Origin of the sequence: Achromobacter pestifer, assembly GCF_013267355.1 — a bacterium.
In the GTDB taxonomy this organism is placed as follows: domain Bacteria; phylum Pseudomonadota; class Gammaproteobacteria; order Burkholderiales; family Burkholderiaceae_B; genus Achromobacter; species Achromobacter pestifer_A.
Genome location: NZ_CP053985.1, coordinates 1522608 through 1635854, shown reverse-complemented (window position 1 = coordinate 1635854; position 113247 = coordinate 1522608). Strand labels below are relative to the sequence as shown.

Sequence of the window (113247 nt, the reverse complement as noted above, 5' to 3'; positions counted from 1 at the left end):
GTCGCGTCCGCTGTAGCGGATGCGGCGGTAGCGCGGCACCAGGCCACGCAGGCCCGGCACCGACAGGCAGCCTTCCCAGCCGTCTTCCATGTCATCGGACAGCGGCGTGATGACGGGATTGCACAGGATGGTCTGCGGCACGGCGGGCGCGTCCGGATAGCGCTCGTTGCGGTCGAAACCGAAGATCACCAGCTGCAGGTCCACGCCGATCTGCGGCGCGGCCAGGCCCACCCCTTGCGCGGCGGCCATGGTTTCGAACATGTCGTCGATCAGCGCGTGCAGCTCGGGCGTGTCGTAGCGCTCCACGGGCGCGGCGACGCGCAGCAGGCGCGGATCGCCCATTTTCAGGATGCTGTGGATCATGGGAGTGTCTTCCTGGCTTCAGTCGCGCGGGACTCAGTCCTGGCGGCCCTTTTTCTGGATGAACTCGATCTTGTAGCCGTCGGGATCCTCGACAAAGGCGATGACCGTCTTGCCGTGCTTCATCGGGCCGGCTTCGCGCGTGACCTTGCCGCCTTTTTCCTTGACCTTGTCACAGGCTTCGTAGGCGTTGTCCACTTCCAGGGCGATGTGGCCGTAGCCGGTGCCCAGGTCGTATTTGTCCGTGTCCCAGTTGTGGGTCAGTTCGATGACGGCGCCTTCGGTTTCGTCCTGGTAGCCGACGAAGGCCAGCGTGAACTTGCCCTCGGGGTAGTCGTTGCGGCGCAGGACACGCATGCCGAGCACGTTGGTGTAGAAGTCGATGGACTTGTCGAGGTTGCCGACTCGCAGCATGGTGTGGAGCATACGCATGGGATGTTTTCCTTAAGCGGTGAGAGGAAGCGGGAAGAATCCGCCGCTGCCGGCGGCTTCCCGGTTGATGCCGATGTCGCGCAGCGCGCCGCCCATGGCGTCGACTGCCTGCCGCATCTGGTCAGGCCCGAAGGCGCCAATGCAGCCGACCCGGAACGAAGGTTGTTCGGTGTTGTAGAAGTTGCTGAGCACGTAGCCGCGGCGCTTGAGGGCGTCCACGAACAATTGCAGGTTCCAGGTCGGCGCGTCCGGGGCGCGGACGTTGACGACGATGGGACCCTGTAGCGCGGGCGTCAGGTAGGGCGCGAGGCCCAACTCCCTGACGCCATCATATAGCGTGTGCATATTGGCGGTGTAGCGCGCCAGGCGGGCCTCGCGGCCTTCTTCGTGGTGCAGCTCCAGCGCCACGGCCAGCGCCGCCAGCGTGGGCGCGGGCGGCGTGAAGCGCGGGCCGGCGTTGGGCTGCAGGCTTTGCTGGTAGATGTCGGCCAGGTCCAGCGACCAACTGCCGGCGACGCCGCGCGCGGCTTCCAGGCTGTCGCGCCGGGCCACCACGAAGGCCGCGCCGGGCATGCCTTCCAGGCACTTGTTGGCCGTCACGATCACGGCTTCCACGGCGGGCAGGGCGCGCAGCTCCAGGGGCAGCGCGCCGAACGCGGACACGGCGTCGACGATGACGCGGCGGCCGAGGCCGTGCGCGATGCGCGCGAGTTCAGGCACGTCATGGCAGATGCCGCTGCCGGTTTCGCTGTAGACCAGCGCCAGGTGCGTGAGCGTGGGATCCTGTTCCAGTGCCTGGGCGACCGCTAGGGGATCGATCCGCTCGGCGGCACCCACCGATAGCGGCACGGCGACGCGGCCGGCATCGCCGGCCAGCTTCTGCAGGCGGGTGGCGTAGGCGCCGGTGGAGGGCGCCAGCAGGCGCCCGCCGGCGGGGATGAAGCTGCGGATCGCGGCTTCCACCGCGAAGTGGCCGCAGCCCGGCAGCGCCAGCGCGGCGTGCTCGTCGGGCGACGCCTGCGCCGCGCGCAGCACGCCATCACAGACCTGCCGGTAGGTCTGGCGGAAATCGTTGTCCCAGGGCGCATAGTCTTGCGCCATGGCGGCCTTCACCCGCGCGTCGGTCGTGACCGGGCCCGGAATCAGCAGCAACATTTTCTTGTCTCCAGGATGCCTCAGAACTGAGGCAAGGATGCGGGGTCGTGACGCCGCAGGATGTTCTTGGCGTCTTCGAAATCGGGCAGGATCTGCCCCACTTCGCGCCAGAAGTCCTGACTGTGGTTCATTTCGCGCAAATGGGCAAGCTCGTGCGCGATGACGTAGTCGATGATGGCGGGCGCGAAATGGATCAGGCGCCAATTGAGCATGATGTTGCCGTCGCTGGTGCAGGAGCCCCAGCGGGTGGCGGCCGAGGACAGGCGCCAGCGTTGGATCTTCAGGCCGCTGATCTGCAGGAAGTGGGCCAGGCGCGCGCCGAACCAGGCGCCGGCGCGCTGCTGCAGCCAGGCTTGGGCGGAGTCGCGGATGCGGCCCTGGTCCGCCGAGGACGGCAGCGCCAGCCACAGGGTGTCGCCATCCTGCGGGGCGTCGGCATCGCCGGACAGGCTGGCCTGGCGGCTGTCGCCGCCCACGCCGATCACGATGCGCTTGCCCAGGTAGGGCAGTTCACCGCCCGGCTGCCAGCGCGTGTGCGCCATGGCCAGCTGTTGCTTGCGGGCGTGCCATTCGCGCAGTTTGGCGAGGATCCAGCGCGCTTTCTCGCGCACGGCGTCGTCGACCTGCGTCAGCGTGACCCAGTTCGGGGCGGTGACGCGCAGGCCATCGTCGGTGATCACGAAGCCGATGCTGCGGCGGCGCGAGCGCAGCAGCACGAAGCCGATGGGCTGCTGTTCAGTCGGCACCTCGCGCCAACGCGCGCCGGGCGGCAACGGGTCGGGGCAGGGCGTCGGGACGCGCGAGGCCGCGTTCGGCGACAGCGTCAGCAGCGGCTCGGCCGCCGGGGCGGCGGCCGGCGGCAGATCGGGGAAGAGGGGCTTGGGTGGCGCCGCCTTGGGCGCGGCCGGCTCGGGCGGCGTTGCAGGCTGCGGCGCGGCGTTCAGCGGCAGCGCGCCTGCGGGCGCGCCGTGCTGCTGTACGTCGAACAGGAGTTCGAGCTGATCAGTGCTGGCCATACCTTTCTGGGTTGAGACGCTGCATTTCCCCTTCGATCCAGTCCTGAACCTTCTTGTTCAGTTCATCGGGGGAGAGTCCCTTGGATTCTATCGCGGGACCGATGGAGACGGTAACCATGCCCGGATACTTCACGAACGCGTTGCGGCGCCAGCATTCGCCGGCATTGTGCGCCACCGGGATGACGACGGCGCCGGTGCGCGAGGCCAGCAGCGCGCCGCCCATCTTGAAGCGGCCGGTCTTGCCGGGCGCCACGCGGGTGCCCTCGGGGAACAGCAGGGGCCAGCGGCCTTCGTCCAGGCGGGTCTGGCCTTGCTTGACCACCTGATCGAAGGCGTCGCGGCCGCGGGCGCGGTCGATCGGGATCATGCGCAGCAGCGCCAGGCCCCAGCCGAAGAACGGCACCATGTGCAGCTCCCGCTTGTAGACGAAGCAGACTTCGCGCGGCATGTGGGCGGGGAAGAACAGCGTTTCCCAGGCCGACTGGTGCTTGGACAGTAGCACCGCCGGACCATCGGGCAGGTTTTCCCAGCCCTTGACCTGCCAGCGGATGCCGCAGAAGAAGCGCGCGCCCCAGATGGCCAGGCGCGGCCAGCCCACGGTCAGCTTGTAGCGCCAGTGCAGCGGCAGCGGCGCCCACAATATGCAGGCGAAGGCATAGGGGATGACCGTGATGGCCAGGAACAGGAAGTACAGCAGCGAACGTAGCCGGGCCATTGGATCAATGGTCCTGCAACAGGGCATCGACCACGGCCGACAGGTCGTCGCAGACGCGGGTGTTGTCGGGCAAGCCGCCCTTGGCCAGCGTTTTCTTGCCATTGCCGGTCAGCACCAGCCAGGGCGAGCAGCCGACCGACGACGAGGCCTGCAGGTCGCGCAGCGAATCGCCCACCGCCGGCACGCCGGCCAGGTCGACGTCGTAGCGGTGCCCGATCTGCTCGAACATGCCGGGCTTGGGCTTGCGGCAGGAGCAATTGTCGTCCGGGCCGTGCGGACACATGAAGACCGCGTCGATGCTGCCGCCCGCGGCGGCCAGCTCGCGCCGCATCTTGGTGTGGATGGCCGTCAGCGTATCCATGTCGAACAGGCCGCGCGCCAGGCCCGACTGGTTGGTGGCGACCACCACCTTCCAGCCCGCCTGCGTCAACCGGGCGATGGCGTGCAGGCTGCCGGGCAGGGCGATCCATTCGTCCGGATTCTTGACGAACGAATCGCTGTCCTGATTGATCACGCCGTCGCGGTCGAGGATGATGAGTTTCACTGTGCCAGCCTGGAGATGTCAGCGACCTGGTTCATCAGGCCATGCAGCTGGCCCAGCAGGGCCAGCCGGTTGGCGCGCACAGCCGGGTCTTCGGCCATGACCATGACGTCGGCGAAGAAGGCGTCCACGGGCTCGCGGACCTGGGCCAGCGTGCTCAGGCTGCCGGCGAAGTCGCCGGCGGCCAACTGCGCCTCGGCCTTCGGACGCAGCGCGGACACGGCGGCGGCCAGGGCCTTTTCAGCGGGTTCCACCAGCGCGGCGTCGTTCACCGCGCCGATCTCGCCTTCGGCCTTCTTGAGCAGGTTGCCGATACGCTTGTTGGCGGCGGCCAGGCTGGCGGCCTCGGGCAGCTGCGCGAAGGCGGCGGCGGCGCGCACGCGTTCGGCCACCTGGTGCAGCGGCGGGGTCAGCGCGATCACGGCTTCGACGGCGTTGCGGTCGAACTCGTTGATCAGCTGGTTGCGGTAGCGCTCATAGATGAAGGCGTGGACCTCGGCCAGCGTGTCGGCGGGGATCTTGCCGGCGGGGAAAGTGCCCGCGGCCAGTTGCAGCAGGCCGTCCAGCGACAAGGGGCCTGCCTCGCTGATCTTGAGCCAGCCGCCCGCGGCCAGTTGTTCGAAGGCGCTGATCAGGCCCAGCGCGGCGCGGCGCAGGCCGAAGGGGTCGCGTTCTCCGGTGGGCGCCAGGCCGATGGCCCAGATGCCGACCATGGTTTCCACGCGCTCGGCGATGAACAGGATGGCGGCGGTCAGCGAGTCGGCGGTGACGGGCGCGTCGTAGCGGTTGCGGTACTGCGTGCGCAGGGCCTGCACCACGCTGTCGGGCTCGCCGTCGCCGGCTGCGTAATAGGCGCCCATGACGCCTTGCAGCTCGGGGAATTCGCCCACCATGTTGGAGCCCAGGTCGGCCTTGGCCAGCATGGCTGCGCGGTCGGCGGCGGAGACGTCGCCGCCCAGCTGTTCGGCCACGCCGCGCGCGATGGCGCGTACGCGCTCCACGCGTTCCAGCTGGGTGCCCAGCTTGTTGTGGTAGACGATGCTGCCCAGCTGCTCGACACGTGCGGCCAGCGGGGTCTTGCGGTCGGTTTCGAAGAAGAACTGCGCATCGGCCAGGCGCGGGCGCACCACGCGCTGGTTGCCTTCGACGATGTTCACCGGATTGTCGGTGTGCATGTTGCTGACGATCAGGAAGCGGTGCGTCAGGCGGCCGCTGGCCGGATCGAACAGCGGGAAGTACTTCTGGTTCAGCCGCATGGTCAGGATCAGGCATTCCTGCGGCACTTGCAGGAACTGCTCTTCGAACTGGCCCACGTAGACGGTGGGGTGCTCGACCAGGGCCGTGACCTCGTCCAGCAGCGCGGCCACTTCGGGATCGTCGCCCAGCGTGGCGTTGAGGCGGCCGGCATGGTCTAGCAACTGGCGCTGGATCTCGTCGCGGCGGCCTTCGAACGAGGCCGCGACGCGGCCCTTTTCGGCCAGGGTGGCGGCGTAGGCGTCGGCGTCGGCGAAGGACACGGGGCCCGCGCTCATGAAGCGGTGGCCCAGCGAGTCGCGGCCGGCGGCCAGGCCCAGCGCGGACACCGGCACCACGTCGGCGCCGAACAGCGCGACCAGGCCGTGCGCCGGGCGCACGAACTTGACGGTGGTGACGCCGTCGGCCAGCTGGTAGCGCATGACCTTGGGGATGGGCAGGCCGTCGATGGCGGCGTCGATGCCTTCCTGCAGGCCGGCGGCCAGTTGCGCGCCGGGGGCGGTGCCGCGGGCGACCAGGTAGTCCTGCTTGCCGTCGGACTCGCGTTCCAGGGTCGACAGGTCGATATTTTCCAGGCCCTTGGCGGCCAGCTTCTTTTGCAGCGCGGGCGTGGCCTTGCCGTCATCGGTCAGGCCGATCTTCACCGGCATCAGCTTTTCGGCGTAGGGCTGGTCCGGCGCCTGCGCCAGCACGGCGGACAGGTGCACGGCCAGGCGGCGCGGCGTGGAGTACGCGGTGGCGGCGCAGCCGGCGGCCAGCAGGCCGTGGCGCTCCAGCGTGGCGCGCACGCCCTCGGCAAAGGCCTGGCCCAGCTTTTGCAGGGCCTTGGGCGGGAGTTCTTCGGTCAGCAGTTCGACCAGCAGCGGGCGGATGTTCGTCGTCATTTATGCTGCCTCCCCGGCGGCCTTGTCGCGGCCCAGCATGGGAAAGCCCAGTCGTTCGCGGGAATCGTAGTAGGCCTGCGCGACGGTGCGCGACAGGTTGCGGATGCGGCCGATGTAGGCGGCGCGTTCGGTGACGCTGATCGCGCCGCGCGCGTCCAGCATGTTGAACGTGTGCGCGGCCTTCAGCGCGGCCTCGTAGGCCGGCAGCGCCAGCGGCACTTCCATCAGGCGCTTGGCCTCGGCTTCGTAGTCGTTGAAGTGCGAGAACAGCATCGCGGCCGAAGAGTGTTCGAAGTTGTAGGTCGACTGTTCCACTTCGTTCTGGTGGAACACGTCGCGGTACAGCACGCGGTTGCCGTTGGCGCCTTCGGTCCAGACCAGGTCGTAGACGCTTTCCACGTCCTGCAGGTACATGGCCAGGCGTTCCAGGCCGTAGGTGATCTCGCCGGTGGTCGGCGTGCAATCCAGGCCGCCTACTTGCTGGAAGTAGGTGAACTGGGTGACTTCCATGCCGTTCAGCCAGACTTCCCAGCCCAGGCCCCAGGCGCCGAGCGTGGGGTTTTCCCAGTCGTCCTCGACGAAGCGGATGTCGTGCTGGGTGGGATCGATGCCCAGCGCCTTGAGCGAACCGATGTACAGGTCCAGGATTTCCGGGGGCGCGGGCTTCAGCACGACCTGGTACTGGTAATAGTGCTGCAGGCGGTTGGGGTTTTCGCCGTAGCGGCCGTCCTTGGGGCGGCGCGAGGGTTGCACATAGGCGGCGCGCCAGGGTTCCGGGCCGATCGCGCGCAGGAACGTGGCGGTATGCGAGGTACCGGCGCCGACTTCCATGTCGTAGGGCTGCAGCAGGGCGCAACCCTGCTTGTCCCAGTATTCCTGGAGCGTAAGGATGATTTGCTGAAAGGTGAGCATAGGATTCTTGGAATTCGGCCGCCGGGCAAGGCTTGCCCTGGGCGTGGGAAACCCAGCATTTTAACTGGCCTGGGGCGGTCCGGCTCCCGAATGCCGGGCGGACGGTTACATCTAGGCCTTCAGGGAGGCGCGCAGGGGGACAGTGTGCCGCTGGTGGACGCCTCGTGGGCCTGTCGCTGCGCCTGGAAACCAATGATCGTATGATTCCAGGTTGCGTACCAAGTCTTATATAAAACCCGGAACCCGATTCCGAGAATTCCCGGAAGGAGCAGTCCCATGTCAGACCTGATCAAGGTAGAAGTCACCGACGGCATCCAGATCATCACGATCAACCGTCCCGAGGCCAAGAACGCCATCAACCTGGAAACCGCGCAGGCCATGGCCGCGGCGCTGGACCAGCTGGACAGCCGCGACGATATCCGCATCGGCATCCTGACGGGCGGCGGCGGCACGTTCTCGTCGGGCATGGACCTGAAGGCATTCGCCAAGTCCGGGCAGCGTCCCTACGTGGAAGGCCGCGGCTTCGCCGGCCTGAACGAACGGCCGCCCAAGAAGCCGCTGATCGCCGCGGTGGAAGGCTATGCGCTGGCCGGCGGCTGCGAAATGGCGCTGGCTTCCGACTTGATCGTGGCCGCCAGCAATGCCAAGTTCGGCCTGCCGGAAGTCAAGCGCGGCCTGGTGGCCGGCGCTGGCGGCATGCTGCGCCTGCCGCGCCGCCTGCCGTACCACATCGCCATGGAAGTGATCCTGACCGGCGAGATGCTGACGGCCGAGCGCGCCTACTCGTTCGGCCTGGTCAACCGCATCACCGAGCCGGGCGCCGCCCTGGCCGGCGCGCTGGAACTGGCCCGCGCCATTGTCGAGAACGGCCCGATGGCGGTGCAGACCGCCAAGAGCGTGGTTGCGCAATCGGGCGACTGGGACCAGGCCAGCATGTTCGACCAGCAGCGTCCGCTGATTGCGCACATTTTTTCGTCGGCCGACGCCAAGGAAGGCGCGACCGCTTTCGCCGAGAAGCGCAAACCGGTCTGGCAAGGAAAATAAAATAAGCTTCAAGCATCCGCGCGCGGCCGGTCATGCCGGCCGCGTTTTCACGTTATCCATCTACACCCGCATATCGCCATGTCCGTCATCATTAAAGAAGAAGACTTCATCCAGTCGATAGCCGATGGCATCCAGTTCATCAGCTACTACCATCCTGTCGACTACATCCGCCACCTGGCCCGCGCCTACGAGCGCGAGGAAAGCCCCGCCGCGCGCGATGCGATGGCGCAGATCCTGACCAACTCGCGCATGTGCGCCGAGGGCAAGCGTCCGCTGTGCCAGGACACCGGCATCGTCAACGTGTTCCTGAAGGTAGGCATGGGCGTGCGCTTCGAGACCAAGCGCACCCTGCAAGAACTCTGTGACGAAGGCGTGCGCCGCGGCTATCTGAATCCGGACAATCCGCTGCGCGCCTCGGTGCTGGACGATCCGCTGTTCGCGCGCAAGAACACGCGTGACAACACGCCCTGTATCCTGCACGTCGAGCTTGTCCCGGGCGACAAGGTCGACGTGCAAGTGGCTTCGAAGGGCGGCGGTTCGGAAAACAAGTCTAAGTTCGCGATGCTGAACCCGAGCGATTCGCTGGTGGACTGGGTGCTCAAGACGGTTCCGACGATGGGCGCCGGCTGGTGCCCGCCGGGCATGCTGGGCATCGGCGTCGGCGGCACGGCCGAGAAGGCCATGCTGATGGCCAAGCAGTCGTTGATGGAAGACATCGACATGTACGAGCTGCTGGCCCGCGGCCCGCAGAACAAGCTGGAAGAGCTGCGCATCGAGCTGTATGAGAAGGTCAACGCGCTGGGCATCGGCGCGCAGGGCTTGGGCGGCCTGACGACGGTGCTGGACGTCAAGATCAGCACGTTCCCGACGCATGCGGCCTCCAAGCCGGTGGCGATGATCCCGAACTGTGCGGCCACGCGCCACGCGCACTTCGAGCTGGATGGTTCGGGCCCCGCGCGCCTGGATCCGCCGTCGCTGTCGGAGTGGCCGGAAGTGCACTGGGCGCCGGACTACAACAAGTCCAAGCAGGTGGACCTGAATACGCTGACCAAGGAAGAAGTGGCCAGCTGGAAGCCGGGCCAGACCTTGCTGCTGTCGGGCAAGATGTTGACGGGCCGCGATGCGGCGCACAAGCGTATTCAGGACATGCTGGCCAAGGGCGAGCCGCTGCCGGTGGATTTCAAGAACCGGGTCATCTATTACGTGGGTCCGGTGGATCCGGTGCGCGACGAAGTGGTCGGCCCGGCGGGTCCCACGACCGCCACGCGCATGGATAAGTTCACGGACATGATGCTGGAGCAGACGGGCCTGATCTCCATGATCGGCAAGTCCGAGCGCGGCCCGGTCGCGATCGAGTCCATCAAGAAGCACGGCTCGGCCTACCTGATGGCTGTCGGCGGCGCGGCCTACCTGGTGTCCAAGGCTATCCGCGGCGCCAAGGTGCTGGGCTTTGCCGATCTGGGCATGGAAGCCATCTATGAGTTCGATGTGAAGGACATGCCGGTGACCGTGGCGGTCGACGCCCAGGGCACCTCGGTCCACACCACGGGGCCCAAGGAATGGCAGGCCAAGATCGGAAAGATTCCGGTCGCTGTGGCTTGATCTGATTGGTCATGAGGAAAACGGCTGCCGGGGGACTGGTGGCCGTTTTTTTTTGTTCCAGTGGGCGTTTGGCTGCGCTTCGTAGGCCGCCCGTCGGCGCGGGCGCCTGGGTGGCGAGCGCCCACGATTGCGGTCCGGAGCGTTCGCTCCGGACTGCCCCTTCGTCATCTTCGTCCCCGCCTTCGGCGGCTCCTTCAGATTCCCTCGGGCGCATCGAGGTTGCTCGCCACCCAGGCGCCCGCGCCGACGGGCTACGAATGTCTTGGCCTGATGCGCTGCTGGAGCTGTGGTCGGGGACGATGTTTTTGTTGCCCGTCATTCCCGGCCGCGCGGGCGGCCGGGAATGACATACGTAATTTATTTGAGTGTGATGGTGCTTTCGACCGCCTGCGGCTTAGTTGCTCTCCTGCCCTAGCTCCGTGCGGAACGCCGCGATCTCCTGCGCTGTCTTGCCTAGCACTTCGCGCAGCACTTCTTCCGTGTGTTCCCCAAGCAAGGGCGGCGCGCGTCGGTACTCGACCGGCGAGGCCGACAACCGCAACGGGCTGGCCGTCACCGCAGCTATCCCGCCAGCCGGATGCGGCAGATCGCGGCGTAGCTGCCGCGCCTGCGCTTGCGGATGCGCCTGGGCCTGCGCGATATCGTTGATGGGGCCGCAGGGCACGCCCACGGCCTCCAGCTTGGCGATCCAGTCGTCGCGTTTTCCCTGGCGCATGATCTCCGTCAGCAGGCCGATCAGCAGCTCGCGGTTGGCCAGGCGCACACGGTTGGTGGCGAAGCGCGGATCGTCGCCCAGTTCGGGTGCGCCGATGGCGCGGCAGTACGCGCGGTACTGCGATTCGTTGCCCGTGGCGACGATCAGATGGCCGTCGCTGGCGGCGAACACCTGGTAGGGCACGACGTTCTGGTGCGCGTTGCCGGCGCGCTGGGGCGCGACGCCGGAATTGAAGTAGTTGGAGTTCTGATTGGCCAGCATGGCGACGTGGCTGTCCAGCAGGGCGATGTCCAGGTGCTGGCCCAGGCCGCTGTTGTGGCGTTCCTGCAAGGCCGCCAGCACCGCCACGGTGGCGTACATGCCGGTGACGATGTCCGTCACCGCCACGCCGGCCTTCTGCGGTCCGCCGCCGGGCAGGTCGTCGCGTTCGCCGGTAATGCTCATCAAGCCGCCCATGCCCTGGATCATGAAGTCGTAGCCGGGGTGTTGCGCGTAGGGGCCGTCCTGGCCGAAGCCGGTGATCGAGCAATAGATCAGGCGCGGGTTGATCTGCTTCAGGCTGTCGTAGTCCAGGCCGTATTTGGCGAGACCGCCGACCTTGAAGTTCTCGACCAGGATGTCGCTTGCGGCCGCCAGTTCGCGGATCAGCGTGGCGCCTGCGGGCGTGGCCATGTCGGCTTCGACCGAGCGCTTGTTGCGGTTGGCGCTGAGGTAGTAGGCGGACTCCTCGGTGTCCTGGCCGTCGCCGTCCTTGAGGAATGGCGGGCCCCAGGCACGGGTGTCGTCGCCCACGCGGGGGCGCTCGATCTTGATGACGTCGGCGCCCAGGTCGGCCAGGTTTTGCGTGCACCAGGGGCCGGCCAGGATGCGCGACAGGTCCAGCACCCGGATGCCTGTCAGAGCGGCAGGACGCGTCATGGTTTCAGCTCCGCGGTGCCGTTGCTCAAGACGACCACGTTGCGTTCCAGCGCGCGGGCCTGAAAGCGGATCTGGCCGTCGGGCAGGCGCCAGATGTCGCATTGCAGGGTTTCGCCGGGATACACCGGCGCCGAGAAGCGCGTGTTCAGGCTGACGAGGCGCGAGGCGTCATAGCCGCAGCAGCTTTTCACGATGGCGTGCGCCACCACGCCGTAGGAGCAGAGGCCGTGCAGAATCGGTTTGGGGTAGCCGGCTTGGCGCGCCACCTCGGGGTCTGCGTGCAGCGGATTGCGGTCCGCGTTCAGCCGGTACAGCAGCGCGGCGTTGGCGGGAATGCGGATCTCGCAGCGCAGGTCCGGTTCGCCGCCGGGCGTGGCGGGCAGGGCGGCGGGGCTGTCGTCGCCCTGGCCGAAGCCGCCGTCGCCGCGGCAGAAGGTGCTTTGCCGCAAGGTGGCCAGGCAAGCGCCGTCCTCGCCGTGCAGGGTGCGCTCGGTGATGACGATGGCGCCCTTGTCCGCGCCTTTGTCGATCACATGGGTGTTGCGGCTCTTGCCGGTGAGCACGCCTGCTGCCGGCAAGGGGGCGTGCATGGTCAGGCGCTGTTCGCCGTGCACCACGCGCACCCAGTCTATGCCGGCGCGGGGATCCTGGACCCAGAAGCCCGGATAGCCCAGCACCACGCTCATGGTGGGGAAGGACTGCAAGCCCTTTTCGTACACGTAGCGCAGTTGTCCGGCGTCTTCGGGGTCCTGCCCCAGGCCTATGCCCAGGGCGTACAGCATGGTGTCTTTCTCGTCGTAGCGTTGGCGCACTTCGTCGAAGCGCCAGTGCTTCACGGTTGCGTAGTCCAGGGGCATGGCGGCCTCAGATGGGGTCCCAGTCGATCACGTCGGGCGAGCGCTCCAACGCGTAGAAGTGCTTGCGCATGGCGGGCACGGCGATCTCGGCGATGCGCTCGGGCGTCCAGCCTTCGCCGTGGTGCACGGTTCGCAGCGGGCGCGGCTGGCTCATCAGCATGATCTCGTTGGCGCGCACCGCGAAGATCTGCGCGGTGACCTCGCTGGCGGCATCGCTGGCCAGGTAGACGGCCATGGGCGCGACCTTGCCGGCTTCCATCTTCTTCAGCTTTTCGACGCGGGCCTTTTCTTCGTCGGTTTCGGCGGGGATGGAGCTGGTCATGCGGCTCCACGCGAACGGCGCGATGCAATTGGAGCGCACGTTGTAGCGCGCCATGTCCAGCGCGATGGATTTCGATAGGGCCACGATGCCCAGCTTGGCCGCGGCGTAGTTGGCCTGGCCAAAATTTCCGATCAGTCCGGACGTGGAGGTCATGTGCACGAACGCGCCGGACTCCTGTTCGCGGAAGTAAGGCGCGGCCGCGCGGCTCATGAAGAACGTGCCGTTCAGGTGCACGCCCAGCACCTGGCTCCATTCCTCTTCGCTCATCTTGTGGAAAACCCGGTCGCGCAGATTGCCGGCGTTGTTGACCACGGCGTCGATGCGGCCGAAGGCGTCGATCGCCGTCTGCACGCAGCGGCTGGCGCTGTCGTAGGCGGCCACGCTGTCGGTGTTGGCAACGGCCTGGCCGCCCGCCGCGATGATCTCCTTGACGACCGCCTGGGCCGGGCCATCCGCGCCGCCTTCGCCCGTGAGCGATACGCCGATGTCGTTCACGACCACCTTGGCGCCGGCCTGCGCCATGGCCAGCGCAATGCTGCGGCCGATGCCGCCGCCCGCGCCGGTAACGATCACTACTTTTCCGGAAACCATGCCGCTCATTGAAGTTGACTCCTGTGCTGCGGCGCGCGCCGCGTGGAAAACAGTACCGCATCAAACGCTATGGTTTGAGGGGATGCACCATGGTAGATTCGACGAGGCATGCGAAGAATTCAAAATTAGATATGCCCCCCTTCTGCGTGGTGGAACATGAGACACGACTTGACCGACCTGCGTTTGTTTCTGAACGTGGGGGAAACACTCAATCTGACCCGGGCTGCGGAGCGCACATTCCTGTCCTTGCCGGCGGCAAGCGCGCGGGTGAAGAACATGGAAGAGGCCTTCAAGGCCCGGCTGCTGGTGCGCATGGCCACGGGCGTGGCGCTGACGCCGGCGGGCGAGGTGCTGCTCAAGCATGCCAACGCCGTATTCCGCCAGCTGGAATGCCTTAACGCGGACCTGCAGCCCTACGCCAGCGGCCTGAAGGGGCGCCTGCGCCTGCTGGCCAACACCACGGCCACCAATTCCTTCCTGGCCGACGCGCTGTCCACGTTTCTTGCGGAAAACCCTGACGTGGACGTGGAGCTGGAAGAAAAAATATCTGGCGATATCGTCATTGCCATACGCGCAGGTCAGGGAGACCTGGGGCTGGTGGCGGGCAATATCGACGTGTCGGGCCTGGATGTCACGCCGCTGTTCCGCGACGAACTCACCGTGGTCACTTCGCTCGACCACCCCCTGGCGGCATCGGAGTCCGCGCATTTCGCCGACTTGGTGGATGCTTACCAGTTCGTCGGGATTCATCCCGACAGCGCCATCCAGACCTTCCTGGAAGACATCGCCAGCGGCCTGGGCAAGCGCATCTGCCAACGCGTGCACGTGGGCAGCTTCGAAGCGGTGTGCCGGATGGTGGAGGCGGGCGCGGGGATCGCCGTGGTGCCGCGCGCCTGCGCCGCGCGCTACAGCCGTCCGGACGCGCTGCACGTGCTCAAGCTGGACGATCCCTGGGCCTTGCGCGACCGCCTGCTGTGCCGCCAGCGCGGCCGCGACCTGCCCAGTTTCGCGGAATGCTTCATCGAACACGTGCAGCGCGCGGCGCGCGGTCTGTAGCGCGTCCCGAAGAGGGGCTTTTGCAAATATGTAGCGGCGGTTCCATCGGTTCGGAAAATAATAAAAAAGGCGTCAGGCAGCAGTCCTAGAGCTTGGCCGCCCATAAAACCGAGAACCAGGAGACTGCCGTGACCGATCTACTACGCCGCCGTGCCATGGCGGGGCTGGGCGCCGCATGCGCCGCCGCCGCGCTGCCCGCGCTGTTCCCCTCGCTTGCCCGCGCTGCCGCCTGGCCAGCGCATGCCGTTAACTTCATCGTGCCGTTCCCCGCCGGTGGACCCGTGGATACGACCGCGCGCTTCACCACGCAGCCCTTGGGCCAGATGTGGTCGGTGCCCACGGTGGTGGACAACAAGTCGGGTGCTGGTGGCATCGTGGGTGCGCAGTTCGCGGCCAAGTCCGAGCCCGACGGCTACAACTATTTCTTCGCGTCCATCCACCATGCGGTGCTGCCCAGCCTGCGCGGCAATCTGAGCTACGACATTACGCGGGACTTCGTGCCGGTCGGCATGGCGGCGGTGTTCCCCATCGTGCTGGTGGTGAACGCGACGCTACCGGTGAATTCGGTGAGCGAACTGATCGCCTATGCCAAGGCCAATCCGGGCAAGCTGTCGTTCAGTTCGTCGGGCACGGGCGGCGGCACGCACCTGGCGGGTGAACTGTTCAACGCCATGGCCGGCGTGCGCATCCAGCACGTGCCCTACCGCGGCAGCGCGCCTGCCATGCAGGACCTGCTGGGCGGCCAGGTGCAGGTGATGTTTGCCGACGGGCCGTCCGCGGTGCCGCATCTGAAGGGCGGCAAGGTGCGCGCGTTGGGCGTGGGCAATCCCACGCGTTCCAGCATGCTGCCCGATGTTCCGACCATCGCCGAGTCCGGCCTGCCGGGCTACGAGGCCTACTCATGGAGCGGCGTGATGGCGCCCAAAGGCACGCCGCCCGAGATCGTGAAGCGCGTGAATGCGGACCTGGTGAAGGTGCTGTCGGATCAGGCCACTGTTCAGAGCATGATCGCAGCGGGCGCCGAGCCCAAGCCCGGCACGCCCGAACAGTTCGGCGAGTTCGTGCGCGATGAAATCGCGAAATGGCGCGACGTCATCAAGACGGCCAACATCAAGCTGGACTAAAGCCGGCGCAGCGCGTCGCGCGCGGCGCGGTACTCGGATTCCAACTGATCCACCAGCATCGCGGCGGGCAGGATTTCCTGCGCCGCGCCCACTCCCTGGCCCGCGCTCCACACATCCTTCCAGGCCTTGGGCCGCGAGCTCTTGTCCATGTTTGCGGGCGGAACCACGCCGTTCCTGGCGAGTTCCAGCGGGTCCAGGCCCGCCGCCTGGATGCTGGCCGACAGGTAGTTCGCGGGCACGCCCGAGAAGTAGGGCGTGTAGGTCACGTCCGCCGCCTGCGCCTGCAGCACCATTTCGCGATAGGCGTCACCGGCCAGCGATTCCTGCGTGGCGATGAAGCGCGTGCCCATGTAGGCGAAGTCGCAGCCCAGCACTTGCGCGGCCAGGATGTCCTTGCCGTGGCTGATGCAGCCGGACAACGCCAGCGGGCCGTCGTAGAAGGCGCGGATCTCGTTGATCAGCGCGAATGGACTGATCTGCCCCGCATGGCCGCCCGCGCCTGCCGCCACCAGGATCAGGCCGTCGACGCCGGCGTCCAGCGCGCGCTTGGCGTGCCGCACGTTGGTGACGTCATGGAATACCAGCCCGCCGTAGCCATGCGCGGCGGCGACCACGGCTTCGGGCGCATGCAGCGAGGTGATGATGAGCGGCACGCGCCGCTCGGCGCAGATGGCCAGATCGCCTTGCCAGCGCGGATTGCTGGGGTGGACGATCAGGTTGACGCCGTAGGGTGCGATCGTGGCGTCTGGCGCGGCCTGGCGTTTCGCGGCCAGGCCGTGTTCGATGCGCGTGAGCCAGTCGTGCAGCTGTTCCTGCGGACGGGCGTTGAGCGAGGGGAAGGTGCCGATGATCCCCGCCGCGCATTGCGCCACCACCAGGTCCGGTCCGGAGACCAGGAACATGGGGGCGCCGATGACGGGCAGGCGGGTCTGGGCGTGCAGCGCGAGCGGGGGATTCATCAGGATGCTCCGGTGGTACTCAATTGGCCTGGATGTTGGCGCTTTGGATGACGTCTGACCACAGGGCGTATTCACGGTCGATGCGCGATTGCAGCGCCCGGGCGTCGCCGGTGTTGATGGTGTAGCCGCCGTCGGTCATGGCCTGACGGAAGGCGGGATCGCTGGAGACTTCGTTCAGCGCGCGGGTCAGGCGGGCCGCCACGGCATCGGGCAGTTTCTTCGGACCCACCAGCGCGTACCAGCCCACCACCTCATAGTCCTTCATGCCGGCCTCGACCATGGTGGGGACGTCGGGCAGTTCAGGGTTGCGGGTCTTGGAGGTGACCGCCAGGGCGCGGGCGCGGCCGCTCTTGACGAAGGGGATGGCGGTGCTGGTGATGTCGAACATGAAGGTGATCTTGCCGCTGATCACATCGACCATGGCGGGCGAGTTGCCGCGGTAGGGCACATGCAGCATGGGCACGCCCGCCTGCTTTTTCAGCAGCTCGGCCGACAGGTGGTTGGATGCGCCGATGCCGGCGGAGCCGAACGACACGGCATCGGGATGGGCGCGGGCGTAGCTCACCAGTTCGCTGACGTTTTTCGCGGGAATCTGCGGACCGATCAGCAAGACGTTGGCGTAGTCCACCACCAGCCCGATCAGCGAGAAGTCCTTGCGCGGGTCGAACAGCGTGCTGCGCTGGACCAGCGGCGACATGGTCAGCGTGGGGCTGGCGGCGAAGCCCAGCATATAGCCGTCCGGCGAGGCCTTGGCGGTGGCGTCCGAGGCGATCATGCCGCTGGCGCCGGCGCGGTTCTCCACCACCACGGACTGGCCCAGCTTGTCGCCCAGGTACTTGGCGAACACGCGGGCGGTGGTGTCCACGGGGCCGCCGGGGGCATAGCCCACCAGCAGCCGGATGGGGCGTTCGGGATAGGCGTCGGCCCAGGCGTTTGACGCCGTGGCGAGCGCCGCCGCGGCGGTGGCCGCGGCTAGCAGGGTCTTGATGTTCACGCTGTAGTCTCCTTGTGGTTGAGTGGCGGGTCGTGCAGCGGAACAGCGAGCCGCGGCTACGCCAGCCTTTCTTTCAGCGGCTGCTTGAGGATCTTGCCGCTGACGGTGGTGGGAATGGTTTCGATGGGGATGATCCGCGCGGGCCGCTTGTACGGCGCCAGCTGCGCGCGCAGATGCAGCATCAGCAGGTTGGTGTCCACCGTGGCGCCGGGCAGGGGCTCGACGAAGGCGATGACTTCTTCGTTCTGGTCGGCGGTGGCGCGGCCGACCACGGCCGACAGGCGCACGCCGGGGAAGGCATTGATGACGGATTCGACTTCCAGCGGATAGACGTTGAAGCCGGAGCGGATGATCAGGTCCTTGGAGCGCCCTGCGATGTACAGCGCGCCCTGCTCGTCGACATAGCCGATGTCGCCGGTATTGAGCCAGCCGCCGGGCAGCAGCGCCTGCGCGGTCTGTTCGGGGCTGCGGTAGTAGCCCAGCATGACGCCCGGGCCGCGGATCAGGATGTCGCCGCGTTCGCCGGGCGCGGGCGCGCCGTTGTCGGGGTTGCCGATGCGCAGCTCCACGCCTTCGACCGCGTGTCCGGCCGAGCAGTCGTCGCGCGGCGCGTCGATGCGGGTGACGAACATGGAGCCCGCATACTCGGTGATGCCGTAGCCGTGGTGCATGGCGACGCCGAAATAGCGCTCGGCGTCGCGCTTGAGCGTGGGATCCAGCGCGGCGCCGCCCGTGTACAGATAGCGCAGGGCAGGCGCCCGCAGCTCCGCGCGCGGCGGCGCCAGGGCCATCATGCGGCTGAACATGGTGGGTACGCCCTGCAGGATGCTGACGCCCGGATGGGCCAGGGCCTTGAAGGCGTCGGCGGCGTCGAAGCGGCTGCGCAGCACCAGGCTGGCGCCGGCGTGCACCGTGGTCATCAGCACCGTGGCGATGCCGAAGATGTGCGACATGGGCAGCGCGGCGTAGCCGATATCCTGCGGCGTCAGGCGGCGCGAGGCCGCGGATACGCGCGCGAAATGCAGCAGGCCGCGATGCGGCACCAGGACGCCCTTGGGCGCGCCCGTGGTGCCGGACGTGTAGATCACGGTGGCGACCGCGGCGGCTGAATCACCGGTCTCGGCTTGCGTTGGACTGTCCGCCCGCGCCGCCTGTACGCCCGGCCCCCAGACGTCGGGATCGGCGTCGGTCGCGCCGGCATGCTCGGCGTGGGACGCGGCGGCGGCCGAGATGCCGCTGGTGTAGAGCAGCAGTTCGGGTTGCGCATGGAGGCGGATGGCGTCGATCTCGCGCGTGGACAGGCGCGCATTCACACCCACCGGCCAAGCCCCGGCCACGCCGCAGGCAAACAGCGCCGCGATCATGGCTGCGCAGTTTTCACCCGCGATCAGCACGCGGTGTCCGGGGCGCACGCCTTGTTGCTCCAACCACGCGGCCGCGGCCTGCACGCGCCGCCAGAACTGCGCGTAGCTCAATTTGCCGCCGCCTTCCTCGTGCAGGAAGGTGGCGTCGGGCCGCTGGCCGGCTTGCTGCGCCAGCAGTTGATGGATGCGGGTAAGAGGGGCTGCCGAGGACATGGTTGCGTCGATCAAAGCGTGGCCTGGGTGCCCAGGATTGCGGTGGATTGGCTGGATAGGGTGCCGCCGTTGCCGTGCACCAGGGCCAGATGCGCATCGGCAATCTGACGCACGCCACATTCGCGGCGCAGCTGCCGGACGGCCTCGATCATGATGAAGACGCCGTACATGCCGGGGTGCACGCAGCACAGCCCGCCGCCGTTGGTGTTGACCGGCAGCGTGCCACCCGGGGCGATGGCGCCGTTGGCGATGAAGTCCTTGCTTTCGCCCTTGGCGCAGAAGCCCAGGTCTTCCAGGAACAGCAGGGTGTTGATGGTGAAGGCGTCGTACAGCTCCACCACGTCGATGTCCCTGGGCGTCACGCCGGCCATGGCGAACGCGCGCTTGCCGGATTCGGCGGCGGCGGTCACGGTCAGGTCTTCCATGGACGATATCTGGCGGTTCCAGACCGCGGTGGCGTTGCCCAGCACGTAGACCGGAGGGCGCGGCAGGTCGCGGGCGCGCTCGGCGCGCACCAGCACGTAGGCGCCGGCGCCATCGGTGACCAGGCAGCAATCGCGCACGCTCAGGGGATCGGACACCATGCGGGCCGAGAGGATCTGGTCCAGCGTGGCGGGTTCGCGCAATTGCGCTTCGGGATTCAGCTGGGCCCATTGGTTGGCGGCCAGCGCCACCTGCGCCAGGTGCTCGCGGCGCGTGCCGTACTGGTGCATGTGGCGCGCGGCCGCCAGCGCGTAGGACGACAGGGGGCTCAGCGGCTCGTAGGGCGTTTCGTAGGGCTGCGGATCGAATTGCTTGCGCACCCGGCCGATCTCGGCGCGGCTCAAGGTAGAAGTGCGCTGCGTGCTGCCGTAGCAGACCAGCACCGCATTGCACTGGCCGGAGGCCAGCGCGTGCAGCGCCGGCAGCAGGTGCGCGACGAAGCTGGAACCACCCAGCATGGTGCTGTCGATAAAGCTGGGACGTATGCCCAGGTGTTCGATGACCGGCATGGCCCACATCGGCGCGGCCACGCTGGCGGTGCAGATGCCGTCGATGTCGCGCATGGTGAGGCCGGCGTCCGCCACCGCGCGCTGCGCGGCCTGCACCAGGATTTCCATTTCGGTGTAGCCCGCGGCCTGGCCCAGGCCCGCGTGGCCCACGCCGGCCACCGCCACGGCGCCGCGCAGATCGTTCAGCGTCATGGCGCCTCCTTGTTGGGGACGAAGACCAGAAGGCCGCGGCCGTCCTGCCGCGCCACCTGCGCGCGCACCGCCATGCCGATATGCACGGCGTCGGGGGCCAGGCCTTCCACGCGGCTCATCAGCCTGACGCCTTCCCGCAGGTCGATCAGCGCCACGTTGTAATCGCCGCCTGCCTCGGGCTTGCGGCGCACCACGGTGGTGGAATAGACCTCTCCGCGCCCGTCGGGCGCGGTCCAGGCAAGTTTGTCGGCGCCGCAATGCGGGCAGATCATGCGGGGATAGAACACCGCGCGGTCGCAGCCGGCGCAATGCTGGATGAGGAAGCGGCCTTGGTCCAGCGCCTGCCGGTACTGCGCCTCGGCGCCTAGGGGCGCGGCGGCCTGGTGATCGGGAACGGTCATGATGCCTACGGGTTCCAGTGGATGACGCTTGCAAGTGTCGGCACTGGCGGCGGGTTCGGCCATTCTTCATTGCTGAAGCTGGCCTTCCGCCGGCCCGTAGTGGGGCGCCCTATGTCCTGCGCGAAGCCCGTCTTCGGAAGAGGCAGATTGTCCGGCGTGCCGGGCCGTGGCTAGATACCGGAAAAGGAGCCCGACCATGAATCTGACCTGGACGCCGCAGGAGCGGCTATTCCGCGAAGAAGTGCGCGCCTTCGCCACGGACAAGCTGCCGCAGGACATACGTGACAAGGTGCTGCGGCACCAGAGGCTGGAGCGCGACGACTACGTGCGCTGGCACAACATCCTGGCCGACCAGGGCTGGGGCGCGCCGAACTGGCCCGTCGAACATGGCGGCACAGGCTGGAACGCATTGCAGCGGCTGATCTTCGAGGTGGAGTGCTTCAAGGCCGGCGCGCCGCGCCTGTTGCCCTTCGGCTTGTCCATGATCGGTCCGGTCCTGATGAAGTACGGCAGCGCCGAGCAGCAGGCGCGCCTGCTGCCGCGCATCCTCCGTGTGGAAGACTGGTGGTGCCAGGGCTATTCCGAACCGGGTTCGGGGTCCGACCTGGCCTCGCTCTCGACCCGCGCGGTGCGCGATGGCAACGAATACGTCGTCAACGGCCAGAAGACCTGGACCACGCTGGCCCAGTACGCCGACTGGATGTTCTGCCTGGTCCGCACCGACCCCGAGGCCCGCGCCCAGCGCGGCATCTCGATGCTGCTGCTGGACATGCGTACGCCGGGCGTGACCGTGCGGCCCATCCGCACGCTGGACGGCGGGCACGACGTGAACGAAGTCTGGTTGGAAAACGTGCGCGTGCCCGTGGCCAACCTGGTGGGCGTGGAGAACCAGGGCTGGACCTATGCCAAGTACTTGCTGGGCCACGAGCGCACCGGCATTGCCGGCCTGGGCCATTGCCACCGCGAGCTGGGCGTGCTCAAGCACATGGCCGCGCAGGCGCAGTCCCGGGGCAAGCCCCTGCTGGCGGACAGCCGGTACCGTGACCGCATTTCGCGCATCGAGGTGGACATCATGGCGCTGGAAATGCTGCTGCTGCGCGTGGCCTCCAGCAATGACGGCACGCCGGGGCCGGAAGCGTCGGTGCTGAAGATCCGCGGCTCCGAGATCCAGCAGGATCTGGCGATGTTGCAGATGGAGGTGGCGGGGCCGGACGCCTGGCCCTATGACCCCGATTGGCTGCAGGCAGACCAGGGATACAGCGGTCCGGGGCCTGAACTTGCGGCCGCGGCCGGCGCGGGCTATGCCGACATGCGCAAGACCTCGATCTACGGCGGCACCACCGAAGTGCAGAAGGGCATCATCGCCCGCCTGGTGCTGGGCCTGTAGCCCGGCCTCGCGCAATCCGACAGGAAGACGACGCATGGATTTCATCTATACCGAAGAACAACGCATGCTGGCCGACAGCTTGCGGCGCCTGGTGGACCAGGAATGGACGCACCCGCGCCGCCGCGCCCGGCAGGCCGCGGGCAAGCTGGATGCCGATGCCTGGGCCGCTCTGGCCGAATTGGGCGTGCTGGGCCTGACCATCCCGCAGGATTTCGGCGGTTTTGGCGAAGTGCCCGCCAGCCTGCTGCCCGTGCACGTGGAGCTGGGACGCGGACTGGTGTCCGAGCCGGTCATCCCCAGCGCGGTCATGGGCGCCGCGCTGATCGAGGCTTGCGGCGGCGAGGCGCCGGGCCTGTGGCTGCCGGCCATCGCCTCGGGCGACGCCATCGTCAGTGTGGCCTACCAGGAACCTGGCCGCCGCTACGACGCCGATCCGCGCGATTGCCGCGCCAGCAGGACGGCCGAAGGCTGGCGGCTGGAGGGCGTCAAGCATCTGGTCTGGCATGGCGCGGCGGCCACGGCCTGGCTGGTCAGCGCGCGCGGCGATGAGGGCCAGACGCTGTTGCTGGCAGTGCCGGCCGATACGGCGGGGCTGCGGATCACCGATACGCCCACGCTGGACGGCGCGCGCTGCGCCCGGTTGGACCTGGACGCGGTCAGCCTGCCGCCCGAGGCCTTGCTGGCCGAAGGCGCCGCCGCCGACCAGGCCCTGGCGCAGTCCTTGCAGTGGGGCACGGCCGCGCTCTGCGCGCATGCCGCCGGCGCGATGGAGCGGCTGCTGGAGATCACCGTCGACTACCTGAAGGCGCGCAAGCAGTTCGGCCAGCCGCTGGCTTCGTTCCAGGCCTTGCAGCATCGCCTGGCGGAGATGCTGGTGGCCAAGGAGTTGGCCTTGTCCATGGCCTATGTGGCGGTGGCCGGCCTGTCCGAAACCGACGCCGCGCAGCGCCGCCGCATGATCGCCTCGGCCAAGCTGGAAGCCGCGCGCGCCGGACGCCTGGTGGCGCAACTGGCGGTGCAGCTGCATGGCGGCATGGGCATGACCGACGAGCTGGACGTGGGCGACTACTTCAAGCGGCTGACTGTCGTCGACCAGCTGCTGGGCGATACGGCCGAACAACTGGCCGTGCTGGAGGAACTGGCATGAGCGCGGCGGCGGCGACCCAGGCCGATGGCGGCTACACCCAGATCCGCTTCACGCTGGAGCGGGGCGTGGGCCTCATCACGCTGAACCGGCCGGACCGGCTGAACAGCTTCACGGAAGTCATGCACGCCGAGCTGGCGCGGGCGCTGGACGCCATGGAGGCCGACAGCAGCCTGCGCGGGCTGATCATCACCGGCGCGGGGCGGGGCTTTTGCGCGGGCCAGGATCTCGGCGAGCGCAAGCCCGCCGAAGACGGCGCGCGCCGCGACCTGAGCCTGATCCTGGAGCAATGCTACAGGCCGCTGATCACTCGGCTGCGTGCGTTGCCGGTGCCGGTGGTGTGCGTGATGAACGGCGTCGCGGCCGGCGCGGGCGCCAGCCTGGCGCTGGCTTGCGACGTGGTGTTCGCGGTGGAGTCGGCGCGCTTCATCCAGGCCTTCAGCAAGATAGGCCTGCTGCCGGACGCCGGCGGCACCTGGTTTCTGCCGCGGCTGGTGGGTTCCGCCCGGGCCATGGGCGCCGCGCTGTTCGGTGAAGCGCTCAGCGCCAGGCAGGCGGAAGCGTGGGGGCTGATCTGGCGCGTGGTGCCGGACGAGGCGCTGGCGGACACGCTGGCCGAAGTCGCCGATACGCTGGCGGCGGGTCCTACCCGCGCGTATGGGGCCACCAAGGCCGCGCTGCACGCGTCCAGCGGCAATACGCTGGCGCAGCAGTTCGACCTGGAGTGCCGCTTGCAGCGTGAACTCGGCTATACCGATGATTACCTGGAAGGCATGCGGGCGTTCGCGCAGAAGCGCCCGCCGGCATTCACCGGTACCTGAGCGGGCGGTGCGCCGTCAGGGCGTCCGCGTCGCCTGGATCTGTTGGATGAGTTCGCGCGCGCAGCCTGGCAGGGCGTCGATGTCGCGCACCAGCAGCTTGCGTTCGCGCACCACCCAGGGCTCGTCCAGCTCGACTACGCGCAGCTTCATGTCGGCGCCATAGCGCCGCGCCGCGGAGTCGGGGATGACGCCGATGCCCACGCCCGCCTGCACCATCCGGCAGATGGAATCGAAGCTGTAGAGCTGGATGCGCTGGGGCAGGCGCTGGCCGACCTGTTCCAGCTGGTCGCGCAGGAAGGCGACCAGGGTGGAGCCTTCGTGCATGGTGATGAAGGGATAGCGCACCGCCTCGGCCAGCTTGATCTTTTCCTGGTCTTGCAGCGGATGGCCGTTGGGCACCACCAGCACCAGCTTGTCGGTGCTGAAGTGGATGGTCTGCAATTCGGGCGCGTCCACCGGACCGGCCACGATGCCCAGGTCGGTGGTGCCGTCCAGCACGCCGCGCACGATGTCGCGGGTCAGGCGTTCCTGCAGGTCCACCGTGACGCCGGGGTGGCCGGACAGGAACTGCGCCAGGATGTCCGGCATGAATTCCGTGACCGCCGTGGTGTTGGCGAAGATGCGGATGTGGCCGGCGTCGCCGTCGGCCTGCTCCTGGAAGTCATGTTTCAGGTGGTCCACCTGGCGCATGATGACCCGCGCGTGCTGCAACAGCTTCTGGCCCGCGGGCGTGATTTCCACGCCGCGGCTGTCGCGGTACAGCAGGCGGGTGCCGAGCTGGTTCTCCAGCGCCTTGATGCGCACGCTGACGGCCGCCAGGGACAGGTGCGCCCGCTTGGCAGCCTGGGTCAGGCTGGGGGATTCGGCGATGTGGATGAACAGGCGTAGGTCGGCGAGGTCGAAGTGCATGGCCCATATATTACGGCGCGAGGTGGCGGGCTGGGAGGCGGGCGCCCGATTCAGGCGCCGCAAACCCCTCCTTGAGCAAAAACGAATTCACAAGCGGGACGGCTTGCGGGCATGCTTCAGGCTGTAAAAACCCCAGCAGAGGATATCGGCATGACATCTACAGATCCGGCCGCGTGGATCGGCAGCGGCGAACGCAAGGCGGACGCCATGGACCCGGGCCACGCCGCGCGCATCGCGGCTACCCTGGGCGGCCCCGCGCCGGCGCAGGGCGATGCCTTGCCGCCGCTGTGGCAATGGGCGTTTTTCATTTCCACGGTGGACATGGACGGGCTGGGGACGGATGGCCATCCGGCGCGCGGCGGCTTCCTGCCGCCGGCCCAGGACCGCAATCGCATGTGGGCCGGCGGCCGGGTCGAATTCCGCCGGCCGCTGAGGGTCGGCGTGCCGGCTGAGCGCGAATCCACCGTGATCGACGTCAAGGAAAAGACGGGGCGCACCGGCGCGCTGCTGTTCGTGACCGTGCGCCACGAGTTCCGCCAGGAAGGCGAAGTCGCCATCCACGAAGAGCAGGACATCGTCTACCGCCAGCCGACCCCGCCCAAGCTCACGGGCAGCGAACCCGCGCCGCAGGCGCAGTGGCGCGATACCGTCGAGCCGTCGCCGGTGCTGCTGTTCCGCTATTCGGCGGTGACCTTCAACGGCCACCGCATCCATTACGACCATCCCTACGTGACCGGCACCGAGGGCTACCCCGGGCTGGTGGTGCACGGTCCGCTCATCGCCACGGAGATGGTCGCCGCCTTTACCCGCGCCCATCCGCAGGCGCGCCTGACCCATCTGTCGTATCGCGGCCTGCGGCCGCTGATCGCGCCCACCCCCTTCCAGGTGGCTGGCCGCTTGACCGAGCCGGGCGTGGCCCAGCTCTGGGCCGAGCAGGACGGCACGCTGGCCCACCAAGCCGAACTGAGGTTTACCGAATGAGCATAGAGGCCCCCCGTCCCCTGGACGGCATCACCGTCGTCAGCCTGGAACACGCCATCGCCGCGCCGTTCTGCACCCGCCAGCTGGCGGACATGGGCGCACGCGTCATCAAGATCGAGCGCCCCGGCGGCGGAGATTTTGCCCGCGGCTACGACGAGCGCGTGCGCGGCCTGTCCTCGCATTTCGTCTGGACCAACCGGTCGAAGGAAAGCCTGACGCTGGACCTCAAGCGCGAGGAGGCGGGCGGCATCATGGAACGCCTGCTGGAAACGGCCGACGTGCTGGTGCAGAACCTGGCGCCCGGCGCCGCCGCGCGTCTGGGCCTGTCTTTTGATGCCCTGCACAAGAAGTACCCGCGACTGATCGTCTGCGACATCTCGGGCTACGGCGAAGGCGGGCCCTATCAGGACAAGAAGGCCTACGACCTGCTGATCCAGAGCGAAAGCGGCTTCCTGTCGGTGACCGGCACCAAGGACGATCCGGTCAAGGCCGGCTGCTCCATCGCCGACATCGCCGCCGGCATGTACGCCTATTCGGCCATCCTGAACGCCTTGCTGCTGCGGCAGAAGACAGGCCTGGGCAGCCGCCTGGACGTCTCCATGCTGGAGAGCATGGTGGAGTGGATGGGCTTCCCCATGTACTACGCCTTCGACGGCGCCACGCCGCCAGCGCGGGCGGGCGCGGCCCATGCGTCCATCTATCCCTACGGCCCGTTCCCCGTGGCCGGCGGCGCCACCATCATGCTGGGCCTGCAGAACGAGCGCGAATGGCGCGTGTTCTGCGCCCAGGTGCTGCGCCAGGCCGAACTCGCGGAAGACCCGCGCTTCATCTCCAATTCGCTGCGCACCGCCAACCGCGACGACCTGCGCGCGCTGATCGTGGCCGCCTTCGCCGACCTGTCCATCGAGCAGGTGACGCAGCGGCTGGAGGACGCGCAGATCGCCAATGCGCGCGTCAACGACATGGCCGGCGTCTGGGCGCACCCGCAGCTGCAGGCCCGCGGCCGCTGGAGCCAGGTGGACAGCCCCGCTGGCGTTCTGCCTGCGCTGCTGCCCCCGGCCAGCAGCAACGCTTTTGCCCCGCGCATGGCGGCGGTGCCCGCGGTGGGCCAAAACACCGATGCGGTGCTAGCATCATTGGGATACGCGCCCGATAAGGTGGCGCAGTTCCATGTATCGGAGGTCGTGTGACGCATCCCGTTGTCCGTAGCGCGCTGTTTGTGCCGGCGTCACGTCCCGAGCGCATACCCAAGGCGCTGGCGGCCGGCGCCGACGCCGTCATCGTCGATCTGGAAGACGCGGTGGAGCATCTGGCCAAGGCGTCCGCCCGGGAAGCGCTGTGCGATTTCCTGGGGACGCATCCCGGCGCGCGGCTGTGGGTGCGGATCAACGATGCCTCCACCTCCTGGCATGACGACGACCTGAAGGCCTGCCGCGGCAAGCCAGGGGTGGCCGGCGTGCTGCTGCCCAAGGCCGAGAGCCTGGCGCAGGTGCGCCATGTGGTCCAGGCGGGCCTGCGGGTGATTCCCATCCTGGAAACCGCCCAGGGCATGCTCAACGCCGCCGAGGTCGCCGCCACGCCCGGCGTGGAGCGCCTGGCGTTCGGCAGCCTGGACTATGGCCTGGACATGGGGTTGACGCCCGATACGCCGGGTGCGCAAACCGTGCTGGACCAGGCGCGCGTGCAGGTGCTGCTGCACAGCCGTGCCGCCGGACTGGCGCCCGCGCTGGACGGCGTGTTTCCGGGCGTGCAGGACCAGGCCGGGCTGGCGCATGCCGCCGGCCGCGCGCAGCAGATGGGTTTTGGCGGCATGCTGTGCATCCATCCCACGCAGGTCCCGGTGATCCATGCGGCCTTCGTGCCCGCGGCGCAAGAGCTGGCATGGGCGCGCCGCGTCATCGCCACGCACCGCGACACCGCGGCCGGCACCTTCATGCTGGACGGCAAGATGGTCGACGCGCCCGTCATCGCGCGAGCCCGGCTGGTACTGGCCCAGGCGGGCGAAACCACCGGCTTCTAGGCCGGTTCCGTTCACTACTTTCCGGCAGGTCTATGGGCGAAGCGCTCTTCATTGGACACACCTATATCGACGTCACCGTGCTGGCGGACGAGTGGCCCACGGGCGATGAGAAAAGCGTGGCGCGCGACTACGCCGTGTCCTTCGGCGGCAATGCGGTGACAGCCGCGTTCGCCTGCGCGCGGCTGGGCACGCCGCCAGACCTGATCTGCTCGCTGGCATCGGACTGGCTGGGCCATATGTACACGGACATGGCGGCGGCGCACGGGGTGTCCCTGCATGCGCGCAAGGTGGGCCGTTCGTCCCTGTCCTTCATCATGCCCAATCACGGCAAGCGCGCCATCGTACGTGCGCGCGACGTGGACTACCTGAACGACTTTCCGCGGCTGGACATCGGCGGCTACCGCGCCCTGCACCTGGACGGCCATCAACCCGACGCCGCCCTGCATTACGCGCAGGCCTGCCGGCAGGCGGGCGTGCTGACTTCGCTGGACGGCGGCGGCGTGCGCGAGAACACTGATGAGCTGCTGCGCCACATCGACGTGGCGGTCTGCGCGGAGCGCATGTGCGAGCAGCTGGGGCTGGCTCCGGAGAGCCTGCTGGAATTGCTGAAGGCGCGCGGCTGCCGCATCGGCGCGGTCACCATGGGCGAGCGCGGCATGCTCTGGTACGACGAGTCGGGAACGGTGGATGTCCTGCCTTCGTTGGATGTGCCGGCGTCCCGCATCGTCGATACCTCGGGCGCCGGGGACGTGTTCCATGGCGCCTACGTCTGGTCCTATCTGAATCGTCCGGACCTGCCTTGGGTGGAACATTTCACGTTCGCGCGCGCGGCTTCGGCGCACAAGATCCAGCATCTGGGCAATGAAGCGGGCCTGCCGCAGGTCGAGGACGTGGAGCGCGCGATGATGGCCTACGCGCCCAAGGAGTGAGCGCCTAGCTGGCGATGCGCGCTATCGGCTGGCCGTGGATCGCGGCTATCCAGTCGCCGATGGGCTTGCCTTGCAGCGTCAGGGCGGGAGCCAGGTCGCGCAGGGGCAGCAGCACGAAGGCGCGCAGGTGCATGCGGGGGTGGGGCAGCGCCAGCCGCTCATGGTCCAGCACGGTGTCGCCGTACAGCAGCATGTCCAGGTCCAGTGTGCGCGGCGCGTTCTTGTAGGGACGTTCGCGGCCATGCAGGTTTTCCAGCGCCTGCAGCGCATCCAGCAGGGCCAGCGGGGCGAGCTGCGTGTCCAGCGCCGCCACCGCGTTGACGAAGTCCGGGCCGGCGGCTTCCACCGGCGCACTGCGGTAGAACGGCGAGGCCGTTACCGCCACGATGCCATCGATTCCCCGCAGTTCCGCCAGAACACGGCGCAGCGTGGCTGCGCCGTCGCCCAGATTGGCGCCCAGGCCGATGTAGGCGCGCACGGGAGAGGGAAGCATGGCTTAGTCGGCGCTGGGCGTGCCGCGCGAGGGCGAACGGCGCGGGCGGCGGCGCTTGCGCGGGGCGGCGGGCGCGTCGCCGGCCTCGCGCGGCTGGCGGGCCACCTCTTCGATCATCTCGCCGCGGCTGACGTCGTCGGCGTTGGCCAGGTCCATCCACCATTGCGCCAGCACGCTGTCGAACTCGCCGGCGGCGGCGCGCAGCTGCAGGAAGTCGCAGGCGGCGCGGAAGCGCGGCTGTTCGATCATGCGGTAGATGGTCTTGCCCATGCGGCGCTCGAAGCGCGGCTGCATGAACCAGATCTCGCGCATGTCCGACGAGAAGCGGCGCTGGATGGCGAGCTTTTCGGTTTGTTCGTCCAGCACCGAGTCGGCGGCCTGCGACAGCGCGGGGATGGTGTGTTCGCCCTGGGCGCGCAGTTGCTTCCAGCGCGCTTCCACCTGCTGCCACAGCAGTGCGGCGAACAGGAAGCTGGGGCTGATGGTCTTGCCCGAGCGCACGCGCGCATCGGTGCGTTCCAGCGCCAGTTCCACGAAATGCTCGCCGCCGGGCTGTTCCAGCACCACGTCCAGCAGGGGCAGCAGGCCCTTGTGCAGGCCGTCGGCGCGCAGCTGGCGCAGGCAGTCCATGGCATGGCCGCAGGTCAGCAGCTTGAGCATTTCATCGAACAGGCGCGAGGCCGGCACGTTTTCGATGAGCTCGGCCATGGTGCTGATGGGCTGGCGCGTGGCCGGGTCTATGGTGCCGTTGAGCTTGGCGGCGAAGCGCACGGCGCGCAGCATGCGCACCGGATCTTCGCGGTAGCGCTTGGCCGGGTCGCCGATGATGCGGACCTGGCGCTTTTTCAGGTCGGCCACGCCGTTGTGGAAGTCGATGACTTCCTCGTTGTGCGGGTCGTAATAGAGCGCATTCATGGTGAAGTCGCGGCGCGCCGCGTCTTCTTCGTGCGAGCCGAACACGTTGTCGCGCAGGATGCGGCCGTGTTCGTCGGTCTCCTGGTCTTCCGAGGCGGGGGCGCGGAAGGTGGAGGTTTCGATGATTTCCTGGCCGAAGACCACGTGCACCAGCTGGAAGCGGCGGCCGATGATGCGGGCGCGGCGGAACAGCGGACGGATCTGTTCGGGCGTGGCGTTGGTGGCCACGTCGAAGTCCTTGGGCTCCAGGCCCACGATCAGGTCGCGCACGGCGCCGCCGACGATGTAGGCGTCATAGCCATGCTGGCGCAACACCTCGCAGACCTTGATCGCGTGGCGCGATACGTTGCGGCGGTCGATGCCGTGCTTGTCGCGCGCGATGCGCAACGGCCCCCGGGGTGCCGGCGCGAACAGTCGGCCGACGAATTTTTTTATGGTTTCAGTGATCATTTAGGACTTCGAATCTTCCATGTGGTCGAACAAGTCGATCACTTGCCAGCCGCGTTCCTGGGCGATGCCGCGCAGGGTGGGGCTGGGGTTGGCTGCGATCGGGCGGGTCACTTTCTCGAGCAGGGGCACATCGTTGACCGAATCGCTATAGAAAAACGATTCCGAGAAATCCGCAAGCCCCAATCCCATGCCGGCCAGCCAATCGTTGACACGCACCACCTTGCCTTCCTTGAAGCTGGGCGTGCCCAGGATGCGGCCGGTGTAGCGGCCGCGCAGGTATTCCGCGTCGGTGGCCACGAGGTGGGGCACGCCGAAGGCGCGCGCGATGGGGGCGGTGACGAAGCTGTTGGTGGCCGTGACCACCGCGCACAGGTCGCCGGCTTCCAGGTGCGATTGCACCAGGTCGCGCGCGGCGGGCGTCATGGACGGGCGGATCACTTCTTCCATGAAGTCCTCGTGCCAGGCCGCCAGGTCGTAGGGCGTGTGCGCGGCCAGCAGGCCGAGCATGAACTCGGCGGCTTGCTCGGCGGTGAGTTCGCCGCGGTTGTAGCGATCCATCAGATCGTCGTTCTGGCGGCGGGCTTCGGCGGGATCCCCGGCGCGGCCGGTGCGCGCCAGATAGTCGGCCCATTGGTAGTCGCTATCCAGCGGCAACAGGGTGTGATCCAGGTCGAACAGGGCGAGACGTCGGGAGGTCATGTGCGTTGTGAATCAGGGTCTGCGAGCATGGCCCGCAACAGAGGCAGGGTGATGGGACGGCCAGTGGCCAGGGAATAACGGTCCAGCGCGTCGATCAGTTCCGCCAGCTTGCGGATATCGCGCTCGTGGTGCGTGAGCATCCAGTTGATGATTTCGGGCGCCAGGTGCATGCCGCGCTCGGCCGCCTGGGCCGACAAAGCGGCCAGCTTGTCGGCGTCGGAGAGCGGGTCCAGGCGGAACACCAGGTCCCAGCCCAGGCGCGTGCGCAGGTCCTCGCGCAGCGGCATCGACAGCGGCGCGCGGTCGCCGGCCAGCGCCAGCGCGAAGGCGCGCCCGGTGGCGGCGGATTCGCGCCAGCGGTTGTAGAGCGCGAACAGGGCGGCCTGGCGGCTGTCGTTCATGCGGTGAACGTCGTCGACCGCCACGAACTTGGGCATGGGCGACTTGGAATCGGCTTCGGCCAGGCGGCGCAGCATGTTCTCGCCATTGGAGGCGTCGATGTAGACGGCGTCGGGGCGGGCGGTCAGCGCGCGCAGCAGATGGCTGCGGCCGCAGCCGGCGGCGCCCCAGATGTACAGGGCGCGGCCCGGAAGCAGCGCACGCACGGCCGCCAGCGCTTCCCCGTTGGGGCCGGCGATATAGTTGTTCAGCGATGGCGCTGGCGCGGGGAGAACGTCGAGCAGCAGCTGGCGGTTCATGGGAGCTTACAGGGTGCCGAAACGAGGCGGGTAGTACAGGTCAATACAGCTATGGATCAATGCGGCCGGTCAAAACTGGCCTGCCCGGGTTTTGGTCGCCAGAAACTGGCAAAATCAATACCGGCCAACCCTACACTTTAAACCACCTGGGGCCAAGGTGTCGCGTGCAAGGCCCTGAATTGGCTTGGGTTTGCACCGATCCGGCCCTCTTTGCCGCGCCCTGGCCCGGCGCACCGGGTCCGTCCCTGTCCGAACCGCTTTCGCGGCGCCGTGGCGGGGAGGATCCCTGCTTGCGCCCGCAACATCGTAAAATGCAGGGCGTTCCACCAAAATCCCAGCAATTGTTACATACCCCACGGCATTTCTCATGACGAATCAACCTACCGCCCCTCTGACCTACCGCGATGCCGGTGTCGACATCGACGCAGGCGACGCCCTGGTCGACCGTATCAAACCGCTTGCGGCGCGCACCATGCGCCCCGGGGTGCTGGCCGGTATCGGCGGCTTTGGCGGCCTGTTCGAAGTGCCGAAGTCGTACAAGGAACCCGTGCTGGTCTCGGGCACCGACGGCGTGGGCACCAAGCTGCGCCTGGCGTTCGACTGGAACCGCCATGACACCGTGGGTATCGACCTGGTCGCCATGAGCGTCAACGACATCCTGGTGCAGGGCGCGGAACCGCTGTTTTTCCTGGATTATTTCGGCTGCGGCAAGCTGTCGGTGGATACGGCGGCGGCCGTGGTGGGCGGCATCGCCAAGGGCTGCGAGCTGTCGGGTTGCGCGCTGATCGGCGGTGAAACCGCGGAAATGCCGGGCATGTACCCGGACGGCGAGTACGACCTGGCCGGTTTCGCGGTGGGCGCGGTGGAAAAGTCCGCCATCATCACCGGCCAGTCGATCAAGACCGGCGACGTGGTGCTGGGCCTGGCTTCCAGCGGCGCGCACTCCAACGGCTATTCGCTGCTGCGCAAGATCCTTGAACGCGCCAATGCCAAGCCCGACGACGATTTCCACGGCCAGCCGCTGGTCGACGTGGTCATGGCGCCGACGCGCATCTATGTGAAGCAGGTGCTGGCCGCGCTGGCCAAGCACGGCGCCAGCATCAAGGGCCTGGCCCACATCACGGGCGGCGGCCTGCTGGACAACGTGCCGCGCATCCTGCAGCCCGGCCTGTCGGCCCAACTGCACCGCGCCAACTGGGAAATGCCCAAGCTGTTCCAGTGGCTGCAACAGCAAGGCCAGGTCGAAGACACCGAGATGTACCGCGTCTTCAACTGCGGCATCGGCATGGTGCTGGTGGTGGATCCGGCGCAGGCCGAAGCCATCGCCGCCACGCTGCGCGAGCAGGGCGAGACCGTCAGCACGCTGGGCGAAATCGTCGAGCAGAAGGAAGGCATGGCGCAGACCTTCGTGGTGTAAGCCCGGCTGTCCACAACGAAAAACCGCGCCACGGCGCGGTTTTTTTGTGCCCGGCGCCTGGTTAGGCGCGTCCCGCCAGGGCGACGGCCATCGCGTCTATGGTCTGCGCCACGGCATCCGCGGCCAGGCAGTCCACGATGACGCGTTCGGGCTGCGCGCGCAGCCAGGTGATCTGGCGCTTGGCCAGCTGGCGGGTGGCGGCGATGCCCTGTTCGCGGGCGGTGGCCAGGTCGACCTCGCCGTCCAGGTGCGCCCACATCTGCCGGTAGCCCACGCAACGGACAGAGGGCAGGCCGGTGTGCAGGTCGCCCCGGGCGCGCAGAGTGCGGACCTCGTCGAGCAGCCCTTTGGCCAGCATGGCGTCGAAGCGCTGCTCGATGCGGGCATGCAGGGCGGCGCGGTCGGAGGGCTCCAGGCTGATGGTGAGGTACTGATTGCCCGTGTCGTCGCGCGGCCGCTGGCCGCGCAGCAGCAGGGCGGACATGGGCTGGCCGGACAGCATGCAGATCTCCAGCGCGCGCTGGATGCGTTGACTGTCGTTGGGCGCCAGGCGAGCGGCGGTGACGGGATCCCGTTGCGCCAGCTCGGCGTGCAGCGCGGGCCAGCCCTGGATGGCGGCGCGCGCTTCCAGCTCGGCGCGCAGCGCCGGATCGGCCTGGGGCAGATCGTCCAGGCCATCGCGCAGCGCCTTGTAGTACATCATGGTGCCGCCCGCCAGCAGCGGGATGCGCCCGCGCGCGCGGATCTCGTCTATCAGGCGCAGCGCGTCGGCCACGAAGTCGGCGGCGGAATACGACTGGCTGGGATCGAGGATGTCCAGCAGATGCTGCGGCACCTGCGCCTGTTCCTCGGGCGAGGGCTTGGCCGTGCCGATGTCCATGCCGCGATAGATCGTGGCCGAATCGACGTTGACGATTTCCAGCGGCCAGCGTTCGGCCAGCGCCAGGGTGGAGGCGCTCTTGCCGGCCGCGGTGGGGCCGGCCAGGCAGATGACCGGCGGCGCCGCGTTGGGGGGGGCGGACGGCGACAAGCTTATTGCCCGCGCAGGAAGAGCTTGTCCAGGTCGGACACCGACCACTGGATCCAGGTGGGACGGCCGTGATTGCACTGGTCGGCGCGTTCGGTGGCTTCCATCTGGCGCAGCAGCCCGTTCATTTCTTCGATGGTCAGCTTGCGGTTGGCGCGCACGGAGCCGTGGCAGGCCATGGTGGACAGCAGTTCGTTGCGCTGTTCCGTCAGCAGGCGCGAAACGCCCACGGCGCCGAGGTCGCGCAGCACGGCGCGGGCCAGCGTCTCGATGTCGCCGCGGGCCAGGATGGCCGGCACGGAGCGTACGGCGATCGAGGTGGGGCCGGACGGACGCATTTCGAAGCCGAGTTCGTTCAGCTGCTCTTGGTATTCCTCGACCAGCGCCACGTCCTTTTCCTGGGCATGGAACACCACGGGCACCAGCAGGTCCTGGCGCGGCAGGCTGCGCGCGTCCAGGGCCTGCTTGAGCTGCTCGTAGACCACCCGTTCATGGGCGGCATGCATGTCCACCAGCACGATGCCGCGGCGGGTCTGCGCCAGGATGTAGATGCCGTGCAGCTGCGCCAGCGCCATGCCCAGCGGATGTTCCTCGTCCGCGGGCAGGGCGGCGGCGGGAGCGGGCTCGCGCAGCGGCGCCGTCTTGGCGGCCGAGTCGTCATCGAGCGGACGGTAGAGCGATTGCCAGTCGGCGGCCGGGATGCCCGCGGGTTCGGCGTGCAGGCGGAACGGGACCTGGGTATGCGGGCGCTGAGGTGCGGGCGAAGGGCGCAAGCCGTAGGACGGCGATGCGTTGCCGCCGCTGTAGCCGGGCCGGGGCGTATCCATCATCACTGGCCGGGGGCTGGTGGCGGGTGCATGGGGCTCGGCCTGCGGATTAGCGCCGGCCGCGGCGGCGGCGGGGCGGGCCACGGTTTCGAAGCCCGCGTCGTCCGCGTCATCGGCTTGCGCAGCCGGCGTCACCGCCGACGCGCCGCCGGTCTGCGCCAGCGTCTGGCCGACCGCATGCGAGACGAAGCGATGCACCGCGCCGCTGTCGCGGAAGCGGACCTCGTGCTTGGCCGGATGCACGTTCACGTCCACGGCGGCCGGGTCGATGTCCAGGAACAGCACGTAGGCGGGCTGACGGTCGCCGTGCAGCACGTCCGCGTAGGCGGCGCGCAGGGCGTGGCTGACGGTGCGGTCGCGCACGTAACGGCCGTTCACGTAGAGATACTGGCGGTCGGCGCGGGCGCGCGCCGCGGTGGGGCGCGTGATCATGCCCGCCAGGCTGACCGTGCCGACCGAGTGCGACAGCAGCAGGCCGTGCTCGGCGAATTCCGCGCCCAGCACGTCGCGAATGCGCTGCGGCGGTTCGGCGGGCAGCCATTGGCGCTGCGCGCGGTCATGGTGGAACAGGCGGAAGGCGATCTGCGGATGCGCCAGCGCGATGCGCTCCATGGCGTCGACGCAATGGCCGAACTCGGTGGCTTCGGAGCGCAGGAACTTGCGGCGGGCCGGCACCGCGTCGAACAGCTGGCGCACGTCCACCGTGGTGCCCGGTGGGCCGGAGGCGGGGCTGACCTGCATGCTGCCGGCATCGATCTGCCAGGCGTGCTCGCCGTCGCGGGTGCGGGAAATGATGGTGACCTGGGCCACGGAGGCGATGGAGGCCAGGGCTTCGCCGCGGAACCCCATGGACGCCACCGACTCCAGCTCGTTCAGGGAGCGGATCTTGCTGGTGGCGTGGCGCGCCAGCGCCAGCGGCAGCTCCTCGGGTGGGATGCCGCCGCCGTCATCGGTCACGGCGATGCGGCGTATGCCGCCGCCTTCCAGGCGCACTTCGATGGCGCGTCCGCCCGCGTCGATGGCGTTTTCAAGGATTTCCTTGAGCACGGACGCTGGCCGCTCGATCACCTCGCCGGCGGCGATCTGGCTGATCAGCAGGTCGGGAAGCGCAAGAATGGAGCGGCGTTCGGTCATGTGGCTGGCGTTCAGGTATGGCTATGTGGATGATTTTAGCGTCATGGGCGGGTGGGCTATAGTCGCGGACTGATATCCCATTCCGCCGGCAGGGTTGCTTCAATGCTCGAATTTTTCAATATGGTGCTCCACATCGACAAGACGCTCGGCGTCTGGGTCGCGCAATATGGCGTGTGGGTGTACCTGGTGCTGTTCCTGATTGTGTTCGCGGAGACGGGGCTGGTCGTGCTGCCGTTCTTGCCGGGGGATTCGCTGCTGTTCATCGCGGGCGCGTTCGGCGCTACCGGACATATCGACCCGATTCTGATGGGGGGGCTGCTGATCGTCGCGGCCATCTCCGGCAATACGCTGAACTACTTCATCGGACGCTATATCGGGCCGCGCGTGTTTTCGATGAATCTGCGCTTCCTGGACCGAGGCGCCTTGATGCGCACGCACGCGTTCTATGAAAAGCACGGCGGCAAGACCATCGTGATGTCGCGCTTCATTCCGGTCGTGCGCACTTTCGCGCCTTTTGTCGCGGGCGTGGCCGATATGCCGCAGTCCCGCTTTCAGCTGTTCAACATCCTGGGCGCCCTGCTGTGGGTGGTGAGTCTGGTGGCTGCGGGCTATTTCTTCGGCAACATCCCGCTGGTGCGCGAACACCTGAATACCATCGTGCTGCTGGGCCTGGCCGCGGCCATCGTGCCGGTGATCGGGGCGGGCGTGTTCAAGCTGATCAAGGCCAAACGCGGCGCGTGAGAGGACGGCGCTGCGAGTTGCCGCACAAGCGCCAGGCAGTGAAAAGGGCGTTGCGCCGAAAAGCGCAACGCCCTTTTTCATGAGGCCGGCAGCCGTTGCCGTCAGCTCAGGTCGCCCAGCCGCGCCAGCGGCGGATTGGCGGTGAAGTAGCGCTGGATGCCCGTCATCATGGCCTGCGCCAGCTTGTCCTGGTGCGAGGTGCTCTTGAGCAGGGCCTCTTCCTGGGGGTTGCTGATGAAGGCGGTTTCGACCAGCACCGAGGGAATGTCCGGCGCCTTCAGGACCGCGAAGCCGGCCTGCTCGACGCTGTTCTTGTGCAGGCGGTTGATCTTCTTGATTTCGTCCAGGAAGGCGTTGCCGACCTTGAGCGAATCATTGATCTGCGCGGTGGTGGACAGGTCCAGCAGCACCTTGGCCACCTGGCGGTCGTGGCTGCCGAGGTTGACGCCGCCGATCAGGTCGGCCGCGTTTTCCTTGTCCGCCATCCAGCGCGCCTGGGCGCTGGTGGCGCCGCGTTGCGACAGCGCGAACACCGACGAGCCGTTGGCCGAGGGCTTGACCCAGGCGTCCGCGTGGATCGAGATGAACAGATCCGCATGCACGCGGCGCGCCTTCTGCACGCGCACGTGCAGAGGCACGAAGTAGTCGTCGTCACGCGTGAGGTAGGCGCGCATGTAGGGCTGGCTGTCGATCAGCGCCTTTAGGCGCCGGGCGATGCGCAGCACCACGTCCTTCTCGCGCAGGCCGCTGCTGCCGATGGCGCCCGGATCCTCGCCGCCATGGCCGGGGTCCAGCGCGATGGTAAGCATGCGCTGCTTGCCGCGGCTGGCGGTCGCGGGCGGGGGCTTGGGCGCGGTGGGCAGCGGGGGCGCCGGCTGCTGGCCGCGCACGCGCGGCGGCTCGGGCGGATCGGCGCGGGTCACCGGATTGCGCTGGATGTCTTCCAGGATGCGCGCCAGCGGGTCGTCGACGTCGGGGCCGCTTTGCTTGTTCAGGATCGCGATCAGCGGGTCCTGGGCGATCTTCGGATACAGGTCCAGCACCAGGCGGTACTGGTAGTCGGCCACGGGCTTGAGCGTGAACACCTGGGGCGCCACGGGCTGCTTCAGGTCGAACACCAGGCGCACCACATTGGGGCGGTTCTGCGCCACCCGCAGGCTCTGGATGTAGGGGTCGTCCGGACGGACCTTGGAAACCAGGTCGTTCAGGGCCGCGCTGATGGTCAGTCCCTCAATGTCCACCACCAGGCGGTGGGGATTTTCAAGCGTGAACTGTTCAGCCTTGAGCTCGCTGTCGAGCTCCAGCGTGACGCGGGTGTATTCGTCGGCCGGCCAGGTGCGCACGGCCAGGATGGTCGCCGCCTGCGCCAGGCGCGGCAGGACCGGCAGGACGAGCAGGGTGGCGGCGACGCTGATCAGGCGACGCCGAGTGGCGCCTGCCGAGGGGAGGGCGCCTACTTGGGCGGGGGGACAATCGCGTTCAACCATGTTTGTCCTCGAGCGGTGTACGCGGTCAGGGTGGCGTCGCGTCCTTCGCCTGCATAGGCTAGGGAAATCAGCAGGTCGGGAGGGGGCAAAAGGCCCCCGGCCCGCTCTGGCCATTCGATCAAAACGACCGCATCGTTACGCAGTAAATCCCGGAATCCTGCGTCCAACCATTCGCGCGAATCACTAAATCTATAAAAATCAAGATGATAGAAGTATAAGTTAGAAACTTTATAGGATTCAAGCAGCGCGTAGCTAGGACTTTTGATTCGCCCGGTGATGCCGCATTCCCGCAACAAGGCCCGTGTGAAGGCCGTTTTACCCGCGCCCAGATCTCCCTGGAGATGGATGTGTCCCCCCGCCGGACCGGTCTGACCGCCGGAAACCAGGGGCGCGAGCTGCCGCGCCAGCGACTCCGTGGCGGCTTCGTCGGGCAGGTTCAAGGTCAGGCTGCAAAGAGGGGCGGACATGGCGCGGGGCGAGTGGTAAAAACGGTGAAGGGAGCACGGATGTTTGCGCAATTATAGGAATGCGGGTTTCTGCTAACCTAGAACTGATTTTCATTCTCAATATTCTCGTGGCTGGCGCGCCGCCGCCAGCCGCAATCGACGTCGCCACGGAGTAGCACGCGCCATGAAGACCCGCATTGAAAAAGACACGTTTGGTCCCATCGAAGTCCCGGAAGATCATCTCTGGGGCGCCCAGACGCAGCGTTCGCTGCATTTTTTCGCGATTTCCACCGAAAAGATGCCGGTCCCGCTGGTCGAAGCGATGGCGCGGCTCAAGCGCGCGGCCGCCAAGGTCAATGCCGATCTGGGCGAACTGGATCCGAAGATCGCCGATGGCATCGTCCGCGCCGCCGATGAGGTGATCGCCGGCAAGTGGCCCAACGAATTCCCGCTGTCGGTCTGGCAGACCGGCTCCGGCACCCAAAGCAACATGAACATGAACGAGGTGCTGGCCAACCGCGCCTCGGAACTGCTGGGCGGCGTGCGCGGCGAAGAGCGCAAGGTGCACCCGAACGATCACGTCAACCGCGGGCAGTCGTCCAACGACACCTTCCCGACCGCCATGCACGTGGCGGCCGCGGTCCAGGTCGAACACCATCTGCTGCCGTCGCTGAAGGCGCTGCGCGCCACGCTGGCGGCCAAGAGCGCCGAGTTCTACGACATCGTCAAGATCGGCCGCACCCACCTGCAGGACGCCACGCCGCTGACCCTGGGCCAGGAACTGTCGGGCTATGTGGCCCAGCTGGACCTGTCCGAACAGCAGATCCGCGCCACCTTGCCGGGCCTGCACCAGCTGGCCATCGGCGGCACGGCGGTGGGCACGGGCCTGAATGCGCACCCGCAATTCAGCGCCAAGGTCTCGGCCGAACTGGCGCACGCCACCGGCACCGCTTTCGTGTCGGCGCCCAACAAGTTCCAGGGCCTGGCTTCGCACGAAGCGCTGTTGTTCGCGCACGGCGCGCTGAAGTCGTTGGCCGCCGGCCTGATGAAGATCGCCAACGACGTGCGCTGGCTGTCCAGCGGCCCCCGTTCGGGCCTGGGCGAGATCAGCATTCCCGAGAACGAACCGGGCAGCTCCATCATGCCGGGCAAGGTCAATCCGACGCAGTGCGAAGCCATCACGATGCTGGCCGCGCAGGTGCTGGGCAACGACGTGGCCATCAATATCGGCGGCGCCAGCGGCAATTTCGAACTCAACGTGTTCAAGCCGCTGGTGATCCACAACTTCCTGCAATCGGTGCGCCTCTTGACCGACGGCATGGCCAGCTTCAACGAGCATTGCGCCGCCGGCATCGAGCCCAACCGCGAGCGCATCGCCGAACTGGTCGACCGTTCCTTGATGCTGGTGACGGCGCTGAATCCCCACATCGGCTACGACAAGGCCGCGCAGATCGCCAAGAAGGCGCACAAGGAAGGCCTGTCGCTGAAGGAGTCGGCGCTGGCGCTGGGCTACGTGACCGAGGCGCAGTTCGCCGAATGGGTGGTGCCGGCCTCCATGACCAACGCGCACAAGTCCTAGTAAGACGACTGCCGCGCGCATGAAAAAAGACCGCTGCTGCGGTCTTTTTTCGTTGGCGGCGCAGCGCCTCTCAGGCCGCGCCGGTGAGCATCAGCCACAACGGAATCGTCAGCGCCGAAAGCAGCGTGCCCAGCGATATCAGCACCGCCACCATGCGCCCGTCGCCGCCCATGCGCATGGCCAGCACGTAGGCCGCGGATGCGGTGGGCAGGGCCGCGAACAGCAGCAGCATCCGCGATTCCAGCGGCGGCAGCGCCAGCAGATGCGCGACCAGCAAGGCCACGGCGGGCAGTGCCACCAGCTTGACCGCAAGCATCCAGGCGATCAGCGCGCCATGGCCCTTGCCGCCTTCCCAGGCCAGGCTGGCGCCCACGCAGATGATGCCCAGCGCGAGGGCCGCCGCGCCCAAACGCGCCAGCACCGTGTCCAGCGGGCCGGGCAGGTGCACGCCGGCCAGATTGCAGGCCAGGCCGGCCAGCGTGGAAATGACCAGAGGATTGCGGGCCAGTTCGCGCAGCAGGTTGCCGCCGCTATGGCGGGCCAGGCCGTAGACCGCGGCCATGTTGGCCATGGGCACGGCGAAGCCGACGATCAGCGCCATGACCGTCTGGCCTTGCGCGCCGCCCAGGCTGGCCGACAAAGCCAGCCCGAGATAGGTATTGAAGCGGTAGCCGCATTGCGCGGACGAGGCCAGGCTCAGCGAGGACGGCCGCAGCACCCAGCGCGCCAGCCAGGTCAGCGCGACACCGGCCGCGATGACGGCCGCGCTGGCCTGCAGCAGCATGGCGGCGTTGCCGGCGGTGATGGGGGTGCGCAGGATGGACTGGAACAACAGCGCGGGCAGCAGGACGAAGTAGACCAGCCGCTCGGTGCCGGCGAAGAATTCGCGCGAGAAATTCAGTTTGTGATGCAGCGCCCAGCCCAGCGCGACCAGCATGAAATCAGGGAAAACCAGAAGGGCAACCGACATGGGCAAGTATGTATTTGATGCGCGTCAGACGGGGATCCATACGCTAGGCGTCTGTAAGTATTTGCTGCTATTCTCCGTCATTCTGGCGGGCGCGTGTGCCACAAGCAACGTATAAAAGCAGTGCTCACCCTGCGCACAGAGCATGCGCCCACCGCCGTTAATTGCGGACCTGTCCACAGGCAGGCGCATCACACAACGGTCCGTACACACACGGGCTCGCATATTGGAGGAAACACACCTATGAATAAAGTCCGCTCCCTGGCCGTGGCTATCGCCCTGGCCACCGGCGCTGCCGGCACCCTTGGCGCCTCCGCCGCTCACGCTGCCGACAAGTACCCGAGCAAGCCGATCCGCGTCATCGTTCCGTTCGCGCCCGGCGGTTCCACCGACATCATCGCGCGTCTGGTGACGCAGCGCATGAGCCAGGAACTGGGCCAGCCCATGGTTGTGGAAAACAAGGGCGGCGCCGGTGGCGCCATCGGCGCATCCGAAGCCGCGCGCGCCGATGCCGACGGCTACACGCTGTCCATCGCCACCGTGTCGACCATGGCCGTAAACCCGGCTTGCCGCCCCAACGACCTGCCCTACGATCCGATCAAGGATTTCCAGCCGGTCACCAACTTCGCCAACACCGCCAACGTGGTGGCCGTGAACCCGAAGTTCCCCGCCAAGGACTTCAAGGGCTTCCTGGAAGAGCTGAAGAAGAACCCGGGCAAGTACTCGTACGGCAGCTCGGGCACCTGCGGCGTGCTGCACCTGATGGGCGAATCGTTCAAGATGGCCACGGGCACGGACATCGTGCACGTGCCGTACAAGGGTTCGGGCCCGGCCGTGGCTGACGCCGTCGGCGGCCAGATCGAAATCCTGTTCGACAACCTGCCGTCGTCGATGCCGCAGATCCAGGCGGGCAAGCTGCGCGCCATGGCCATCGCGTGGCCGACCAACATCGAAGCCATCAAGGACGTGCCGACCTTCAAGGACGCCGGTTTCCCGGTGCTGAACCAGCCGGTCTGGTACGGTCTGCTGGCGCCCAAGGGCACGCCGATGGAAGTCGTGAACAAGCTGCGCGACGCTGCCGTCGTGGCCCTGAAGGACCCCAAGGTCATCAAGGCGCTGGACGACCAGGGCTCGGCGCCGTCGGGCAACACGCCGGAAGAATTCGCCAAGGAAATCAAAGAGCAGTATGACTGGGCGAAGGACGTCGTGAAGAAGCAGAACATCAAGCTGGACTGATGCCGCGCGGGGCGGGCGCCGCCTGCCCCCGTCTGCAAGCAATGACGGGCGCCTTTGGGCGCCCGTCTTTTTTTTGCGCGTAGGCCGCTCAGGCCGTGGCGTCGAGTCCGGCCTGCAGCGCCTCGCAAGCGGCGCGCAGGCGTTCGATGAAGTCGCGGTGCAGCGCCGACAGCGGATCCTGGTTGCGCACCATGATGCTGATCGGCACGCGCAGGGCGGGGTCCAGCCGGCGCAGGTTCATGCCGGGCCGCAGCATCGCCTGCGCGGTGATCGCGTCCACGATGGCGTCGCCGCAACCCGCGTCGACCAGGGCGCAGGCCACGTAATGCGTCTGCACCTGGATCGCCACCTGCGGATCCAGGCCCTGCGCGTCCAGCGCCATCTGCAGCAGGGCGCCGGAGGCGTCGGCCGCGTCCAGCACGATCAGCGTATCGCCCGCCATGGCCGTCAGATCCGCCAGCGGCAGCGGGCCCAAGCCTTCCTTGCGGCTCAGGTGCACCAGTTCCGTGTGGCCCAGTCCGATGCGGGTCAGGCCCGGATAGTCGTTGGTGTCGAAGGTGATGGCCAGATCCAGCTCGCGCGTCAGCAGCCCCTGCACCAGTTCAGTGCTGTGATGCGTATGGATGTCGAAAGTAATGCCAGGCTGCGCCGCGCGGCTGTCGCGCACCACGCCGGGCAGCAGTCCCAGGCCCAGCGCCGGCGCGCAGCCCAGGCGCAGGTGGCCGTTGGGATGGTCGCGCAGGCTGGCGGCCAGCCTGCGCACGCTGTTGAGGTCCTGGTTCAGGCGCGCGACCTCGGGCGTGAGGATCTCGGCCTCGCGGGTCGCGACCAGCCGTCCTTTCACGCGCTCGAACAGCTTGAAACCCAGCTGCGCCTCGGCATGCGCCAGGAGCTTGCTGGCCGCGGGCTGCGAGATATGCAGCGCGGCCGCGGCCTCGGTCAGGGATCCGGTACGGCGGATCGCTTCGAAAATCTCGATGTGGCGCAAACGCATGGCACGGTGGGGGACGGTGGGCGGAAACCGCGATTCTAAGCCGGATGCGGCCGGCGTCGCGACAGCCGCCGGCGCCTTGACTATCATGAACCCCTGCCGGAACGCCGGCGCACACCGGAGCCTCCCCATGCGCGCACCCCGTCATGCCGTTGCCTTCATGCTTGCCGCCGCGCTTGCGGCCATGCCTGCCGCGTGGGCGCGTACGCCACAGGCCGTCGAAGACCTGAACCCCGAAGCCGCCAGCGGCACGCAGACGCGATTATTGGCGCGGGCGCCGCATTTCATGATGGCCTCGGCCAATCCGCTGGCGACGCAAGCCGGCGACGAGATGCTGCGCCGGGGCGGCAGCGCGGTGGACGCCGCCATCGCCGCCCAGTTGGTGCTGAACCTGGTGGAGCCGCAATCGTCAGGCATAGGCGGCGGCGCCTTCATGGTGGCGTATTCGGCCAAGAGCGGCCGCATCCAGACCTACGACAGCCGCGAGACCGCGCCCGCCGCGGCCCAGCCGCAGCGTTTCCTGGACTCGGACGGCAAGCCGGTGCCCTTCGCCCGCGCGGTGAATAGCGGCCTGGCCGTAGGCGTGCCGGGCCTGCTGCGCGGCCTGGAGCTGGCGCACAAGGAGCAGGGCGCGCTGCCCTGGGCCGATTTGTTTCAGCCCGCGATCCGGCTGGCCGAGCAGGGTTTCGCCGTGTCGCCCCGCCTGCACAAACTGCTGGCCGGCAACAAGGAGCTGCGCACGCAAGCCGCGGCAGCGGCCTATTTCTATGCGCCCGATGGCGCGCCCTGGCCCGTGGGCCATGTACTGAAGAACCCCGAATTCGCGCGCACGCTGCGCGCGGTGGCGGAGCAAGGCGCCGACGCGTTCTACCAGGGCGACATCGCCCAGGACATCGTCGCCGCGGTGCGCGGCCATGCCGTGCCCGGCGACCTGACGCTGGCCGACCTGGCCGGCTATCGCGCCAAGACGCGAGACCCCGTCTGCGGCGCCTATCGCGGCTATCAGCTATGCGGCATGGGGCCGCCCAGCAGCGGCCCGATCGCGGTGCTGCAGATGCTGGGCGAACTGGAGCAGTTTCCCCTGCCCATCTTTGCGCCGGGCAGCGTGGAGGCGGTGCATTACTTCTCCGAAGCCGGCCGGCTGGCATTCGCCGACCGCGATTTTTATGTGGCCGATCCGGACTTCGTGCGGGTGCCGGTGCGCGCCATGCTGGACCCCGCCTATCTGCGCGCGCGCGGCGCCCTGATCCAGCCGGACCGCAGCATGAAGGTGGCGCTGCCCGGCGATCCGGAAGGCAAGCTCCTGTCGCTGGGCAAGGACGACGCACTGGCGCTGCCCTCGACCAGCCATCTGGTGGCGGTGGACGCGCAAGGCAATGCCTTGAGCATGACGACCACCATCGAAAACGAATTCGGCAGCAAGATCTTCGTGCGCGGCTTCCTGCTGAACAACGAGATGACGGATTTTTCCTCGTCCCACAAGGATCCCGAGGGCCGCCTCGTCGCCAACCGCATCGAGCCGGGCAAGCGCCCGCGCAGCTCGATGGCGCCGATGATCGTGCTGCGCGATGGCAAGCCCTATCTGCTGGTGGGGTCGCCGGGCGGCAGCGCCATCATCAACTACGTGGCCAAGACCATCGTGGGCGTGCTGGACTGGCGCCTGGATATCCAGGCGGCCATCGACCTGCCCAACATGGGCAGCCGCAACAAGGAAACCGAACTGGAGAAGGGCACCGCGCTGGAGGCGCTGGCGCCCGAGCTTGAGCGCATGGGGCACCCGGTGCGGATACTCGAATTTCCCAGCGGCATCCACGGCATCGTGATCGACGCCGACGGCCTGCAGGGCGGCGCCGACCCGCGCCGCGAAGGCGTCGCCCAGGGCGGCTGAGGCCCCGCGCAGGCTTACTCGCCGGTGTCGGCGGAACGCAGATCCGGTGGCAGCTTGCGCAGCGTCGCGGGGGTGCGCGACAGCTTGATCGGGGAACCCACGCCGCGATAGTCGCCTTGCTCCAGCACCATGCCGCGATGACGGGTGTGCGGGTGCGCCAACGCCTGATCCACGCTCTGCACGGCGGCCGCGGGCACGCCGCAGCGCAGCAGGCGGTCGGCCAGTGCGGCGGCCTCATGGTCCGCCAGCAGCGCGGTCAGGTCGTTGCGCAAGGCCTGGCGGTTGTGCAGGCGGTCGGCGTTGGTGGCGTAACGCCTGTCCTCGGCCAGCGCCGGCGCGTCCAGCGTCTGCGCCAGCTGCGCGAACTGGCGGTTGTTGCCGACCGCCAGGAAGATCGGGCCGCTGGCCGTGGGCAGCGTTTCGTAGGGCGCGATGTTCGGATGCGCGTTGCCGCTGCGCGCGGGCACCTTGCCGCTGTAGAAGTAGTTGGGCGCGTGCGGGTGCAGCAACGACAGAGCGCAGTCGTACAGCGTGATGTCCAGGAATTGCCCCAGGCCGCTGTGCGTACGCTCGTTGAGCGCCAGCAGGATGGCCACGGCCGCGTTCAGGCCGGTCACCATGTCCACCACCGGCAGGCCGACGCGGGTGGCTTCGCCGTCCGCGTCGCCGTTCACGCTCATCAGGCCGCACATGGCCTGGGCGCAGGCGTCGTAGCCGGGCAGGCCGCCCAGCGGCCCGTCCGCGCCGAAACCGCTGACCCGGCAATGGATCAGTGCCGGGAAGTCACGGCTCAGCATGTCGTACCCCAGGCCCCATTTTTCCAGCGTACCGGGCTTGAAGTTCTCGACCAGCACGTCGGCGTCGGCGAGCAGATGGCGCAGCAGCTCCTGGCCCGCTGCCTGTGACAGGTCCAGCGTCATGCCGTCCTTGTTGCGGTTGACGCCGATGAAATAGGACGCCGTATCGCCCAGGAAAGGCGGCCCCCAGCCCCGCGTTTCGTCGCCGCCGGGCGGCTCGATCTTCAGCACGTCGGCGCCGTGATCCGCCAGGATCTGCGTGCAATAGGGGCCGCCCAGCACGCGCGACAGGTCTATCACTTTGCAGCCGGCGAGGGCGCCGGCATTGGGCAGGGTTGCAGCCATGTGGGGTCCGTTCAGTCGATGGAAACGTGGGCGCTCTTGATGAGATCGCGCCATTTGGGCACTTCGGCCGAGATGAAGGTGGCCAGGCCCTGCGGCGTCTGGTCCCGGGCTTCGACGATGCCCTGGCTGCGCAGCGTCTGCGCGACCTCGGGATCGGACAGCGCGGTCTTGAAGGCGCGGTTCAGGGTGTCCACCACATCGGCCGGCGTACCCTTGGGCGCCACGATGCCGAAGAACACGCTGACGTCATAACCCTTGAGCCCCTGCTCGGAAAGCGTGGCCAGGTCAGGCAGCGCGTCCGAGCGCTGGGCGCTGGCCAGGCCGATGGCGCGCAGCTTGCCCGCCTTGATGTAGGGCAGCGCGGTCAGGATGTCGGTGAACGACATCGACACCTGCCCGCCCAGCAGGTCATTGAGCGCCGGACCCGTGCCCTTGTAGGGGATGTGCATGATCTGGGTGCCGGCCATGTTGTTGAAGAGGATGCCGGCCAGGTGCGACGAGGCGCCGTTGCCTGATGAGGCGTAGCTCAGCTTTTCCGGATTTTTCTTGGCATAGGCGATGAGTTCCTGCGCATTGTTGGCCGGTACGGACGGGTTCACCACCAGGATGTTGGGCAGGTGGCCGATGCGGATGATGGGCGCGAAGCTGGTCTCGGGGTTGTAGCCTTGCTTCTTGTACAGGCTGACGTTGATCGCCAGCGGGCCGGAGGTGCCGAACAGCAGGGTGTAGCCGTCGGGCTTGGCCGTCGCCACGTATTCCGAGCCGATGTTGCCGCCGGCGCCGGCGCGGTTTTCGACGATGACGTTCTGGTTCAGCGGCTGCCGCAGCTTGTCGGCCAGTCTGCGAGCCAGGGCGTCGGTGGGGCCGCCGGGCGGGAACGGCACGATCAGCGTCACGGGCCGGGCCGAGGGATAGGCGTCCGCGGCCAGCGCGGGCGCGGCGGGGGCGATGGCCGTGGCGGCCGCCAGCAGCAAGGGGGCGAGGGTTCGGTTCATGTTTGTCTCCAGTGGTTGCGCGCCGGCTGTGCCGCCGGCGTCGGTTTACAGCGCGTAGTGCAGGATGGCCCGGCACGCCGCGCTTTCATCGGCCGGGATGGCGTATGGGTCGCGTGGACCCAGACGGTGCAGCAGCACCTGGTCGGCCAGCAGCGCGCGGCTTTCCAGGCCGGGTTCGGTCGCTTCCCAGCGCAGGGCGGCCATGGACACCGCGTGGTACAGCAGCGAGGCGGCCTGGCGCGCCAGCTCGGGACGGTCGGCCTGCGCGGCGTGTTCGGCCAGCGCATAGGTCTGCTCCAGCGCGCGCGCCTGCATCTCGGCCAGTTCGGGCGGGCAGGGGCGGCCCGCGGCCAGCAGGCCGTCGATATGGCTGCGCAGGGCCGGCAGCGAGTTTTCCTTGTTGATGGCGCGCAGCACATCCAGCGCCACGATGTTGCTGGTGCCTTCCCAGATGGAGCCCAGGTGGGCGTCGCGCACCAGCCGGGGTTCGGTCCATTCCTCGATGTAGCCGCAGCCGCCGCGTACTTCCATGGCGTCTCCGGTCACCTTGCGGGCATCGCGGCAGGCGCGGAACTTGATCAGCGGCGTGAGAATGCGCGCCAGCGCCGGATCGGCCGCGCCCTGGTCCGCGCCGGCCAGGGCGCGCGCGGTCTGGAACATCAGGCTGCGGGCCTGTTCGGCCCACACCGTCATCTTGACCAGCTGGCGTTGCATCAGCGGCATGTCAATCAGGCGCTTGCCGAAGGCGCGCCGGTGCTGCGAGACATAGACCGCCTCGGTCACGGCGCGGCGCATCAGGCCGGCGGCGCGCATGCCGTTGGACAGGCGCGAGTTGTTGATCATGTCGGCCATGTGCTTGAAGCCGCGGCCGCGCTCGCCCACCAGCCAGGCCACCGCGCCTTCCAGGCGGATCTCCCCGCTGGCCATCGAGCGCGTGCCCAGCTTGTCCTTCAGGCGCAGGATGCGGTAGTGGTTGTGCGTGCCGTCGGCCAGGTCGCGCGGCAGCAGGAACAGCGATACGCCCTTCAGGCCGGGCTGCGATTCGCTGCGCGCCAGCACCATGGCGTAGCCCGCGTCCGGGTTGGAGCAGAACCACTTGTCGCCGTGGATGAGCCAGGTGCCGTCATCCTGCGCGGTGGCGGTGACTTCGGTGGCGCTGACGTCCGAACCCGCGCCCTGTTCGGTCATGAACATGGCGCCCTGGCGCAGCGCGTCGAAATCCTGCGAGGTCACCTGCGGCAAGACCCGTTCGACCAGTTCGGGGTCGCCGAACTTGCGCAGGGTACGCGCCAGCGAATCCGTCATGCTGACCGGGCAGCACAGGCCGAACTCCGCCTGCACGAACAGATGGCTGAGCGCGTACTTGGCGGCGGCGGGCATGGGCTCGGGCCAGCCCAGCACGCCGCCGCGGTGCGACAGCGCCGCCAGGCCGAATTCGCTGTAGGCCAGGCGCTCCAGCTCGACATAGGCCGGATGCTTGTCGATGCGCGACTCGTCGGTGCCGGCGCGGCTGCGTACGGACAGCGTGGGCGGGTGCTTGTCGGCGGTGGCGGCCAGTTCGTCCATGACGCCGCCGGCCAGCGCGCCCAGGCGTTCCAGGTGGGGCAGCAGGTGGGCGTGCAGCGCGGGCGGCAGGTAGCGCCGGCTCAGCGCCTCGGCGTAAGGGTCCGCGCTGAACAGGTTCTGCCCGCGGGAATCCGGAACAGGCGTGGCGGCGGGGGGCGCGGTCTTGACGGGGGTATCCATGGCGGCATCCTGCTGAAGACGGGAACGATGCCTGTGATGGTGCTTGCATGGATTAATCTATACAAATACTGTTTGTGTGTAGAACAATCCAAAAAAAGTATGGATTGCCGTCCCGGGGGAGACAGATGGACCTGGATCCGCGCCTGTTGCGCTATTTCATCGCCGTGGCCGAAGAGCGTCATTTCAGCCGCGCGGCCACGCGGCTGCACATTTCCCAGCCCCCGCTCAGCTACGCCATCCGGCAGCTGGAGGAGAACGTCGGCGCGCGCCTGCTGACGCGCACCAGCCGCCACGTCGAACTGACCGACGCCGGCCAGGTGCTGTACCGCGAAGCCCTGACGCTGCTGCGCCAGGCGGAAGAGGTGCGCACACTGGTGCAGCGCGTGGACGCCGGCCTGCGCGGCCGGCTGCGCATCGGCTTCGTGGGCTCCATGCTGTACCGCGGCCTGCCCGCGCTGCTCAACGCCATGCGCGCCGAGCTGCCGGACGTGGAACACGTGCTGACCGAGCTGAACTCGCACGACCAGATCGAGGCCGTGCGCCGCGGCGAACAGGACCTGGGCTTCATCCACGCCAATCCGGTGCCCAACGGCGTGCTGGCGCGCGACCTGATGGCCGAGCCTTTCGTGGTGTGCCTGCCGCAGGCGCATCCGCTGGCCGGCCGCGACTCGCTACGGCTGGCGGAACTGGCGGCGGACGATTTCGTCTTCTTCGCCCGGGCCGCTTCGCCCAGCTATTACGAGACGGTGCTGTCCATGTGCGTGTCGGCCGGCTTCATGCCGGTGATCCGGCACGAGGTCCGGCATTGGCTGAGCGTGGCCTCGCTGGTGTCGCAGGGGTTGGGCGTGTCCATCGTGCCGGCCTGCCTGTCGCGCAGCGGGCTGGCGGGGACGCGGTTCATCGCCTTCGAGCACGCAGCCCGTTCGCTAAGCCAGATGATCTGGCGCGAGGCCGCGCGCTCGCCGCTGCAGGAAAAAGCGGTGGAGATGGCGGCGCGGCATGGCTGGGAGCCCCCGGAAACCTCGTGAAATCCGCCATCCGGGTAGGCAGAACCCGCCCGAAGGCTTATCGTTAGCGGTATCCCCGCGCCGTCAGTCCGGCGGCCAGGGAGGGAACCGTTTGCATATGAACGCGAATTCCGGGTTTTAGCCATGTCCTACCGTCCAGTCCTGCCGCTCACGCGCCGCAGGCGTTTCATCACCAGGCTGCGCCATTGCGGCCCTCCGGCGAAGTACTGAACCCCACTGCAGGGTGTTTCGGTTCCACTTCTCCGGAGTCTTTCGTGGAAATTCCTTTTTCGTTTCGTCCGCGTCTTTTCGACGCGATGCGCGGCTACGACCGTGTCCGCTTCGCCCAGGACCTGGGCGCGGGCCTTACCGTGGCCGTGGTCGCGCTGCCGCTGGCCATGGCCTTCGCCATCGGCTCGGGCCTCAAGCCCGAGGCCGGGCTGTTCACGTCCATCATCGCGGGCTTCCTGATCGCCCTGCTCGGCGGCAGCCGGGTGCAGATCGGCGGGCCGGCGGGCGCCTTCATCGTCATCGTCTACGACATTGTGCAGCAGTACGGCGTGGCCAATCTGATCATCGCCACGGCGCTGTCGGGTGTGTTGCTGTTCGTGATGGGGCTGCTCAGGCTGGGCACGCTGGTGCGCTTCATTCCGGTGGCGGTGATCATCGGCTTCACCAATGGCATCGCGGTGCTGATCGCGTTGTCGCAGGTCAAGGATTTCCTGGGCCTGGCGATTCCCAAGATGCCGGGCGACTTCTTTGGCATCCTGGGCGCGCTGGGCAGCCATCTGTCGTCGCTGAATCCCTGGGCCGCCGGCGTTGCGCTGCTGTCGCTGGCGGTGATCGTCGGCTGGCAGCGCTGGTTGCCGGCATGGGGCGGCCAGCGGGCGGCCAGGCTGGCCCGCGTGCCGGGCTCGATCATCGCGCTGGTGCTGGCGACCGCGGCGGTGGCTGTATTCGGCCTGCCCGTGGAAACCATAGGCAGCCGCTTCGGCGGCATACCGGCGGCGCTGCCGGACTTCACCTTGCCGGCCTTCAGTTGGGAATCGGCCCGCTTCCTGCTCATGCCCACCGTCACGCTGGCGGCGCTGGGCGCCATCGAGTCGCTGCTGTGCGCGCGGGTGGCCGACGGCATGATAGGCGACCGGCACGATCCCAACCAGGAGCTGATGGCCCAGGGCGTCGCCAACTTCGTCACGCCATTCTTCGGCGGCATGCCGGCCACGGGCACCATTGCGCGCACCGTGACCAACGTGAAAAGCGGCGCCACCAGCCCCGTCGCGGGCATGGTGCACGCGCTGGTGCTGCTCGTGGTGATGCTGGCGGCAGCGCCCCTGGCGGCCTCGATACCGCTGGCCACCCTGGCGGCCATCCTGATGTTCGTGGCCTGGAACATGGGCGAATGGCGCGAGTTCGCGCGGCTCAAGAGCTACCGGCTGCCGTACCGGATCACGCTGGTGTCGGTGTTCCTGCTGACGGTGGTCTTCGATCTGACGGTCGCGGTCGAATTCGGCATTTTTGCCGCCTGCCTGACCTTCATTTACCGCATTTCCAGCCTGTCGCGCGCCGAACGCATCACGGCCGCGGAACAGCCCCTGCTGGCCGGCATGGAAGGGAGGATCGAGGTCTGGCGCCTGTACGGCACCGTCTTCTTCGGCGCCACCAAGCTGGTGGAGTCGCTGGAAGACCGCCTGCCTGCCCGGGCGCTGGTGCTGGACCTGAAGAACGTGATCTACGTGGATTCGACCGGCGCCGAGGCGCTCGAAGCACTGAGCAAGGCATGCGAGACGCGAGGAGTGGCGCTGATCGTCTCGGGCCTGATGGGCCAGCCGCAGGACATCGTGCGCCGCATCGGCCTGTACAAGCGGCTGCAGGGCCATCTGCAGCCCGACGTGGCGAGCGCCACGGCCGCCGCCCTGGCGCTGGCGGCCGAGGGCGGCTAGACGGTTGGGGGGCTTGGGCGGCCCCCCCATCTCCCTAGCGGAATACGACGGTCTTGCTGCGGTTGAGCAGGATGCGGTGCTCGACGTGGCTGCGCACGGCGCGCGACAGCACCAGGGACTCGATATCACTGCCGACCTGGGTCAGGTCCTGGGCGGTCATGGTGTGGTCCACGCGCTCGATGTCCTGGTCGATGATGGGGCCTTCGTCCAGGTCCGAGGTCACGTAGTGGGCGGTGGCGCCGATGATCTTGACGCCGCGCGCATGCGCCTGGTGGTAGGGGCGCGCGCCCTTGAAGCTGGGCAGGAAGCTGTGGTGGATGTTGATGGCGCGGCCGTTCAGCGCGCGGCACATGTCTTCCGACAGGATCTGCATGTAGCGGGCCAGCACCACCAGGTCGATGCCTTCCTGGTCGACCAGGGCCAGCACCTGCTTTTCCTGTTCCGCCTTGGTGTCGGCCGTGACCGGCAGGTAGTGGAACGGGATGCCGTAGGACGCGGCCAGGCTGGCGTAGTCGTTGTGGTTCGACACGATGGCGGCCACTTCGGCGTGCAAATGGCCGCTGTGCACGCGGAACAGCAGGTCGTTCAGGCAGTGGCCCTGCTTGCTGACCATGATCAACAGGCGTTCCTTGCGGCGCGCGTCATGCAGCTTCAGCTCCATGCCGTACTCGGCGGACATGCCGTCCAGCCGTGCCCGCAGGTCGCTGGCGGCCACGCCCGCCGGCACGTCGAAGTGCACGCGCAGGAAGAAGCGGCCGGTCTCTTCATCGCCGAACTGCTGCGAATCCAGGATGTTGCAGCCCAATTCGAACAACAGGCCGCTGACGCGGTACACGATGCCCGTGCGGTCGGGGCAGGACAGGGTCAGGATGTAGTCGTTGTGCTGCATGGTGCGGGGACAGGAGAAGAAAGAGGAAAAGGGGGAGGGACAGCCCGTCGGCGGTATCAGGCGCCCGCGGGGGCTATCCGTTCAGGCATGCCAGCGTCTCTTCGGCCAGGGCCAGGCTGGAGGTCAACCCGGGGGATTCTATGCCGAACAGGTTCACCAGGCCGGGCACGCCGTGCGCCGCAGGACCGGAAATGACGAAATCGGCGGCGGGTTCATGGGGGCCGGAGATCTTGGGCCGGATGCCGGTGTAGCCCGGCGCCAGGGCGTCATCGGGCAGGGCCGGCCAATAGCTGCGCACGGCGGCGTAGAAGACCTCGGCGCGGGCCGGGTCCAGCGTGTAGTCCTCGGTGTCGACCCATTCGGTGTCGGGGCCGAACTTGGCCTGGCCGCCCAGGTCCAGCGTCAGGTGCACGCCCAGGCCGGCATGCTGCGGCACCGGGTAGATCAGGCGCGAGAACGGCGCGCGGCCGGACAGCGTGAAATAGCTGCCCTTGCACAGGTAATCCTTGGGGATGCTGGACGCGGGCAGGCCCTCGATGCGGCGCGCCAGCGCGGGCGCTTGCAGGCCGGCTGAATTGATCAGCACGTTACAGCTCAGGGCCATGCCCTCGTCGCCGCCGAACTGCAGCTCGAAGCCGCCCTCGGGACGGACCCGGGCCGACGCCAGCGGCGTATGGAAGACGCACTGGGCGCCCGCGTTTTCGGCGTCGCCCTGGAACGACAGCATCAGCGCATGGCTGTCGACGATGCCGGTGGACGGCGAGGACAGCGCGGCGGTGCAGCGCAGCGCCGGCTCCAGGCGCATGGCGTCCTCGCCGGAGATGAATTGCAGGTCGTCCACGCCATTGGCCCGGGCGCGCTGGGCAATGCCCTCCAGTTGCGCGGCCTGTTCCGTCGTGGTGGCGACGATGAGCTTGCCCAGCCGCTTGTAGGGCACGCCGCGCTCGGCGCAATAGGAATAAAGCAGGTGCTTGCCGCGCACGCAGAGGCGGGCCTTGAGGCTGCCCGCCGGGTAATAGATGCCAGCGTGTATGACCTCGGAATTGCGCGAACTGGTGCCGGTGCCGATGGCCTCGGTGGCTTCCGCCACCAGCACTTCGCGCCCGGACTGGGCCAGCGCCCGCGCGATCGCCAGGCCGACCACGCCCGCGCCGATGACGACGCAATCCACATCCACGCTCATGGTGCTTTCCTTTCCGAACGCGCGCCGGCCGGGGTCAGGTCGAAACCGCCGGCATGGAAGACCAGCGGTGGCTCGCCGCTATGGCCGCAGCGCTCCACTTCGCCCACCATGATGACATGGTCGCCCTCGACATAGCGGCTGCGGTTGTGGCATTCGAACCAGGCGGCGCAATGGCCGTCCAGCATGGGCGTGCCGCCTGGCGCGTGGTGCACCGTCAGCCCGGCGTAGCGGTCCGGCGTCTTGCCGGTGGCGAAGCGGCGCGCCAGCGCGATCTGCTCCGCGCCCAGCACGTTGACGACGTAGCGCTCGCACTGCTCGAAGGCGGCCAGCGACGACGAACTGCGCGACAGGCTCCACAGCACCAGCGGCGGGTTCAGCGACACGGAGTTGAAGGAGCTGACCGTCAGGCCGATGGGCGCGCCATCGGGGTCGGCGGTCGTCACGACCGTTACGCCCGTGGCGTAACGGCCCAGCGCGGTGCGGAAAAAGGCAGCGTCAAAATCAGGGGAGGAGGCGGTCATGCAATCGTTAATTGGGGGCGGGCGCGACGCGCCCGGCATCAAGGCGACAGGCGTTCGATCTTCCAGGCCTGGCCGTCGGCGACATAGCGCAGGCGGTCATGCAGGCGCGAAGGCCGGCCTTGCCAGAATTCGAAGGCGGTGGGCTTCAGGCGGTAGCCGCCCCAGTGCGGCGGGCGCGGCGGCTGTTCGCCGAAGCGCTCGCGGAACTCCTGTTCGCGGGCTTCCAGTTCTGCACGGGTGATGGGCTGGCTCTGGCGCGAGGCCCAGGCGCCGATGCGCGAACCGGCGGGCCGGCTGTGATAGTAGGCGTCCGACTCGTCGCCGGCCACCTTTTCGACCACGCCTTCGATGCGGACCTGGCGCTCCAGCGGCTGCCAGAAGAACAGCAGGCTGGCGCGCGGCTCGGCCTGCAGGTCCAGGCCCTTGCGGGATTCGTAATTGGTGAAGAACGTGAAACCGCGCTCGTCAAAGCCCTTGATCAGGACGATGCGCGCGCTGGGCTGGCCGCTGGCGTCCACCGTGGCCAGGGTCATGGCGTTGGGTTCGGGGACCTTGGCGGCCTGGGCCTCGTCGAACCAGCGGGTGAATTGCTCGAACGGGGAGGCCGCGGCCTGGCCTTCGAGCAGCACGTTCTTGTCGTAGCTTTGACGCAGATCAGAGACGGACATGGGGCTAGTAGTTCAGCGTTGATAACAAGGAGTTTATACCGCCTGGAAGGCGGTACCCTTATTGACCCCGCTCAGGGCGCAGGCAAGATTTCCCGAGGCGCGGCCTCAGGCGCTTTCCGGCAGGGTGTGCCCGTCCAGCTCCAGCCGGCGCGCGATGGCGTCCAGGCGGGCGTCATGGATGCCGGCGGCGCGCAGCGCCTGGGCGGTCTGCACCACGTAATCGGTGCAGGGGCCGTAGCGGCCGGCGGCCCTGCGCACGATGGCCAGCAGCTCGGGCTCGGGCAGGGCGCGGATGTAGGCCGGATTGTCCCGGTTCATGATGAAGACCAGCGCCCGCACGGTGCCGGTATCGGTGGTGCAGTTGATCCAGCGGGGCAGATAGGCGCCGGTGGACATCTCGCGCTCCCATAGCGCGGGGAAATAGGTCGGCACCTGGCCGCCCGCCAGACGGTAGACCACCCCGCGGCAGGAACCGCCCCGGTCCAGGCCGAATACCAAACCCGGGCATTCCGGGGTGCCGCGGTTGACCCGCGACCACAGGCACAGCGCCCGGTGGTGGCCGCGCAGGGTCGCCAGCCGGCGTTCGACGAAATCGAAGTCGGGCCGCCAGATCAGGGAGCCATAGCCGTACACCCACACGTCCTCGCCCGATTGCCAGTGGCGCAGGGCCTCGTCCAGCGATTCCTGCCGCTCTTGTGGAGTCCAGAGGCGAAAAGGCAGGCTGGCGCCGGAGTTGCCGGCGGCGGGAGGAGAGGACTGCATGTTCACGGCTACGCTTTGCGTTCGGATTCGATCGGGGGATTGCGGTTGGCCCAGCCTCCGGCCATCAGGGCCACGGAATAAGCCCAAAAGAGGGGGGCAACGCCAATTACCGCACCGAGCGCGCCGAAGGTCAACGGCAGGGACACCTGCGAGCCGTTGATCAAGGCCATCCGCAGGCCCACGGCCTCGGCGGCGCGGCCCGGCGGCGAATGCTGGTGCAGCAGGGAGAGCATGCTCGGCTGGCAGCAGCCCAGGGCCAGGCCGAGGATGAACGACAGCACGATCAGGACGGTAACGTCGGTGAACAGCGGGTAAAGCATGAAATCGATGGCGGCCGTCGCCATCGCTACCCGCACTAGCGTCCAGGACCGCACGCGGCGCTGGATCAAGGGCAATATCAGGCGGATAACGAAAGTTGCCGCCGCGAAGGACGCAAGAATGATGCCGATGGTGGTGGCCGACAGGCCAATGGCGACGCCGAAAATCGGCACAACGAACAAATGGGTGTCCCACGCGCCGGACAAAATGGTGTTGACCATCAAGATGCGGCGCAACGCCGGCACTTCCAGCAATTCAGTAACGCGCCGCTTTTCAGCCTCTTTTTTGCCTGACAACTGCGAATCCACTGCCTTCAATTGGTGACGCAAGGCATAAAGGCCGCCCGTCGACAGCAGCGGACCCAGGGTCAGCAGGCCGAAGGCCAGGCGTGTGCCCAAATGGTCGATGGCCAGCCCGGCGATCAGCGGACCCGAGAATCCGGACCCCGCCAGCGCCAGCGACATGAAGGAGAAATTGCGCAGCCGCTGAGCCGGTTCCGCGTGGCCCAGCAGGTCCTGCGTGGCGACCTGGTGCAACATGAAGCCGATGCCGATGCAACAGGAGGCAATCAGCAAGGCGAACTGGGTTTGCGAGATGAAAGGTAGCGCGGTGCCAGAGGCGACCAGGGCCGTGCCGATGGCCAGCGGCCGCACGATGCCCACGCGGTCGACCCAGCGGCCGGCGCGCACCGAAAACAGCATGGGCAGCACCGCGAACACCGCGACCAGCGTGCCGACCTTGAAGGTCGACAGCCCCATTTGCAGCGCGGTGAGCGAAACGGTAATCCGTCCCCCTGTGAGCGCCACGTGATTCATCATGGCCAGCAGACACAAAAGCACCGCCCCGGAAAACTCTGGGGAACTGGGTGACGAAGAGGGGGATCTATGAGAAGTGGACACGGATACGGCTTAACTGCGTTCATTCTGGCCATATCGTCGCCCTATGTCGAGGCGTGGTTGTTTTGCAGCGCCGCAAACGTATATTGGCGCCAATCGCATGATGGCGGCTATCTAAGGGCGAACTCGCGTGCTTATGGCGCAAGATGGCGGCACGTTCGCCGCATCTGCGGGCAAGGGCTTTCGTGAGTGAGGGACAAAGCGTTGTATCGTTCATGCAACGGAACAATCACGCGGACCTTGACGTACCGACCCGCTTTACTGTTTTTCACCGTTTTGCCACAGATCGTCGATGGTTCCGGCGGACGACACGTTTAGGATGAGCAGGCATCGTGGGCAAGGTCGCTTGCCTGGTCCGCAATTCGCAATACCGGCGCCGGCCCGATAGCCGGCGCTACATCCGGCAGGTTCAATGAAAAAGTCCCGCAGCAAGTTCAAGCGCTACTCCCTGATCGCCGTTTTGCTCCTGTTAGCCGTGTTCGGCGTGCGCGCCGCGTTCTTCTCCGCGCCGCCGCCGCTCACTTTCGCGGTGGCCGAGGTCACCCGCGCCAATCTTGAAGACAGCGTGCTGGCCAGCGGCACCATCGACGCCATCGAGCGCGTCAGCGTGGGCGCCCAGGCCACCGGCCAGCTGAAATCCCTGAAGGTGGCGCTGGGCGATCGGGTCAAGAAGGGCCAACTGGTGGCCGAGATCGACGACATGACCCAGCAGAACGAGCTGCGCAACGCCGAAGCCGCCCTGCAGACCCGCCGCGCTGAGCGGGCCGCCAAGGTCGCCACGCTGAAGCAGGCCGAACTCGCCTTCCGCCGCCAGCGGCAGATGCTGGCGGCCGACGCCAGCTCGCGCGAAGCTTATGAGACCGCCGAGGCCACGCTGGGCGTGACCCGCGCCGAGATCGCTTCGCTGGACGCGCAGATCGCGCAGGCCGAGATCCAGGTCGACACCGCCCGCGTCAACCTGGGCTACACCCGTATCGTCTCGCCCATCGACGGCATGGTGGTCGCGGTGGTCACCAAGGAAGGCCAGACCGTCAACGCGATCCAGAGCGCGCCCACCATCATCAAGGTGGCCCAGGTCGACACCATGACCATCAAGGCGCAGATCTCGGAGGCCGACGTCACCCGCGTGAAGCCGGGCCTGCCGGTGTACTTCACCATCCTGGGCGAGCCCGACGAGCGCTACCGTGCCCAGTTGCGCGCGGTGGAACCGGCGCCGGATTCCGTGCAGAAGGACGACGCGACGTCTTCCCTGACCGGATCGGCCAGCGGCAGCTCCACCACCGCCGCCGTCTACTACAACGGCCTGTTCGACGTGCCCAACCCGGACGAGAAGCTGCGCATCTCCATGACCGCCCAGGTCTTCATCGTGCTGGGCGAGGCCAAGGACACGGTGGTGGTGCCGGCCTCGGCGCTCGGCAAGCGCGGCGAGGACGGCCGCTACGCCGTGCGCGTGGTCCTGAAGGACAACAAGACCGAAACGCGCCAGGTCAGGATAGGCATGAACAACAACGTCCAGGCGCAAGTGCTGGAGGGGCTGGAGGTGGGCGAGCGCGTCGTGTCGGCGGATGCCGCGCCGGCCGCCGCGCCGGGAGCCTGACATGAGCGGGCCTCTGATCTCGCTTACGGGCGTGCGCCGCGAGTTTCCCGCGGGCGAGCAGACCATCGCGGTCCTGAAGGACATCGACCTGACCATCGAGGCCGGAGAGATGGTGGCGATCGTGGGCGCGTCCGGGTCGGGCAAGTCCACGCTCATGAACATCTTGGGCTGCCTGGACCGTCCGACCCGCGGCGAGTACCGGGTCGACGGGCGCAGCACGGGGGAGCTGGACCCGGACGAACTGGCCGAGCTGCGCCGCGAGCACTTCGGCTTTATTTTCCAGCGCTACCACCTGCTGTCCGACCTGACCGCACAGGGCAACGTCGAGGTGCCGGCCGTCTATGCCGGCAAGCGGCGCGAGGCGCGCCTGGCGCGCGCCGACGAATTGCTGCGGCGGCTGGGCCTGGGCGACAGGACCGGGCACCGGCCCGGCCAGCTGTCCGGCGGCCAACAGCAGCGTGTCAGCATCGCGCGCGCATTGATGAACGGCGGCGACATCATCCTGGCCGACGAGCCGACCGGTGCGCTGGACACGCACACTGGCCAGGAAGTATTGCGCATCCTGGAAGAACTTAACGCGGCCGGCCACACCATCATCATCGTCACGCACGATATGAACGTGGCCCGCCATGCCCAGCGCATCATCGAGATCAGCGACGGCGAGATCGTCGCCGACAAGCGCAATCCCGATGCGCCGCGGACCGAGCGCATCAAGGAAGACGCGCCGGCGCTGGCCGCGCGGCCCGTCTGGCAGGCTTACCTGGACCGGTGCCGCGAGGCTTTGCGCATGGCGCTGCTGGCCATGAACGCGCACCGGCTGCGTACCGCACTGACGATGCTGGGCATCATCATCGGCATCGCGGCCGTGGTGTCGGTGGTGGCGTTGGGCGAGGGTTCGCGCCGCAAGATCCTGGACGACATCAGCGAAATCGGCACCAACACGGTGGAGATCTTCCCGGGCAAGGACTTCGGCGACGAGAAGGCCGTCAATATCCGCACCCTGGTGCCGGCCGACGCGGACGCGCTGGCGCGCGAATCCTACGTGGACAGCGTCACGCCAGAGGTCTCCACCAACAACACGCTGCGCTTTCGCAACGTGTCGGTGACCGGCACGATCCAGGGCGTGGGCGAGCAATATTTCCGCGTGCGCGCCATCAAGCTGGCGCAGGGCAAGTTCTTCGACGACACCAGCGTGACGCGGCGCGCGCAGGAAGTCGTGATCGACGACGCCACCCGGCGCAAGCTGTTCGGCTTGCATACCGAACCCATTGGGCAGGTGGTGTTCCTGGGATCCATGCCTGCGCGCGTGATCGGGGTGACGCAGAAGAAGGATACCGTCTTCGGCAGCAACGACACGCTGAACGTGTGGGTCCCCTACACCACGGCGCTGTCGCGCGTGCTGGGGCAGCAGCATCTGAAGAGCATCACGGTGCGCGTCAATGACGCCACGCCACCCGCCGCGGCCGAGCAGGCCATCGTGCGCGTGCTGACGCGGCGCCACGTGACCAAGGATTTCTTCGTGTTCAACACGGACGCAATCCGCAAGACCATCGAACGCACCACCGCCACCATGACGCTGCTGGTGTCCATGATCGCGCTGATCTCGCTGATGGTGGGCGGCATCGGCGTCATGAACATCATGCTGGTGTCGGTGACCGAGCGCACCCGCGAGATCGGCGTACGCATGGCGGTGGGGGCGCGGCGCAGCGACATCATGCAGCAGTTCCTGATCGAGGCGGTGCTGGTGTGCCTGATAGGCGGCGCGATCGGCATCGTCCTGTCCCTGGGGCTGGGCGTGCTGGTGTCCAAGGCCACGCGCGGTTCGTTCCAGATGATCTACTCCACGGCATCGATGGTGGCGGCGTTCAGCTGCTCGACCTTGATCGGTGTGCTGTTTGGTTATTTGCCGGCGCGCAATGCTGCACGCCTGGATCCCGTCGAGGCGCTGGCCCGGGAATGAGGAAGATGAAAGTGGTTTCCCTGATCTGCAAACCCGGCGTCCTGGCGCTGCTGCTGGCCCTGGCCGGCTGCGGCAGCCTGCTGCATACCGACTACGAGCGGCCGCTGACGTCCATCCCCGCGGCCTGGACCCATGCGCCCGCCGGCGACTTCCAGGCCGGGCCGCTGGCCGACGGCGGCGAGTGGTGGCAAAACTTCAACGACCCGACGCTCAACGGCCTGGTCGACGCCGCGCTGGCGCGCAACAACAACCTGGCCGCGGCCGCGATCCGCGTGCGCCGGGCGCAGTACCAGGCTGGCATCACCGAGGACAAGCTGCTGCCGCAACTGGGCGGCAACGCCAATGTGACGCGCAACCGCAATCTGTACGGCGATCGCGCCATCTCCCGGACCAATGCGGCGCAGCTGACCGTCAGCTACGAAGTAGACCTGTGGGGCAAACTTTCCAGCCAGCGCGACGCGGCGCAATGGGATGCGCTGGCGACCGAGCAGGACCGCCAGAGTGCCGCGCTGTCCCTGGTGGGCACCACCGCCACGCTGTACTGGCAGACCGCCTTCATCAACCAGCGCCTCGCCAGCAGCGCCGAGAGCATCGCCTACGCGCGCAAGACGCAGGACCTGGTGCGGGCGCAGTACGCGGCGGGCGGCGCGTCGGCGCTGGAAATGGCCGAGGCCGAACAGACCGTGGCCAGCCAGGAAGCCGCTTACACGCTGCTGGTGCAGCAGCGCGTGGAATACGCCAACGCGCTGACCATTCTGTTCGATGGCCCGCCGGACCGCATGATGGCCGACCCCGCGCGGCTGCCGGGCTATCCGCTGCCGCAAGCCCGCGCCGGCGTGCCCGCCGAACTGTTGGGCCGCCGCCCGGACCTGCGCGCCGCCGAGCTGCGCCTGCGCCAGTCCCTGTCCACCGTCGACGCAACCCGCGCCAGCTTCTATCCGCCGGTGACCCTGACTGGCGCTTTGGGAAGCTCGAGCCCCACGCTGTCCGATGTCCTGCAGAACCCGGTCGGTTCCCTGGGCGCGGCGCTGACGCTGCCGTTCCTGCAATGGAACCAGATGCAGCTCAACATCAAGATCTCCAAGGCTGACTACGAAGAGCGCGTGGTGAACTTCCGGCAGGCGTTGTACCAGGCGATGGCGGACGTGGAGAACGCGCTGTCCAAGCGCACGCAACTGCGCTTGCAGGCGGCGCAGCTGGATGCGTCTCTGCGCGCGGCGCGCGAGGCCGAGCGGCTGTACGAAGTGCGCTATCGGGCGGGGGCGGTGCCGTTGAAGGACTGGCTGGACGCGCAGGAGAAGCGGCGGGTGGCTGAGGTTTCCCGGGATGAGAATATGTTGAATCGGTTGGTGAATCAGGTGACGGTTTATCAGGCGCTCGGTGGGGATGATGTGGGTGGCGGGGCTGCTGCTGCTGAGTCTGCTGCTGGCGCGGCGGTGGGTTCTTAAGACGTCTGGCGCGTCGGTGCGCTGGGGCGCGCGGGGCAACGATTGCGGTCCGGAGCCTACGCTCCGGACTTCCCCGTCGTCATCCTCGTACGCCTTCGGCTCCCTTCGGCTCCCTTCGGATTCCCTCGGGCTTATCGACGCCCCGCGCGCCCCAGCGCACCGACGCGCCAGACTCCGCTTTCGAAACTTGGCGTTAGCTGGGTAGGGCTGATCTTCGTAGGGTTCTTGCCGACTGTGGTGGTGGGCGAAGATCTTGCGGTGCCCGCCCCAACAGGCCGCCCGGGCGGCCTGTTGGGGCTTACGCGGTGTCTTGCGGGTGGTGGTGGCGCTGCGCGCTTAGGGGAGGCGGTGTTCGTTTGGCTGTCAGGCGGGGGTGCCTCGGCCGCTCAGTTCTGCCTCTATCTGCGCGACCGCGTCGCTGATGTAGCCGGCGATCAACGCGCTGCGGTTGTGGTCCAAACGGGCTGCGATCGCGGTGACGCTGATTGCTCCGGCTGGCGTCCCATCCGTTTGGCGAATGGGGACGGCAACGGTTCTGACGCCCGGAATCTCAAGCGCATCCTTGATGACGTAGCCTCGCGTACGCGCATCGATGAGATCCTGCTGCAGCTCTTCGGCGCTGTATCGGGGAAATCGCTCTTTGCTGCGAGCGTCGTTGATGGCGCAGATCCTTTGCACTTCCGGCTCGGATAACGCCGACAGGATCGCCAAGCTGCCGCCGCCGACAGTAAGCGGCCTGCGGCGACCGACATCCAGGACCAGGGCCTTGATCGGGAAGCTTCCTTCCGCCCGGTCCATGCAGACGCCGTCAAACTTGGAGCGTTCGATGAGAAAGACCGTATCGCCGGTCTGCTCCGCCAGTATTCTCAAGTACGGATGGCACACATCCCGAACGGCCAATCGCGGCGCTGCGGCCAGCCCCATCTCGTACATGGCCGCGCCCAAAAAATAGCGTTTGCTATTCACATCCTGCCGCAGCATTCCCTCACCCAACAAGCCTTGCAAGATGCGGTGGACAGTGGGCTTCTCGATCTCACTCATCCTGTGCAGATCGGTCAATCGCAGGCCTGTTCGGTTATGCGTCGTAATCAGGCGCAGCAGCGCCATGGCTCGTCGCAGGGCTTGGGTGCCTGAATTCGACTCGCGATCAGTAGCGGCTGGTTTTGGCATTTTCAGTATATGGACCAAATTCCAAAACCCAAGCATACCCATTTAAAGCGAGTTTATTTAGAGTTCAGTCATTCAATTCATACTGATGGTTCACTATATGGAACATGAGATTGCCAGGCGAACTGCCTTGCAGGGATTGCGTGTCCTGGACTTGTGCACGCATGCCACGCAGTACTGCGGCAAGCTGTTGGCGCAACTCGGGGCGGAAGTCATACTCGTGGAACCTCCGGCCGGATCCGCGACCCGGCGAACCGGGCCGTTCGTCGGCGACCAGCCTCACATGGAACGGAGCCTGTCATACGCCTATCTCAACCAAGGCAAGAAAGGCGCTTGCCTTGATGCCTCCACGCCGGAAGGTCGCGATCTCGTGCTGAAATTGGCTCGGACAGCCGACATCGTGATCGAGGATTGGGGCGTAGGCGTATTGGAACGTTTCGGTCTGGGCTATGCGGATCTATGCGCGGCGCGCTCCAGCGTGGTTCTGACTCGCATCAGTCCTTACGGCCAGACGGGACCCTATTCCACGTACGTGGCGGACGACCTCACCACCTTGGCCATGGGAGGATTGCTGTACCTGGGCGGCTATCCTGATACCGCGCCGTTGGCGGCATACGGGCAACAAGCCTACCTGGCGGCGGCGCAGTTCGCCGCGGTGGGTTCCTTGATCGCGCTATGGGAATGCGAAACCGCTAGCGGAAGCGGGCAATTGGTCGACGTGTCGATACAAGAGTGCGTGTCGATGGCCCTGGAGAATGCGGCGCAGTTCGTGGATCTCGAGGCTACGGTGCGGCGCCGCAATGGCGGTCAACAGCGCCAGGCGGGTACCGGCGTATTTTCGTGCGGCGACGGCATGGTCTACCTGATGGCAGGCGGGATCGCCGGCAATCGCTTTTGGAATGCCACGGCAAGCTGGCTCCAGGATGTCGGCGCTCCCGGCGCCGCCTCGCTCCTGGAGCCCCAGTGGCAAGATCCTGAGTTCCTCGCGAGCGATGACGCCAAAGCACAATTCGAAGGCGTTTTCCTGCCATACGCCTCGACCAGAACAAAGGCGCAGCTTTATGCCGAGGGACAGCGCAGGCGTATTCCTATTTGCCCCGTCAGTACCAGCGCAGACCTATTGGTCAACCCGCAGCTGCGGCATCGACAGTTCTTCCAGGAGACCGATCACCCGTACACCGGCATGTCCTTCGCGGTACCGGGGGCTCCCTACCGCCTGACTGAAACGCCATGGCGCTTGGGCGCTCCGGCCCCCCGGCTCGGAGAGCACACGGCATCGATTCTGAGCGAACTCGGCATAGGCTTCATGGACCAGGAATTGCTGCTGCTTTCGGGGGGTACGGCATGACGACCAAACGCGAATCCGCAGGGCCGCTGAGCGGCATCACCATCATCGATTTCACGTGGATTGGCGCCGGATCCTTCACCACCAAGCTGTTTGCGGATTTCGGCGCCGATGTCATCAAGATCGAGAGCGCCGATCGCCTGGACTCGCTGCGGGAAGCCAGGCCCTTCAAGGACGGCCGTCCGGGTGTGAATCGCAGCGGCTACTTCGCCGACCGAAACTCCAGCAAACGTAGTATTACCCTGAACCTCAAGTCTCCAGAGGCGTTGTCGTTGGCCCTGGATCTGATCAAGGGCGCCGATGTCGTCGCCAACAACTTCACCCCTGGCGCCATGGACCGTTTGGGTCTTGGATATCCTGCCGTGAGGGACTGCAATCCGTCCATTGTCTACCTGGCAATGTCCATGCAAGGGGATGAAGGGCCGCACGCGAACTATCTGGGTTATGGATTGACCATGGGCGCCTTGACCGGTCTGCAGCACTTGTGCGGCCTGCCTGGCCGTCCCCCTGCGGGAACCGGGACCAATTTTCCCGACCATATTCCCAACCCGACGCATGCCGCCATCGCCGTTCTATCGGCATTGCGCCATCGTCGACGTACGGGAAAGGGACAATACATCGACCTGGCGCAGATTGAACCCATGATCGCATTACTGGGTCTTGCGGTTTGCGACTACACCGCCAATGGCCGGATCGGGGCGGCGCGGGGCAATGTGCACGAACCTTTTTCTCCGCATGGCGTCTATCCGTGCGCAGGACAAGACCGCTGGATCGCCTTGTCCGCCAAGACAGATCATCAATGGTATGGATTGCAGGCTGCGCTGGGCAATCCGGCCGTTCTTCGCGATTCCGAGTACGGGACTCCCGCCCTGCGCCTACGCAATCGCACGCGGCTGGATCACGACATCGCTTGCGTGACACGAGACGAGCCCGCTCAAGCCTTGATGGAGCGAGCGCAGACTCTCGGGGTTCCAGCCGGACTGGTGCAAGACGCGGCGGACGTTCTTCGCCATGACCCACAACTGGCGCATCGAGACCATTGGCGCTGGCTGGATCATCCCGAGATGGGCGTGTCGGTCTACAGCGCGCCACCCATGAAGCTCTCTCGGACTCCTGGTGATGCGAGGTTTCCAGCGCCGTTGCTAGGACAGCACACTGATGAGATCTTGAAAGAACGTCTCAAACTGAGCGACGCAAGGATTGCGGACTTGCGCGGAATCGGCGCGCTTCGATGACCGTGACACAGAAACCTCCAGCCTTCGCCGCGAACGCCATTGCAAGAGCGTTTGCCGTCTAGTGCAGAAACAGGGGAAACATCATGACCGTAAGAATCCATGTGGACGACGGCGTGGCCACCATCACGCTGGATCGCCCGGAGGCGATGAATGCCATTGACCCGGAGACGCGAGCAGAACTCCGCTCGGCATTGGCAGGAATCTCCAGTGACGACACGATCCGCGTGGTGATCCTGACCGGAGCGGGTGACCAGGCTTTCAGTACGGGTTCCGACCTCAAGAAGACCATGCCGCCCAAGGAAAGCTTTGCCCAGCTCACTTTCGGTCGCAGTCAATCCGACTCCATCATGGGAAGCGTGAAAATCGCTCAACCGATCATCTGCGCCATCAATGGTCATGCGATCGGCGGGGGGCTGGAGATCGCGCTCGCCTGCGACATCCGCATCGCTTCAAGAGACGCCAGCTTCGGATTGGCCGAGGTCCGCATCGGCAGCATCCCCAGCGGCGGTGGAACGCAGCGTCTGCCGCGGGCCATAGGATTATCCAGCGCGATGCTCCTGCTGCTCACGGGTGACCGGATCGACGCCGACGAAGCGCTACGAATAGGGCTGGTGAGTCGCATCACATCGCGCGAGGATCTTCTTCCCATGGCCCAGGCCATGGCGCGCCGCATCGCATCGAACGCGCCGCTCGCTGTTCGAGCGGTCAAGCGTTTGGTACGAGAAGGCCTGGAAATGCCGCTCGAAGGCGCGCTCGAACTTGAACGCTACGCCTTCGGTCTGCTTCGAGACACGGAAGACCGCATCGAGGGCCGGCGAGCCTTTCAAGAGAAGCGTGCGCCGCAATACCGCGGACGCTGACCCATCAGCTTCGAATGCCACGCCTGCGCGCAGCGTCCTCCATACATCCACCAACACCCATATGCCAAAGAAGGCCGCCCGCGCGGCCGTCTTTGGCGTCCCTGCAAGATCTTTCTCTCGTCCTCCCCAGGAAGCAGAACGCCAAGCACACCGCCCGGCCCAGCGGCCGGCAAGATTCAGCTGGAAGAGCCCGGCGCGGCGGCGCCCGGGGTGGCGCGGGGCGTCGATAAGCCCGAGGGAATCGGAAGGGAAGGCCGCAGGCCTGGACGACGATGACGACGGGGCAGTCCGGAGCGAAGGCTCCGGACCGCAATCGTTGCCCCGCGCCACCCCGGGCGCCGCCGTGCCGGGCGTCTAAAGAACCACAACAACGCCTGCAATAAAATACTCCCCATGAACTCCCCCGACCACATCCCGGAACCCGCCGCCGACCTCGACCGCCGCTTCGGCAGCCTTTCCCGCCTGTACGGCCCCGAAGCCCCCGCCCGTCTGCGCAACGCCCACGTGGCAATCGCCGGCCTGGGCGGCGTAGGCTCCTGGACCGTCGAAGCCCTGGCGCGCTGCGGGGTAGGCGCGTTGACCCTCATCGACCTGGACCACATCGCCGAATCCAACGTCAACCGCCAGATCCACGCGCTGACCCAGACGCTGGGACTATCCAAGGTCGATGCCATGGCCGAGCGCGTGCTGGCGATCAATCCGGAATGCCGGCTGACGCGGGTGGATGACTTCGTTTCGCCCGAGAACGTCGCCGAGGTCCTGCCCGGCCCGTACTCCGTCATCATCGACTGCACCGACCAGGCCACCGCCAAGATCGCGATGATCCTGCATGCGCGGGAAATCGGCGTGCCCATGCTGTTGTGCGGTGGCGCGGGCGGCAAGACCGATCCGCTGGCCTTGCGCGCCGGCGACCTGTCCGCCGCGGTCAACGATGCGCTGCTGTCCAAGCTGCGCAACAAGCTGCGCCGCGAACACGGTTTTCCGCGGGCTTCCGACCAGAACGGAAAAGCCTTGAAGCGGGTGCCCAAAATGGGCATCCATGCCCTGTGGTTCGACCAGCCCGCCATCCTGCCCGACGCCTGGACCCGCCCCACCGAAGGCGAGGACGACATGGGCGCCTCGGGAGCAGCCCTGGCGCCGCAAGGCTTGTCCTGCGCCGGCTACGGCTCGGTCGTGACCGTCACGGCCGCCATGGGCATGGCGGCGGCCAACGAAGCCCTGCGCCTGGCAATCTGAACCACCGGGCCGCTACAGGGCCACGAACACCACGCCGTCCTCGATCCTGACCGGATAAGTGGCAATGTTCTCGCGCAGCGGCGAACAGAGCGCGCGCCCGTCGCGCACGTCGAAGCGCCCCTGATGCAGCGGACACTCGATCTCATGTCCCATCAGAAAGCCGTCGCACAGCCGCGCATTGCCGTGCGTACAGAGGTTGGCGGTGGCGTAGACCTCGCCGTCCACGCCATACAGCGCGATCTCGCGGCCGCCGGCCTGCACGGCGATGACGTCGTCTTCAGGCACCTCGTCCCGCGCGACGGCCTTGATCCATTGCGTGCTCATTGTTGTCGTGTCCTTGTTCAGATGGGGTAGATAAGCGAATTCGGCACCAGTTCGCTGTCGAAGATGCACAGCCGGGATTCGAACTTGAGTCCGTCCGGGCCGTGGCGGACCACGTCCAGGTAGCGCCCCACGTTGAACACCGTGGTCAGCTGGCTGGGCTTGGTGCGGAACACGGCGTAGTTGGCCTCGGACTCGATGCGGTCGCCCTGCACCGACAGCACGCGCGGCGCGCCCACTACATGGCGCTGGTAGTAGGGGTCGTGGAAGATGGTGTCGGTGGCGCCGTAGATGCGGTCCTTCAGCATGCCGCGGCTTTCGAACGCCATGGTCGCCAGCGGATAGCCGCGCTCGTGGTTCTCGCGCGGCAGCACCTTGTACACGCAATCCTCCAGGAAGAACTCGGGCCACTTCTCCCATTCTTCCGCGTCCAGCGCGGCGGCGTAGTCGTTGTACAGGCAGGTCAGTTGGTAGTAGAGGGGAAAGTCCAGCATCGTCAGGCCTCCATGACCCGCCGCCAATACGCGTACATGCCGCGGATCAGCGTTTCCGTGACCATGTGGTCGGTGTTTTCGGCGGTCTTGCCGCCCAGTTCCGCCACGCTGCGGTGCCAGGGCTTTTGTTCGAAACCGGATTGCGAGAATTCGATGACCTCGCCGTCGTCCGCCGACACGAAGCCCGCGGGGCCGAACAGATTGGCTTGGCGCAGCCGGCGGCGCGTCATTTCGGGCGTGTCGTCGGCAAAGCCGAAATGCGTCCACACGAAGTCGAAGGCGTCGTGGCCCACCGGCTGGATGTGGCGGGTGGACAGCGAATTCACCTGCTGCTGGATGATGACGCTGGGAAACAGCGTCATCAGCACGGCGGTGGGGCCGTTCCACCAGGGTTCCGGCACGATGTCGAGAAAACGGTCGTCATTCAGCGACATCTGCTCCTTGAAGCTGGACACGCCGCTGGTCACGCTGCCCTTGCCGCCCTGGCCGCGCGTCGAGATCATGGCGGCGTGGCGCAAGTGCTGGTCCATCTTCAGCTCGGAGCGGTTGTCGGCCCGCCACAGGCCGAAGGTGACGAACCAGGTATGCAGCAGGCCCGGATGATAGGGATCCTTGATGTTTTCCTGCATCAGCTTCCAGTTGCCGGGGATGCGCTGGCGGCTGTAGCCATGGATCACCAGTTCGCGGCCGTCGAAGACGCGGTCGAAGTAGTGCAGGATGTCCGGCCCCAGATAGTCCGCCAGCGGTTCGACATCGTGGTCGAACGAGGCGAACACCACGCCATTGCGGCAGGCCACCGCCAGTTTGGTCAGACCGTGTTCTTCCGGCTTGAAGTCGGGCGGCATGCCGCCGTTGACCTTGCCGTCCTGTTTGACGCCGCGGCGGAACGGCACGCCGATCAGGTTGCCCTGCAGATCGTAGTTCCACTGGTGATACGGACAGACGAATTCGCTGCGGTTACCGGAACGCTCGCGGCAGAATTGCACGCCGCGGTGGGCGCACACGTTCTCGACCACGCGCACCTGGCCGTCGTTGTCGCGCAGCAGGATGACGGAGCGTTCACCGACAGCGGTGCGCTTGAAGTCGCCCGGGTTCGGAATCTCGGCTTCCAGGCCCACGTAGCTCCAGTGCGCGCGGTAGAAGAACCGCTCCATCTCGCGCTGATGCAGGGCGGCATCGGTGTAGACGCCGAAGGGAATGCGGTGGGATCCGTCGTCCTGCCAGCGCGGGGCGAATTGGATGGGTTGCTCGGGGGCGTTCATGATCCGCTCCGGCGACAGGGCGCGGCGGCGGGCAGCGTACAGGTACGCATGGCGAGTCTCCTTGGTTCGGCGGACCGCGGGGGCGGTCCGGCAGAGCCGGCGCGGCATGGGCGCTGGCGTTTGTCGCATCATCGGGCAGGTTATGAAATAAATAAATAGAATCTGCTTGATGAGATAAATCACCAGAATCAATATTGGTGGAGACCGCCCATGAACCTGCAAGACGTGGACCTGAACCTGCTGGTCGTCTTCAATGAACTGCGCAAGCACGGCCGGGTGTCGGCCGTGGCTGAGAGCCTGGGCATCTCGCAGCCCGGCGTCAGCAATGCGCTGGGCCGGCTGCGCAAGCTGCTGGGCGATGAACTCTTTCTGCGCACCTCCCGCGGCATGGTACCCACGCCCTATGCGCAGGACCTGGCGCAGCCCATCGCCGCGGCGCTGGAAGCGCTGCACAGCACCTTGAACGCCCGCGCCGCGTTCGACCCCGCGCACAGCGAGCGCGCCTTCGTGATCGGCGTGAACGACGTGGGCGAGACCTATTTCCTGCCGCGGCTGATGCGCGCGCTGGACCGCGCCGCGCCCAGCGTCACGGTGCGCACCGTGCGCACGACCTCGATCGACGTGAAAGACGAGATGGAGCGCGGCCGCATCGACTTGGCCATGGGCTTTCTGCCCGACCTGAAAAGTGGTTTCTTCCAGCGCCTGCTGTTCCGCCAGCCTTATGTGTGCATCTTCCGCCGCGACCATCCCCTGGCGCGCACCGGCGTGTCGGCTCGGCAGTTCCGCGCGGCCGAGCACGTGGCCATCGCCTCGGAGGGCACGGGGCACGGCGTGGTCGACCAGGTGATAGGGCTGGCCGGCATCCGGCGGCGCCTGCGCCTGACTGTGCCGCACTTCATCGCGGTGGGGCCGGTGCTGGCCGCCACCGACATGATCGCGGTGGTGCCGCAGCGCTTCGCCGACTGCGCCTGCGGTCCGTTCGGCCTGGCAACCTCGCCCTGTCCGGTGAAGATCCCGGAGTCGGTCATCAATGTGTTCTGGCACGCCCGCAACCACCGCGAGCCCGCCAACCAGTGGCTGCGGCAGGTGGTGGTCGACGAGTTTGCGGATTAAGCGTCGCGCAGCGTGACCGGAAACCAGCCGCGCAGCGCGTTGGACAGGCGGATTTCCTCGGCGGCGTGCAGGTCGGCCAGGGTCAGGACGCGCTCTTCCACTTGGTCCGTGTCCAGCAGTTCGGCGCGCTGCACGCCGGGCAGGCAGCCGCTGTCCACGGGCGGCGTGTACCAGTCGCCATCCAGGCGCAGATAGACGTTGCTGCGGCTGCCTTCGCAGAGTTCGCCGCGCTCATTCAGATAGAGCAGGTCGAAGATGTGCGGATGCGAGGGCAGCCATTCGATGGTCTTGGTGTACCAGGGGCGGTAGGTGGTCTTGTAGCGCAACAGCGGTTCGGATGAACGCAGCGCTTCGGGCGCCAGCATGGCTTCCTGCGCGGGGTGCAGGGGCGGCAGCGGCGCGGTCTGGATGTTGCGGCTGCCGTCGCGCGCCACCAGCAGGCGCAGCCGGTGCGGCCCCGGCGTGGCCAGGCCCAGCGCGGTAATCATGATGTCGGCCTCGACGGCGCGGCCGCCCCAGCCATAGCCCAGGGCCTGGCAGGACGCTTCCAGGCGCTTGAGGTGGCGCGCCAGCAGCGGCACGCGTCGTTCGGCGTCGACCAGGATGGTCTCGATCAGTTCGGGTTGCATGGGACTCTCCTGGGGTAAAGGTGCGCTGCCGCCGCGCTCTATCCTACTACCGATGGCTGCCGGCGCGCAGGGGCGCCGGACGCCTGGATAGCGGCCTCAGGCCCGCAGGATCCGGGCCTTCCAGTGGCATTCCTGCCATTCGTCGGCCGGGTCTGAATCGTGCACGATGCCCCCGCCCACGCTGTAGACGCCATGTCCGGCCCGGTCCAGCACCAGGGTGCGGATCGCCACGTTCAGCGAGAAGTCGCCGTCGGGCGCCAGCCAGCCGACGCTGCCGCAGTACAGGCCGCGCGGCGCCGCCTCCATCTGGCGGATGCGGCGCATGGCCGCCACCTTGGGGGCGCCAGTGATGGAGCCGCAGGGAAACAGCGCGCGCAGCACGTCTTCCAGCGAGGCGTCGGGCGCCAGCGCCGACACCGTGGACGTCATGGTCCAGACGGTGGGATAGCGCTCCAGCGAAAACAGGGCGTCGACCCGCACCGAGCCCGGCTCGGCCAGCCGGCCCAGGTCGTTGCGCAGCAGGTCCACGATCATCAGGTTTTCGGCGCGGTTTTTCTCGCTGGCCAGGAGCGCCTGGCCCAGCCGTTCGTCCTCGGCCGGATCGGGATGGCGCGGGGCCGTACCCTTCATCGGGCGCGTGGTCAGGCGCGGGCCGTCGCGGCGCACGAACAGTTCCGGCGAAAACGACAGCACGGTGCGTTCCCCGTCCTGGATGAACGCACCGTGCGCCACCGGATTGCGGGCGGCGATGCGCCGGTACAGCGTGGCGGGGTCGCCCTGGGATTGCAGGTCCAGCGGCTGGGTGTAGTTCACCTGATACAACTCGCCGTCGCCGATCAGGCCGCGGATGGTCTCGATCTGGCGCACGTATTCCGCCTCGGTCATGCGCGGCGCGGGCAGGCTGATGGCGGCCGGCGCGCTGCCTGCATCCGGTGCGTCCCAGGGCGCTTCGTCCTGCTTGCGTTCGAACACCAGCGCCGTCAGGCGCGGCCTGCCGTCGTCGCGCGGCGGCGTCCAGGGGCCGGCGGGCGGCGCCATGGCGGCTTCGGGCAATAGCCATTCGCCCAGTTCGTAGTCCAGCAACAGGGCGATCCAGCGCCCCTGCCGCCGCTGCGCCTCGATGGCGGCCAGGGCCGGGCCGACCTCGGCGGCGCAGCGCGCCTCGATCCGCGAGCACAAGCCCTCGAACCGCAGCGCGCGGCCGGCCAGCCGGTCTTCAAAACGACATTCCATGCGTCTTACTGCTGTTGATGTGCCAGGAATTCCTTCAGGACCCGTCCGGTATGGGAATGGTCGCTCAGGGTCATGACGTGTTCGGGAGAGCCTTCGCCCACCAGCTTGCCGCCGCCCGTGCCGCCTTCGGGGCCCAGGTCCAGCAGCCAGTCGGCTTCGGCGATCACGTCCAGGTTGTGCTCGATCACCACCACCGTATTGCCGGCTTCCACCAGGCGATGCAGCACATGGATCAGCTTTTCCACGTCGGCCATCGACAGGCCGACGGTGGGCTCGTCCAGCACGTACAGCGTATGCGGGATGCGGGATGCGCGGCCGGTCTTGATCAGACCGTCGGTCAGGCGGGCCTTGGACAGCTCGGTCACCAGCTTGATGCGCTGCGCTTCGCCGCCCGACAGCGTGGGCGAGGGCTGTCCCAGCGTCAGGTAGCCCAGGCCCACGTCCTGCATCAGCTGCAGCGGGCGGTGGATCTTGGGATGCGCCGCGAAGTAGCCGATGGCGTCGTCCACTTCCATGGACAGAAGTTCGCCGGCGTTCTTGCCGCGCATCTGCACGCTGAGCGTGTCGTTGTTGAAGCGCGCGCCGTTGCAGGCGTCGCAGGGCACCTTCACGTCCGGCAGGAAGTTCATCTCGATGGTGCGCATGCCCTGGCCTTCGCAGATCGGGCAGCGGCCGTCGCCGGTGTTGAACGAGAAGCGCGCCGCGGTCCAGCCGCGCATGCGCGCTTCGCGGGTATCGGCGAATTGCTTGCGCACGTCGTCCCAGAAGCCCACGTAGGTGGCCGGGCAGGAGCGCGGCGTCTTGCCGATGGGCGTCTGGTCCACTTCCAGCACGCGGTCGATGGCTTCCCAGCCCTTGATGCTTTCGCAACCCGCCCAGCCCGGCGCCTTGCCTTGCGAGACGGCCTGCATCAGGTTGTCCAGCAGCACTTCGCGCGCCAGCGTGGACTTGCCCGAGCCCGATACGCCGGTCACCACGCTCAGGCGGCCCACCGGGAACTGCGCGTCCACGCTGCGCAGGTTGTGCAGGCGCGCACCCTTGATCTCGATCATGGGCGTGTCGGCCTCGACCGGCCGGCGGCCTTGCAGCGGATGCTGCAAGGGTTTGGCCAGATAACGGCCGGTGACCGATTCGGGCGCGTCGATCAGGTCTTGCGCGCTGCCCTGGGCCACCACGCGGCCGCCGCGGATGCCCGCGCCCGGTCCGATGTCGATGATGTGCGAGGCGCGGCGGATGGTGTCGTCGTCGTGTTCCACCACCACCAGCGTGTTGCCGTTGCCTTCCAGGCGCGCCAGCGCGTCCAGCAGGATGCGGTTGTCGCGCGGATGCAGGCCGATGGTCGGCTCGTCCAGCACGTAGCAGACGCCTTGCAGATTCGAACCCAGCTGCGCGGCCAGACGGATGCGCTGCGCTTCGCCGCCGGACAGCGTGGGCGCGGCCCGGTCCAGCGCCAGGTAGTTCAGCCCCACCTCCTGCATGAAGTTCAGGCGTCCGCGGATTTCCGTGAGGATGTCGCGGGCGATCTCGCCTTCGCGGCCGCGCGCCACCAGTCCGGTGAAGAAGGTATGCGCGTCCGACACCGGCAGCGAGGCGAGTTCCGCGATGGACTTGTCGCGCCAGCGCACGGCGCGGGCCACGCGGTTCAGGCGCTGTCCGTCGCATTGCGTGCAGGGCTTGGCCTCGCCTTCGTACCAGGCGTTCCAGGCGGTTTCCTCGCCGGTCTGTTCTTCGTCGAAGCCTTGCAGTTGCAGGCCGGTGCCGTAGCAGCCGGTGCACCAGCCGTGCTTGGAGTTGTACGAGAACAGGCGCGGATCCGGCTCGGGGAAGCTGGTGCCGCAGGACGGGCAGGCGCGCTTGACGGAGAAGTGCTGCTGCTGCAGGTCGCTGTCCAGCGCCTCGTGCAGCTTGTTCACCGGCCAGACCACCGACATGACGCCTTGGCCGTTTTCGAGCGCGTTCTTGACCGCCGCGCGCAGCTCGGCCTCGTTGGCCGGATCCACCACCACGTCCGCGATCGGCAGCTCGATGGTGTGTTCCTTGTAGCGGTCCAGGCGCGGCCAGGGGGCGACGGGGATGAACTCGCCGTCCACGCGCAGGTGCGAGTGGCCCTTGGATCCGGCCCACTTGGCCAGATCCGTGTAGTAGCCCTTGCGGGCGGTGACCAGCGGCGCCAGCAGGCCGATGTGTACGCCCCGGTGCTCGCGCAGCAGCCGCGCCACGATCTGGTCCGTGTTCTGGGGCTCCACCGCCACGTTGCAGTCGGGGCAGTATTGCGTGCCCAGCTTGACGTACAGCAGGCGCAGGAAGTGGTGGATTTCCGTCATCGTGGCCACGGTGGACTTGCGTCCGCCGCGGCTGGTGCGCTGCTCGATGGCGACCGTGGGCGGAATGCCGAAGATGGCGTCCACGTCCGGTTTGCCGGCCGGCTGCACGATGGCGCGGGCGTAGGCGTTGAGCGATTCCAGGTAGCGGCGCTGTCCCTCGTTGAACAAGATGTCGAAGGCCAGCGTGGACTTGCCGGAACCGGACACGCCGGTGATGACGGTGAACTTGTCGCGCGGGATTTCCACGCTGACGTTCTTCAGGTTGTGCTCGCGGGCGTTGCGGATCTCGATCGCCATGTTGGCCTGGCGGCGCTCGCGCACGAGGGATTGCAGTGGGCGGCCCACGTCCGCGCCGTAGGCTTCGCCAGGCTCGGCAATGCGGGCGGTCAGGCCGGCTTGTTCGACTTCCTGCGCGTCGGCGTCGGTGCTTACCACCACGTCGGCTGGCAGGATGCTGACTTCGTAGTCGCGCAGGGCGGCGCCCGTATGCGACTTGGGGTTGTCCATCAGGTCCTGCGGCGTGCCGGTGCCGATGACCAGGCCGCCGGCGTCGCCGCCTTCGGGGCCCAGGTCGATCAGCCAGTCCGCCGCGCGGATCACGTCCAGGTTGTGTTCGATCACCAGCAGCGTGTGGCCGGCGGCCAGCAGCTTGCGGAATGCGCGCATCAGCCGCGCCACGTCGTCGAAGTGCAGGCCGGTGGTGGGTTCGTCGAACAGGAACAGGCTGCCCTTCTTGGCGACCTTGGCGGTCGAAATGCCACTGCGCGCGGCTTCGGCCAGGTGGCCGGCCAGCTTCAGGCGCTGCGCCTCGCCGCCCGACAGGGTAGGCACGGGCTGGCCCAGCCGCACGTATTCCAGGCCCACGTCGGCCAGCGGCGCCAGGCCGGTCTGCACGTCGCGCAGACCCTTGAAGAAGTCCAGCGCCTCGCTGACGGTCATCGCCAGCACTTCGTCGATGGATGCGCTCTTGCCCAGGTGCTCGACGCGCACCTCCAGCACTTCGGGGCGGAAGCGCTTGCCGTCGCAGTCCGGGCAGCGCAGGTACACGTCGGACAGGAACTGCATCTCCACGTGCTCGAAGCCGGTGCCGCCGCAAGTCGGGCAGCGGCCGTCGCCGCCGTTGAAGCTGAAGGTGCCCGCGGTGTAGGCGCGTTCGCGCGCCAGCGGGGCCTGGGCAAACAGCTTGCGGATCGCGTCGAACGCGCCCACGTAGCTGGCCGGGTTGGAGCGCGCGGTCTTGCCGATGGGGGTCTGGTCGACCATGACCACGTCGGCGATCTGCTCCGCGCCCAGCAGGCGGTCGAACGCGCCGGGCGATTCCGACGGCTTGCCCTTCTGCTTGAGCAGGGCAGGGAACAGCACGTCCTGCACCAGCGTGGACTTGCCCGAGCCGGACACGCCGGTCACGCAGACCAGGCGGCCCAGCGGCAGTTCGACGGAAACGTTCTTCAGGTTGTGCGCGTTGACGCCTTCCAGCAGCAGGCGCGGCGTGTTCGCCGCCACCGGCATGGGGCGCGGCGCTTCCACGCGCTGGCGGCCGCCCAGGTAGTCGCCCGTCAGCGTGCGCGCGGCGCGCAGCTGGGCCGGCGTGCCGTCGAAGACGATATGGCCGCCGCGTTCGCCGGGGCCGGGGCCGATGTCGATGATGCGGTCCGCGGCCACCATGACCTGCGGGTCGTGCTCCACGACCACCAGCGTGTTGCCGGCGTTGCGCAGACGGTGCATGACTTCGACGACGCGGTGCATGTCGCGCGGATGCAGGCCGATGGACGGCTCGTCGAGCACGAACAGAGTGTTCACCAGCGAGGTGCCCAGCGCCGTGGTCAGGTTGATGCGCTGCACTTCGCCGCCGGACAGCGTGCGGCTCTGGCGGTCCAGCGTCAGGTAGCCCAGGCCCACGTCGCACAGGAACTTGAGCCGCGCCCGCACTTCGGTCATGAGCAGGTCGGTGGCGGCGTCCAGCGCGCCGGAGAACGACAGCGCGTCGAAGAAGATCCGCACCCGTTCGATGGGCAGCAGCATCACGTCGTGGATGGACAGGCCGCCCAGGCCTTCGAGCTGTTCGCGGCTCCAGTTGGCGCTCACGGGCATGAAGCGCTTGTAGCGGCCGTCTGCCGGCGGCAGCACGGTGTCGGCCTCTTCCCGGGTGCCCAAGCGCCAGAGCAGCGCGTCGGGCTTGAGGCGCGCGCCGTTGCAGGTGGGGCAGGGCGTGTAGCTGCGGTACTTCGACAGCAGCACGCGCACGTGCATCTTGTAGGCCTTGGTTTCGAGCCAGTCGAAGAAGCGCTGCACGCCGTACCACTGGTGCTTCCAGGCGTCGTTGCCGCCCTTCCAGTCGGGCGTGCCGTAGAGCACCCAGCGCTTGTGCTCCTCGCTCATGCTCTTCCAGGGCACGCCCAGCGGCACGCCGGCCTTGGGCGCGTACTTCTGCAGTTCGTCCTGGCATTCCTTGTACGACGGAGTCGTCCAGGGCTTGATGGCGCCTTCCAGCAGGGTCTTGTTCTCGTCCGGGATGACCAGGCCGAAATCGATGCCGATCACGCGGCCGAAGCCGCGGCAGGCTTCGCACGCGCCCAGGGGCGAGTTGAACGAGAAGCTGCTGGGCAGGGGATCGGTGTACTCGATGTCGCAATCCGCGCAATGCAGGCGGTCGCTGTACTTCCAGATGTGGGCGTTGCCGCCCTCGGCGTCCATGACGTACACGGCCAGGTGGCCGGCGCCCATGCGCAGCGCGGTGTCCAGCGCTTCCATGATGCGTTCGCGTTCGGTGCCGGCGAAACGGAAGCGGTCCTGGATCACGTGCAGGATGCGGCGCGATTCGGTGCCGGCCTTTGCGGCCTTGGTTTTCTTGGCGCCCTTGGCCGGGGCGGCCGCGCGCGGCGCGGCGGTTTCCTCGGCGTGCACCCGGGTGTAGCCCTGCTGCTCCAGGAAGCCGCGCACTTCTTCTTCAGTGAAGTTGGACGGGACGGCGATGGGGAAGGTCACCACCAGGCGCGGGTCGCCGGCAGCGGCGGCGCGTTCGGCCAGCGAGTGGTAGACGGAATCAGGCGTGTCGCGCCGCACCACCTTGCCGCAGCCGCGGCAATACAGCTTGGCGCCGCGCGCGAACAGCAGCTTCAGGTGGTCGTTCAGTTCCGTCATCGTGCCGACCGTGCTGCGCGAGCTGCGCACCGGATTGGTCTGGTCGATGGCGATGGCGGGCAGGATGCCTTCGATGCGGTCTACCTGCGGCTTGTCCATGCGGTCCAGGAACTGGCGCGCATAGGGCGAGAAGGTTTCCACATAACGCCGCTGTCCCTCGGCGTAGAGAGTGTCAAAGGCCAGCGAACTTTTGCCTGACCCCGACACGCCGGTCACGACGACCAGTTCGCCAGTGGCGATGGTCAGGTCCAGGTTCTTGAGATTGTTCTGGCGGGCGCCAACGATGCGAATTTGGGAGCTCATGGACGGTATCGTAGCCTGAGGGGAGAGGCCTGCCCGAGCGACAACCCATCGCTGGTTCCGAGCGCGGCGATATGGAATAATTGACTATATTGTGAGTCATCGGTCCATGATGTGGACAAATACAGGCTCACTAGCTGTACAAATAAACAGTATCGCAGATTCGTCTGACATCCGCGCTGTCCGGGTTGCACATTCTGCTGATTCATTGCTAAAGGCATGCTGCCCTTAGCTGGAGACGTTCTTGCTGGAAACCAAGGTCCCGGGCGCCGCGGCGTTCGCCAAATTCATGACGGTGCTGCAGGCGGTGGCGGATGCGCCTCAGCCGCCCACGGCCGCGTCGCTGGCGCGCAGCTGCGGCTATCCCCGGCCTACCGTCTACCGCATCGTCGCCGCCCTGGCCGAGCAGGGCATGGTGGCCGAAACCGGCGGCGCCTACCGCCTGGGGCCGCGGCTGATGTCGCTGGCCAGCCGGGCATGGTCGCAGTTCGACCTGCGCGCGGCGCTGGCGCCTGACCTGCAGGCCTTGCGCGATGAAACCGGCGAAACCGTGCACCTGGCCGTGCCGGCCGGGCACGAGATGACCTATATCGACAAGCTGGAAAGCCCCGGGCCGGTGCGCATGGCCTCGCGCGTCGGAGCCTCCGTGGCGCTGCATTCCAGCGCGGTCGGCAAGGCTTACCTGGCAGCGCTGGATCCAGCCTCGCGCGAACGTGTGCTGCACGAGCTGCCGCTGACCGCGCGCATGCCGGGCACCGTGACCAGCCTGCCCGAACTGCGCGCCGTGCTGGACGAGGCCGCCGCCCGCGGTTACGCCACCGACGACGAAGAAAACGAAGCCGGCATCGTCTGTTACGGCGTGGCCCTGTGCGACGCGGCCGGGCGGCCAGTCGCTGGCGTCAGCGTCAGTACCCTGCTGTTCCGGCGGCGCGACGACCCGCAAGCCGCCTATATCGAACCCTTGCTGCGGCTGCGCGATGCCGCCGCGGCCAAACTCGCCGTCCTGCCGGTATCGCCCGGCGGCGCCTGACCCTCTGCCTCCAAGGAATGCCATGACCGCCTCTGCCGCACCTCGTGCCTCCAAGCTTGCCGCCCTGCTGGCCGCCCGGGTCGTCCCCGTGCTGCGCTACACGGATGCGGCCACCGCCGCCTATGCGGCTGAAGTTGCCGTGGCCGCCGGCTGCACCACGCTGGAACTGACCTGGACCATCCCGGGCGTCACCGATCTGCTGCGGGCGCTGCGCGACAAGCACGGCAGCGCGCTGCTGCTGGGTGTGGGCACGGTGCTGGACGAGCATCAGGCGCGCGAGGCCCTGGTCGCGGGCGCGGATTTCCTGGTGTCGCCGGCGCTGGCCACCGACATCGTCGACCTGGCGCATGCGGCCGATGCGCTTTGCCTGCTGGGCGCGTTCACGCCCACCGAAGTGCTGGCGGCGCGCCGCGCGGGCGTGGACGTGGTGAAGATCTTCCCGGCGGACACGGGCGGCCCCAAGCACCTGGCGGCGCTGAAGTCGGTGTACCCGGACACGATCTTCTGCCCCACGGGCGGCGTCACCCAGGACAATATGGGTTCGTACTTCGCCGCTGGCGCCGCCATCGTCGGCATCGGCAGCAATCTCTATGACAAGGCGGCCTTCGCCGCCCGCGACACCGCCGCGCTGGTGGCGCAGATCGTCCACACTCGGGAGGCCGCCCATGGCTGATTTCGATATCGTCGCGCTGGGCGAGCCGCTGGTCGAACTGAACCAGACGCACCAGGACCAGCGCCAGTACCTGCAGGGCTTCGGCGGCGATACGTCCAACGCCGTCATCGCCGCGGCGAGGCAGGGCGCAAGCTGCGCTTATCTGACGCGCGTCGGCAACGATGCTTTCGGCCAGCAGTTCCTGGACTTGTGGCAGGCCGAGGGCGTGGACACCTCGGGCGTACAGGTGGACGAGCAGGCGCACACCGGCCTTTATTTCGTGCAGCACGGGCCGGACGGCCACGCTTTCAGCTACCTGCGCCGCGGCTCCGCCGCCAGTCTGATGACGCCGGCCAGCCTGGGCTCGGGCCTGATCGAGCGCGCCCGCTACCTGCACGTGTCGGGCATCAGCCTGGCCATCAGCACCAGCGCCTGCGACACCGTGTTCGCTGCCATCGAGCGCGCGCACGCGGCCGGCGTCCAGGTCAGCCTGGATTCAAACTTGCGGCTGCGCCTGTGGCCGGTGGACCGCGCCCGCGCCGTGCTGCGCGAAACCATGCGCACGGCCGACCTGTTCCTGCCCAGCATGGACGACATGCAGCATCTGACCGGCAACGACGATCCGGAACGCACGCTGGACTGGATCCGCGACGCCGGCGCCACCGGCGTGGTGGTGCTGAAGCTGGGCAAGGATGGCTCCATCATCGACGACGGCCACCGCCGCGTACCCGTGGCCGCCCTGCGCGTGGAAGCGGTGGACGCGACCGGGGCGGGCGACTGCTTCGCGGGCAGCTTGCTGGCGCGCCGCTGCCAGGGCGATTCCTGGGAAGACGCGGTGCGCTACGCCAATGCCGCGGCGGCCTTGTCCACCCTGGGTTACGGGGCCGTCGATCCGCTGCCGCGCAAGGAACAGGTGCTGGAACGGCTGAAGAGCTTTTCCGGCTGATTGGACGATGTTCCGTCCCGCATTTGACTGTTCCGGGCGCGGACGTGGCGGAAACGCCGCATTTCCACGCTATTGGCGTCGTTAGGGGGTTTTAGGCTAAAATGCCAAGTTACCCGAATTTTCCGCCAGCCCAGTATCCGGTTGTGCGGGCAACATTTCCGCAAATTCAACAGGAGAATCAACATGGCTGAACGCAAACGCGTGCGTCGCAACACCCTGGAACGCCGTTGCCTGGGCAAGGCTTTCAAGCGCTTGTTCGTCAAGTCGCCCAAGGGCGTGTTCAAGATGCTGGAAAAGATCAAGCGCGTCTAATCGACGCGTCGCGCCGGGGCTTGCCCCGGCCTGATCAAAAAAACCCGCAAGGCGCGAGCCAGCGGGTTTTTTTTCGTCTTGTGCCGGCGGGCCTGGCCTACTTCTAGTCCTGGGGCGGACCGAGCTTGGGCCGGATGAAGTCCATGAAGGCCCGGGTCTTGGCGGGCTGGATGCTGGACGGGTACACCACGAAGATCGAGATCGGATCCACCGACCAGCCCGGCAGCACTCGCTTGAGCGAATTGCGCTTGATGATGGGCTCCAGCGCCAGGCAGTGCGGCATGCGTGTGATCGCCAGGTCCAGGCCGGCCAGGGTGCCTGCGATGCTCATATTGTTGGCCGCCAGATGGCCGCTGACCGGCACCCGTTCGCTGACCGCGCCGCGCCGCAGCGTCCAATGCGAATGCGCCTCGTCGATGGTGGTGCGCAGGCATTGGTGCTGGGTGAGGTCCGCCGGCGTCTTGGGTTCGCCATGGCGTTCCAGGTAGCGGTCGGAGGCGTACAGGTAGTTGTCCAGGGAGACCAGTTCCTGCACCACCGCGCCGCTATGCAGGCCGCGGCCGCCGTTGAGGTCGGCGGCGCCCGTCGTCGCCAGCGGGTAGTCGGCGTTGCTGCCGAAGCGCAGCACGATGTCGAACGGCGTGCCCTGCGCGTCGGAAGCCGTCATCATGCTCAGGTCGAACTCGCACTCCACTTCCGGATAGCGGTCGGTGAAGTCATTGATGGTTTCCGGCAGCAGCCAGATCGCCAGGCTGTAGGGCATGGATACCCGCAGGTTGCCTGACGGGCCGCCGGACAGCGATTGCAGCTGCTCATGCGCCAGGCGGGCTTCATCGATCAGGCCCTGGCAGCGGCGCATGTAAGCCGCGCCCGCTTCGGTGAGATCCAGGCGGCGCGTGTTGCGGTTGATCAGCCGCAGGCCGATGGCGCGTTCCAATTCGTTGATGCGGCGCGACAAGGTCGAGGTTGGCATGTCCAGCGCGCGCGCCGCCAGGCTGAAGCTCTTGCGCTTGGCAACCTCCACGAACAAGGCGATGTCATTGAGCTGGACGGTCGAAGCTTCCATAGGCATTCCGGTTTTGGCCGCCCGAGTGTACGCCACTACGGTACGGGTCCCAAGATCGGCGCGGCCGTCGCAAACCCTGCAAACCGGCATTTCTGTCAGATTTGATTGCAAATTTGAGCAGCGCAGGGCAGGTTCGCGCAGACATATCCCCTAAACTTCAGGCGAAAACACCAAAACCAAGACCGCAGCGCTTGCAAGACGCATCGCAAAGGGGCTCAGTGGGCATGACCGATACACCAACTTTTTTCACTGTTTTAACGCCCACCTACAACCGGGCGGGCACGCTGCATCGGGTATATGAATCCCTTTCCCGGCAGACTTTCCGGGATTTCGAATGGGTCGTGGTGGACGACGGTTCCACCGACAACACCCATGAAGCCATCCTGGACTGGCAGGCGCGCGCCGATTTTCCGATCCGCTATTTCTGGCAGAACAACCGCCACAAGAAAACCGCTTTCAACCGTGGCGTGCGCGAGGCGCGCGGCGAACTCATCGTCGGCCTGGACAGCGACGACGAGATGCCGCCCGACGCCCTGGCCACGTTCAAGGAGGCCTGGGACAGCATTCCGCCGGCACGGCGCGAATCCTACGTGGCCGTGACGGGCCTGTGCGCGCGCCCCGACGGCAGCATCGTCGGCGACCGTTATCCGCAAGACGTGTTCGACAGCACGGCCGTGGACGTCTATTTCCGCTATCGCATCAAGGGCGAGAAGTTCGGCTGTATGCGCACCGACATCCTCAGGAAGTATCCCTTCCCTGAGGATGTCGCAGGCTTCGTGCCCGAAAGCCTGGTGTGGTGGGCGATCGCGCGCGCGGGTTATCTCAGCCGCTTCATCAACCGCGTGGTGCGTACCTATCACGACACACCCGGCGGCCTGAGCCAGGGCGCGGTCTCGGTAGGCAACAATGCCCAGGGCCTGTACCTGCTGGCCTGGGACATGCTGCAGCACCATCTGGAATTCTTCCGCTACCGGCCGCGCGAGTTCATCATGGCCGCGGCGCGCTATACCCGCTTCCGGCTGCATCTGAAGCACTCCGGGGTGGCGACGGCGGTGCAGGCCTATAAGCTGACCAATCCGGCGGCGAAGTTCATGGTCGCGGCCATGTGGCCGCTGGGCTATGCCCTGTACCGCCGCGACAGGCGCCGCGGCGTCGCCTAGGGCCTGCCGCGCGGGCAGGCTCCCCAGGCCGTTTCACGCAGGAGCCGCGGCGGACGCCCCGTGCCCCAGTCCCAGATACACCTCGACCACGCGCGGGTCCTGCGCCACCTGGGCGGCCGGGCCTTCCAGCGTGACGGCGCCAGTCTCCAGCACATAGGCGTAATCGGCCACCTGCAGCGCGGCGCGGGCGTTCTGCTCGATCAGCAGGATCGACACGCCCATTTCCCGCAGGCGCGCGACGATGCGGAACACTTCGCGCACGATGCGCGGCGCCAGGCCCAGGCTGGGCTCGTCCAGCATCAGCAGCTTGGGCTTGGCCATCAGCGCGCGGCCCACCGCCAGCATCTGGCGTTCGCCGCCCGACAGCGTGCCCGACAGCTGGGCGCGCCGTTCCCGCAGGCGCGGAAACAGCTCGTAGACCTCGGCCAGCGTCTGGTCCTGGTCGCGCAAGCCGCAGCGGAAACGATGGAACGCGCCCAGCATCAGGTTGTCTTCCACCGTCATCTCGGCGAACAGCTCGCGTTTTTCGGGCACCAGGTTCATGCCTGCGGCCACCATTTCCTCGATTTCGGCGTGTTCCTGAGGCTTGCCGCCAAAGACGATCCGGCCGCTGGACGGCAGCACGCCCATGATGGCGGACAGCAAGGTCGTCTTGCCGGCGCCGTTGGGGCCGATCACGGTCACGATCTGGCCTTCGCCCACCGCCAGACTGATGCCCGAAATGGCTTCGATCTTGTCGTAGGCCACGCGCAGGTCGCGCACTTCCAGCAAATTCGCGCTCATCATTCCACTCCGCCCAGATAGGCTTCAAGCACCGCAGGGTTGTGCTGGATCTCGGCGGGCAGGCCTTCGGCGATCTTCTCGCCGAAGTCCATGACCACTACGCGGTCCACCAGCCCCATCACGAAGTCCATGTCGTGTTCCACCAGCAGGATGGCCATGCCTTCGGCGCGCAGCTTCTTCAGCAGTTCGGCCAGTTCGCGCTTTTCCTGGTAGCGCAGGCCGGCCGCGGGTTCGTCCAGCAACAGGATGCAGGGGTCGGACGCCAGCGCGCGGGCAATTTCCAGGATGCGCTGCTGTCCCAGGGCCAGGGAGCCCGCCTCATCGTGCAGATGCTTGCCCAGCCCCACGCGTTCGACCTGGCGCGCGGCTTCGGCCAGCAGCCGCGCCTCTTCGGCGCGGTCCAGCCGCCAGGCGGCTGGCAGCACGCCGCGGTGGCCGCGCAGGTGGGCGCCGATGGCCACGTTTTCCAGCACGCTCATGCGGCCCAGCAGGCGCACGTGCTGGAAGGTGCGCGACAGGCCCAGCCGCGCGATGCGGCGCGCGCCGGCGCCTGCCACGGAATGGCCCAGCAGCGTGACGGTGCCCGAGGTCGGCGTGTCCACGCCCGAAATCTGGTTGAACATGGTGCTCTTGCCCGCGCCGTTGGGCCCGATCAGCGCCAGGATTTCGCCGGCGCGGATTTCCAGGTTCATGGCGTTGTTGGCGACCAGGCCGCCGAACTTGCGGGTCACGTCCACGGCCTTGAGCACCACCTCGCCGCGCGGCGGCATGGGCTTGCGCGGCAGCGGCTCGGCGTTCAGGTCCAGCTTGCGCGGCTGCTTCTTCACCGGCACGCAGCGCGTCAGGACCGGCCATAGGCCGCTGCGGGCGCGGTGCAGCAGCAGCACCATGCCGAAGCCGAACACGATCACTTCAAAGTTGCCGGTTTGGCCCAGCAGCTTGGGCATCCAGTCCTGCAGCCATTGCTTGAGCACGGTGAAGACGCCCGCGCCGACCAGCGCGCCCCAGACCTGTCCCGCGCCGCCGATGACGGTCATGAACAGGTACTCGATGCCCATCTGCAGGCCGAAGGGGTTGGGGTTCACGAAGCGTTGCATGTGCGCATACAGCCAGCCCGAGGCGCAGGCCTGCAGCGCCGCGATGATGAAGATCACCATGCGCGAGCGGGCCGTGTCCACGCCCATGGATTCCGCCATCACGCGCCCGCCCTTGAGCGCGCGGATGGCGCGGCCTTCGCGCGAATCCAGCAGGTTTTGTGTGGACCACACCGCCACCAGCAGGAAGGCCCAGATCAGGTAGTAGATGTTCTCGCCCTGGTTCAGCGTCCAGCCGAACAGGTTGATGGCGGGAATGTCCGGGATGCCGGTATGGCCGCCCAGGCCCTCGACGGAGCCGAAGACGAAGTACAGCGACAGGCCCCAGGCGATCGTGCCCAGCGGCAGGAAATGGCCCGACAGTTTCAGCGTGATCGCGCCCAGCAGGTAGGCGATGACCAGCGTCAGCGCCAGCCCGGCCAGCAGGGTCAGCCAGGGAGAGGCGCCCAGCCATGCCAGCCAGGACGGCAGCGTGTCCGCGCGAGTGGTCAGCAGCGCCGTGGTGTAGGCGCCCACGCCCACGAAGGCGGCCTGCCCGAAGCTCGTCAAGCCGCCGACGCCCGTCAGCAGCACCAGGCCCAGCGCCACCATGGCGTACAGGCCGATATAGTTCAGCAGCGTCACATAGAACGGCGGCAGTACCAGCGGGCCCAGTGCCAGCAGCGCCAGAAATGCGAGGAGGATGTGGCGCGGGTTCATTCGTCTTCTTCCTCGACGTGATGGCTTTTCAGTGAACGCCAGAGCAGCACGGGGATGATCAGCGTGAACACGATGATTTCTTTGTAGGCGCTGGCCCAGAACGAGGAGAAGGCTTCGATCAGACCGACCAGGATGGCGCCGGCCGCGGCCAGCGGATAGCTCACCAGGCCGCCGATGATGGCGCCCACGAAGCCCTTCAGACTGACCATGAAGCCGGAGTCGAAGTACATGGTGGTGATGGGCGCGATCAGGATGCCCGAGACCGTGCCGATCAGCGCGGCCAGGAAGAACGTGGCCTTGCCGGCGAAGATCGGCGAAATGCCCATCAGCCGCGCGCCCAGCCGGTTGAAGGCGGCCGCGCGCAGGGCCTTGCCGTACATCGAACGTTCGAAGAACTGGTAGAGCACGATGATGAGCAGGGCGGACACCGCCACCACCCACAGCGCCTGGCTGTTGACGTTGAGCGGACCCAGCGCCAGGCTGGCGTCGCTGAACGGCGCGGTGCGGGCGCCTTCGGCGCCGAAGGCCAGCAGCCCCAGGCCGACCAGCGCCAGGTGCACGGCAATGGAGACGATCAGCAGCACCAGCGTCGAGGCCGACGCGATGGGCTGGTAGAAGAGGCGGTACAGCTGCGGTCCCATCGGCACCAGCAGCAGCAGCGTCAGCAGCGCCTGCACCGCCATCGGCAGCTGGGCCAGTGGCAGCCTGTAGAACAGCGCGGCCAGCACCAGTGGATAAGCCAGCTTGACCGCCATGCGCCAGGCGCCGCGGTTGCGGCCCGGCCGCTTGCGGCGCGCCAGCAGATCGGCGCCGACCTCGGCCAGCGCGAAGGCGAACAGCAGCCACACCAGCAGCACCGGCTTGCCGGCCTGGAGCGCGGCCATGGTGAGTGCGCCGAACGCGACGAACTCGCCTTGCGGGATGAACAGCACGCGGGTGACGGTAAAGACCAGCAGGATGGACAAGGCCAGCAGCGCATAGATGGCGCCGTTGGTGATGCCGTCCTGCCCGAGTATCAGGGCAATCTGAGCATTCATGCGAAATTCCGGGTAAGACAGACAAGCACGCCAGGCACCTCACCCCCTATCCGCGCGCGCCCGCCAGGATGCGACGGAGCAGACTCTGCGCACCCTATTGGGATGCCGCGGAGCCGGCTTTGCCGGTCCGCAGGCATGCCCCTTGGGGGGAAGCGCGTAGCGCTTCGGGGGGAGCCCACCTTGCGGAGCCGGCTTTGCCGGTCCGCAGGCATGCCCCTTGGGGGGGAAGCGCGTAGCGCTTCGGGGGGAGCCCACCTTGCGGAGCCGGCTTTGCCGGTCCGCAGGCATGCCCCCCTGGGGGGAAGCGCGTAGCGTTTCGGGGGGGCTACACCTTTACTTCACTAGCGTCCAGGCACCGTCCTTGACGGTGATGAGTTCGCGGCCGCGGTCGTCAAAGCCGCTGTGGTCGGCGGCGCTCATGTTGTAGACGCCCTGGGTGCCGACCAGCTCCTTGGTCTGTTCCAGCGCATCGCGCAGCGCATTGCGGAACTCCTTGGTGCCCGGCTTGCCGGCCTTTTCCGCCAGCGGCACGGCTTTTTCCAGCAGCAGGCCGGCGTCGTAGACGTTGGCGCCGAAGGTAGCGGGCTTGGAGCCGTTGAGCTTTTCGTAGGCGGCGATGTAGTCCGAAGCGACCTTCTTGGACGGGTTGCTGTCGGGCATTTCCGGCAGCACCAGCATCAGGCTGGCGGCCAGCACCGTGCCTTCGACCTTTTTGCCGCCCAGCTTCAGGAAGTCGGGCAGGGCCGCGCCGTGGGTCTGGTAGAACTTGCCCTTGTAGCCCTGATCGAACAGGGTGGTCTGCGGCAGCACGCTGGCGGCGCCGGGGGCGGCCACCAGCACGGCGTCCGGCTTGGCGGCCAGGATCTTCAGCGCCTGGCCCGTGACCGAGCTGTCAAAGCGCAGATAGCGTTCGTTGGCGGCGATCTTGATGCCCTTTTCAGCGGCCAGACCCGAGAAGACCTTGTACCAGTTCTCGCCGTAGGGATCGTTCAGGCCGATGAAGCCGACGGTCTTGATGCCGGTCTTGGCCATGTGGTCGATCAGCGCGCGCGCAATGATGTCGTCGTTCTGGGTGGTCTTGAAGACCCACTTCTTCTGGTCGTTCATGGGCAGCACGACGGCCGCGGTGCCCACCGGCGCCAGCATCGGCACGCCGGCCTCGGCCGCGAACTGGATCACGCCCATGGCGTTGGGCGAACCCGAGGGCCCGATCAGCGCGTCCACGTTCTGTTCCGAAATCAGCTTCTTGAAGGCCGTCACCGAGTTGGTGGAATCGCTGGCGTCATCCAGCGAGATGTATTCCACGGTCAGGTCGCCGATCTTCTTCGGCAGCAGCGGCACGGTGTTCTTCTGGGGAATCCCCACCAGGGCCGTGGGGCCGGTGGACGAGGTGACGACGCCGACCTTGACTTGGGCCAGGGCGGGCAGGGCGAACAGCGCGGCTACCGCGGCGGCAGCGGCCAGGGGGAGTTTCTTCGACAGCATGGCAAAACCTCCGGATAGGGAGCAGGGTGGGGGTGCGGCTGGAAAACGGAGAAAACGGGTACTTCTGTGCTTGCTTGGTTTGCTTTAATACTTGTTGCTTAAACTTTCTGTGCGCAGGCTACGCACTGTAGACCCGGTCCGCAGTGCTTACCTATCCGTCAAAACCCGAAGCGGGCCAGCGGGATGCGCCTTCAGATGGTGATGGAGCTGACGCTGGCGCCGCCGCAGACGAACAGCGTCTGGCCGGTGACGAAGCTGTTGGCGGGATCCGAGAAGAACATGACGGCGCGCGCCACGTCGTCGGAACGGCCCAGGCGCTTGACCGGTATGCCGGCCGCCAATTGCTTTTCGCGCTCGCTGCCGGGCTCAATCACCTCGTAGAACATGTCGGTCTGGATCGGGCCGGGGGCCACCACGTTGACGGTGATGCCATAGGGCGCCAGCTCCAGCGACCAGGTGCGCGCCATGCCCACCATGCCGGCCTTGGTGGCCGAATAGGCGGTGCGGGTCGGCAGGCCCAGGGCGCCGCGCGAGGACATCATCACGATGCGGCCGAACTTGCGTTCCTGCATGCCGGGCAGGGCGGCCTGCACCAGGCTGATGGCCGCGCCCAGGTGGATCTGCGTCAGGCCGTGCAGTTCTTCCTGCGTGACCTGCGGCAGCAGGTTGGGCCAGATGACACCGGCGTTGTGGATAACGTGGCTGATGGGAAACTTGGCGGCGGCTTCGGCGCCGGCCTGCGCGGTGGCCTCGGCGTCCAGCAGGTCCACCTGCACGTTGTGCAGGCGCGGGTGGCTGAAGTCGGCGGCGCGGCGCGCCATGGAGATCACTTCGTAGCCTGCGTCCAGCATGCTGCGGCAGATCTCGGCGCCGATGCCGGCGCTGCCGCCGGTGACGATGGCGACGTTGGTTTGCGTCATGGATATCCCCTGTTGTCGTTGTCGTGCGGCCGGCTCAGGCGCGGCCGGCTCAGGCCTTGGGCGCCAGCGCCAGCACGCGCAGCGGACTGCCCGAGCCGCTGCGGATCTTGAGCGGCGCCGAGAAGATCACCGCGCCGGTGGGTGGCAACTGGTCCAGGTTGGTCATGCATTGCAGGCCGTAGCGGTTGTTGCCGTGCATGTAGTAGTGGCAGGGATAGGGGGGATCCAGGTGCTGCGCCTGGCCTGCGTCGGTGCCGACCGACTCGGTGCCGAAGCCGTGCACGTCGCGCTCCTTGATCAGCCAGGGAACCACTTCAGCGTCCGGGCCAGGCGAGTGCGCGCCGTCTTCCTGCAGGTTCAGGTAGTCAGCGGGCTTGGCGCGCTTGGACCAGTCGGTGCGCATCAGCACCCAGGAACGCGCGGGGATGCGGCCATGCCGCTCTTCCCATTTCTTCACGAAGTCTATGGTCAGGAGGAAGTCCGGGTTGTCGCGGGACTCGGCCGAGCAGTCGATGACGCAGGCGCTGGCGATGAAGGCCTCCACCGGAATGGTGTCCACGGTGTTGTCGGGCTGGTCCTTGCCCGTGACCCAGTGGGCCGGCGCGTCGAAGTGGGTGCCGGTGTGCTCGGAGCAGGAGAAGTTGTTCCAGTACCAGGCGGGGCCGCGCTCGTCGTAGCGCGAGATCTCCTCGATACGGAACGGCCAGGCCTGGCCGAATTCCGGCGGCAGCACGATGGTCGGGAATTCCGGCGTCAGCGTTTCGGTCAGGTCCACCACGCGGATGCGGCCGGACATCAGTTCGGCCATGAATTGGGCAAGAATGTTTTGGCTCATGTGCTGTTCCTCTAGGTTCGTGCGTTGTCGGGGCAGGGCGGGCCGTCAGGCTCCCAGCTCCCGTTCCAGTCCCTTGGGGTTCTCCGCCAGCCGGGCGCGGAATTCCTGCGCGACATCGCCGACGTAGACGTCCTCGATGCCTTCCTTGAGCGCGCGCACGATGGCGGCGGCGATCGCCGCGGGCGCCACGCGCGGGGGCGGCGTGCGCTGCTCCCATTCGTGATCCACCGGCCCGGGGAACACGTTCACCACCCGCACGCCCGCGCCGCGCATCTCGGCGCGCAGGCATTGCGCCAGGGACAGCGCGGCCGCCTTGGACGCCGACCACATGCCGCGCGACGGCAGGTTCATGTGGGCGTAGATGGACAGCACGTTGACCCAGGCCGTGGCGCTGTTGACGCCGTCCGCGGCGCGTCCGCACAGCGCCGGGCCGAAGCATTGCGCCAGGCGCATCAACCCCAGCACGTTCACGTCCATGGCGTCGCGCGCCGTGTTCACATCCTTGCGGTTCAGCAGGCCGCCTTCGCGTTCCAGGTCGGCGGTGTTGACCAGGATCTCGACCTTGCCGCCGATGGAGGCGGCGACCCGTTCGACCGAATCGGTATCGGTCACGTCCAGCACCACCGTCTGTACGCGCGGATCGGCCGCCAGCGCGTCGTAGGCGGCGTCGCGCTTCCAGGCTTGCGGATCGCCCAGGAACACGGTCGGGCAGCCGGCGTCCAGCAGGGCGCGCGCCACGGCCTGGCCCACCGCCGATTTGCCGTCGGTGACCAGCGCGCGGCGGAATTTCGGATCGCACGAGGTCTCGCGCAGGGTCTTGTCGTCTTCCATGTTCGGCGTATTCCTTTCAGGCAGGGCGATCATCACGGCCTGGCCGCTGCGGTCCAGCTTCAGAGTCAGGCGCACGCGGTCGCCGTCGGCGCAGTCCTGGTGCACATGCGCGACCACCGACGGGCCGGCCGTCATGCGCACCGTGCCCACGCGCCAGGGCAGGCGTTCGCGGAAGTAGAGGTCGTTGCTGTGGTGCAGGATGGTGCTGACCAGCAGCACGCCGCTGGGATCGGCCGGCCGCCAGGGCAGATGTTCGGACAGGCAATGGCCGCAGACTTCGCGGGGCGGATACTGGACCGCGCCGCAGTCGGCGCAGGTCTGCAGGTCGAAGCGGCCCTCGGCCGCGGCAGCGGTCAGCCCCAGCGCGCTGCGGCTGCGCCAGCCCGGCGGCAGCGTCGGCTGGCGGGTGCGGGCGATCGGGTTCTTGCGGGGCGGCTTGGCCAAGGGTTCGGTCATGCGTGGCTCCCCAGGATGGCCGCGGCGGTGCACAGTCCGCGGTCGTAGTTGATCATGCCGAAGCCGCTGACCATGCCGAGGCGGGCGTCTGCCACCTGCGTGCCGCCGGCCGTGCCGCTCAGCTGGCGCAGGGCCTCGACCAGCCCCAGATAGCCGCCGGCCGCGCCGGCCTGGCCCACCGACAGCTGGCCGCCGTTGGTATTGAAGGGAAAGCTGCCGTCCACGGTGAAGCTGTTATTGCGCACGAAGTCGGGGGCCGCGCCCTTCGGGCAGAAACCCAGGTCTTCGATCTGCATCAGGTTGATGACGGGATAGTCGTCGTAGGCCTGCAGGAAATCCATGTCACTGGGTTGGACGCCGGCCTGGCCGTACAGCTCGTCCAGGTCCATGGTCCAGCCGCCGCGGGTCTGGATCGGATCCTCGGTCCAGGCGTTGTGGCGCTCGATGGTGGAGAGGATGTGGGCGTAGGGCAGGTTCAGGGCGCGCGCGCGGTCCTCGCTCATGACCAGGAAGCCGTCGGCGCCGGCGCAGGGCATCACGCAATCGAACAGGTGTATGGGGTCGGTGATGACGCGGGCATCCAGGTATTGCGCCAGCGTCAGCGGCTTTTTCATCAGCGCGTGCGGAAAGCGCAGGGCGTTGTCGCGCTGCGCCACGCACAGCTTGCCGAAGTCTTCGCGGGTGGCGCCGGTTGTGCGCATGTAATTGGCGGTCAGCAACGCAAAGCTGGCGTTGGGGCCGCCCGCGCCATAGGGATAGACCGCGTCCTGCGCGAAGCGCGAGAACTGGCTGACCGTGTTGCGGAACGAGTCCACGTGGTTGGTGTCGCCGGCGATGCAGGCCACGATGCTGGCGTCGCCCGCCTGCACGGCGCGGGCCGCGCGGCGCAAGGCGGCCACGCCGCTGGCCCCGCCCATGGGGATGTGGTCCAGCCAACGCGGGCTCATGCCCAGATGTTGCACCAGGCCGACTGCCGTGTCGGGCGCCAGCGTAAAGCTGGACACGCAAAGCCCGTCCACGTCGGTCTTGGCGATGCCGGCTTGCCGGATCAGCGCGCCCAGCGCCCGCCCCAGCCACCAATGGGCGGCGTGGGTCGAATAACGTTCATAGGGAATGGTGACGGGCAAGGCCGCCACCACGCCGTCGTAGCCAAGGCGGCTCATCGCGCGGGCTCCTGGCGTTTCTTCATGTGGCCGGTGTCCACGCAGCGGGCCGTGCCGGGCAGCGTGGGCGCCAGAGCTTTCATTTCGCCGCGCTGGATCTTGTTGGTGGTGGTCAACGGCAGGCTGTCGACGAAGGCGACGTAGCCGGGCGCCTTGTAATAGGCCAGCTGTTCCAGGCTCCATTGCACGATGCTGCGGGCGGCCTGCTCCATGGCGGCGCCGTCGGCAGGCAGGCTCTCGGGCACCACGCAGGCCAGCACTTCGTCGCCGCGCACGGCATCGGGCACGGCGGCAACCGCCACGGCCTTCACCAGCGGATGCTGCATCAGCACGCTTTCCACTTCCACGGCGGAAATGTTCTCGCCGCTGCGGCGGATGACGTTCTTCTTGCGGTCCACGAAGCGCAGCGCGCCGTCGGCGTCGCGGCGCACGATGTCGCCGGTATGGAACCAGCCGTCTTCCCAGGCCTGCGAGGTCGCATCCTCGTCCTTGAGGTAGCCGGCGTAGAAACCGTAGCGCGGGTCCTCGCCCGCATGGCGCACCAGCAGCTCGCCCGGTTCGCCCGCGGCGGCATCGGCGCCCGAATCGGCGACGATGCGCACCAGCACGTCGGCTTCCTCGCGGCCGAAGCAGCTGCTGCCGATGTGGCGCGGTTCCTGGTTGGCGATGATGACGGCGCCCGCGCCGGTCTCGGTCATGGCCCAGGCTTCCAGCAGCGGAAAGCCGAAGCGTTCTTCAAAGGGTTGGTGCAGCTTGCGGTCCACGCCGGCGCCGAAGCCGAAGCGGATGGCAGGCTGCAGGTCACGCGCCGAGGGTTCGGCCTTCATCAGGATGGCGGGCATGACGCCCAGGTAGTGCAGCACCGTGGCGCCGGAGTCGCGCACGCTGTCCCACCAGGTCTTGGGATGGAAGCGGTCCAGCGGGATCAGGCAGCCGCCGGTCAGCAGCATGGCCATGGCCGAATACGCCATGGCGTTCATGTGGACCAGGGGCAGCGGCGTCAGCATGCGTTCCTGGCCGGGGCGCAGTTCGCACAGGCCGCCGATGCGGGCGTACCAGCCGCCGGCGTGCAGGAAGTAGCGGTTGGGCAGGATGCAGCCCTTGGGCCGTCCGGTGGTGCCCGACGTGTAGAGCAGGGCGCATTCGGTCAGGACATCGGGCTCGCTGCCTGCCAGCGGCGCGGCAAAGGGTGCGGCGGGCGGCGCGTCGTCCGGGCCCATCACGCGCAGTTCGCGGCCGGCCCGTTGTGCGGCGGCCAGCAGGTCGGCGTGGCGTTCGGGCAGGGCCACGGCCAGTGCAATTTCGGAGTGGCCCGTCAGGTATTCCAGTTCGGCCGCGCGCAGATCGGGGTTGATCGGCACCACCGATACGCCCAGCGCATTCAGCGCGAACCAGTGCAGAAAGAAGGCGGGGCGGTTCTCCAGCAACAGGCCGGCACGGTGGCCGTGGCCGTAGCCGGCGCGGGCGTAGGCCGCGCGCAGGGTCTCGATGGCCTCGTTGGCTTGGGCGTAGGTCAGTTCGCCGGCGGCGATGCCGTAGGCCCGCGCCGTCTCCGGCAGGATGCACAGAAAGGGCCGGGCGCCGTAGCGGGCCGCGGTGTCGCGGAAAGCCTGATGGACCGTGGTGCTCACAAGCCGCTCCTACATGAACAATTGGATATTGCCGAAGGCCGCGTCGCAGTTGACGAGGTCCACGCGCTTGAGGCGGATGCGCAGGGCGCCATCCTGTTCCACCAGGTGGTGGGTGGTCCAGCCCGCGTACAGCGTCTGCGCGTCCTGCCGCGTCTCGACGTAGTGGAAGGCGGTGCGCACCACGTGGCGGCCTTCGGCCGGGGCGGACTCGGGATGGCCGTATTCCACCGTGGGCGCCTGCAGCAGGTGATGGCAGCGGCTCTTGGGCTGCTGCGAGAACGTGCGCTGGCCGGCCAGCCGCTCCACCCGCACGCGCAGCAGCAGCTTGTCTTCGTACATCAGCGAGGCGTGCAGCTTGGCGTCGGTCTGGCCGTGGGCCAGCGGCATCCAGTAATAGCCGTCGTCGGTGTACAGGTTCAGCCAGTCTTCGAAGCGCAGCTCGTCCAGCATGCGCGCCTCGGCGTAGACAAAATCGATCAACTCGCGGTCGCTTGCGCTCATACCGACTCCGGTCCGGTCATGTAGCGGCCCCATGCGCGGTACTGGTTGCGCATCTGCCATTCATTGGTGCCATTGGTGGCGACGTTCTTCTGCCCGACTTCGTCGGGCGAGTACAGCCGGCCCACGTTGACCCAGTCCCGCGCGCGCGATTGCAGGCCGTCCTGCGCGCGCTCGTACATTTCCAGATCGTCGTGGCCGACCACCGAGGTCGGCGCGTTGATGAGGCGGTTGTACATCAGCGTGCGTTCCAGCAGCAGGTCGGGCGCGCCCACCAGACGGAAGGTCCAGGACTCCACCAGCGTGCGGTCGGCGGCGATCGGTCTGAAGACGCGCAGCGTCTGGATCGGGCCCTTGACCATGATGTTGGGGAAGTACACGGTGTTGTGGCGCACGTCGCCCAGGATCTGCTTGGCGCGGTCCTCGCCGTAGGCCGAGACCATGGAATCCCAGTAGCCCGGAATGCCGGAGTACGAGGCATGGATGGAATCCGACACGCCGGTATGGCCGTGGCCGTTTTCCCATACGCGGATACCCATGTTCTCGAAAAACTCGTAGGGCGAGATGAAGGGCGCGAACAGCTCCACCGCCATGGGCTTGGGCGTGCCTTCAGGCGCCTGTTCCCAGACCTTCACGGCCGTGCCTGCCGATGATTCGTGCGCCACCATCGGGTGGCAGGTGTCGGTCTGGTTGTCGACCAGCATCTTCCAGTTGCAGCGGTGCATGTAGCGCAGCACGCCGCCGGCGACTTCCAGCCGGCCCTCGGGCGAGCGGTCCACCATGTTGTCCAGGGTGGACAGGGATTCGCCGAAGAAATCCTCGAAGGACTGGCCTTCCGGGTTCAGGCGGCAGAACACGAAGCCGCGATGGTTCTTCACGTCTTTCACGGCGGCCATGCCCTGGCTGGCTTCGCAGTTTTCCAGGCCGGTGTTCTCGTAGCCCTTCTTCAGCGGAATGGACAGCAGGCTGCCGTCGGTCTTGAAGGTCCAGGCGTGATAGGGGCAGCGGAAGAACTTGCCGGTATTGCCGCAGGCCTCGCCCGCCACCATGGTGCCCTTGTGCGGACAGCGGTTGTGCAGCACCCGCACCGAGCGGTCGCTGTGGCGCACCATCACCACCGGCTGGTTGCCAACCGTGGTGGTGATGTAGTCGCCCGGATTGGGGACTTGACTGTCGTGGCCGACGTAGACCCAGGTATTGGCGTACAGGCGCTCCATCTCCAGCTCGAACAGCTCCTGGTCGATGAACAGGTCCTTGTGCACCTCGGTGTCGCGCAGCAGGGCGCGGATGGCGTCGGGGTTGTCGCGGTATTTGGCCATGATGGCGCTTCCTTGCGTCGGGGCTACAGGTCCAGCACCAGGCGCGCCGATTTCGCGCGCGAGATGCAGATCTGGATGATCTTGCCGCTGGCCTTCTCGGTGTCCGAGAGGTAGTAGTCGCGGTGGTCGGGTTCGCCTTCCAGCACGGTGGCCTGGCAGACGCCGCATTCGCCGCGCTTGCAGTCGTACATCGGGTCGCAGCCTTCTTCTTCCATCACGTCGACGATGGTCTTGTCGGCGGGGATGGTCAGCACTCGGCCGGACTGGCGCAGCTCGACTTCGAAGGGCTGGTCGCCGGCCTGCGGCGCGGCCGTGACGAAGAGTTCGAAGTGGATGTGGGCATCCGGCCAGTGGCGCGCGCGGGCGCCCTGGATGACCGCGTCGATCAGGCCCTTGGGGCCGCAGACGTACAGGTGCTGGCGCGGCGAGGACGCTGCCAGCAGCGCCTGCAGGTCGAAACGGCAGGACGGGTCGTCGTCGGCGTGCAGGCTCAGGTCGTCGCCGGCCAGGGCCTGGAGTTCGGGCAGGAAGGCCAGCTGGTCCTTGCTGCGGCCACAGTAGTGCAGGTGGAAGGCGCGGCCGGCGGACTTGAGCGCGGCAGCCATGGACGCCACCGGCGTGATGCCGATGCCGCCCGCGATCAGCACCACGGGTTCGTCGCCGGCCGGCGACTCGTGCAGCGGGAAGTCGTTCTTCGGGCCTTCGACCGTGAGCACGTCGCCCGCGGCCAGCGCGTGCATGTGGCGCGATCCGCCCTGGCTGGTTTCTTCCAGGCGCACGCCCAGCCGGTATTCCACGGGCTGGGCGAATTTGCCGGCCTCGGGCGCCAGTTGCACCAGCGAATAGCAGCGCGGCTCGCGCAGGCCCGGCACCGTCACCTTCAGGTGCGCGCCCGGCCCGAAGGCGGGCAGGGGACCGGCGTCCTCGCGCGCCAGCCGGAACGAACGGATCAGCGGCGATTCCTGCCGGACTTCCTGGACGATGAGTTTCAGTGTCTGCACGGCGTTTGTCCCTATCTTTACTTTGTCTCAGGCCGCCAGCTTTTCAGCCAGCTGGCGTTCCATGGGGCCGCATTTCTCGTTGGCCAGCGCGGTTTCGCGCAGCGAGCGCAGCGCTTCCGCGGCGTCGGGCCGGCCGGCCAGTTGTTCCGCCGCGGCGAGCAGCTGGCGGTACTTGCCGCCGCCGCGCACGTGCGTGTCGCTATAGCCCTTGACCAGGCGGCGGCAGTTGACGGTTTCGACGGCCAGCGCGTAGTCGCGCGGGGCCAGCCGGGCGATCAGGTCCAGCCATTGCGCGAGGCCGGCGGCCTCGGCCTGATGGCGCAGCGTGCTGCGGCGAAAGCGGCGCATGCCGGCCAGCGTGTACAGCATCAGGAAGCCGCCCAGCGTGCCGCTTTGCATGCGGCGGCCGTGGCCCAGGCGGCGTTCGACGAAGCCGCCGAAGGCCTTGGAGCCTTCCAGCCAGCGGCCCAGGCCTGCGGGCAGGGTGCCGCAGATTTCTTCCAGGCGCGGGTGCATGAATTCGGTGGTGTAGACCAGCTGGTCCGGGTGCGCGCCCACTTCCTGGCGCACGCGGTCGAAACGCGTGGCGCGGGTCTTCAGGTCGGCGACGCGGATCACGTCGTCGTAGGCCATGGCCGTGGCCACGTAGCGGGTTGCGGCACAGGTGAGGGCCCATTGGCGGGCCTCGCCGCCGTGAGCGGCGTCCAGGTCGCGGATGGCCTTCATGTGGCGCAGGTATTCGGCGGCGTAGGCCAGGTCCTGGAATTCGATCTGGCGGCGCACGCCCACGGCCAGCATGGGCTGGGCACAGGCGGGGAAGTCGCGCTTGATCGTGTCCAGCAGGGCTTGCGCCTTGGGGCTGGCGGCGCGCTCGGGCACGGCGGGCACCGGCCGGGCCAGATCGATGGGGGCGGGCTGCGCGGGCGCCTGGTCGGCGGCTTCGTAGCCCAACGCGAAGGCCCGCAGGCTGGCTTCCACGCCCAGTCCGGCGCGCCGCACCGTGGCTTCGAAGTCATCGCGCGAGAAGGGCAGGGCGCCGCTGCCGGCCACTGCGCCGAACAGGCTGGCGCTGATGACGCTGCCGGCACGGTCGGCCAGGTCCTGCAGGTCAAAGCAGAGGAAGCGCTTGGCCGCGGCGCGGCCCGCTTCCAGCACCTTGTTGGGATCGGCGATGCCGTTGCCGGGCGCGGATTTTTCGCTGACCGCGTAGCTGCGGTGCGAAGAGGTCAGCAGCACCGTGCGTTCCGGCGTGACCAGCCCGCGCTGGATGGCGCGGCCGCCTTCCATCAGTTCGGCGGCGACCACCAGGTCCACGTCGCCCGGGGTGGGCATCAGCGCCAGGGCGGGTTGCCGTCCGGCGCGCTGCACCTCGGATTCCGGCAGCAGTTCCAGGTAGTAGATGGTGGCGCCGGTGCGCTGGGCCACGCCCGGCACCGAGGTCGTCTGGGCCCACCAGCCGGCATGCTCGGCCATGTCGACGATCCAGTCGGCCAGCACGCCGCCGCCCTGGCCGCCCATGGCCAGGATGGCGATCTTGATCGGGTTGCCTTGCTGCATAGCGACCGGGTTCATGGAACAGGGATCCTTAGAGGGCGATGTGGGCCAGGCGCGCGGCGCGGCGGCGTTGCAGGAAGCCGATGACGGCGGTGCGCATGCGCGCCAGGAAACGGTCGCGGCCGGTCGGGTTGTGGACGATGTCGGCGCGGTAGAAAGACGGGCAGAGCACGGCGGCATGGGCGACTTCGCCGCAATTGCCGCAGCCCACGCAGCTGCTTTCCACGTGCGCCACCGGGTCTTCCTTCAAGGGGTCGCCGCTGTCCTTGACCGTCAGCGACGGGCAGCCCGACAGGCGGATGCAGGCGTGGTCGCCGGTGCAGACGTCCGGGTCCACGCCGAAGCGTTCCTTGACCACGCGCTTGCCTTCCTTGACCGCCTTGTTGAACAGCGGCTTGATGCGGCGCTGCTTGTTCAGCATGCATTCCGACTGCGCGATGATGACCTTGGGACCCTTGATGTCGGTGGTCAGCGCTTCCTCGATGGTGGCGCGCACCTTGGCGACGTCATAGGTGCGGTCCAGCGTGCGCACCCACTTCACGCCCACGCCGCGCACGGCCTGGTCGATGGGGTTGTTGGTGGAGCGGTCCGGATTCTCGGCGCGGGAGGACAGGATGTCCTGGCCGCCCGTGGCCGAGGCGTAGAAGTTGTCGACGATGACGATGACGCCGTCGTACTTGTTGAACACCGCGTTGCCGATGCCCGAGGACAAGCCGTTATGCCAGAAACCGCCGTCGCCCATGATGGAGATGGGGCGCTTGGCTGCCGGCACGTTGAAGGCCGCCGCGCTGGAGGCGCCCAGGCCGTAGCCCATGGTGGTGGCGCCCAGGTTGAAGGGCGGCAGGATGGAGAACAGGTGGCAGCCGATGTCGCAGGAAATATGGTGCTGGCCCAGCGTTTCCTGCGCCAGGGTCAGGGCCGAGAAGATCGGCCTTTCCGGACAGCCGGTACAGAAGCCGGCGGGCCGCGGGGGCACGACCGCCGCCAGGCCTTCGACGTGCTTATGGAAGGTGATGGGCTGCTCGGCCGGACGGGCGGGCTTGGGCCGTGCCAATTCGGTGACTTCAAGCTGGCGCTCGGCGGCCTGTGCGTCGGCCGCGGCGGCGGGGTGCGTCTGCAGCGATTCCGGGCGTTGCCGCTTGAGGAATTCGCGCAGGCCGTCGCGCATGACCTGGGTGGTGTATTCGCCCGCCATCGGCAGCACGTCCTTGCCGGACAGCTTGGTGTCGATGCCGGCGCGGCGCAGCACGGCGTGCAGGTTCTGTTCGATGTAGTCCGGCTGGCCTTCTTCCAGCAGCAGCACGGCGCGCTTGCCGCGGCAGAAGTCGATCACCTCGTCCTCGATGACGGGGTAGGTCACGTTCATGACGTACAGCGGAATGCGGCTGTTGCCGAAGTTGTCGGCCAGGCCCAGCAGTTGCAAGGCGCGGATCACGCCGTTGTAGAGGCCGCCTTGCAGGATCAGGCCGATATCGTCCTGGTCGCCGTCGAAGTGCTCGTTGAGCTTGTGTTCCTTGATGTAGCTGATGGCGGCGGGCCAGCGCTCCTTGATCTTTTCCTGCTCGTGCAGGAAGGAGGCAGGCGGCAGCACGATGCGGCTGGTGTCGCGCGCCGGGCTTTCCAGCGCCTGCGCCAGCGAGAAGGAGGGACGCTTGTTTTCCTTGGCGATGAAGCGGCCGTGCACGTGGCAGCCGCGGATGCGCAGTTGCAGCATCACGGGCGTCTTGCTGGCCTCGGACAGCTCGAAGCCGTCTTCCACCGCCTTGACCATGCTTTCCAGGTTGGGGCGCGGGTCCAGCAGCCAGATCTGCGACTTCATGGCGAACGCGTGCGAGCGTTCTTGCATGATGGAAGAACCTTCGCCGTAGTCCTCGCCCACGATGACGAGCGAACCGCCCGTGACGCCGCCGGAAGCCAGGTTGGCCAGCGCGTCGGACGCGACGTTGGTGCCCACCGTGGATTTCCAGGTGACCGCGCCGCGGATCGGGTACATGACCGAGGCGGCCAGCGTGGCCGCCGCCGTGGCCTCGGAGGCGCTGGCCTCGAAGTGCACGCCCAGTTCCTGGAGGATGTCGTTGGCGTCGGCCAGCACGTCCATCAAGTGCGAGATCGGCGAACCCTGGTAGCCCGCCACGTAGCCCACGCCGGACTGCAGCAAGGCCTTGGTGACCGCAAGTATGCCCTCTCCGCGGAACTCTTCGCCCGCGCCGATGCGCAACTGCTGGACTTCTTTTTTGAAAGACCTTTCAGCCATCTGGCACTCCTTCGCGGCCCGGCCTGCGGGTCCTCAATGGTTGCTGCTGCGCAGCATCGTCACGTCAGGAAAATCTCGTCTTAAAAATACTTTAGGAGTCAACGTTTTAGCTGTCAACAAAAAAGATGAAATTTCATGGAAAACAAAAAATATCACGCTAAAACAATGACGTATATACTCGTTGTTCTCTAGTGCGCAGCGCGATTCCGGCGCTGTGTTGGTGCAAAAATGGGTTGCGATTCCGGGTATACCCTGTGCTGCGCAACAGCATTGCGGCACATCATGGCGCGCGTTTGCGCCACCGTGGTGCAATGCGCATTTCGTCGGGCCGGCGCAGGCCCTGTATTCCGATGCGTGGGAGCAAAGCAACATGCGGTTAGGCAAGCAGCGGGACACGGACGCGGCGGCGCACAAGGCGCGCTTCGTCGATGGCTATCTGGCCTATCTGCTGGCGCAGGCCAGCCAGCGCATTTCGGCGGAATTCCATTTGCAGGTGAAGGCGGCCGGCCTGTCGGTGACCGAATGGCGGGTGCTGGCCAGCCTGGAGGGCAGTCCTGGCGAAACCATAGGCATGCTGGCGGTGCTGGCCATCACCAAGCAGCCCACCTTGAGCAAGGTGGTGCAGCGCATGGAGGCTGAAGGCCTGGTGGCGCGCACCGGCGTGCGGGCGGACCGGCGGCAGACGCGGGTCTGCATCACCACCAAGGGCACGAATCTGATCGCCTCGTTGTGCGAGCAGGCCTTGCAGCATCAAAAGGCCGTGCTCGCGCCATTTGGAGAGGAAAAGGCCGCGATGTTGATCGACATGCTGGAGGTGCTGATGACGGAACATGTGCCGCTGGAATTGTCGGCGCCGGACGACGACGAGTAGCCGGGGGCAGCGGCCGCCGCATGCCCAACACTGTTTACTTCAATTATTTTGTTACAAGCTTATGTGTCCCCAATTGGTTTCCTCTCTGTGAAAACCGCCTACGGTACGCATAAACCCTCAATTGACGGAGGTCTTGCGGCTAGGCAATATCGCGCCGGTATTCAGACTACAGTCAGGAGTTGAACCTATGCGCCGCACTTTGATTGCTATCGCGATCGCCGCCGCCGTTGCCGTGCCCACGATCGGGCAAGCCAAGACCTTCCGCTGGGCCGCCCAGGGCGACATCCTCACCTTCGATCCGCACTCGCAGAACGAAGGCATGACGATTGCCGCCAACAGCTACATCTACGAACCGCTGGTGGACTACGACAAGTCCTTCAAGGTGAATCCGCGCCTGGCCACGGAATGGGAGCAGGTTTCCTCCACGCTGTATCGCTTCAAGCTGCGCCCCGGCGTGAAGTTCCATGACGGCGCCGCCTTCACCGCCGACGACGTGGTGTTCTCGATCCACCGCGCCATGGCGCCCACCTCGAACTACAAGGCCTACACCACCGGCATCAAGGAAGCCCGCAAGATCGACGACCTGACGGTCGAGATCGAAACCTCGGCGCCCAATCCGGTGCTGCTGCGCCAGCTGACCAACGTGTTCATCATGAACAAGGCCTGGTCGGAAAAGAACAACGTCGCCAAGCCGCAGGACTACGTCAACAAGGAAGAGACCTACGGCGCGCGCAACACCAACGGCACCGGCCCCTACAAGCTGAAGTCGCGCGAAGTGGACGTGCGCACGGTGTTCGAGGAAAACAAGGACTGGTGGAACAAGGCCGGCAAGGTCGGCAACGTGACCGAAGTCGTGTTCACGCCGATCAAGCAGAACGCCACGCGCACCGCGGCGCTGCTGTCGGGCGAGATCGACTTCGTGCTGGATCCGGCGGCCCAGGACCTGGAGCGTCTGCGCCAGTCCGCCAAGGTCGTGGAAGGCAACGAGTACCGCACCATCTACCTGGGCCTGGACCAGAAGCGTCCGGAACTCCAGTACTCCAACATCAAGGGCAAGAACCCGTTCCAGGACATCCGCGTGCGCGAGGCGCTGTACCGCGCCATCGACGTGGACGCCATCAAGCGCGCGGTGATGCGCGGCCTGTCCGCGCCCACCGGCACGATGATCGCGCCGCAGGTGCACGGCTGGGCCCAGACGCTGCAAGCGCGCGTGCCCTATGATCCTGAAAAGTCCCGCGCCCTGCTGAAGGACGCCGGCTACGACGGCACGCTGAACTTCACGCTGGACTGCCCGAACAACCGCTACATCAACGACGAAGCCATCTGTCAGGCGGTCGTCGGCATGTGGGCCAAGGTCGGCGTCAAGGCCACCATGAACGCCATGCCGCGCTCCACCTATTTCCCCAAGGTGCAGTCGTTCGACACCAGCGCCTACCTGTTCGGCTGGGGCGTCCCCACCTTCGATGCCATGTACACGCTGCAGAACCTGATTCGCACCAAGGGTGAGGGCGCGGACGGCATGTACAACCTGGGCAACTACAGCAACAAGGAACTGGACGTCATCATCGACCGGATCAAGACGGAAACCGATCCGGCCAAGCGTGACGCCGACATCATCACCGTGCTGCAAGGGCACGCCAAGGACTTCGGCCACATCCCGCTGCACGACCAGGTCATTCCCTGGGCCATGCGCAAGAACGTCACGGTCATCCACCGTGCCGACAATCGCCTCGTTGCCGATTGGGTCAAGGTTGACTGATCCAGGCTAATCAAACGGCGGAGCCCGACGGTCTGTTCATACTGAGCAGGCCAGCGGGCTTCCGCCGTTTCGCCTTTTCCGCCTATGTTTGCTTTCATACTGCGTCGCCTGTTGCAGGCCGTAGCGGTGATGCTCACCGTCGCGCTACTGGCCTTTGTGCTTTTTCAATACGTCGGCGACCCTGTCACCATCATGCTGGGGCAGGACGCCACCGATGCCGAGCGCATCGAACTGCGTGAGCGCCTGGGGTTGAACGAGCCCGCCATCGTCCAATTCGGCCATTTCGTGGCCAACGCCTTGCAGGGCAATTTCGGCATCTCCCTGCGCCAGAGCGAACCCGTTTCCACCCTGCTGAAATCCCGCCTGCCGGCCACGCTGGAGCTATCCATGGTGGCCGCCTTGCTGGCCTTGCTGGTGGGCGTGCCGCTGGGCGTGTACACCGCGCTCAAGCGCAACAGCCTGGTGTCGCAGCTGCTGCTGGCCGGCTCGCTGCTGGGCGTGTCGCTGCCCACCTTCCTGATCGGCATCCTGCTGATCCTGGTGTTCTCCGTGCAATTGGGCTGGCTGCCCAGCTACGGGCGCGGCGACACCGTCAGCGTGGGCTGGTGGTCATCGGGGCTGTTTACCGCCACGGGCTGGAAGCATCTGATCCTGCCGTCCATCACCCTGTCGCTGTTCCAGATGACCCTGGTGCTGCGCCTGGTGCGCTCGGAGATGCTGGAGGTGCTGCGTTCGGACTACATCAAGTTCGCGCGCGCCCGGGGCCTGAAGCGCCGCGCCATCCACTTCGGCCATGCGCTGAAGAACACCATGGTGCCGGTCATCACCATCACCGGCCTGCAGCTGGGCGGCATCATCGCCTTCGCCATCGTCACGGAAACCGTGTTCCAGTGGCCGGGCATGGGCCTGCTGTTCATCCAGGCGGTGCAATTCGCCGACGTGCCGGTCATGGCGGCCTACCTGTGCCTGATCGCGCTGGTGTTCGTGGTGATCAACCTGATCGTCGATCTTTTGTATTTTGTCGTGGACCCGCGCCTGCGTTCCGGGCTGACCCGCGGCGGGGGGGCTCACTGATGCGCGCCGTACTCAAACGCTGGTGGGACAGCGACATCGCCTGGGCCTGGCGCCGGGCGCCCGTGGCCATCGTCGCCACCGTGCAGCTGGCGGCCTTGCTGATCGGCTCCTTCGGGGCCGGCTGGGTGGCGCCGCACAATCCGTTCGACCTGACCACGGTGGAATTGCTGGACGCCTTGCTGCCGCCCGCCTGGGAGGCCAACGGCCAGCCGACCTATCTGCTGGGCACCGACAGCCAGGGCCGCGACCTGTACTCGGCCATTCTGTACGGCACCCGCGTGTCGCTCTTGATCGGCCTGGCCTCGGTGCTGCTGTCGATGTTGATCGGCATCGTGCTGGGGCTGATCTCGGGCTACGCGGGCGGGCGTATCGATGCCTTCATCATGCGTATCGCCGACGTGCAGCTGTCGTTCCCCGCCATCCTGATCGCGCTGCTGATCGATGGCGTGGCGCGGGCGGCGGTGCCGCGCGAGCTGCACGAGCTGATTGCGTTCCCGGTGCTGATCGGCGCGATCGCGCTTGCCGGCTGGCCGCAGTACGCGCGCACCGTGCGCGGTTCCACCCTGGTGGAGAAGAACCGCGAATACGTGCAGGCGGCGCGCGTGATCGGCGTGGCTTCGCCCGTCATCATGTTCCGCCATGTGCTGCCCAATGTGCTGGGTCCGGTGCTGGTGCTGGCCACGGTGCACCTGGCCACGGCCATCATCACCGAAGCCACGCTGTCGTTCCTGGGCGTAGGGGTGCCGCCGACGGCGCCGTCGCTGGGCACGCTGATCCGCATCGGCAACGACTTCCTGTTTTCCGGCGAATGGTGGATCACCATCTTCCCGGGCGCGGCGTTGGTGCTGCTGGTGCTGTCGGTCAACCTTCTGGGCGACTGGCTGCGCGATGCGCTCAATCCCCGGCTGAATTGAGGTTTACATGAGCGCACTTCTAGAAGTCCGCAATCTGCGCGTGGAATTCCCCACGCGCCGCGGCACGCTGCGCGCCCTGGACGACGTGTCCTTTTCCATCCAGGCTGGCGAAGTCCTGGGCGTAGTGGGCGAATCCGGCGCCGGCAAGTCCTTGACCGGCGCATCCATCATCGGCCTGCTGGAGCCGCCGGGGCGCATCGCCGCGGGCGAGATCCTGCTGGCGGGCCGCCGCATCGACAACCTGCCCGACGAGCAGATGCGCCGCGTGCGCGGCCGCGAGATCGGGGCCGTGTTCCAGGACCCGCTGACCTCGCTGAACCCGCTGTACACGGTGGGCCGGCAACTGGCGGAAACCATCGTGACGCACCTGGACCTGAGTTGGTCCCAGGCGCGCGAACGCGCGGTGGAGCTGCTGGCATCAACCGGCATTCCGGCCGCGCGCGAGCGCATCGACCACTACCCGCACCAGTTTTCAGGCGGCATGCGCCAACGCGTGGTGATCGCGCTGGCCTTGGCGGCCGAGCCCAAGCTGGTGGTGGCGGACGAGCCCACGACCGCGCTGGACGTGTCCATCCAGGCGCAGATCATCGAGCTGCTCAAGCGCTTGTGCCGCGAAAACGGCACGGCTGTGATGCTGATCACGCACGACATGGGCGTGATCGCCGAAACCGCCGACCGCGTGGCGGTGATGTACGCGGGCCGGGTGGCCGAAATCGGTCCGGTGGCGGACGTGATCCACAAGCCGCGCCATCCCTATACCACGGGGCTGATGGGCTCGATTCCGTCGCTGGAGGGGCACTCCGAGCGGCTGGTGCAGATCGACGGCAGCATGCCGCGCCTGAACGCCATTCCGCCGGGCTGCGCCTTCAATCCGCGCTGCGGCCAGCGCCTGCCGCGTTGCGGCGTGGAGCGTCCGGAGCTGATGGCGGCCGGCACGTCCCGCGCGGCCTGTTGGCTGCACGACAACAACGATAAGGTGGCCGCATGACGACGCCCTTGGTGGAAGTAAAGGACGCCGCGCGCTGGTTCGATGTGTCGCCGCCGTGGCTGGAACGCAAGCTCGCGGGCAAGCCGCGCGTGATGCTGCGCGCCGTGGACGGGGTGTCGTTCGAGATCGCGCGCGGCGAAACGCTGGCGCTGGTCGGCGAATCGGGCTGCGGCAAGTCGACCGTGGCGCGCATGCTGGTGGGCCTGTATGGCCTGACCCGCGGCGACATCCGCTTCGACGGCCAGCCGCTGTCGCGCATGTCCGAGCCGGGCGGCCGCGCCCTGCGCAAGCGCCTGCAGATGATCTTCCAGGATCCTTATGCCAGCCTCAATCCGCGTTGGCGCGTGGGCCGCATCATCGCCGAGCCCATGTTGACCCACACCGCCATGACGCCCGACGAGCGCAACGCGCGCGTGGGCGAACTGCTCAAGCAGGTGGGTCTGGACCCGGCCGACCAGGGCCGCTATCCGCACCAGTTTTCAGGCGGCCAGCGCCAGCGCATTTCGATCGCTCGGGCACTGGCGGTGAATCCTGAATTCCTGGTGTGCGATGAACCGACCTCGGCGCTGGACGTGTCGGTGCAGGCGCAGGTGCTGAACCTGATGAAGGACTTGCAGCGCAACCTGGGGCTGACCTATCTGTTCATTTCCCACAACCTGGCGGTGGTGCATCACGTGGCCGACCGGGTGGGAGTGATGTACCTGGGCCGCATGGTGGAAGTGGCGCCGCGCGACGAGCTGTTCGCGCGGCCGCGCCATCCGTACACGCGCATGCTGCTGGAAGCCATTCCCGACATCAACGGCGCGGGCAAGCCGCGCACCGCGGTGGCGGGCGAGGTGCCCAACCCACTCAATCCGCCCTCGGGCTGCACCTTCCATCCGCGCTGCCCGCACGCGAACGAGCGCTGCAAGGCAGAGGCGCCGGTGGCGATGGCCGCGGGAGTGTCGGTGGTGGCTTGCCACGCGGTACAGGAAGGGCGGATCTCCGTCTGATCCGCGGACGGCGCGGTTGCGTGGCCATGCCGGCCGCAACCTGCCGTCCGGCGCCGCCTCAGTGGCGGTGGTTGTGGTCGTGAGGATGGTCGTGGCCGTGATCGCCCTCGTCATCCTCATCGTCCTCGTCCTCGTCTTCTTCGTCCTCGTCGTCTTCCGCGTCCGGATCTGCCGGCACGGGCTCTTCCGTCAGGGCGAACGGCAGCACGTCTTCCAGATTGTCGGACCAAGCCGATTCTTCGCCGTCGTGGTCCAGCTTGATGAAGCGCTCGCCTTCGTTCAGCGAGATCTCGATGGCCCAGAGATAGAGGCAGTCGTAGGTGTCGTCGTCGGACTGGGGCAGGCCGCCGCGGTTGCCCAGCAGGCGGGAACCGGGACCGCCCAGCTGGACGTGGGTCTGTTCCTCGTCGGGCTTGGCGTTTTCATCGATGGGCACGCCATAGGTCACCCATTCGGTGCCGTCATCGCCCAGCACCACTTCGGCCAGCACGGGTTTGCCCAGATAGGCGCTCAAGGCGTCGGCGGTCTTGGCCAGCATGTCCAGTTCGGAGGTGCTGAAATGGGTCAAGGAAGCGGGGGGAGTGGCGGAGGCAGACATGAAAGGAGTTCCTGGGCGCGATGAAGCCGCGACGGCACGGCAAGATTCGGGCCTGCTGACAGGCCCTGGCTACAGCCGTATTGTCTCGCGATCGGCCGCGCCTTGCATCGGACGCTTGGATGACGCGGTTTTCCGGGGTCATGGCGCGGGCGCGCCGCCCTGGCTGCGCCTGCGCGCGTTGTCGGGCGATTGGCCCGTAAGCCGCTGGAACATGGCAATGAAGGCCGAGGGCGTGCTGTAGCCCAGCTCACGCGCCACGGACTGGACCGGCTGGCCCGCGTCCAGCATGCCCAACGCGCTGACCACGCGCAGCCGCAGGCGCCATTCATTGAACGACATGCCCAGGTGCTGCTGGCAGTGGCGCAGCAGCGTGCGCTCGGTGATGTTTGCGGTAGCGGCCCAGTGCGCGGCGCCGCGCTTGTCGCCGGGGCTGTGCTGCAGCGCTGACAGGACCGGCGCCAGCACCGGGTCCGAGGTGGAGGGTAGATAGCTGGCATAGGCGCGCGCCTGGCGGGTCTGGTCGATGACGATCTGCGCCATGCGCCGGTCTTCCGGTGTATCCGGATAGCTGATGCCGCGCCGTTCGAAGTCGCCCAGGATCGCGCGCATGACCGGGCTGATCTCGAGCGTGCACGGTTCCGTGGGCAGGCCGGCGCAGGCCGCGGCGGGGATGTCGATGCAGGCGTAGTGCACCTCGCCCTCGTTCTGGCAGCAATGCTCGACATGCGGAGGTATCCAGATGGCGTACTGCGGCGGCGACAGATAGGTGACGCCGCGTATGCCGATTTCCATGATGCCGGAGATCGCGAAGTTCAGTTCCGCCCAGGGCGAGCTGTGGCGCTTCATGCGGGAATTCGGCGTGAAGTGCAGGATGCGGCAGGCCAGCGGATAGGGCAGGTGGCTGGCCAGCGCGGGCGCGGGATCGATGGCGGACATGTCGGAACTTCGTCTGATTTTGTCTGTTTTTCATTATATACATCAGGTCAGACAGATCCTACACTGGGCCAGTCTCGTCCATCCCCGCGCATTGCCCCTCATGACCCGTGCTTCCTCTCCCCATGTTCCCGCCCGCTATCTGCTGTACCCGCTGCTGGCGGCCCTGATCTGGTCGGTCAACATGATCGTCACCAAGATGGCGGCCAGCGCCATCGCGCCGGCTGCCATCGGCTTCTACCGCTGGGCCCTGGCGGGCGTGGTGCTGACGCCGTTCGTGCTGCCTGGCGTCTGGGCGCAGCGCCGCCAGATCCTGCCCAACCTGCCCAAGCTGGCGGTGCTGGGCGGGTTGGGCATGGCGCTGTATCAGGGGCTGGCCTATGTGGCGGCCGCCAGCACCACGGCGACCAATATGGGCATCATCACTGCGATGATTCCGCTGATGACCATTGCGGTGGTGGCGCTGCTGCTGCGCGAGCTGCCCTCGGCCATGGCCATGCTGGGCGGCCTGCTGTCGTTGGCGGGCCTGGCTCTGCTGATCGGCGAAGGCGATCCGGCCCGGCTGCTGGAAGTGGGCGCCAACCGCGGCGACCTGCTGATGGGCGTGGGCGCGCTGGCCTACGCGCTGTACGGGGTGCTGCTGCGCCGCTGGGCCTTGCCGATCGGGCCGTGGCAGTCGCTGTATGTGCAGGTGGCTTTCGGCGTGCTGTTCCAGCTGCCGGCTTTCCTGATGGCGCCGCCTTCGCCGCTCAACGGCGACAACCTGCCGCTGGTGTTGTACGCGGCGGTGTTTCCCTCGCTGTTCGCGCCGTTCCTGTGGATGCAGGGCGTGAAGCACCTGGGACCCAACCGCGCCAGCATTTTCCTGAACATCATGCCGGTGGCCACGGTGGCGATCGCAGCCGTGTTCCTGGGCGAAAAGCCCCACCTGTTCCATATCGTCGGCGGGGCGATGGCGCTGGCCGGCGTCATGCTGGCGCAGACCCGCGTCGGCGGCCGGGCGGCGCGGCCCAAGGCCGCCTGAAGGGGGCGGGTCCGCAGCGCAGGGCGGCCATTTGGCGGCGGACATACGCGGGTCAGGGTTCCGGCCTACAATCGACGATTCATCAGCTATATCTCCCATACGAGCCCATGGCCCAATACGTCTACACCATGAACCGCGTCGGCAAGATCGTGCCGCCCAAGCGGCAGATCCTGCGCGACATTTCGCTTTCGTTTTTTCCTGGCGCCAAGATCGGCGTGCTGGGCCTGAACGGCTCGGGCAAGTCGACGCTGCTGAAGATCATGGCCGGCGTCGATCGCGAAATTGAAGGCGAAGCCATCCCCATGCCGGGCCTGAACATCGGCTACCTGCCGCAGGAACCGCAGCTCAACCCCGAGCACACGGTGCGCCAGTCGGTGGAAGAGGGCCTGGGCGCCGTCGTCACGGCCAAGAAGCGCCTGGACGAGGTCTATGCCGCCTACGCCGAGCCGGACGCCGATTTCGACGCGCTGGCCGCTGAGCAGGCCGAGCTCGAAGCCATCATCTCCGCCGCCGCCTCCAGCGGCGCCGACGACATCGAGCACCAGATGGAAATCGCCGCCGACGCGCTGCGCCTGCCGCCCTGGGATGCCATCGTCGGCAAGCTGTCCGGCGGCGAAAAGCGCCGTGTCGCGCTGTGCCGTCTGCTGCTGTCCAAACCCGACATGCTGCTGCTGGACGAGCCCACCAACCACCTGGACGCCGAAAGCGTGGAATGGCTGGAGCAGTTCCTGCACAAGTTCCCCGGCACCGTGGTGGGCGTGACCCACGACCGCTACTTCCTGGACAACGCGGCCGAATGGATCCTGGAACTGGACCGCGGCTACGGCATTCCCTGGAAGGGCAACTACAGCTCGTGGCTGGAGCAGAAGGAAGACCGCCTGAAGCAGGAAGAGTCGTCTGAATCGGCCCGCCAGAAGACCATCAAGAAGGAACTGGAGTGGGTGCGCCAGAACCCGAAGGGCCGCCAGGCCAAGGCCAAGGCGCGCCTGGCCCGCTTCGAGGAACTGTCGTCCTACGAATACCAGAAGCGCAACGAAACCCAGGAAATCTTCATTCCCGTGGGCGAGCGCCTGGGCAACGAGGTCATCGAATTCAACAACGTCAGCAAGGCCTATGGCGACCGCCTGCTGATCGATAACCTCAGCTTCAAGGTGCCGCCTGGCGCCATCGTCGGCATCATCGGCGCCAACGGCGCCGGTAAGTCGACGCTGTTCCGCATGATCGCCGGCCGCGAGCAGCCCGATTCGGGCGAGGTCAACATCGGCCAAACCGTCAACCTGGCCTACGTGGACCAGTCGCGCGATGCGCTGGAAGACAAGAAGACCGTGTTCGACGCGGTGGCCGATGGCGCCGACCTGCTCACCGTGGGCAAGTTCGAAATGTCCTCGCGCGCCTACCTGGGCCGCTTCAACTTCAAGGGCGGCGACCAGAACAAGGTCGTGGGTCAGCTGTCAGGCGGTGAACGCGGCCGCCTGCACATGGCCAAGACGCTGATCGCCGGCGGCAACGTGCTGCTGCTGGACGAACCGTCCAACGACCTCGACGTCGAAACCCTGCGCGCGCTGGAAGACGCGCTGCTGGAGTTCCCCGGCAGCGTCATGGTCATCAGCCACGACCGCTGGTTCCTGGACCGCATCGCCACGCACATCCTGGCCTTCGAAGGCGATTCGCAAGTCGTGTTCTTCGACGGCAACTACCAAGAGTATGAAGCCGACAAGAAGCGCCGTCTGGGCGAAGAGGGCGCCAAGCCCAAGCGCCTGCGCTACAAGGCCCTGAAGTAATCGGCGGCTAGAAGGAATCCCGGCCTCGCGCCGGGATTTTTTTTGCCAGCGTT

At 67.2% G+C, this 113247-nt stretch carries 100 protein-coding genes (1 of these 100 cut by a window edge); 40 read left to right on the top strand and 60 right to left on the bottom strand.

What is annotated here, in order from left to right; genetic code table 11:
• The 8 genes in view from def to glyQ are tightly spaced (at most 33 nt apart) and all read right to left on the bottom strand, a layout consistent with a single transcriptional unit that may run on beyond the window.
• Nucleotides 1-363: the 5' portion of a peptide deformylase gene (gene def / locus FOC84_RS08000; protein ID WP_173143959.1), read on the bottom strand. 171 nt of this gene lie to the left of the window's left edge; only the first 363 of its 534 coding nucleotides appear in the window; it begins with the start codon at nucleotides 361-363; its stop codon lies off the left edge, out of view.
• A gap of 33 nt (nucleotides 364-396) precedes the next feature.
• Nucleotides 397-792: a lactoylglutathione lyase gene (gene gloA, locus FOC84_RS07995; RefSeq protein ID WP_088138530.1), complete on the bottom strand. Its 396-nt coding sequence runs from the start codon at nucleotides 790-792 to the stop codon at nucleotides 397-399.
• A 12-nt stretch (nucleotides 793-804) separates the two neighbouring features.
• Nucleotides 805-1947, bottom strand: coding sequence for a 2-aminoethylphosphonate--pyruvate transaminase (locus tag FOC84_RS07990; RefSeq protein WP_173143958.1), 1143 nt, complete (start codon nucleotides 1945-1947; stop codon nucleotides 805-807).
• Between the two features lie 20 nt (nucleotides 1948-1967).
• The gene (locus FOC84_RS07985; RefSeq protein ID WP_173143957.1) at nucleotides 1968-2963 is read right to left on the bottom strand and encodes a M48 family metallopeptidase; all 996 of its coding nucleotides are present in this window, start codon (nucleotides 2961-2963) and stop codon (nucleotides 1968-1970) included.
• Nucleotides 2950-3678, bottom strand: a complete 729-nt coding sequence (locus tag FOC84_RS07980; protein ID WP_173143956.1) for a lysophospholipid acyltransferase family protein — start codon at nucleotides 3676-3678, stop codon at nucleotides 2950-2952. Before FOC84_RS07980 ends, FOC84_RS07985 begins: the two co-directional genes overlap by 14 nt.
• Nucleotides 3679-3682: 4 nt before the next feature.
• Nucleotides 3683-4222, bottom strand: coding sequence for a D-glycero-beta-D-manno-heptose 1,7-bisphosphate 7-phosphatase (gene gmhB, locus FOC84_RS07975; protein ID WP_173143955.1), 540 nt, complete (start codon nucleotides 4220-4222; stop codon nucleotides 3683-3685).
• Nucleotides 4219-6357 (bottom strand): glycine--tRNA ligase subunit beta, encoded by a 2139-nt coding sequence (gene glyS / locus FOC84_RS07970; protein ID WP_173143954.1) that lies wholly within the window; start codon nucleotides 6355-6357, stop codon nucleotides 4219-4221. Before glyS ends, gmhB begins: the two co-directional genes overlap by 4 nt.
• A complete protein-coding gene (gene glyQ, locus FOC84_RS07965) occupies nucleotides 6358-7269 on the bottom strand; it encodes a glycine--tRNA ligase subunit alpha (RefSeq protein ID WP_173143953.1) in 912 nt (303 codons plus the stop codon). It abuts the gene before it with no gap.
• A 276-nt stretch (nucleotides 7270-7545) separates the two neighbouring features.
• On the opposite strand from glyQ, the gene FOC84_RS07960 reads away from it, so the two are divergent.
• The gene (locus FOC84_RS07960) at nucleotides 7546-8313 is read left to right on the top strand and encodes a crotonase/enoyl-CoA hydratase family protein (protein ID WP_173143952.1); all 768 of its coding nucleotides are present in this window, start codon (nucleotides 7546-7548) and stop codon (nucleotides 8311-8313) included.
• 78 nt (nucleotides 8314-8391) lie between these two features.
• Nucleotides 8392-9915 carry a fumarate hydratase gene (locus FOC84_RS07955; protein WP_173143951.1) on the top strand — a complete coding sequence of 508 codons (1524 nt, stop codon included), beginning with the start codon at nucleotides 8392-8394 and terminating at the stop codon, nucleotides 9913-9915.
• A 394-nt stretch (nucleotides 9916-10309) separates the two neighbouring features.
• Here FOC84_RS07955 and FOC84_RS07950 read toward each other — a convergent pair whose 3' ends face one another.
• From FOC84_RS07950 to FOC84_RS07940, 3 genes are read right to left on the bottom strand one after another with little or no spacing between them, the layout of a single operon-like run.
• The gene (locus FOC84_RS07950) at nucleotides 10310-11548 is read right to left on the bottom strand and encodes a CaiB/BaiF CoA transferase family protein (protein WP_173143950.1); all 1239 of its coding nucleotides are present in this window, start codon (nucleotides 11546-11548) and stop codon (nucleotides 10310-10312) included.
• Nucleotides 11545-12405 carry a MaoC family dehydratase gene (locus FOC84_RS07945; protein ID WP_173143949.1) on the bottom strand — a complete coding sequence of 287 codons (861 nt, stop codon included), beginning with the start codon at nucleotides 12403-12405 and terminating at the stop codon, nucleotides 11545-11547. The genes FOC84_RS07950 and FOC84_RS07945 overlap by 4 nt, the downstream gene beginning before the upstream one ends.
• 7 nt (nucleotides 12406-12412) lie before the next feature.
• On the bottom strand, nucleotides 12413-13327 hold the full coding sequence (locus FOC84_RS07940) for an SDR family NAD(P)-dependent oxidoreductase (protein ID WP_173143948.1): 915 nt from the start codon (nucleotides 13325-13327) through the stop codon (nucleotides 12413-12415).
• 147 nt (nucleotides 13328-13474) lie between these two features.
• Here FOC84_RS07940 and FOC84_RS07935 point away from each other — a divergent pair, with 147 nt between their 5' ends.
• Nucleotides 13475-14374 carry a LysR family transcriptional regulator gene (locus FOC84_RS07935; RefSeq protein ID WP_173143947.1) on the top strand — a complete coding sequence of 300 codons (900 nt, stop codon included), beginning with the start codon at nucleotides 13475-13477 and terminating at the stop codon, nucleotides 14372-14374.
• A gap of 128 nt (nucleotides 14375-14502) precedes the next feature.
• Nucleotides 14503-15498 (top strand): Bug family tripartite tricarboxylate transporter substrate binding protein, encoded by a 996-nt coding sequence (locus FOC84_RS07930; protein ID WP_173143946.1) that lies wholly within the window; start codon nucleotides 14503-14505, stop codon nucleotides 15496-15498.
• Here FOC84_RS07930 and FOC84_RS07925 read toward each other — a convergent pair.
• From FOC84_RS07925 to FOC84_RS07905, 5 genes are read right to left on the bottom strand one after another with little or no spacing between them, the layout of a single operon-like run.
• Nucleotides 15495-16457, bottom strand: a complete 963-nt coding sequence (locus tag FOC84_RS07925) for an NAD(P)H-dependent flavin oxidoreductase (protein WP_173143945.1) — start codon at nucleotides 16455-16457, stop codon at nucleotides 15495-15497. The genes FOC84_RS07930 and FOC84_RS07925 overlap by 4 nt on opposite strands.
• Before the next feature lie 19 nt (nucleotides 16458-16476).
• Entirely contained in the window at nucleotides 16477-17451 is a 975-nt protein-coding gene (locus FOC84_RS07920; protein WP_173143944.1) for a Bug family tripartite tricarboxylate transporter substrate binding protein, read from the bottom strand.
• A gap of 56 nt (nucleotides 17452-17507) precedes the next feature.
• Nucleotides 17508-19028: a class I adenylate-forming enzyme family protein gene (locus tag FOC84_RS07915; RefSeq protein WP_173150009.1), complete on the bottom strand. Its 1521-nt coding sequence runs from the start codon at nucleotides 19026-19028 to the stop codon at nucleotides 17508-17510.
• An 11-nt stretch (nucleotides 19029-19039) separates the two neighbouring features.
• Complete coding sequence (locus FOC84_RS07910; RefSeq protein ID WP_173143943.1) at nucleotides 19040-20212, bottom strand: thiolase; 1173 nt, start codon at nucleotides 20210-20212, stop codon at nucleotides 19040-19042.
• Nucleotides 20209-20613, bottom strand: a complete 405-nt coding sequence (locus FOC84_RS07905; RefSeq protein ID WP_173143942.1) for a Zn-ribbon domain-containing OB-fold protein — start codon at nucleotides 20611-20613, stop codon at nucleotides 20209-20211. Before FOC84_RS07905 ends, FOC84_RS07910 begins: the two co-directional genes overlap by 4 nt.
• 196 nt (nucleotides 20614-20809) lie before the next feature.
• Here FOC84_RS07905 and FOC84_RS07900 point away from each other — a divergent pair, with 196 nt between their 5' ends.
• Genes FOC84_RS07900 through paaG form a run of 3 tightly spaced genes read left to right on the top strand, consistent with a single transcriptional unit; the run spans nucleotide 20810 to nucleotide 23965 of the window.
• On the top strand, nucleotides 20810-22000 hold the full coding sequence (locus FOC84_RS07900) for an acyl-CoA dehydrogenase family protein (protein WP_173143941.1): 1191 nt from the start codon (nucleotides 20810-20812) through the stop codon (nucleotides 21998-22000).
• 34 nt (nucleotides 22001-22034) lie between these two features.
• Nucleotides 22035-23147 (top strand): acyl-CoA dehydrogenase family protein, encoded by a 1113-nt coding sequence (locus tag FOC84_RS07895; protein WP_173143940.1) that lies wholly within the window; start codon nucleotides 22035-22037, stop codon nucleotides 23145-23147.
• Complete coding sequence (gene paaG, locus FOC84_RS07890) at nucleotides 23144-23965, top strand: 2-(1,2-epoxy-1,2-dihydrophenyl)acetyl-CoA isomerase PaaG (RefSeq protein WP_173143939.1); 822 nt, start codon at nucleotides 23144-23146, stop codon at nucleotides 23963-23965. Before FOC84_RS07895 ends, paaG begins: the two co-directional genes overlap by 4 nt.
• Nucleotides 23966-23980: 15 nt before the next feature.
• Here the strand turns inward: paaG and FOC84_RS07885 are convergent, their stop codons facing one another.
• Nucleotides 23981-24874, bottom strand: a complete 894-nt coding sequence (locus FOC84_RS07885; protein WP_173143938.1) for a LysR substrate-binding domain-containing protein — start codon at nucleotides 24872-24874, stop codon at nucleotides 23981-23983.
• A 150-nt stretch (nucleotides 24875-25024) separates the two neighbouring features.
• Here FOC84_RS07885 and FOC84_RS07880 point away from each other — a divergent pair, with 150 nt between their 5' ends.
• The 4 genes from FOC84_RS07880 to FOC84_RS07865 are packed head-to-tail and all read left to right on the top strand — an operon-like array spanning nucleotide 25025 to nucleotide 28804.
• Nucleotides 25025-25855 (top strand): FAS1-like dehydratase domain-containing protein, encoded by an 831-nt coding sequence (locus tag FOC84_RS07880; RefSeq protein WP_173143937.1) that lies wholly within the window; start codon nucleotides 25025-25027, stop codon nucleotides 25853-25855.
• Nucleotides 25852-27045 (top strand): CaiB/BaiF CoA transferase family protein, encoded by a 1194-nt coding sequence (locus FOC84_RS07875; RefSeq protein WP_173143936.1) that lies wholly within the window; start codon nucleotides 25852-25854, stop codon nucleotides 27043-27045. The genes FOC84_RS07880 and FOC84_RS07875 overlap by 4 nt, the downstream gene beginning before the upstream one ends.
• A complete protein-coding gene (locus FOC84_RS07870) occupies nucleotides 27042-27875 on the top strand; it encodes an HpcH/HpaI aldolase/citrate lyase family protein (protein ID WP_173143935.1) in 834 nt (277 codons plus the stop codon). The genes FOC84_RS07875 and FOC84_RS07870 overlap by 4 nt, the downstream gene beginning before the upstream one ends.
• Before the next feature lie 32 nt (nucleotides 27876-27907).
• Nucleotides 27908-28804 (top strand): sugar kinase, encoded by an 897-nt coding sequence (locus FOC84_RS07865; RefSeq protein ID WP_173143934.1) that lies wholly within the window; start codon nucleotides 27908-27910, stop codon nucleotides 28802-28804.
• A 4-nt stretch (nucleotides 28805-28808) separates the two neighbouring features.
• Here the strand turns inward: FOC84_RS07865 and FOC84_RS07860 are convergent, their stop codons facing one another.
• The 4 genes from FOC84_RS07860 to hda are packed head-to-tail and all read right to left on the bottom strand — an operon-like array spanning nucleotide 28809 to nucleotide 32059.
• Nucleotides 28809-29297 (bottom strand): 2-amino-4-hydroxy-6-hydroxymethyldihydropteridine diphosphokinase, encoded by a 489-nt coding sequence (locus FOC84_RS07860; protein ID WP_173143933.1) that lies wholly within the window; start codon nucleotides 29295-29297, stop codon nucleotides 28809-28811.
• 3 nt (nucleotides 29298-29300) lie between these two features.
• A complete protein-coding gene (gene pcnB / locus FOC84_RS07855) occupies nucleotides 29301-30662 on the bottom strand; it encodes a polynucleotide adenylyltransferase PcnB (RefSeq protein ID WP_173143932.1) in 1362 nt (453 codons plus the stop codon).
• On the bottom strand, nucleotides 30663-31361 hold the full coding sequence (locus FOC84_RS07850; RefSeq protein WP_088138506.1) for an HAD family hydrolase: 699 nt from the start codon (nucleotides 31359-31361) through the stop codon (nucleotides 30663-30665).
• Complete coding sequence (hda, locus tag FOC84_RS07845) at nucleotides 31358-32059, bottom strand: DnaA regulatory inactivator Hda (protein ID WP_173143931.1); 702 nt, start codon at nucleotides 32057-32059, stop codon at nucleotides 31358-31360. The genes FOC84_RS07850 and hda overlap by 4 nt, the downstream gene beginning before the upstream one ends.
• A 367-nt stretch (nucleotides 32060-32426) precedes the next feature.
• On the opposite strand from hda, the gene purM reads away from it, so the two are divergent.
• Nucleotides 32427-33476, top strand: coding sequence for a phosphoribosylformylglycinamidine cyclo-ligase (gene purM / locus FOC84_RS07840; RefSeq protein ID WP_088138504.1), 1050 nt, complete (start codon nucleotides 32427-32429; stop codon nucleotides 33474-33476).
• Between the two features lie 61 nt (nucleotides 33477-33537).
• On the opposite strand, the gene miaA is transcribed toward purM, so the two are convergent.
• Together miaA and mutL are read right to left on the bottom strand one after the other, a co-directional pair.
• Complete coding sequence (gene miaA / locus FOC84_RS07835) at nucleotides 33538-34506, bottom strand: tRNA (adenosine(37)-N6)-dimethylallyltransferase MiaA (RefSeq protein ID WP_173143930.1); 969 nt, start codon at nucleotides 34504-34506, stop codon at nucleotides 33538-33540.
• Between the two features lie 2 nt (nucleotides 34507-34508).
• Nucleotides 34509-36464 carry a DNA mismatch repair endonuclease MutL gene (mutL, locus tag FOC84_RS07830; protein ID WP_173143929.1) on the bottom strand — a complete coding sequence of 652 codons (1956 nt, stop codon included), beginning with the start codon at nucleotides 36462-36464 and terminating at the stop codon, nucleotides 34509-34511.
• A 102-nt stretch (nucleotides 36465-36566) separates the two neighbouring features.
• On the opposite strand from mutL, the gene FOC84_RS07825 reads away from it, so the two are divergent.
• Complete coding sequence (locus tag FOC84_RS07825) at nucleotides 36567-37205, top strand: VTT domain-containing protein (protein WP_173143928.1); 639 nt, start codon at nucleotides 36567-36569, stop codon at nucleotides 37203-37205.
• A gap of 101 nt (nucleotides 37206-37306) precedes the next feature.
• Here FOC84_RS07825 and FOC84_RS07820 read toward each other — a convergent pair whose 3' ends face one another.
• Together FOC84_RS07820 and tsaE are read right to left on the bottom strand one after the other, a co-directional pair.
• Entirely contained in the window at nucleotides 37307-38692 is a 1386-nt protein-coding gene (locus tag FOC84_RS07820; protein WP_173143927.1) for an N-acetylmuramoyl-L-alanine amidase, read from the bottom strand.
• A complete protein-coding gene (gene tsaE / locus FOC84_RS07815; protein ID WP_173143926.1) occupies nucleotides 38659-39159 on the bottom strand; it encodes a tRNA (adenosine(37)-N6)-threonylcarbamoyltransferase complex ATPase subunit type 1 TsaE in 501 nt (166 codons plus the stop codon). The genes FOC84_RS07820 and tsaE overlap by 34 nt, the downstream gene beginning before the upstream one ends.
• Before the next feature lie 163 nt (nucleotides 39160-39322).
• Here tsaE and fumC point away from each other — a divergent pair, with 163 nt between their 5' ends.
• On the top strand, nucleotides 39323-40717 hold the full coding sequence (gene fumC / locus FOC84_RS07810; protein WP_173143925.1) for a class II fumarate hydratase: 1395 nt from the start codon (nucleotides 39323-39325) through the stop codon (nucleotides 40715-40717).
• 70 nt (nucleotides 40718-40787) lie between these two features.
• Here fumC and FOC84_RS07805 read toward each other — a convergent pair whose 3' ends face one another.
• The gene (locus tag FOC84_RS07805; RefSeq protein WP_088138499.1) at nucleotides 40788-41687 is read right to left on the bottom strand and encodes an AEC family transporter; all 900 of its coding nucleotides are present in this window, start codon (nucleotides 41685-41687) and stop codon (nucleotides 40788-40790) included.
• Nucleotides 41688-41927: 240 nt separating this feature from the next.
• On the opposite strand from FOC84_RS07805, the gene FOC84_RS07800 reads away from it, so the two are divergent.
• The gene (locus FOC84_RS07800) at nucleotides 41928-42920 is read left to right on the top strand and encodes a tripartite tricarboxylate transporter substrate binding protein BugE (protein ID WP_088138498.1); all 993 of its coding nucleotides are present in this window, start codon (nucleotides 41928-41930) and stop codon (nucleotides 42918-42920) included.
• 88 nt (nucleotides 42921-43008) lie between these two features.
• On the opposite strand, the gene FOC84_RS07795 is transcribed toward FOC84_RS07800, so the two are convergent.
• Entirely contained in the window at nucleotides 43009-43914 is a 906-nt protein-coding gene (locus tag FOC84_RS07795; protein WP_173143923.1) for a LysR family transcriptional regulator, read from the bottom strand.
• A 127-nt stretch (nucleotides 43915-44041) separates the two neighbouring features.
• On the opposite strand from FOC84_RS07795, the gene ggt reads away from it, so the two are divergent.
• Nucleotides 44042-45799, top strand: coding sequence for a gamma-glutamyltransferase (gene ggt / locus FOC84_RS07790; protein ID WP_173143922.1), 1758 nt, complete (start codon nucleotides 44042-44044; stop codon nucleotides 45797-45799).
• Between the two features lie 14 nt (nucleotides 45800-45813).
• Here ggt and FOC84_RS07785 read toward each other — a convergent pair whose 3' ends face one another.
• From FOC84_RS07785 to FOC84_RS07775, 3 genes are read right to left on the bottom strand one after another with little or no spacing between them, the layout of a single operon-like run.
• A complete protein-coding gene (locus FOC84_RS07785) occupies nucleotides 45814-46941 on the bottom strand; it encodes a CaiB/BaiF CoA transferase family protein (RefSeq protein WP_173143921.1) in 1128 nt (375 codons plus the stop codon).
• Between the two features lie 11 nt (nucleotides 46942-46952).
• The gene (locus FOC84_RS07780) at nucleotides 46953-47936 is read right to left on the bottom strand and encodes a Bug family tripartite tricarboxylate transporter substrate binding protein (protein WP_173143920.1); all 984 of its coding nucleotides are present in this window, start codon (nucleotides 47934-47936) and stop codon (nucleotides 46953-46955) included.
• A gap of 45 nt (nucleotides 47937-47981) precedes the next feature.
• Entirely contained in the window at nucleotides 47982-49682 is a 1701-nt protein-coding gene (locus FOC84_RS07775) for an acyl-CoA dehydrogenase family protein (RefSeq protein ID WP_173143919.1), read from the bottom strand.
• 125 nt (nucleotides 49683-49807) lie between these two features.
• On the opposite strand from FOC84_RS07775, the gene FOC84_RS07770 reads away from it, so the two are divergent.
• Together FOC84_RS07770 and FOC84_RS07765 are read left to right on the top strand one after the other, a co-directional pair.
• A complete protein-coding gene (locus FOC84_RS07770) occupies nucleotides 49808-50710 on the top strand; it encodes a LysR family transcriptional regulator (RefSeq protein ID WP_173143918.1) in 903 nt (300 codons plus the stop codon).
• A gap of 296 nt (nucleotides 50711-51006) precedes the next feature.
• Nucleotides 51007-52632: a SulP family inorganic anion transporter gene (locus FOC84_RS07765; protein ID WP_173150006.1), complete on the top strand. Its 1626-nt coding sequence runs from the start codon at nucleotides 51007-51009 to the stop codon at nucleotides 52630-52632.
• Between the two features lie 34 nt (nucleotides 52633-52666).
• Here the strand turns inward: FOC84_RS07765 and purU are convergent, their stop codons facing one another.
• The 6 genes from purU to FOC84_RS07735 all read right to left on the bottom strand — a co-directional run bounded on the left by purU (nucleotide 52667) and on the right by FOC84_RS07735 (nucleotide 57872).
• Nucleotides 52667-53521, bottom strand: coding sequence for a formyltetrahydrofolate deformylase (gene purU, locus FOC84_RS07760; RefSeq protein WP_173143917.1), 855 nt, complete (start codon nucleotides 53519-53521; stop codon nucleotides 52667-52669).
• 73 nt (nucleotides 53522-53594) lie between these two features.
• Complete coding sequence (locus FOC84_RS07755; protein WP_173143916.1) at nucleotides 53595-54704, bottom strand: NAD(P)/FAD-dependent oxidoreductase; 1110 nt, start codon at nucleotides 54702-54704, stop codon at nucleotides 53595-53597.
• On the bottom strand, nucleotides 54701-55225 hold the full coding sequence (locus tag FOC84_RS07750; RefSeq protein WP_173143915.1) for a flavin reductase family protein: 525 nt from the start codon (nucleotides 55223-55225) through the stop codon (nucleotides 54701-54703). Before FOC84_RS07750 ends, FOC84_RS07755 begins: the two co-directional genes overlap by 4 nt.
• A 38-nt stretch (nucleotides 55226-55263) precedes the next feature.
• Nucleotides 55264-55893, bottom strand: a complete 630-nt coding sequence (pdxH, locus tag FOC84_RS07745) for a pyridoxamine 5'-phosphate oxidase (RefSeq protein WP_173143914.1) — start codon at nucleotides 55891-55893, stop codon at nucleotides 55264-55266.
• Between the two features lie 105 nt (nucleotides 55894-55998).
• The gene (locus FOC84_RS07740) at nucleotides 55999-56661 is read right to left on the bottom strand and encodes a gamma-glutamylcyclotransferase (protein ID WP_438800866.1); all 663 of its coding nucleotides are present in this window, start codon (nucleotides 56659-56661) and stop codon (nucleotides 55999-56001) included.
• Between the two features lie 2 nt (nucleotides 56662-56663).
• On the bottom strand, nucleotides 56664-57872 hold the full coding sequence (locus tag FOC84_RS07735; protein ID WP_438800865.1) for an MFS transporter: 1209 nt from the start codon (nucleotides 57870-57872) through the stop codon (nucleotides 56664-56666).
• Between the two features lie 409 nt (nucleotides 57873-58281).
• Here FOC84_RS07735 and FOC84_RS07730 point away from each other — a divergent pair, with 409 nt between their 5' ends.
• From FOC84_RS07730 to FOC84_RS07720, 3 genes are read left to right on the top strand one after another with little or no spacing between them, the layout of a single operon-like run.
• Nucleotides 58282-59466 carry an efflux RND transporter periplasmic adaptor subunit gene (locus tag FOC84_RS07730; RefSeq protein ID WP_173143911.1) on the top strand — a complete coding sequence of 395 codons (1185 nt, stop codon included), beginning with the start codon at nucleotides 58282-58284 and terminating at the stop codon, nucleotides 59464-59466.
• A 1-nt stretch (nucleotide 59467) separates the two neighbouring features.
• The gene (locus tag FOC84_RS07725; RefSeq protein WP_173143910.1) at nucleotides 59468-61426 is read left to right on the top strand and encodes a MacB family efflux pump subunit; all 1959 of its coding nucleotides are present in this window, start codon (nucleotides 59468-59470) and stop codon (nucleotides 61424-61426) included.
• Between the two features lie 5 nt (nucleotides 61427-61431).
• A complete protein-coding gene (locus tag FOC84_RS07720; RefSeq protein WP_173143909.1) occupies nucleotides 61432-62874 on the top strand; it encodes an efflux transporter outer membrane subunit in 1443 nt (480 codons plus the stop codon).
• Between the two features lie 363 nt (nucleotides 62875-63237).
• Here the strand turns inward: FOC84_RS07720 and FOC84_RS07715 are convergent, their stop codons facing one another.
• Nucleotides 63238-63981 carry an IclR family transcriptional regulator gene (locus FOC84_RS07715; RefSeq protein WP_254241933.1) on the bottom strand — a complete coding sequence of 248 codons (744 nt, stop codon included), beginning with the start codon at nucleotides 63979-63981 and terminating at the stop codon, nucleotides 63238-63240.
• Nucleotides 63982-64141: 160 nt separating this feature from the next.
• On the opposite strand from FOC84_RS07715, the gene FOC84_RS07710 reads away from it, so the two are divergent.
• The 4 genes from FOC84_RS07710 to FOC84_RS07695 all read left to right on the top strand — a co-directional run bounded on the left by FOC84_RS07710 (nucleotide 64142) and on the right by FOC84_RS07695 (nucleotide 68717).
• Nucleotides 64142-65389: a CaiB/BaiF CoA transferase family protein gene (locus tag FOC84_RS07710; protein ID WP_173143907.1), complete on the top strand. Its 1248-nt coding sequence runs from the start codon at nucleotides 64142-64144 to the stop codon at nucleotides 65387-65389.
• Entirely contained in the window at nucleotides 65386-66621 is a 1236-nt protein-coding gene (locus FOC84_RS07705) for a CaiB/BaiF CoA transferase family protein (protein ID WP_173143906.1), read from the top strand. The genes FOC84_RS07710 and FOC84_RS07705 overlap by 4 nt, the downstream gene beginning before the upstream one ends.
• A gap of 83 nt (nucleotides 66622-66704) precedes the next feature.
• On the top strand, nucleotides 66705-67481 hold the full coding sequence (locus FOC84_RS07700; RefSeq protein ID WP_173143905.1) for an enoyl-CoA hydratase/isomerase family protein: 777 nt from the start codon (nucleotides 66705-66707) through the stop codon (nucleotides 67479-67481).
• Nucleotides 67482-67874: 393 nt separating this feature from the next.
• Complete coding sequence (locus FOC84_RS07695; RefSeq protein ID WP_173143904.1) at nucleotides 67875-68717, top strand: tRNA threonylcarbamoyladenosine dehydratase; 843 nt, start codon at nucleotides 67875-67877, stop codon at nucleotides 68715-68717.
• 12 nt (nucleotides 68718-68729) lie between these two features.
• Here the strand turns inward: FOC84_RS07695 and FOC84_RS07690 are convergent, their stop codons facing one another.
• From FOC84_RS07690 to FOC84_RS07680, 3 genes are read right to left on the bottom strand one after another with little or no spacing between them, the layout of a single operon-like run.
• A complete protein-coding gene (locus FOC84_RS07690) occupies nucleotides 68730-69041 on the bottom strand; it encodes a non-heme iron oxygenase ferredoxin subunit (protein ID WP_173143903.1) in 312 nt (103 codons plus the stop codon).
• 17 nt (nucleotides 69042-69058) lie between these two features.
• Entirely contained in the window at nucleotides 69059-69532 is a 474-nt protein-coding gene (locus tag FOC84_RS07685; RefSeq protein WP_173143902.1) for an aromatic-ring-hydroxylating dioxygenase subunit beta, read from the bottom strand.
• A gap of 2 nt (nucleotides 69533-69534) precedes the next feature.
• Nucleotides 69535-70794, bottom strand: a complete 1260-nt coding sequence (locus FOC84_RS07680) for an aromatic ring-hydroxylating dioxygenase subunit alpha (protein WP_173143901.1) — start codon at nucleotides 70792-70794, stop codon at nucleotides 69535-69537.
• 210 nt (nucleotides 70795-71004) lie between these two features.
• Here FOC84_RS07680 and FOC84_RS07675 point away from each other — a divergent pair, with 210 nt between their 5' ends.
• A complete protein-coding gene (locus tag FOC84_RS07675) occupies nucleotides 71005-71907 on the top strand; it encodes a LysR family transcriptional regulator (RefSeq protein ID WP_173143900.1) in 903 nt (300 codons plus the stop codon).
• Here FOC84_RS07675 and FOC84_RS07670 read toward each other — a convergent pair.
• From FOC84_RS07670 to uvrA, 3 genes are all read right to left on the bottom strand, one after another.
• Complete coding sequence (locus FOC84_RS07670; RefSeq protein WP_173143899.1) at nucleotides 71904-72536, bottom strand: aminotransferase class IV family protein; 633 nt, start codon at nucleotides 72534-72536, stop codon at nucleotides 71904-71906. The two genes, FOC84_RS07675 and FOC84_RS07670, sit on opposite strands and share 4 nt — an antisense overlap.
• A 96-nt stretch (nucleotides 72537-72632) precedes the next feature.
• Nucleotides 72633-73769, bottom strand: coding sequence for an aminodeoxychorismate synthase component I (locus FOC84_RS07665; protein WP_173143898.1), 1137 nt, complete (start codon nucleotides 73767-73769; stop codon nucleotides 72633-72635).
• 5 nt (nucleotides 73770-73774) lie between these two features.
• Nucleotides 73775-79537 carry an excinuclease ABC subunit UvrA gene (gene uvrA / locus FOC84_RS07660; protein ID WP_173143897.1) on the bottom strand — a complete coding sequence of 1921 codons (5763 nt, stop codon included), beginning with the start codon at nucleotides 79535-79537 and terminating at the stop codon, nucleotides 73775-73777.
• A gap of 241 nt (nucleotides 79538-79778) precedes the next feature.
• Between uvrA and FOC84_RS07655 the strand changes: the two genes are divergently transcribed.
• The 4 genes from FOC84_RS07655 (at nucleotide 79779) to FOC84_RS33480 (ending at nucleotide 82474) form a co-directional block, all read left to right on the top strand.
• Nucleotides 79779-80564: an IclR family transcriptional regulator gene (locus FOC84_RS07655; RefSeq protein WP_173143896.1), complete on the top strand. Its 786-nt coding sequence runs from the start codon at nucleotides 79779-79781 to the stop codon at nucleotides 80562-80564.
• Nucleotides 80565-80586: 22 nt separating this feature from the next.
• Nucleotides 80587-81237, top strand: a complete 651-nt coding sequence (locus tag FOC84_RS07650; RefSeq protein ID WP_173143895.1) for a bifunctional 4-hydroxy-2-oxoglutarate aldolase/2-dehydro-3-deoxy-phosphogluconate aldolase — start codon at nucleotides 80587-80589, stop codon at nucleotides 81235-81237.
• Nucleotides 81230-82162, top strand: a complete 933-nt coding sequence (locus FOC84_RS07645; RefSeq protein ID WP_173143894.1) for a sugar kinase — start codon at nucleotides 81230-81232, stop codon at nucleotides 82160-82162. The genes FOC84_RS07650 and FOC84_RS07645 overlap by 8 nt, the downstream gene beginning before the upstream one ends.
• A gap of 183 nt (nucleotides 82163-82345) precedes the next feature.
• Nucleotides 82346-82474 (top strand): hypothetical protein, encoded by a 129-nt coding sequence (locus tag FOC84_RS33480; protein ID WP_006226408.1) that lies wholly within the window; start codon nucleotides 82346-82348, stop codon nucleotides 82472-82474.
• A 103-nt stretch (nucleotides 82475-82577) separates the two neighbouring features.
• On the opposite strand, the gene FOC84_RS07640 is transcribed toward FOC84_RS33480, so the two are convergent.
• Nucleotides 82578-83540 carry a LysR family transcriptional regulator gene (locus FOC84_RS07640; protein WP_173143893.1) on the bottom strand — a complete coding sequence of 321 codons (963 nt, stop codon included), beginning with the start codon at nucleotides 83538-83540 and terminating at the stop codon, nucleotides 82578-82580.
• A 224-nt stretch (nucleotides 83541-83764) separates the two neighbouring features.
• On the opposite strand from FOC84_RS07640, the gene FOC84_RS07635 reads away from it, so the two are divergent.
• Nucleotides 83765-84700, top strand: a complete 936-nt coding sequence (locus tag FOC84_RS07635) for a glycosyltransferase family 2 protein (RefSeq protein ID WP_173143892.1) — start codon at nucleotides 83765-83767, stop codon at nucleotides 84698-84700.
• A 33-nt stretch (nucleotides 84701-84733) separates the two neighbouring features.
• Here FOC84_RS07635 and FOC84_RS07630 read toward each other — a convergent pair whose 3' ends face one another.
• The 14 genes from FOC84_RS07630 to FOC84_RS07565 form a co-directional block, all read right to left on the bottom strand.
• On the bottom strand, nucleotides 84734-85483 hold the full coding sequence (locus FOC84_RS07630; RefSeq protein WP_173150004.1) for an ABC transporter ATP-binding protein: 750 nt from the start codon (nucleotides 85481-85483) through the stop codon (nucleotides 84734-84736).
• Nucleotides 85483-87276 carry a branched-chain amino acid ABC transporter ATP-binding protein/permease gene (locus FOC84_RS07625; protein ID WP_173143891.1) on the bottom strand — a complete coding sequence of 598 codons (1794 nt, stop codon included), beginning with the start codon at nucleotides 87274-87276 and terminating at the stop codon, nucleotides 85483-85485. Before FOC84_RS07625 ends, FOC84_RS07630 begins: the two co-directional genes overlap by 1 nt.
• Nucleotides 87273-88313 (bottom strand): branched-chain amino acid ABC transporter permease, encoded by a 1041-nt coding sequence (locus FOC84_RS07620; RefSeq protein WP_173143890.1) that lies wholly within the window; start codon nucleotides 88311-88313, stop codon nucleotides 87273-87275. Before FOC84_RS07620 ends, FOC84_RS07625 begins: the two co-directional genes overlap by 4 nt.
• 333 nt (nucleotides 88314-88646) lie before the next feature.
• The gene (locus tag FOC84_RS07615) at nucleotides 88647-89798 is read right to left on the bottom strand and encodes an ABC transporter substrate-binding protein (protein WP_173143889.1); all 1152 of its coding nucleotides are present in this window, start codon (nucleotides 89796-89798) and stop codon (nucleotides 88647-88649) included.
• Between the two features lie 191 nt (nucleotides 89799-89989).
• A complete protein-coding gene (locus tag FOC84_RS07610) occupies nucleotides 89990-90718 on the bottom strand; it encodes an SDR family NAD(P)-dependent oxidoreductase (RefSeq protein ID WP_173143888.1) in 729 nt (242 codons plus the stop codon).
• A 49-nt stretch (nucleotides 90719-90767) separates the two neighbouring features.
• The gene (locus FOC84_RS07605) at nucleotides 90768-91553 is read right to left on the bottom strand and encodes a cyclase family protein (protein ID WP_013391690.1); all 786 of its coding nucleotides are present in this window, start codon (nucleotides 91551-91553) and stop codon (nucleotides 90768-90770) included.
• Between the two features lie 45 nt (nucleotides 91554-91598).
• The gene (locus tag FOC84_RS07600) at nucleotides 91599-92840 is read right to left on the bottom strand and encodes an SDR family NAD(P)-dependent oxidoreductase (RefSeq protein WP_173143887.1); all 1242 of its coding nucleotides are present in this window, start codon (nucleotides 92838-92840) and stop codon (nucleotides 91599-91601) included.
• Nucleotides 92837-94003: a thiolase family protein gene (locus FOC84_RS07595; RefSeq protein WP_173143886.1), complete on the bottom strand. Its 1167-nt coding sequence runs from the start codon at nucleotides 94001-94003 to the stop codon at nucleotides 92837-92839. The genes FOC84_RS07600 and FOC84_RS07595 overlap by 4 nt, the downstream gene beginning before the upstream one ends.
• Nucleotides 94000-95634 carry an AMP-binding protein gene (locus FOC84_RS07590; protein WP_173143885.1) on the bottom strand — a complete coding sequence of 545 codons (1635 nt, stop codon included), beginning with the start codon at nucleotides 95632-95634 and terminating at the stop codon, nucleotides 94000-94002. Before FOC84_RS07590 ends, FOC84_RS07595 begins: the two co-directional genes overlap by 4 nt.
• Nucleotides 95635-95643: 9 nt before the next feature.
• Entirely contained in the window at nucleotides 95644-96135 is a 492-nt protein-coding gene (locus FOC84_RS07585) for an aromatic-ring-hydroxylating dioxygenase subunit beta (RefSeq protein ID WP_173143884.1), read from the bottom strand.
• Complete coding sequence (locus FOC84_RS07580) at nucleotides 96132-97451, bottom strand: aromatic ring-hydroxylating dioxygenase subunit alpha (protein WP_173143883.1); 1320 nt, start codon at nucleotides 97449-97451, stop codon at nucleotides 96132-96134. Before FOC84_RS07580 ends, FOC84_RS07585 begins: the two co-directional genes overlap by 4 nt.
• A 23-nt stretch (nucleotides 97452-97474) precedes the next feature.
• Nucleotides 97475-98452 carry a PDR/VanB family oxidoreductase gene (locus tag FOC84_RS07575; protein ID WP_173143882.1) on the bottom strand — a complete coding sequence of 326 codons (978 nt, stop codon included), beginning with the start codon at nucleotides 98450-98452 and terminating at the stop codon, nucleotides 97475-97477.
• A gap of 27 nt (nucleotides 98453-98479) precedes the next feature.
• Entirely contained in the window at nucleotides 98480-100024 is a 1545-nt protein-coding gene (locus FOC84_RS07570; RefSeq protein ID WP_173143881.1) for an indolepyruvate oxidoreductase subunit beta family protein, read from the bottom strand.
• Between the two features lie 13 nt (nucleotides 100025-100037).
• Complete coding sequence (locus tag FOC84_RS07565; protein WP_173143880.1) at nucleotides 100038-102260, bottom strand: indolepyruvate ferredoxin oxidoreductase subunit alpha; 2223 nt, start codon at nucleotides 102258-102260, stop codon at nucleotides 100038-100040.
• Here FOC84_RS07565 and FOC84_RS07560 point away from each other — a divergent pair.
• The 7 genes from FOC84_RS07560 (at nucleotide 102241) to FOC84_RS07530 (ending at nucleotide 108858) form a co-directional block, all read left to right on the top strand.
• Nucleotides 102241-102429, top strand: a complete 189-nt coding sequence (locus tag FOC84_RS07560; protein WP_126389659.1) for a hypothetical protein — start codon at nucleotides 102241-102243, stop codon at nucleotides 102427-102429. The genes FOC84_RS07565 and FOC84_RS07560 overlap by 20 nt on opposite strands.
• 201 nt (nucleotides 102430-102630) lie before the next feature.
• A complete protein-coding gene (locus tag FOC84_RS07555; protein WP_173143879.1) occupies nucleotides 102631-103131 on the top strand; it encodes a MarR family winged helix-turn-helix transcriptional regulator in 501 nt (166 codons plus the stop codon).
• Nucleotides 103132-103318: 187 nt separating this feature from the next.
• Nucleotides 103319-104890 (top strand): ABC transporter substrate-binding protein, encoded by a 1572-nt coding sequence (locus FOC84_RS07550; protein WP_173143878.1) that lies wholly within the window; start codon nucleotides 103319-103321, stop codon nucleotides 104888-104890.
• Nucleotides 104891-104974: 84 nt separating this feature from the next.
• Nucleotides 104975-105964: an ABC transporter permease gene (locus tag FOC84_RS07545; protein ID WP_013391701.1), complete on the top strand. Its 990-nt coding sequence runs from the start codon at nucleotides 104975-104977 to the stop codon at nucleotides 105962-105964.
• Nucleotides 105964-106878, top strand: a complete 915-nt coding sequence (locus FOC84_RS07540; protein ID WP_173143877.1) for an ABC transporter permease — start codon at nucleotides 105964-105966, stop codon at nucleotides 106876-106878. The genes FOC84_RS07545 and FOC84_RS07540 overlap by 1 nt, the downstream gene beginning before the upstream one ends.
• Nucleotides 106879-106885: 7 nt before the next feature.
• Complete coding sequence (locus tag FOC84_RS07535) at nucleotides 106886-107866, top strand: ABC transporter ATP-binding protein (RefSeq protein ID WP_059371606.1); 981 nt, start codon at nucleotides 106886-106888, stop codon at nucleotides 107864-107866.
• The gene (locus FOC84_RS07530) at nucleotides 107863-108858 is read left to right on the top strand and encodes an ABC transporter ATP-binding protein (protein WP_173143876.1); all 996 of its coding nucleotides are present in this window, start codon (nucleotides 107863-107865) and stop codon (nucleotides 108856-108858) included. The genes FOC84_RS07535 and FOC84_RS07530 overlap by 4 nt, the downstream gene beginning before the upstream one ends.
• A 58-nt stretch (nucleotides 108859-108916) precedes the next feature.
• Here FOC84_RS07530 and FOC84_RS07525 read toward each other — a convergent pair whose 3' ends face one another.
• Nucleotides 108917-109456 carry a hypothetical protein gene (locus FOC84_RS07525; protein WP_173143875.1) on the bottom strand — a complete coding sequence of 180 codons (540 nt, stop codon included), beginning with the start codon at nucleotides 109454-109456 and terminating at the stop codon, nucleotides 108917-108919.
• 138 nt (nucleotides 109457-109594) lie between these two features.
• A complete protein-coding gene (locus FOC84_RS07520) occupies nucleotides 109595-110392 on the bottom strand; it encodes an AraC family transcriptional regulator (protein ID WP_173143874.1) in 798 nt (265 codons plus the stop codon).
• 100 nt (nucleotides 110393-110492) lie between these two features.
• Between FOC84_RS07520 and FOC84_RS07515 the strand changes: the two genes are divergently transcribed.
• Together FOC84_RS07515 and ettA are read left to right on the top strand one after the other, a co-directional pair.
• A complete protein-coding gene (locus FOC84_RS07515; RefSeq protein ID WP_173143873.1) occupies nucleotides 110493-111413 on the top strand; it encodes a DMT family transporter in 921 nt (306 codons plus the stop codon).
• 107 nt (nucleotides 111414-111520) lie between these two features.
• Nucleotides 111521-113194, top strand: coding sequence for an energy-dependent translational throttle protein EttA (ettA, locus tag FOC84_RS07510; protein WP_173143872.1), 1674 nt, complete (start codon nucleotides 111521-111523; stop codon nucleotides 113192-113194).
• Nucleotides 113195-113247 lie beyond the last annotated feature (53 nt).

Coding starts and splice junctions, on each gene's coding strand:
- FOC84_RS07875 (WP_173143936.1), top strand. CDS start 25,852: ATGAGCATAGAGGCCCCCCGTCCCCTGGACGGCATCACCGTCGTCAGC.
- FOC84_RS07700 (WP_173143905.1), top strand. CDS start 66,705: ATGACCGTAAGAATCCATGTGGACGACGGCGTGGCCACCATCACGCTG.
- FOC84_RS07980 (WP_173143956.1), bottom strand. CDS start 3,678: ATGGCCCGGCTACGTTCGCTGCTGTACTTCCTGTTCCTGGCCATCACG.
- uvrA (WP_173143897.1), bottom strand. CDS start 79,537: ATGAGCTCCCAAATTCGCATCGTTGGCGCCCGCCAGAACAATCTCAAG.
- FOC84_RS07795 (WP_173143923.1), bottom strand. CDS start 43,914: ATGCGTTTGCGCCACATCGAGATTTTCGAAGCGATCCGCCGTACCGGA.
- FOC84_RS07915 (WP_173150009.1), bottom strand. CDS start 19,028: ATGTCCTCGGCAGCCCCTCTTACCCGCATCCATCAACTGCTGGCGCAG.
- FOC84_RS07595 (WP_173143886.1), bottom strand. CDS start 94,003: ATGAGCCGCCTTGGCTACGACGGCGTGGTGGCGGCCTTGCCCGTCACC.
- FOC84_RS07690 (WP_173143903.1), bottom strand. CDS start 69,041: ATGAGCACGCAATGGATCAAGGCCGTCGCGCGGGACGAGGTGCCTGAA.
- FOC84_RS07665 (WP_173143898.1), bottom strand. CDS start 73,769: ATGGAATGTCGTTTTGAAGACCGGCTGGCCGGCCGCGCGCTGCGGTTC.
- gloA (WP_088138530.1), bottom strand. CDS start 792: ATGCGTATGCTCCACACCATGCTGCGAGTCGGCAACCTCGACAAGTCC.
- FOC84_RS07570 (WP_173143881.1), bottom strand. CDS start 100,024: ATGAACCCGGTCGCTATGCAGCAAGGCAACCCGATCAAGATCGCCATC.
- FOC84_RS07805 (WP_088138499.1), bottom strand. CDS start 41,687: ATGTCGGTTGCCCTTCTGGTTTTCCCTGATTTCATGCTGGTCGCGCTG.
- ggt (WP_173143922.1), top strand. CDS start 44,042: ATGCGCGCACCCCGTCATGCCGTTGCCTTCATGCTTGCCGCCGCGCTT.
- FOC84_RS07750 (WP_173143915.1), bottom strand. CDS start 55,225: ATGACCGCCTCCTCCCCTGATTTTGACGCTGCCTTTTTCCGCACCGCG.
- FOC84_RS07650 (WP_173143895.1), top strand. CDS start 80,587: ATGACCGCCTCTGCCGCACCTCGTGCCTCCAAGCTTGCCGCCCTGCTG.
- FOC84_RS07940 (WP_173143948.1), bottom strand. CDS start 13,327: ATGAGCGGCATGGTTTCCGGAAAAGTAGTGATCGTTACCGGCGCGGGC.
- FOC84_RS07605 (WP_013391690.1), bottom strand. CDS start 91,553: ATGAGCCAAAACATTCTTGCCCAATTCATGGCCGAACTGATGTCCGGC.
- FOC84_RS07685 (WP_173143902.1), bottom strand. CDS start 69,532: ATGCTGGACTTTCCCCTCTACTACCAACTGACCTGCCTGTACAACGAC.
- FOC84_RS07670 (WP_173143899.1), bottom strand. CDS start 72,536: ATGCAACCCGAACTGATCGAGACCATCCTGGTCGACGCCGAACGACGC.
- FOC84_RS07545 (WP_013391701.1), top strand. CDS start 104,975: ATGTTTGCTTTCATACTGCGTCGCCTGTTGCAGGCCGTAGCGGTGATG.
- FOC84_RS07960 (WP_173143952.1), top strand. CDS start 7,546: ATGTCAGACCTGATCAAGGTAGAAGTCACCGACGGCATCCAGATCATC.
- FOC84_RS07945 (WP_173143949.1), bottom strand. CDS start 12,405: ATGCCCCTGGACTACGCAACCGTGAAGCACTGGCGCTTCGACGAAGTG.
- tsaE (WP_173143926.1), bottom strand. CDS start 39,159: ATGTCCGCCCCTCTTTGCAGCCTGACCTTGAACCTGCCCGACGAAGCC.
- paaG (WP_173143939.1), top strand. CDS start 23,144: ATGAGCGCGGCGGCGGCGACCCAGGCCGATGGCGGCTACACCCAGATC.
- FOC84_RS07710 (WP_173143907.1), top strand. CDS start 64,142: ATGGAACATGAGATTGCCAGGCGAACTGCCTTGCAGGGATTGCGTGTC.
- FOC84_RS07525 (WP_173143875.1), bottom strand. CDS start 109,456: ATGTCTGCCTCCGCCACTCCCCCCGCTTCCTTGACCCATTTCAGCACC.
- FOC84_RS07530 (WP_173143876.1), top strand. CDS start 107,863: ATGACGACGCCCTTGGTGGAAGTAAAGGACGCCGCGCGCTGGTTCGAT.
- FOC84_RS07695 (WP_173143904.1), top strand. CDS start 67,875: ATGAACTCCCCCGACCACATCCCGGAACCCGCCGCCGACCTCGACCGC.
- FOC84_RS07820 (WP_173143927.1), bottom strand. CDS start 38,692: ATGGTTGAACGCGATTGTCCCCCCGCCCAAGTAGGCGCCCTCCCCTCG.
- FOC84_RS07635 (WP_173143892.1), top strand. CDS start 83,765: ATGACCGATACACCAACTTTTTTCACTGTTTTAACGCCCACCTACAAC.
- FOC84_RS07720 (WP_173143909.1), top strand. CDS start 61,432: ATGAAAGTGGTTTCCCTGATCTGCAAACCCGGCGTCCTGGCGCTGCTG.
- pdxH (WP_173143914.1), bottom strand. CDS start 55,893: ATGTCCGTCTCTGATCTGCGTCAAAGCTACGACAAGAACGTGCTGCTC.
- FOC84_RS07880 (WP_173143937.1), top strand. CDS start 25,025: ATGACATCTACAGATCCGGCCGCGTGGATCGGCAGCGGCGAACGCAAG.
- FOC84_RS07550 (WP_173143878.1), top strand. CDS start 103,319: ATGCGCCGCACTTTGATTGCTATCGCGATCGCCGCCGCCGTTGCCGTG.
- FOC84_RS07535 (WP_059371606.1), top strand. CDS start 106,886: ATGAGCGCACTTCTAGAAGTCCGCAATCTGCGCGTGGAATTCCCCACG.
- FOC84_RS07680 (WP_173143901.1), bottom strand. CDS start 70,794: ATGAACGCCCCCGAGCAACCCATCCAATTCGCCCCGCGCTGGCAGGAC.
- FOC84_RS07610 (WP_173143888.1), bottom strand. CDS start 90,718: ATGACGCAAACCAACGTCGCCATCGTCACCGGCGGCAGCGCCGGCATC.
- FOC84_RS07955 (WP_173143951.1), top strand. CDS start 8,392: ATGTCCGTCATCATTAAAGAAGAAGACTTCATCCAGTCGATAGCCGAT.
- FOC84_RS07780 (WP_173143920.1), bottom strand. CDS start 47,936: ATGAACCGAACCCTCGCCCCCTTGCTGCTGGCGGCCGCCACGGCCATC.
- FOC84_RS07725 (WP_173143910.1), top strand. CDS start 59,468: ATGAGCGGGCCTCTGATCTCGCTTACGGGCGTGCGCCGCGAGTTTCCC.
- FOC84_RS07755 (WP_173143916.1), bottom strand. CDS start 54,704: ATGAGCGTGGATGTGGATTGCGTCGTCATCGGCGCGGGCGTGGTCGGC.
- FOC84_RS07580 (WP_173143883.1), bottom strand. CDS start 97,451: ATGGCCAAATACCGCGACAACCCCGACGCCATCCGCGCCCTGCTGCGC.
- FOC84_RS07515 (WP_173143873.1), top strand. CDS start 110,493: ATGACCCGTGCTTCCTCTCCCCATGTTCCCGCCCGCTATCTGCTGTAC.
- FOC84_RS07705 (WP_173143906.1), top strand. CDS start 65,386: ATGACGACCAAACGCGAATCCGCAGGGCCGCTGAGCGGCATCACCATC.
- FOC84_RS07715 (WP_254241933.1), bottom strand. CDS start 63,981: ATGGCGCTGCTGCGCCTGATTACGACGCATAACCGAACAGGCCTGCGA.
- FOC84_RS07895 (WP_173143940.1), top strand. CDS start 22,035: ATGGATTTCATCTATACCGAAGAACAACGCATGCTGGCCGACAGCTTG.
- pcnB (WP_173143932.1), bottom strand. CDS start 30,662: ATGATCACTGAAACCATAAAAAAATTCGTCGGCCGACTGTTCGCGCCG.
- fumC (WP_173143925.1), top strand. CDS start 39,323: ATGAAGACCCGCATTGAAAAAGACACGTTTGGTCCCATCGAAGTCCCG.
- purM (WP_088138504.1), top strand. CDS start 32,427: ATGACGAATCAACCTACCGCCCCTCTGACCTACCGCGATGCCGGTGTC.
- FOC84_RS07615 (WP_173143889.1), bottom strand. CDS start 89,798: ATGCTGTCGAAGAAACTCCCCCTGGCCGCTGCCGCCGCGGTAGCCGCG.
- FOC84_RS07540 (WP_173143877.1), top strand. CDS start 105,964: ATGCGCGCCGTACTCAAACGCTGGTGGGACAGCGACATCGCCTGGGCC.
- FOC84_RS07860 (WP_173143933.1), bottom strand. CDS start 29,297: ATGCTTCCCTCTCCCGTGCGCGCCTACATCGGCCTGGGCGCCAATCTG.
- FOC84_RS07800 (WP_088138498.1), top strand. CDS start 41,928: ATGAATAAAGTCCGCTCCCTGGCCGTGGCTATCGCCCTGGCCACCGGC.
- FOC84_RS07675 (WP_173143900.1), top strand. CDS start 71,005: ATGAACCTGCAAGACGTGGACCTGAACCTGCTGGTCGTCTTCAATGAA.
- FOC84_RS33480 (WP_006226408.1), top strand. CDS start 82,346: ATGGCTGAACGCAAACGCGTGCGTCGCAACACCCTGGAACGCCGTTGC.
- purU (WP_173143917.1), bottom strand. CDS start 53,521: ATGCAGCACAACGACTACATCCTGACCCTGTCCTGCCCCGACCGCACG.
- FOC84_RS07935 (WP_173143947.1), top strand. CDS start 13,475: ATGAGACACGACTTGACCGACCTGCGTTTGTTTCTGAACGTGGGGGAA.
- FOC84_RS07905 (WP_173143942.1), bottom strand. CDS start 20,613: ATGACCGTTCCCGATCACCAGGCCGCCGCGCCCCTAGGCGCCGAGGCG.
- FOC84_RS07620 (WP_173143890.1), bottom strand. CDS start 88,313: ATGAATGCTCAGATTGCCCTGATACTCGGGCAGGACGGCATCACCAAC.
- FOC84_RS07985 (WP_173143957.1), bottom strand. CDS start 2,963: ATGGCCAGCACTGATCAGCTCGAACTCCTGTTCGACGTACAGCAGCAC.
- hda (WP_173143931.1), bottom strand. CDS start 32,059: ATGAACCGCCAGCTGCTGCTCGACGTTCTCCCCGCGCCAGCGCCATCG.
- FOC84_RS07770 (WP_173143918.1), top strand. CDS start 49,808: ATGGACCTGGATCCGCGCCTGTTGCGCTATTTCATCGCCGTGGCCGAA.
- FOC84_RS07885 (WP_173143938.1), bottom strand. CDS start 24,874: ATGCACTTCGACCTCGCCGACCTACGCCTGTTCATCCACATCGCCGAA.
- FOC84_RS07865 (WP_173143934.1), top strand. CDS start 27,908: ATGGGCGAAGCGCTCTTCATTGGACACACCTATATCGACGTCACCGTG.
- FOC84_RS07645 (WP_173143894.1), top strand. CDS start 81,230: ATGGCTGATTTCGATATCGTCGCGCTGGGCGAGCCGCTGGTCGAACTG.
- glyQ (WP_173143953.1), bottom strand. CDS start 7,269: ATGCTCACCTTTCAGCAAATCATCCTTACGCTCCAGGAATACTGGGAC.
- FOC84_RS07950 (WP_173143950.1), bottom strand. CDS start 11,548: ATGACGCGTCCTGCCGCTCTGACAGGCATCCGGGTGCTGGACCTGTCG.
- FOC84_RS07785 (WP_173143921.1), bottom strand. CDS start 46,941: ATGGCTGCAACCCTGCCCAATGCCGGCGCCCTCGCCGGCTGCAAAGTG.
- FOC84_RS07520 (WP_173143874.1), bottom strand. CDS start 110,392: ATGTCCGCCATCGATCCCGCGCCCGCGCTGGCCAGCCACCTGCCCTAT.
- mutL (WP_173143929.1), bottom strand. CDS start 36,464: ATGACCGAACGCCGCTCCATTCTTGCGCTTCCCGACCTGCTGATCAGC.
- FOC84_RS07640 (WP_173143893.1), bottom strand. CDS start 83,540: ATGGAAGCTTCGACCGTCCAGCTCAATGACATCGCCTTGTTCGTGGAG.
- FOC84_RS07775 (WP_173143919.1), bottom strand. CDS start 49,682: ATGGATACCCCCGTCAAGACCGCGCCCCCCGCCGCCACGCCTGTTCCG.
- FOC84_RS07850 (WP_088138506.1), bottom strand. CDS start 31,361: ATGACCTCCCGACGTCTCGCCCTGTTCGACCTGGATCACACCCTGTTG.
- glyS (WP_173143954.1), bottom strand. CDS start 6,357: ATGACGACGAACATCCGCCCGCTGCTGGTCGAACTGCTGACCGAAGAA.
- ettA (WP_173143872.1), top strand. CDS start 111,521: ATGGCCCAATACGTCTACACCATGAACCGCGTCGGCAAGATCGTGCCG.
- FOC84_RS07900 (WP_173143941.1), top strand. CDS start 20,810: ATGAATCTGACCTGGACGCCGCAGGAGCGGCTATTCCGCGAAGAAGTG.
- FOC84_RS07765 (WP_173150006.1), top strand. CDS start 51,007: ATGCGCGGCTACGACCGTGTCCGCTTCGCCCAGGACCTGGGCGCGGGC.
- FOC84_RS07630 (WP_173150004.1), bottom strand. CDS start 85,483: ATGAGCGCGAATTTGCTGGAAGTGCGCGACCTGCGCGTGGCCTACGAC.
- FOC84_RS07925 (WP_173143945.1), bottom strand. CDS start 16,457: ATGAATCCCCCGCTCGCGCTGCACGCCCAGACCCGCCTGCCCGTCATC.
- FOC84_RS07730 (WP_173143911.1), top strand. CDS start 58,282: ATGAAAAAGTCCCGCAGCAAGTTCAAGCGCTACTCCCTGATCGCCGTT.
- FOC84_RS07600 (WP_173143887.1), bottom strand. CDS start 92,840: ATGACCGAACCCTTGGCCAAGCCGCCCCGCAAGAACCCGATCGCCCGC.
- FOC84_RS07565 (WP_173143880.1), bottom strand. CDS start 102,260: ATGGCTGAAAGGTCTTTCAAAAAAGAAGTCCAGCAGTTGCGCATCGGC.
- FOC84_RS07625 (WP_173143891.1), bottom strand. CDS start 87,276: ATGAACCCGCGCCACATCCTCCTCGCATTTCTGGCGCTGCTGGCACTG.
- FOC84_RS07910 (WP_173143943.1), bottom strand. CDS start 20,212: ATGACGCTGAACGATCTGCGCGGCGCCGTGGCGGTGGCCGGCGTGGGC.
- FOC84_RS07825 (WP_173143928.1), top strand. CDS start 36,567: ATGCTCGAATTTTTCAATATGGTGCTCCACATCGACAAGACGCTCGGC.
- FOC84_RS07585 (WP_173143884.1), bottom strand. CDS start 96,135: ATGAGCGCAAGCGACCGCGAGTTGATCGATTTTGTCTACGCCGAGGCG.
- FOC84_RS07990 (WP_173143958.1), bottom strand. CDS start 1,947: ATGTTGCTGCTGATTCCGGGCCCGGTCACGACCGACGCGCGGGTGAAG.
- FOC84_RS07555 (WP_173143879.1), top strand. CDS start 102,631: ATGCGGTTAGGCAAGCAGCGGGACACGGACGCGGCGGCGCACAAGGCG.